Origin of the sequence: Bradyrhizobium sp. ISRA442, assembly GCF_038085055.1 — a bacterium.
Taxonomy (GTDB): domain Bacteria; phylum Pseudomonadota; class Alphaproteobacteria; order Rhizobiales; family Xanthobacteraceae; genus Bradyrhizobium.
Genome location: NZ_JALGCN010000011.1, coordinates 1 through 111,100, shown reverse-complemented (window position 1 = coordinate 111,100; position 111,100 = coordinate 1). Strand labels below are relative to the sequence as shown.

General features: G+C 64.7%; 113 protein-coding genes, 3 tRNA genes and 1 pseudogene (1 of these 117 cut by a window edge). 76 read left to right on the top strand and 41 right to left on the bottom strand.

Going from position 1 to position 111,100, the window contains the following annotated elements:
• Both MTR72_RS23135 and ruvX read right to left on the bottom strand, forming a co-directional pair.
• Positions 1-630: the 5' portion of an AEC family transporter gene (locus MTR72_RS23135; RefSeq protein WP_280970501.1), read on the bottom strand. 300 nt of this gene lie to the left of the window's left edge; 630 of the gene's 930 nt are visible here — the first part of the coding sequence; the start codon lies at positions 628-630; the stop codon falls past the left edge of the window.
• Complete coding sequence (ruvX, locus tag MTR72_RS23130; RefSeq protein ID WP_280970502.1) at positions 627-1,124, bottom strand: Holliday junction resolvase RuvX; 498 nt, start codon at positions 1,122-1,124, stop codon at positions 627-629. Before ruvX ends, MTR72_RS23135 begins: the two co-directional genes overlap by 4 nt.
• Before the next feature lie 43 nt (positions 1,125-1,167).
• Between ruvX and MTR72_RS23125 the strand changes: the two genes are divergently transcribed.
• Positions 1,168-1,380 (top strand): hypothetical protein, encoded by a 213-nt coding sequence (locus MTR72_RS23125; RefSeq protein WP_280970503.1) that lies wholly within the window; start codon positions 1,168-1,170, stop codon positions 1,378-1,380.
• Here MTR72_RS23125 and MTR72_RS23120 read toward each other — a convergent pair.
• A complete protein-coding gene (locus MTR72_RS23120; RefSeq protein WP_341511077.1) occupies positions 1,367-2,257 on the bottom strand; it encodes a LysR family transcriptional regulator in 891 nt (296 codons plus the stop codon). The genes MTR72_RS23125 and MTR72_RS23120 overlap by 14 nt on opposite strands.
• Positions 2,258-2,353: 96 nt before the next feature.
• Here MTR72_RS23120 and MTR72_RS23115 point away from each other — a divergent pair, with 96 nt between their 5' ends.
• From MTR72_RS23115 to MTR72_RS23070, 10 genes are all read left to right on the top strand, one after another.
• Positions 2,354-3,379, top strand: a complete 1,026-nt coding sequence (locus MTR72_RS23115) for an NAD(P)H-dependent flavin oxidoreductase (RefSeq protein ID WP_341511076.1) — start codon at positions 2,354-2,356, stop codon at positions 3,377-3,379.
• 103 nt (positions 3,380-3,482) lie between these two features.
• A complete protein-coding gene (locus tag MTR72_RS23110; RefSeq protein WP_341511075.1) occupies positions 3,483-4,559 on the top strand; it encodes an NAD(P)H-dependent flavin oxidoreductase in 1,077 nt (358 codons plus the stop codon).
• 76 nt (positions 4,560-4,635) lie between these two features.
• Entirely contained in the window at positions 4,636-4,923 is a 288-nt protein-coding gene (gene gatC / locus MTR72_RS23105) for an Asp-tRNA(Asn)/Glu-tRNA(Gln) amidotransferase subunit GatC (RefSeq protein WP_280970507.1), read from the top strand.
• A gap of 79 nt (positions 4,924-5,002) precedes the next feature.
• A complete protein-coding gene (locus MTR72_RS23100; RefSeq protein ID WP_280970508.1) occupies positions 5,003-5,215 on the top strand; it encodes a hypothetical protein in 213 nt (70 codons plus the stop codon).
• Positions 5,212-6,687 carry an Asp-tRNA(Asn)/Glu-tRNA(Gln) amidotransferase subunit GatA gene (gene gatA / locus MTR72_RS23095; RefSeq protein WP_341511074.1) on the top strand — a complete coding sequence of 492 codons (1,476 nt, stop codon included), beginning with the start codon at positions 5,212-5,214 and terminating at the stop codon, positions 6,685-6,687. The genes MTR72_RS23100 and gatA overlap by 4 nt, the downstream gene beginning before the upstream one ends.
• Complete coding sequence (locus tag MTR72_RS23090; protein ID WP_341511073.1) at positions 6,678-6,980, top strand: hypothetical protein; 303 nt, start codon at positions 6,678-6,680, stop codon at positions 6,978-6,980. The genes gatA and MTR72_RS23090 overlap by 10 nt, the downstream gene beginning before the upstream one ends.
• Positions 6,977-8,455, top strand: coding sequence for an Asp-tRNA(Asn)/Glu-tRNA(Gln) amidotransferase subunit GatB (gene gatB, locus MTR72_RS23085; protein ID WP_341511072.1), 1,479 nt, complete (start codon positions 6,977-6,979; stop codon positions 8,453-8,455). Before MTR72_RS23090 ends, gatB begins: the two co-directional genes overlap by 4 nt.
• A 1,440-nt stretch (positions 8,456-9,895) precedes the next feature.
• Positions 9,896-10,162 (top strand): hypothetical protein, encoded by a 267-nt coding sequence (locus MTR72_RS23080; RefSeq protein ID WP_341511071.1) that lies wholly within the window; start codon positions 9,896-9,898, stop codon positions 10,160-10,162.
• Positions 10,163-10,256: 94 nt separating this feature from the next.
• Complete coding sequence (locus tag MTR72_RS23075; RefSeq protein WP_341511070.1) at positions 10,257-10,466, top strand: hypothetical protein; 210 nt, start codon at positions 10,257-10,259, stop codon at positions 10,464-10,466.
• A gap of 153 nt (positions 10,467-10,619) precedes the next feature.
• Positions 10,620-10,713, top strand: a tRNA-Ser gene (locus MTR72_RS23070).
• Between the two features lie 202 nt (positions 10,714-10,915).
• Here the strand turns inward: MTR72_RS23070 and MTR72_RS23065 are convergent.
• Entirely contained in the window at positions 10,916-13,327 is a 2,412-nt protein-coding gene (locus MTR72_RS23065) for a lytic transglycosylase domain-containing protein (RefSeq protein ID WP_341511069.1), read from the bottom strand.
• Positions 13,328-13,608: 281 nt separating this feature from the next.
• Between MTR72_RS23065 and dapA the strand changes: the two genes are divergently transcribed.
• Genes dapA through MTR72_RS23045 form a run of 4 tightly spaced genes read left to right on the top strand, consistent with a single transcriptional unit; the run spans position 13,609 to position 16,085 of the window.
• Complete coding sequence (gene dapA, locus MTR72_RS23060) at positions 13,609-14,499, top strand: 4-hydroxy-tetrahydrodipicolinate synthase (RefSeq protein WP_280970515.1); 891 nt, start codon at positions 13,609-13,611, stop codon at positions 14,497-14,499.
• A gap of 50 nt (positions 14,500-14,549) precedes the next feature.
• Complete coding sequence (gene mscL, locus MTR72_RS23055; RefSeq protein ID WP_279377762.1) at positions 14,550-14,966, top strand: large conductance mechanosensitive channel protein MscL; 417 nt, start codon at positions 14,550-14,552, stop codon at positions 14,964-14,966.
• Between the two features lie 59 nt (positions 14,967-15,025).
• Positions 15,026-15,499 (top strand): SsrA-binding protein SmpB, encoded by a 474-nt coding sequence (gene smpB / locus MTR72_RS23050; RefSeq protein WP_027553126.1) that lies wholly within the window; start codon positions 15,026-15,028, stop codon positions 15,497-15,499.
• Positions 15,500-15,503: 4 nt separating this feature from the next.
• The gene (locus MTR72_RS23045) at positions 15,504-16,085 is read left to right on the top strand and encodes a peroxiredoxin (RefSeq protein ID WP_280970516.1); all 582 of its coding nucleotides are present in this window, start codon (positions 15,504-15,506) and stop codon (positions 16,083-16,085) included.
• On the opposite strand, the gene MTR72_RS23040 is transcribed toward MTR72_RS23045, so the two are convergent.
• Positions 16,082-16,756, bottom strand: coding sequence for a uracil-DNA glycosylase (locus tag MTR72_RS23040; RefSeq protein WP_280970517.1), 675 nt, complete (start codon positions 16,754-16,756; stop codon positions 16,082-16,084). The genes MTR72_RS23045 and MTR72_RS23040 overlap by 4 nt on opposite strands.
• A complete protein-coding gene (locus MTR72_RS23035) occupies positions 16,737-17,381 on the bottom strand; it encodes a LabA-like NYN domain-containing protein (RefSeq protein WP_280970518.1) in 645 nt (214 codons plus the stop codon). Before MTR72_RS23035 ends, MTR72_RS23040 begins: the two co-directional genes overlap by 20 nt.
• Before the next feature lie 324 nt (positions 17,382-17,705).
• Between MTR72_RS23035 and rpoZ the strand changes: the two genes are divergently transcribed.
• The 10 genes from rpoZ (at position 17,706) to parC (ending at position 28,506) form a co-directional block, all read left to right on the top strand.
• The gene (rpoZ, locus tag MTR72_RS23030; RefSeq protein WP_027522935.1) at positions 17,706-18,098 is read left to right on the top strand and encodes a DNA-directed RNA polymerase subunit omega; all 393 of its coding nucleotides are present in this window, start codon (positions 17,706-17,708) and stop codon (positions 18,096-18,098) included.
• A gap of 209 nt (positions 18,099-18,307) precedes the next feature.
• Complete coding sequence (locus tag MTR72_RS23025; protein WP_280970519.1) at positions 18,308-20,599, top strand: RelA/SpoT family protein; 2,292 nt, start codon at positions 18,308-18,310, stop codon at positions 20,597-20,599.
• A 101-nt stretch (positions 20,600-20,700) separates the two neighbouring features.
• A complete protein-coding gene (locus MTR72_RS23020; RefSeq protein ID WP_280970520.1) occupies positions 20,701-21,453 on the top strand; it encodes a pyridoxine 5'-phosphate synthase in 753 nt (250 codons plus the stop codon).
• Positions 21,450-21,869, top strand: coding sequence for a holo-ACP synthase (gene acpS / locus MTR72_RS23015; protein WP_280970521.1), 420 nt, complete (start codon positions 21,450-21,452; stop codon positions 21,867-21,869). Before MTR72_RS23020 ends, acpS begins: the two co-directional genes overlap by 4 nt.
• A 249-nt stretch (positions 21,870-22,118) precedes the next feature.
• Positions 22,119-22,880 (top strand): signal peptidase I, encoded by a 762-nt coding sequence (gene lepB / locus MTR72_RS23010; RefSeq protein ID WP_280970522.1) that lies wholly within the window; start codon positions 22,119-22,121, stop codon positions 22,878-22,880.
• Positions 22,877-23,692 (top strand): ribonuclease III, encoded by an 816-nt coding sequence (gene rnc / locus MTR72_RS23005; RefSeq protein WP_341511068.1) that lies wholly within the window; start codon positions 22,877-22,879, stop codon positions 23,690-23,692. The genes lepB and rnc overlap by 4 nt, the downstream gene beginning before the upstream one ends.
• Complete coding sequence (gene era / locus MTR72_RS23000) at positions 23,682-24,608, top strand: GTPase Era (protein ID WP_341511067.1); 927 nt, start codon at positions 23,682-23,684, stop codon at positions 24,606-24,608. Before rnc ends, era begins: the two co-directional genes overlap by 11 nt.
• A gap of 13 nt (positions 24,609-24,621) precedes the next feature.
• Entirely contained in the window at positions 24,622-25,002 is a 381-nt protein-coding gene (locus tag MTR72_RS22995) for a hypothetical protein (protein ID WP_280970525.1), read from the top strand.
• A 136-nt stretch (positions 25,003-25,138) separates the two neighbouring features.
• The gene (gene recO, locus MTR72_RS22990) at positions 25,139-25,891 is read left to right on the top strand and encodes a DNA repair protein RecO (RefSeq protein WP_341511066.1); all 753 of its coding nucleotides are present in this window, start codon (positions 25,139-25,141) and stop codon (positions 25,889-25,891) included.
• A 356-nt stretch (positions 25,892-26,247) separates the two neighbouring features.
• On the top strand, positions 26,248-28,506 hold the full coding sequence (gene parC, locus MTR72_RS22985; RefSeq protein WP_341511065.1) for a DNA topoisomerase IV subunit A: 2,259 nt from the start codon (positions 26,248-26,250) through the stop codon (positions 28,504-28,506).
• Between the two features lie 221 nt (positions 28,507-28,727).
• Here parC and MTR72_RS22980 read toward each other — a convergent pair whose 3' ends face one another.
• The 3 genes from MTR72_RS22980 to MTR72_RS22970 form a co-directional block, all read right to left on the bottom strand.
• Positions 28,728-29,534 carry a hypothetical protein gene (locus MTR72_RS22980; protein WP_341511064.1) on the bottom strand — a complete coding sequence of 269 codons (807 nt, stop codon included), beginning with the start codon at positions 29,532-29,534 and terminating at the stop codon, positions 28,728-28,730.
• 69 nt (positions 29,535-29,603) lie between these two features.
• Positions 29,604-30,989 carry a chromate efflux transporter gene (chrA, locus tag MTR72_RS22975; RefSeq protein WP_341511063.1) on the bottom strand — a complete coding sequence of 462 codons (1,386 nt, stop codon included), beginning with the start codon at positions 30,987-30,989 and terminating at the stop codon, positions 29,604-29,606.
• Entirely contained in the window at positions 30,989-31,807 is an 819-nt protein-coding gene (locus tag MTR72_RS22970; protein WP_341511062.1) for a chromate resistance protein ChrB domain-containing protein, read from the bottom strand. The genes chrA and MTR72_RS22970 overlap by 1 nt, the downstream gene beginning before the upstream one ends.
• A gap of 200 nt (positions 31,808-32,007) precedes the next feature.
• Between MTR72_RS22970 and dmeF the strand changes: the two genes are divergently transcribed.
• The 3 genes from dmeF to MTR72_RS22955 all read left to right on the top strand — a co-directional run bounded on the left by dmeF (position 32,008) and on the right by MTR72_RS22955 (position 34,901).
• Positions 32,008-32,985, top strand: a complete 978-nt coding sequence (gene dmeF / locus MTR72_RS22965) for a CDF family Co(II)/Ni(II) efflux transporter DmeF (protein ID WP_280970531.1) — start codon at positions 32,008-32,010, stop codon at positions 32,983-32,985.
• Positions 32,986-33,080: 95 nt separating this feature from the next.
• Positions 33,081-33,908, top strand: coding sequence for an N-acyl homoserine lactonase family protein (locus tag MTR72_RS22960; protein ID WP_341511061.1), 828 nt, complete (start codon positions 33,081-33,083; stop codon positions 33,906-33,908).
• 105 nt (positions 33,909-34,013) lie between these two features.
• A complete protein-coding gene (locus MTR72_RS22955; RefSeq protein WP_341511060.1) occupies positions 34,014-34,901 on the top strand; it encodes a DMT family transporter in 888 nt (295 codons plus the stop codon).
• Here MTR72_RS22955 and MTR72_RS22950 read toward each other — a convergent pair whose 3' ends face one another.
• Positions 34,902-36,059 (bottom strand): MFS transporter, encoded by a 1,158-nt coding sequence (locus MTR72_RS22950; RefSeq protein ID WP_341511208.1) that lies wholly within the window; start codon positions 36,057-36,059, stop codon positions 34,902-34,904.
• A gap of 181 nt (positions 36,060-36,240) precedes the next feature.
• Between MTR72_RS22950 and MTR72_RS22945 the strand changes: the two genes are divergently transcribed.
• Positions 36,241-37,500 (top strand): adenylate/guanylate cyclase domain-containing protein, encoded by a 1,260-nt coding sequence (locus tag MTR72_RS22945; RefSeq protein ID WP_341511059.1) that lies wholly within the window; start codon positions 36,241-36,243, stop codon positions 37,498-37,500.
• Positions 37,501-37,611: 111 nt separating this feature from the next.
• On the opposite strand, the gene MTR72_RS22940 is transcribed toward MTR72_RS22945, so the two are convergent.
• On the bottom strand, positions 37,612-38,859 hold the full coding sequence (locus MTR72_RS22940; protein WP_341511058.1) for an MFS transporter: 1,248 nt from the start codon (positions 38,857-38,859) through the stop codon (positions 37,612-37,614).
• A 148-nt stretch (positions 38,860-39,007) separates the two neighbouring features.
• On the opposite strand from MTR72_RS22940, the gene MTR72_RS22935 reads away from it, so the two are divergent.
• A complete protein-coding gene (locus tag MTR72_RS22935) occupies positions 39,008-40,360 on the top strand; it encodes an Nramp family divalent metal transporter (RefSeq protein WP_280970536.1) in 1,353 nt (450 codons plus the stop codon).
• A gap of 34 nt (positions 40,361-40,394) precedes the next feature.
• Here the strand turns inward: MTR72_RS22935 and MTR72_RS22930 are convergent, their stop codons facing one another.
• From MTR72_RS22930 to MTR72_RS22905, 6 genes are all read right to left on the bottom strand, one after another.
• Positions 40,395-40,775, bottom strand: a complete 381-nt coding sequence (locus tag MTR72_RS22930) for a hypothetical protein (RefSeq protein ID WP_280970537.1) — start codon at positions 40,773-40,775, stop codon at positions 40,395-40,397.
• Positions 40,776-40,843: 68 nt separating this feature from the next.
• On the bottom strand, positions 40,844-41,620 hold the full coding sequence (locus MTR72_RS22925; protein ID WP_341511057.1) for an arginyltransferase: 777 nt from the start codon (positions 41,618-41,620) through the stop codon (positions 40,844-40,846).
• Positions 41,621-41,688: 68 nt separating this feature from the next.
• On the bottom strand, positions 41,689-42,228 hold the full coding sequence (locus MTR72_RS22920; RefSeq protein ID WP_341511207.1) for an RDD family protein: 540 nt from the start codon (positions 42,226-42,228) through the stop codon (positions 41,689-41,691).
• Positions 42,229-42,478: 250 nt separating this feature from the next.
• The gene (locus MTR72_RS22915; protein ID WP_341511056.1) at positions 42,479-43,297 is read right to left on the bottom strand and encodes an enoyl-CoA hydratase/isomerase family protein; all 819 of its coding nucleotides are present in this window, start codon (positions 43,295-43,297) and stop codon (positions 42,479-42,481) included.
• Between the two features lie 40 nt (positions 43,298-43,337).
• Positions 43,338-44,498 (bottom strand): acyl-CoA dehydrogenase family protein, encoded by a 1,161-nt coding sequence (locus MTR72_RS22910; protein WP_280970541.1) that lies wholly within the window; start codon positions 44,496-44,498, stop codon positions 43,338-43,340.
• Between the two features lie 18 nt (positions 44,499-44,516).
• Entirely contained in the window at positions 44,517-45,581 is a 1,065-nt protein-coding gene (locus tag MTR72_RS22905) for an acyl-CoA dehydrogenase family protein (RefSeq protein WP_341511055.1), read from the bottom strand.
• A gap of 252 nt (positions 45,582-45,833) precedes the next feature.
• On the opposite strand from MTR72_RS22905, the gene MTR72_RS22900 reads away from it, so the two are divergent.
• Positions 45,834-46,619, top strand: coding sequence for an SDR family NAD(P)-dependent oxidoreductase (locus tag MTR72_RS22900; protein ID WP_341511054.1), 786 nt, complete (start codon positions 45,834-45,836; stop codon positions 46,617-46,619).
• A 225-nt stretch (positions 46,620-46,844) separates the two neighbouring features.
• Here the strand turns inward: MTR72_RS22900 and MTR72_RS22895 are convergent, their stop codons facing one another.
• A complete protein-coding gene (locus MTR72_RS22895) occupies positions 46,845-47,117 on the bottom strand; it encodes a GlsB/YeaQ/YmgE family stress response membrane protein (RefSeq protein ID WP_280970544.1) in 273 nt (90 codons plus the stop codon).
• Between the two features lie 117 nt (positions 47,118-47,234).
• A complete protein-coding gene (locus MTR72_RS22890; RefSeq protein WP_280970545.1) occupies positions 47,235-47,801 on the bottom strand; it encodes a YidB family protein in 567 nt (188 codons plus the stop codon).
• 172 nt (positions 47,802-47,973) lie between these two features.
• On the opposite strand from MTR72_RS22890, the gene MTR72_RS22885 reads away from it, so the two are divergent.
• Both MTR72_RS22885 and MTR72_RS22880 read left to right on the top strand, forming a co-directional pair.
• Positions 47,974-48,981 (top strand): 2-dehydropantoate 2-reductase, encoded by a 1,008-nt coding sequence (locus MTR72_RS22885; RefSeq protein WP_341511053.1) that lies wholly within the window; start codon positions 47,974-47,976, stop codon positions 48,979-48,981.
• A 28-nt stretch (positions 48,982-49,009) separates the two neighbouring features.
• Positions 49,010-49,219, top strand: a complete 210-nt coding sequence (locus tag MTR72_RS22880; RefSeq protein WP_280970547.1) for a hypothetical protein — start codon at positions 49,010-49,012, stop codon at positions 49,217-49,219.
• Between the two features lie 214 nt (positions 49,220-49,433).
• On the opposite strand, the gene MTR72_RS22875 is transcribed toward MTR72_RS22880, so the two are convergent.
• Positions 49,434-50,054 carry a hypothetical protein gene (locus MTR72_RS22875; protein WP_280970548.1) on the bottom strand — a complete coding sequence of 207 codons (621 nt, stop codon included), beginning with the start codon at positions 50,052-50,054 and terminating at the stop codon, positions 49,434-49,436.
• 509 nt (positions 50,055-50,563) lie between these two features.
• Here MTR72_RS22875 and MTR72_RS22870 point away from each other — a divergent pair.
• The 3 genes from MTR72_RS22870 to MTR72_RS22860 are packed head-to-tail and all read left to right on the top strand — an operon-like array spanning position 50,564 to position 53,136.
• Positions 50,564-52,081, top strand: a complete 1,518-nt coding sequence (locus tag MTR72_RS22870; protein ID WP_280970549.1) for an AMP-binding protein — start codon at positions 50,564-50,566, stop codon at positions 52,079-52,081.
• Positions 52,082-52,107: 26 nt separating this feature from the next.
• Positions 52,108-52,746 carry an RraA family protein gene (locus MTR72_RS22865; protein ID WP_280970550.1) on the top strand — a complete coding sequence of 213 codons (639 nt, stop codon included), beginning with the start codon at positions 52,108-52,110 and terminating at the stop codon, positions 52,744-52,746.
• 18 nt (positions 52,747-52,764) lie between these two features.
• Entirely contained in the window at positions 52,765-53,136 is a 372-nt protein-coding gene (locus MTR72_RS22860) for a cupin domain-containing protein (protein WP_341511052.1), read from the top strand.
• Positions 53,137-53,281: 145 nt separating this feature from the next.
• Here MTR72_RS22860 and MTR72_RS22855 read toward each other — a convergent pair whose 3' ends face one another.
• Positions 53,282-53,575 (bottom strand): GYD domain-containing protein, encoded by a 294-nt coding sequence (locus tag MTR72_RS22855; protein ID WP_280970552.1) that lies wholly within the window; start codon positions 53,573-53,575, stop codon positions 53,282-53,284.
• A gap of 116 nt (positions 53,576-53,691) precedes the next feature.
• A complete protein-coding gene (locus tag MTR72_RS22850; RefSeq protein WP_280970553.1) occupies positions 53,692-54,048 on the bottom strand; it encodes a VOC family protein in 357 nt (118 codons plus the stop codon).
• 143 nt (positions 54,049-54,191) lie between these two features.
• On the opposite strand from MTR72_RS22850, the gene MTR72_RS22845 reads away from it, so the two are divergent.
• Together MTR72_RS22845 and MTR72_RS22840 are read left to right on the top strand one after the other, a co-directional pair.
• Positions 54,192-54,268: transfer RNA gene (locus tag MTR72_RS22845), tRNA-Arg, on the top strand.
• 126 nt (positions 54,269-54,394) lie between these two features.
• Entirely contained in the window at positions 54,395-55,534 is a 1,140-nt protein-coding gene (locus tag MTR72_RS22840; protein WP_341511051.1) for an amidohydrolase/deacetylase family metallohydrolase, read from the top strand.
• Between the two features lie 13 nt (positions 55,535-55,547).
• On the opposite strand, the gene MTR72_RS22835 is transcribed toward MTR72_RS22840, so the two are convergent.
• Positions 55,548-56,693 carry an acyl-CoA dehydrogenase family protein gene (locus MTR72_RS22835; RefSeq protein ID WP_341511050.1) on the bottom strand — a complete coding sequence of 382 codons (1,146 nt, stop codon included), beginning with the start codon at positions 56,691-56,693 and terminating at the stop codon, positions 55,548-55,550.
• A gap of 125 nt (positions 56,694-56,818) precedes the next feature.
• On the opposite strand from MTR72_RS22835, the gene MTR72_RS22830 reads away from it, so the two are divergent.
• Positions 56,819-57,496, top strand: a complete 678-nt coding sequence (locus MTR72_RS22830; RefSeq protein ID WP_341511049.1) for an alpha/beta hydrolase family protein — start codon at positions 56,819-56,821, stop codon at positions 57,494-57,496.
• A gap of 3 nt (positions 57,497-57,499) precedes the next feature.
• Here the strand turns inward: MTR72_RS22830 and MTR72_RS22825 are convergent, their stop codons facing one another.
• Positions 57,500-58,474, bottom strand: a complete 975-nt coding sequence (locus MTR72_RS22825) for a ketopantoate reductase family protein (RefSeq protein WP_341511048.1) — start codon at positions 58,472-58,474, stop codon at positions 57,500-57,502.
• Positions 58,475-58,635: 161 nt separating this feature from the next.
• On the opposite strand from MTR72_RS22825, the gene MTR72_RS22820 reads away from it, so the two are divergent.
• A complete protein-coding gene (locus MTR72_RS22820) occupies positions 58,636-59,439 on the top strand; it encodes an enoyl-CoA hydratase-related protein (protein ID WP_341511047.1) in 804 nt (267 codons plus the stop codon).
• A gap of 13 nt (positions 59,440-59,452) precedes the next feature.
• On the opposite strand, the gene MTR72_RS22815 is transcribed toward MTR72_RS22820, so the two are convergent.
• Positions 59,453-59,725, bottom strand: a complete 273-nt coding sequence (locus tag MTR72_RS22815) for a hypothetical protein (protein ID WP_341511046.1) — start codon at positions 59,723-59,725, stop codon at positions 59,453-59,455.
• A gap of 63 nt (positions 59,726-59,788) precedes the next feature.
• Complete coding sequence (locus MTR72_RS22810) at positions 59,789-60,673, bottom strand: LysR family transcriptional regulator (protein WP_341511045.1); 885 nt, start codon at positions 60,671-60,673, stop codon at positions 59,789-59,791.
• 112 nt (positions 60,674-60,785) lie between these two features.
• On the opposite strand from MTR72_RS22810, the gene MTR72_RS22805 reads away from it, so the two are divergent.
• From MTR72_RS22805 to MTR72_RS22790, 4 genes are all read left to right on the top strand, one after another.
• Positions 60,786-62,150, top strand: coding sequence for an FAD-dependent oxidoreductase (locus MTR72_RS22805; RefSeq protein WP_341511044.1), 1,365 nt, complete (start codon positions 60,786-60,788; stop codon positions 62,148-62,150).
• 20 nt (positions 62,151-62,170) lie between these two features.
• On the top strand, positions 62,171-63,175 hold the full coding sequence (locus MTR72_RS22800) for an ABC transporter substrate-binding protein (RefSeq protein WP_341511043.1): 1,005 nt from the start codon (positions 62,171-62,173) through the stop codon (positions 63,173-63,175).
• 177 nt (positions 63,176-63,352) lie between these two features.
• Entirely contained in the window at positions 63,353-64,126 is a 774-nt protein-coding gene (locus MTR72_RS22795) for an ABC transporter ATP-binding protein (RefSeq protein ID WP_280970563.1), read from the top strand.
• Positions 64,119-64,946: an ABC transporter permease gene (locus MTR72_RS22790; protein ID WP_341511042.1), complete on the top strand. Its 828-nt coding sequence runs from the start codon at positions 64,119-64,121 to the stop codon at positions 64,944-64,946. The genes MTR72_RS22795 and MTR72_RS22790 overlap by 8 nt, the downstream gene beginning before the upstream one ends.
• A 54-nt stretch (positions 64,947-65,000) precedes the next feature.
• Here MTR72_RS22790 and hemB read toward each other — a convergent pair whose 3' ends face one another.
• Positions 65,001-66,062 (bottom strand): porphobilinogen synthase, encoded by a 1,062-nt coding sequence (hemB, locus tag MTR72_RS22785; RefSeq protein ID WP_341511041.1) that lies wholly within the window; start codon positions 66,060-66,062, stop codon positions 65,001-65,003.
• A gap of 123 nt (positions 66,063-66,185) precedes the next feature.
• Between hemB and MTR72_RS22780 the strand changes: the two genes are divergently transcribed.
• The 12 genes from MTR72_RS22780 to MTR72_RS22725 all read left to right on the top strand — a co-directional run bounded on the left by MTR72_RS22780 (position 66,186) and on the right by MTR72_RS22725 (position 76,796).
• Complete coding sequence (locus MTR72_RS22780; protein WP_280970566.1) at positions 66,186-66,671, top strand: DUF6163 family protein; 486 nt, start codon at positions 66,186-66,188, stop codon at positions 66,669-66,671.
• Between the two features lie 504 nt (positions 66,672-67,175).
• Positions 67,176-67,694, top strand: a complete 519-nt coding sequence (ldtR, locus tag MTR72_RS22775) for a transcriptional regulator LdtR (RefSeq protein WP_279377351.1) — start codon at positions 67,176-67,178, stop codon at positions 67,692-67,694.
• Positions 67,695-67,895: 201 nt separating this feature from the next.
• The gene (locus tag MTR72_RS22770) at positions 67,896-68,132 is read left to right on the top strand and encodes a hypothetical protein (protein WP_280970567.1); all 237 of its coding nucleotides are present in this window, start codon (positions 67,896-67,898) and stop codon (positions 68,130-68,132) included.
• 37 nt (positions 68,133-68,169) lie between these two features.
• Positions 68,170-68,391, top strand: coding sequence for a hypothetical protein (locus MTR72_RS22765; protein ID WP_280970568.1), 222 nt, complete (start codon positions 68,170-68,172; stop codon positions 68,389-68,391).
• Between the two features lie 268 nt (positions 68,392-68,659).
• Complete coding sequence (gene glyA / locus MTR72_RS22760; protein ID WP_280970569.1) at positions 68,660-69,958, top strand: serine hydroxymethyltransferase; 1,299 nt, start codon at positions 68,660-68,662, stop codon at positions 69,956-69,958.
• 15 nt (positions 69,959-69,973) lie between these two features.
• A complete protein-coding gene (gene nrdR, locus MTR72_RS22755; RefSeq protein WP_011087793.1) occupies positions 69,974-70,456 on the top strand; it encodes a transcriptional regulator NrdR in 483 nt (160 codons plus the stop codon).
• A complete protein-coding gene (gene ribD / locus MTR72_RS22750; RefSeq protein WP_341511040.1) occupies positions 70,453-71,601 on the top strand; it encodes a bifunctional diaminohydroxyphosphoribosylaminopyrimidine deaminase/5-amino-6-(5-phosphoribosylamino)uracil reductase RibD in 1,149 nt (382 codons plus the stop codon). Before nrdR ends, ribD begins: the two co-directional genes overlap by 4 nt.
• Positions 71,601-72,209 (top strand): riboflavin synthase, encoded by a 609-nt coding sequence (locus tag MTR72_RS22745; RefSeq protein ID WP_280970571.1) that lies wholly within the window; start codon positions 71,601-71,603, stop codon positions 72,207-72,209. Before ribD ends, MTR72_RS22745 begins: the two co-directional genes overlap by 1 nt.
• Positions 72,210-72,320: 111 nt before the next feature.
• Positions 72,321-72,812 (top strand): 6,7-dimethyl-8-ribityllumazine synthase, encoded by a 492-nt coding sequence (ribH, locus tag MTR72_RS22740; RefSeq protein ID WP_341511039.1) that lies wholly within the window; start codon positions 72,321-72,323, stop codon positions 72,810-72,812.
• A gap of 3 nt (positions 72,813-72,815) precedes the next feature.
• On the top strand, positions 72,816-73,313 hold the full coding sequence (nusB, locus tag MTR72_RS22735) for a transcription antitermination factor NusB (RefSeq protein ID WP_063708904.1): 498 nt from the start codon (positions 72,816-72,818) through the stop codon (positions 73,311-73,313).
• A gap of 139 nt (positions 73,314-73,452) precedes the next feature.
• Positions 73,453-74,451 carry a thiamine-phosphate kinase gene (thiL, locus tag MTR72_RS22730; protein WP_341511038.1) on the top strand — a complete coding sequence of 333 codons (999 nt, stop codon included), beginning with the start codon at positions 73,453-73,455 and terminating at the stop codon, positions 74,449-74,451.
• Between the two features lie 224 nt (positions 74,452-74,675).
• Positions 74,676-76,796: a sodium-translocating pyrophosphatase gene (locus MTR72_RS22725; RefSeq protein WP_341511037.1), complete on the top strand. Its 2,121-nt coding sequence runs from the start codon at positions 74,676-74,678 to the stop codon at positions 76,794-76,796.
• Between the two features lie 212 nt (positions 76,797-77,008).
• On the opposite strand, the gene MTR72_RS22720 is transcribed toward MTR72_RS22725, so the two are convergent.
• Positions 77,009-78,010, bottom strand: a complete 1,002-nt coding sequence (locus MTR72_RS22720; RefSeq protein ID WP_341511036.1) for a Bug family tripartite tricarboxylate transporter substrate binding protein — start codon at positions 78,008-78,010, stop codon at positions 77,009-77,011.
• A 130-nt stretch (positions 78,011-78,140) separates the two neighbouring features.
• Positions 78,141-78,626, bottom strand: coding sequence for an outer membrane protein assembly factor BamE (locus tag MTR72_RS22715; RefSeq protein WP_341511035.1), 486 nt, complete (start codon positions 78,624-78,626; stop codon positions 78,141-78,143).
• Between the two features lie 98 nt (positions 78,627-78,724).
• On the opposite strand from MTR72_RS22715, the gene MTR72_RS22710 reads away from it, so the two are divergent.
• The 7 genes from MTR72_RS22710 to MTR72_RS22680 all read left to right on the top strand — a co-directional run bounded on the left by MTR72_RS22710 (position 78,725) and on the right by MTR72_RS22680 (position 83,447).
• Entirely contained in the window at positions 78,725-79,276 is a 552-nt protein-coding gene (locus MTR72_RS22710) for a ubiquinol-cytochrome C chaperone family protein (RefSeq protein ID WP_280970577.1), read from the top strand.
• Positions 79,273-79,842 carry a YceD family protein gene (locus tag MTR72_RS22705; RefSeq protein WP_280970578.1) on the top strand — a complete coding sequence of 190 codons (570 nt, stop codon included), beginning with the start codon at positions 79,273-79,275 and terminating at the stop codon, positions 79,840-79,842. The genes MTR72_RS22710 and MTR72_RS22705 overlap by 4 nt, the downstream gene beginning before the upstream one ends.
• A gap of 298 nt (positions 79,843-80,140) precedes the next feature.
• Positions 80,141-81,202, top strand: coding sequence for a phosphate acyltransferase PlsX (gene plsX, locus MTR72_RS22700; protein WP_280970579.1), 1,062 nt, complete (start codon positions 80,141-80,143; stop codon positions 81,200-81,202).
• Entirely contained in the window at positions 81,199-82,179 is a 981-nt protein-coding gene (locus MTR72_RS22695) for a beta-ketoacyl-ACP synthase III (RefSeq protein WP_280970580.1), read from the top strand. The genes plsX and MTR72_RS22695 overlap by 4 nt, the downstream gene beginning before the upstream one ends.
• A gap of 132 nt (positions 82,180-82,311) precedes the next feature.
• Complete coding sequence (locus tag MTR72_RS22690) at positions 82,312-82,653, top strand: integration host factor subunit alpha (RefSeq protein WP_280970581.1); 342 nt, start codon at positions 82,312-82,314, stop codon at positions 82,651-82,653.
• 24 nt (positions 82,654-82,677) lie between these two features.
• Entirely contained in the window at positions 82,678-83,250 is a 573-nt protein-coding gene (locus MTR72_RS22685) for a MerR family transcriptional regulator (RefSeq protein ID WP_280970582.1), read from the top strand.
• 119 nt (positions 83,251-83,369) lie between these two features.
• Positions 83,370-83,447, top strand: a tRNA-Pro gene (locus tag MTR72_RS22680).
• 452 nt (positions 83,448-83,899) lie between these two features.
• Here the strand turns inward: MTR72_RS22680 and MTR72_RS22675 are convergent.
• The gene (locus MTR72_RS22675; protein ID WP_341511034.1) at positions 83,900-84,523 is read right to left on the bottom strand and encodes a TetR/AcrR family transcriptional regulator; all 624 of its coding nucleotides are present in this window, start codon (positions 84,521-84,523) and stop codon (positions 83,900-83,902) included.
• A 117-nt stretch (positions 84,524-84,640) separates the two neighbouring features.
• On the opposite strand from MTR72_RS22675, the gene MTR72_RS22670 reads away from it, so the two are divergent.
• The gene (locus MTR72_RS22670) at positions 84,641-85,615 is read left to right on the top strand and encodes an alpha/beta hydrolase fold domain-containing protein (RefSeq protein ID WP_280970584.1); all 975 of its coding nucleotides are present in this window, start codon (positions 84,641-84,643) and stop codon (positions 85,613-85,615) included.
• Between the two features lie 158 nt (positions 85,616-85,773).
• On the opposite strand, the gene MTR72_RS22665 is transcribed toward MTR72_RS22670, so the two are convergent.
• Positions 85,774-85,941, bottom strand: a complete 168-nt coding sequence (locus MTR72_RS22665) for a hypothetical protein (protein WP_279377372.1) — start codon at positions 85,939-85,941, stop codon at positions 85,774-85,776.
• A 362-nt stretch (positions 85,942-86,303) separates the two neighbouring features.
• Here MTR72_RS22665 and MTR72_RS22660 point away from each other — a divergent pair.
• The 3 genes and pseudogenes from MTR72_RS22660 to MTR72_RS22650 all read left to right on the top strand — a co-directional run.
• Positions 86,304-86,414, top strand: a pseudogene (locus tag MTR72_RS22660) (dihydrodipicolinate synthase family protein); the annotation flags it as partial.
• Between the two features lie 164 nt (positions 86,415-86,578).
• Positions 86,579-87,550, top strand: coding sequence for an SDR family NAD(P)-dependent oxidoreductase (locus tag MTR72_RS22655; RefSeq protein ID WP_280970586.1), 972 nt, complete (start codon positions 86,579-86,581; stop codon positions 87,548-87,550).
• 250 nt (positions 87,551-87,800) lie between these two features.
• Entirely contained in the window at positions 87,801-88,916 is a 1,116-nt protein-coding gene (locus MTR72_RS22650) for an alpha/beta hydrolase family protein (RefSeq protein ID WP_280970587.1), read from the top strand.
• A gap of 16 nt (positions 88,917-88,932) precedes the next feature.
• Here the strand turns inward: MTR72_RS22650 and MTR72_RS22645 are convergent, their stop codons facing one another.
• Positions 88,933-89,439, bottom strand: coding sequence for a MarR family winged helix-turn-helix transcriptional regulator (locus MTR72_RS22645; protein WP_279377375.1), 507 nt, complete (start codon positions 89,437-89,439; stop codon positions 88,933-88,935).
• A gap of 401 nt (positions 89,440-89,840) precedes the next feature.
• On the opposite strand from MTR72_RS22645, the gene MTR72_RS22640 reads away from it, so the two are divergent.
• Positions 89,841-91,397: a porin gene (locus MTR72_RS22640; protein ID WP_280970588.1), complete on the top strand. Its 1,557-nt coding sequence runs from the start codon at positions 89,841-89,843 to the stop codon at positions 91,395-91,397.
• 281 nt (positions 91,398-91,678) lie between these two features.
• Here MTR72_RS22640 and MTR72_RS22635 read toward each other — a convergent pair whose 3' ends face one another.
• The 3 genes from MTR72_RS22635 to MTR72_RS22625 all read right to left on the bottom strand — a co-directional run bounded on the left by MTR72_RS22635 (position 91,679) and on the right by MTR72_RS22625 (position 93,571).
• Positions 91,679-92,158, bottom strand: coding sequence for a GcrA family cell cycle regulator (locus MTR72_RS22635; protein ID WP_280970589.1), 480 nt, complete (start codon positions 92,156-92,158; stop codon positions 91,679-91,681).
• 73 nt (positions 92,159-92,231) lie between these two features.
• The gene (locus MTR72_RS22630; protein WP_007603456.1) at positions 92,232-92,429 is read right to left on the bottom strand and encodes a hypothetical protein; all 198 of its coding nucleotides are present in this window, start codon (positions 92,427-92,429) and stop codon (positions 92,232-92,234) included.
• A gap of 200 nt (positions 92,430-92,629) precedes the next feature.
• Positions 92,630-93,571, bottom strand: coding sequence for an acetamidase/formamidase family protein (locus MTR72_RS22625; protein WP_280970590.1), 942 nt, complete (start codon positions 93,569-93,571; stop codon positions 92,630-92,632).
• A 174-nt stretch (positions 93,572-93,745) separates the two neighbouring features.
• Between MTR72_RS22625 and MTR72_RS22620 the strand changes: the two genes are divergently transcribed.
• From MTR72_RS22620 to MTR72_RS22605, 4 genes are read left to right on the top strand one after another with little or no spacing between them, the layout of a single operon-like run.
• Positions 93,746-94,513 carry a YdcF family protein gene (locus tag MTR72_RS22620; RefSeq protein WP_280970591.1) on the top strand — a complete coding sequence of 256 codons (768 nt, stop codon included), beginning with the start codon at positions 93,746-93,748 and terminating at the stop codon, positions 94,511-94,513.
• Positions 94,514-94,568: 55 nt separating this feature from the next.
• A complete protein-coding gene (locus tag MTR72_RS22615) occupies positions 94,569-95,351 on the top strand; it encodes a DUF169 domain-containing protein (RefSeq protein ID WP_280970960.1) in 783 nt (260 codons plus the stop codon).
• 10 nt (positions 95,352-95,361) lie between these two features.
• On the top strand, positions 95,362-96,540 hold the full coding sequence (locus MTR72_RS22610) for a saccharopine dehydrogenase family protein (RefSeq protein WP_280970592.1): 1,179 nt from the start codon (positions 95,362-95,364) through the stop codon (positions 96,538-96,540).
• A gap of 29 nt (positions 96,541-96,569) precedes the next feature.
• The gene (locus MTR72_RS22605; protein WP_280970593.1) at positions 96,570-97,742 is read left to right on the top strand and encodes a saccharopine dehydrogenase family protein; all 1,173 of its coding nucleotides are present in this window, start codon (positions 96,570-96,572) and stop codon (positions 97,740-97,742) included.
• Positions 97,743-97,865: 123 nt separating this feature from the next.
• On the opposite strand, the gene MTR72_RS22600 is transcribed toward MTR72_RS22605, so the two are convergent.
• Positions 97,866-99,062 (bottom strand): FAD-dependent monooxygenase, encoded by a 1,197-nt coding sequence (locus tag MTR72_RS22600; protein WP_280970594.1) that lies wholly within the window; start codon positions 99,060-99,062, stop codon positions 97,866-97,868.
• A gap of 147 nt (positions 99,063-99,209) precedes the next feature.
• Between MTR72_RS22600 and MTR72_RS22595 the strand changes: the two genes are divergently transcribed.
• Positions 99,210-99,686 (top strand): MarR family winged helix-turn-helix transcriptional regulator, encoded by a 477-nt coding sequence (locus MTR72_RS22595; RefSeq protein WP_280970961.1) that lies wholly within the window; start codon positions 99,210-99,212, stop codon positions 99,684-99,686.
• Here MTR72_RS22595 and MTR72_RS22590 read toward each other — a convergent pair.
• The 3 genes from MTR72_RS22590 to MTR72_RS22580 all read right to left on the bottom strand — a co-directional run bounded on the left by MTR72_RS22590 (position 99,655) and on the right by MTR72_RS22580 (position 103,877).
• On the bottom strand, positions 99,655-100,911 hold the full coding sequence (locus MTR72_RS22590; protein WP_341511033.1) for an O-antigen ligase family protein: 1,257 nt from the start codon (positions 100,909-100,911) through the stop codon (positions 99,655-99,657). The genes MTR72_RS22595 and MTR72_RS22590 overlap by 32 nt on opposite strands.
• Before the next feature lie 167 nt (positions 100,912-101,078).
• The gene (locus tag MTR72_RS22585; RefSeq protein WP_341511032.1) at positions 101,079-102,626 is read right to left on the bottom strand and encodes an undecaprenyl-phosphate glucose phosphotransferase; all 1,548 of its coding nucleotides are present in this window, start codon (positions 102,624-102,626) and stop codon (positions 101,079-101,081) included.
• A 117-nt stretch (positions 102,627-102,743) separates the two neighbouring features.
• Positions 102,744-103,877, bottom strand: a complete 1,134-nt coding sequence (locus tag MTR72_RS22580) for a glycosyltransferase family 4 protein (protein WP_280970597.1) — start codon at positions 103,875-103,877, stop codon at positions 102,744-102,746.
• Positions 103,878-104,072: 195 nt separating this feature from the next.
• Between MTR72_RS22580 and MTR72_RS22575 the strand changes: the two genes are divergently transcribed.
• Entirely contained in the window at positions 104,073-106,322 is a 2,250-nt protein-coding gene (locus tag MTR72_RS22575; RefSeq protein ID WP_280970598.1) for a GumC family protein, read from the top strand.
• A gap of 1,036 nt (positions 106,323-107,358) precedes the next feature.
• On the opposite strand, the gene MTR72_RS22570 is transcribed toward MTR72_RS22575, so the two are convergent.
• A complete protein-coding gene (locus MTR72_RS22570) occupies positions 107,359-108,540 on the bottom strand; it encodes a GNAT family N-acetyltransferase (RefSeq protein WP_341511031.1) in 1,182 nt (393 codons plus the stop codon).
• Between the two features lie 130 nt (positions 108,541-108,670).
• Here MTR72_RS22570 and MTR72_RS22565 point away from each other — a divergent pair, with 130 nt between their 5' ends.
• Entirely contained in the window at positions 108,671-109,717 is a 1,047-nt protein-coding gene (locus MTR72_RS22565; protein ID WP_341511030.1) for a polysaccharide deacetylase family protein, read from the top strand.
• Here MTR72_RS22565 and MTR72_RS22560 read toward each other — a convergent pair.
• Complete coding sequence (locus tag MTR72_RS22560; protein ID WP_280970602.1) at positions 109,714-109,923, bottom strand: DUF2842 domain-containing protein; 210 nt, start codon at positions 109,921-109,923, stop codon at positions 109,714-109,716. The two genes, MTR72_RS22565 and MTR72_RS22560, sit on opposite strands and share 4 nt — an antisense overlap.
• Before the next feature lie 97 nt (positions 109,924-110,020).
• Here MTR72_RS22560 and MTR72_RS22555 point away from each other — a divergent pair.
• A partial coding sequence (locus tag MTR72_RS22555; RefSeq protein ID WP_341511029.1) for a COX15/CtaA family protein occupies positions 110,021-111,100 on the top strand: 1,080 nt, incomplete at its 3' end.

Genomic DNA, 111,100 nt, shown 5'->3' with positions numbered 1-111,100 from the left:
GGTGACGAGCAGGCCGATTGCGAGTGAGGAGCGGCTCAGCGCATCCGCGACATCGTGCCAGATTTTTGGTAGCGGCAAATGGACGAGGTTGATGAAAAGACCGATGGCGCAGGCCCAGATCAGGGGATTGCACGCCACCGTCATGACGATGGCGCGCGCCGATTGCTTTTCCGGCGCGGCGTAGTGCGCGAGCACGGCGACGCTGAACACGTTGACCAGCGGAATGATTGCGACCATCGCCACCGAGGCGAGCGCCAGCCCGACATCGCCGAACATATTGGCCGAGACGGAGAGCGCCACGTAGGTCTGCCAGCGGGTCGCGCCCTGGAAGATCGAAGAGAAGGCCGGGCCATCGATCTGGAGCCGCGCCAGGGCAGGGCGCAGCGCGAGGCACAGCAGCGACATCGTGAGCACTGACAACAGCAGCGCGCCTCCGACGCCGGCGACCGGCACCTTGCCGAGGTCGGCCCTCACCAGCGTCTGGATCAGGAGCATCGGAAACAGCACGAAATAGGTCAGCCGCTCCAGCCCGTGCCATTGCGTGTCGAGCGGCATCAGGGTGCGCTTGAGCACGACGCCGAGCACGATGAGGATGAAGACCGGCAGAAGTGCCGCGATCACGACAATCATTGATCAGCCGGTCCCGAGGCTGCGCGGAGATTGGCGAGCCTGTCGAGCGCGCCCTGCAGGATGAAGATCGCGGCGTGCTCGTCGATGACCTCGGCGCGCTTGGCGCGGCTGACGTCCATGCCGATCAGCTCCCGCTCGACCGCTGCCGTCGAGAGGCGCTCGTCCCACAAGCCGATCGGCAGCTCCGTGAGGCCGGCGAGGTTGCGAGCGAAGGCGCGGGTCGATTGCGCGCGTGGTCCCTCGCTGCCATCCATGTTGATGGGCAGTCCGAGCACGAAGCCGGCTGCCTTGCGCTCGCTCGCGATCGCAAGCAGCCGGCCTGCGTCCTGCTTGAACGCCTTGCGCTGGATGGTCTCGACCCCGGTCGCGAGCCGGCGGTCAGGATCGGAGACGGCGACGCCGATGGTCTTGGTGCCGAGGTCAAGCCCGATCAGCGCGCCGCGCGCGGACCAGTGGGTTGCAGCATCGACCAGGGACAGGATAGGAGCCGGCATGGCATCAGCGCATAGCATGCGTCGCGCCGCGGAGTGAAGAACAATGGATGCGCTGACCCTATTCGGCCTGTTTGCCGTGACCGCGATGCTGGTCTGCTATGCGATGGAAGACCGCAGCCACTGGTTCGTGCTGCTGTTCGCCGCCTCTGCGCTCGGCTCGGCCTACGGCTTTCTGCAGGGCGCCTGGCCGTTCGGCCTCGTCGAGGCGATCTGGGCCGTCGTCGCGCTACGGCGATGGCATCTCAGGCCGCGATGACGTCGTCGTCCGCCTTGAGGCAGGACACGAAACCGCTGAGCGCGCTGTATTGATGTCCGCTGCGGCGCTGGATGAAGAGCGTCTCCACGCGGGCGTGCGCCGGGTTCAGCGCATGGATCGATACGTTGCCGATCATCGCACTGCGTTCGACCACGGCGCGCGGCAGTAGGCTCACGCCCATATCGGCGGCGACGCAGCCGATCATGCCGTCGAGGGTGCCGAGCTCGAACCGCGCTGCCGACGGCCAGCCGAACTCGACGAAGATCTGCTCGAGCCGTTGGCGGTAGGTGCAGCCGGTGCGGAACACCAGCGCCGTCGGCCCTGACTCGGGCGTAGCGGCGCGCAGCTCCTTCAGCGACGTCCAGCGCCGCGCGCTGACCAGCACCAGCTCTTCGCGGAACGCGGTGACGGTCACGAGCTCGGCGTGCTCGATCGGTCCGGCGACAAAGGCACCGTCGAGGACGCCGTCGAGCACGGCGGCGACGAGGTCGGCGGTGGTCGCCGTGCGCAGCGTCAGCCGCACCGCGGGGAAGCGGCGGTGGAAATCGGCGAGCAGCGGCGGCAGCCGCACGGCGGCGGTGGTCTCCATCGAGCCGATCGCCAGCGGCCCCTTTGGCTCGCCATCGTCCCGCGCGGCGAGCACAGCCTCATGCGACAACGCCGCCATCTTCTGCGCGTAGGGCAGGAGACGTTTGCCGGCGGCGGTCAATGTCATGCCGCGGCTGTGCCGCTCGAACAGCGGCGTGCCGATCTCGGCCTCCAGCGCCTTGACCCGCTGGGTGACGTTCGACTGCACGGTGTTGAGCTCTTCGGCGGCGCGGGTGATGCCCCCGGCGCGGGCCACTGCGGCAAAGGTCTTGATATCGCTGAGTTCCATGGTCTCGTTTCGATTCCGAGATGGCACCGTTCACAAGAATTCAATTTTCGAGAATGCTATTCGCGCCTAGTCTTGCTGTCCAGAGTGGGAGGACTCATGCCGATCACCACGCCGCTGACGGAGCTGCTCGGGATCACGCATCCGATCCTGTCGGCGCCCATGGATACGATCGCGGGCAGCCGGCTGACCCGCGCCGTCAGCGATGCCGGCGGCTTCGGCATCCTGGGTGGCGGCTATGGCGACCGGGCCCGGCTCGAGGCCGACACCGCCAGGCTGAAAGGCTTTTCGCCGTTCGGCATTGGCTTCATCACCTGGAGCCTTGCAAGGCAGCCCGATCTTCTCGATATCGCGCTCGACGCTGGGCCGCAGGCCGTCATGCTGTCGTTCGGCGATCCCACGCCGTTTGCATCGCGCATCAGGGCGCGCGGTGCGCGATTGATCTGCCAGGTCCAGAGCGAGGGCATGGCGAAGCAGGCGCTGGACGCCGGCGCGGAGATCCTGATCGCGCAGGGCACTGAAGCCGGCGGCCATGGCGCATCGCGCACCACGGTCGACATCGTGCCGGCAGTCGTCGATCTTGCAGCCGGGCGCGTGCCGGTGGTTGCGGCCGGCGGCATCGCCGATGGTCGCGGCTTGGCGGCGATGATGATGCTCGGCGCGTCCGGCGTGTTGATCGGGACGCGCTTCTACGCGAGCGTGGAGGCCGACGGCGCGGAGGAGGCGAAGCAGCGCATTCGCGCGGCGAACGCCAACGACACCGTGCGCGGCGTCATCGTCGATTGGTCGCGGAGCCTGTTCTGGCCGGCGCCGTTCACCGCACGCACGCTGGTCAATGATCATATCCGGCGATGGACCGGCCGCGAGATCGAGCTCATGCAGCGAGCAGGCGAGGTCGCCGTGGAGTATGCTGCGGCGAAAGCCGCAGGCAATTTTGAGATCGCAGCCGTCTTTGCCGGCGAGGCCGTCGGCTTGATCCATGATATTCCGCCCGCCGCCGAGATCGTCGAGCGGATCGCGACCGAAGCAGAGCAACTTCTTGCCGGCCGGCGCAATTCGGCGGGAGGTGCCTTTCCTTCTCCCCTTGTGGGAGAAGGTGGCGCGGATGCAATCCGCGCCGGATGAGGGGTCTGTCTCCGCGGATACAAACCCCTCACCCGGCGCCTTCGGCGCCACCCTCTCCCACAAGGGGAGAGGGTTTGCAGCGAGCCAACTAGCGAGAGAAACCATGTGGCCTGACCGTCGACTGATCGACCTCTTCAAGACCGAATTCCCGATCGTGCTGGCTCCGATGGCCGGCGTGATGGATGCGGAGCTTGTGATCGCGGCCGCGCAAGGCGGTGCGCTGGGTTCGCTGCCCTGCGCGATGCTGTCGGCGGAGAAGGCGCGGGAGCAGGTCGGCATCATCCGGCAGCGCGTCGCTGCGCCGGTGAACATGAACTTCTTCTGCCACATGCCGGTCGATCTCACGACTGAAGCCGAAGCACGCTGGAAGCAGCGGCTAGCGGGCTACTACACCGAACACGGCCTCGATCCGGCCGCGCCGATCAATGCCGCCAACCGCGCGCCGTTCGATGCGGCGTTCTGCGAGGTGGTGGAGGAGCTGAAGCCGGAGGTCGTCAGCTTTCATTTCGGTTTGCCGGAGGAGACGCTGCTCAAGCGCGTCAAGGCGGCCGGATGCATCGTCATCTCGTCGGCCACAACGGTCAAGGAAGCAGTCTGGCTCGAGCAGCACGGCGTCGACGCCGTGATCGCGCAGGGCGCGGAGGCGGGCGGTCATCGCGGCATGTTCCTGACGGAGAATATCAGCGAGCAGCCCGGCACCTTCGCGCTGGTGCCGCAGGTCGTCGACGCCGTGAAGGTACCGGTGATCGCCTGCGGCGGCATCGCCGATGGACGCGGGATTGCCGCGGCCTTTGCCCTTGGCGCATCCGGCGTGCAGATCGGCAGTGCCTATCTGCGCTGTCCGGAATCCAAGGTCACCCCCGGCGGCCGCAAGGCGCTCGCCGAGGCGCGGGATGATTCCACCGTCATCACCAATGTGATGACCGGCCGGCCGGCGCGCGGGGTCCAGAACCGACTGATGCGCGAGGTCGGCCCGATCTCGCCGGACGCGCCCGCCTTTCCCCATGCCGCGACCGCACTGGGACCGCTCAAGGCGGCTGCCGAAAAGCAGGGCCGGGTGGATTTCACCAATCTCTGGGCCGGCCAGGCGATCGGCCTGGGCCGCGAGCTGCCGGCGGCCGAATTGACCCGGGAGCTCGCCAAAACGGCGCAGGCCCGCCTGAAAGCGCTGACCGGCTAGGCACCTGCGCCGGTTGCGGTGCAAAACAGGCCTCTGCTATACGGCGGATAGGTTTTGCCGTGAGAGGCCTTATATAATGTCCGTCGACGCTGCTATCGTCCGTCGCATCGCGCATCTGGCGCGTATCGCGGTTTCCGACGACGAGGTTCCGCACTTGCAGGGCGAGCTCAACGCCATGCTCGCCTTTGTCGAACAGCTCTCGGAGGTCAATGTCGAGGGCGTCGAGCCGATGACTTCGGTGACCCCGATGCAGATGAAGAAGCGTCAGGACGTGGTCAACGACGGCGAGATCGCCGACGATATCGTTGCCAATGCGCCGGCGACCGAAGGTCACTTCTTTCTGGTGCCGAAGGTCGTCGAGTAACATAGCGTTTTCAAGCGAAGCGGATTCCGGTTCGCGTGAAGAAAACGCGTCAAGCAAGAGACCGTTAGGAACAGGTCCGATGTGCCTGCTATGCGACGATGAGAAGGCCTACCAGGCCTACATGAACTATCTCGACAAGATGGAGCGGCAGGGCAAGGCTGCCGATCCCAACGTCGCCGTCAATGCCGTCCTCGACGAGCTCGAGGCTGCGGCGAAAGCCTCCGCCAAGAAAGACGACCCGGCCAACGACAAGACCCTGTCTCCGTTCTTCTGCAGCCCGATCAATAAATGACCGATTTGACATCGCTGACGCTCGCCGAGGCCCGCAAGGGGCTCGCCGACAAATCTTTCACGTCACTGGAATTGACCGACGCGCATCTCGGCGCGATGGAAGCCGCGCGCGTGCTCAACGCCTTCGTCATGGAGACGCCGGACCAGGCGCGCGCCATGGCCCGCGAGGCCGATACCAAGATCGCCAAGGGCGATGCCGGCCCGCTCGCCGGCATTCCCCTCGGCATCAAGGACCTCTTTGCGACCAAGGGCGTGCGCACCACGGCGTGCTCGAAGATCCTCGGCAACTTCGTGCCGACCTATGAATCGACGATCACCTCGCAGCTCTGGCGCGACGGCGCGGTGATGCTCGGCAAGCTCAACAACGACGAGTTCGCAATGGGCTCGTCGAACGAGACCTCCTGCTTCGGTCCCGTCGGCAATCCGTGGCGGCGCGATGGCTCCAACACCACGCTGGTGCCAGGCGGCTCGTCCGGCGGCTCGGCGTCGGCGGTGGCCGCGCTGCTCTGCATGGGCGCGACCGCGACCGACACCGGCGGCTCGATTCGCCAGCCGGCAGCCTTCACCGCGACCGTCGGTATCAAGCCGACCTATGGCCGCTGCTCGCGCTGGGGCATCGTCGCCTTTGCCTCCTCGCTCGATCAGGCCGGTCCAATCGCGCGCAGCGTGCGTGACGCCGCGATGCTGCTGCGCTCGATGGCCGGTCACGACCCGAAGGATACGACCTCCGTCGACATCGCGGTGCCGGACTACGAGGCTGCGATCGGCAAGTCCGTGAAGGGCATGAAGATCGGTATCCCCAAGGAATATCGGCTCGACGGCATGCCGGCCGAGATCGAGAAGCTCTGGAGCGAGGGCGCGGCCTGGCTGAAGGCCGCCGGCGCCGAACTCGTCGAGGTGTCGTTGCCGCACACCAAGTATGCGCTGCCGGCCTACTACATCGTGGCGCCGGCGGAAGCCTCCTCCAACCTCGCGCGCTATGACGGTGTGCGCTACGGCCTGCGCGAGCAGGGCAGGAACATCATCGGGATGTACGAGAACACCCGCGCCGAAGGCTTTGGCGCCGAGGTGAAGCGGCGCGTCATGATCGGCACCTATGTGCTGTCGGCCGGCTACTACGATGCCTATTACCTGCGCGCGCAAAAGGTGCGCACGCTGATCAAGAAGGACTTTGAGGATTGCTTCGCCAAGGGTGTCGACGCCATCCTCACGCCGGCAACGCCGTCAGCCGCCTTCGGCATCGGCGAGAAGGGCGGCGCCGATCCGGTCGAGATGTACCTGAACGACATCTTCACGGTGACCGTGAACATGGCGGGCCTGCCCGGCATCGCCGTGCCCGCGGGCAGGGATGCGCAAGGTTTGCCGCTCGGCTTGCAGCTTATAGGCCGTCCCTTCGACGAGGAGACGCTGTTCTCGCTCGGCGAGGTGATCGAGCAGGCGGCCGGCCGCTTCACGCCCGTGAGGTGGTGGTGAGTTTGGCGGCGTACATCGCCAGCCTCGACGGCGCCGCGCCCGCGCCGGATCTCAGCGCGCCGCTGGCAGGCCTCTGGTGGGCCGCCAAGGGCGACTGGGACCAGGCGCACAAGATCGTTCAGGACGAGGACAGCCGCGAGGCGGCCTGGGTGCATGCGTACTTGCACCGCGTCGAGGGCGATCTCGGCAATGCCGGCTACTGGTACCGCCAGGCGGGCCAGCCTGCGGCAAAGGATTCATTGCAGGCGGAGTGGGAGCGGATTGCTGCCACGCTGCTCGGGAGCACGACATGAGCACGGCCACGCACAAGCTTCTCAAAGGCGCCACCGGCGACTGGGAGATGGTCATCGGCATGGAGATCCACGCCCAGGTGACGTCGAGCTCAAAACTGTTCTCGGGCGCATCCACTGCGTTCGGCGGCGATCCGAACACGCACGTCTCTCTCGTCGACGCGGCGATGCCCGGCATGCTACCCGTGATCAACGAGGAATGCGTCAGGCAGGCTGTCCGGACCGGGCTTGGCCTGAACGCGAAGATCAACCTGCGCTCGGTGTTCGATCGCAAGAACTATTTCTATCCAGATTCACCGCAGGGCTACCAGATCAGCCAGTACAAGTCGCCGGTCGTGGGCGAAGGCGAGGTGCTGGTCGAGCTCGACGGCGGCCGCAGCGTCACCGTCGGCATCGAGCGGCTGCATCTGGAGCAGGACGCCGGCAAATTGCTGCACGACCAATCGCCGTCCATGTCCTATGTCGATCTCAACCGCTGCGGCGTGGCGCTGATGGAGATCGTCTCCAAGCCCGATATCCGCGATGCCGAGCAGGCCAAGGCCTATGTGACCAAGCTGCGCTCGATCCTGCGCTATCTCGGCACCTGCGACGGCGACATGGAGAAGGGCAACCTGCGCGCCGACGTCAACGTCTCGGTGCGCAAGCCCGGCGGTCCGCTCGGCACCCGCTGCGAGATCAAGAACATGAACTCGATCAACTTCATCGGCCAGGCGATCGAGTACGAGGCGCGGCGCCAGATCGAGATCCTCGAGGACGGCGGCGAGATCGAGCAGGAGACGCGGCTCTACGACCCCACCAAGGGCGAGACGCGCTCGATGCGGTCCAAGGAAGAGGCGCACGACTATCGCTACTTCCCCGACCCCGATCTCTTGCCGCTCGAGTTCAGCCAGGCCTTCGTCGACGAGCTGAAGGCGAAGCTTCCCGAGCTGCCGGACCAGAAGAAAGCGCGTTTCGTCGCCGACTTCGGTCTCTCCGCCTACGACGCCAGCGTGCTGGTCGCCGAGCGCGAGAGCGCTGTGTTCTATGAGACGGCGCTGGACCGGCTCGCCAACCGCGCGCGCGACGGCAAGCTGGTGGCGAACTGGGTGATCAACGAGCTGTTCGGCCGTCTCAACAAGGAAGGCCGGGACATTGCGAGCTCACCCGTCACGTCCGAGCAGCTTGCCGCGATCGTCGATCTGATCGGCGAGGGCACGATCAGCGGAAAGATCGCCAAGGATCTGTTCGAGATCGTCTGGCAAGAAGGCGGCGATCCCCGCGCGCTGGTCGAAAGCCGCGGCATGAAGCAGGTCACCGACCTCTCGGCGATCGAGAAGGTGGTCGACGACATCATCGCGTCCAATCCCGACAAGGTCGCGCAGGTGAAAGACAAGCCGCAGGCGCTCGGCTGGTTCGTCGGTCAGGTGATGAAGTCGTCCGGCGGCAAGGCCAATCCCCAAGCCGTCAACGATCTGCTAAAGTCCAAGCTCGGCCTCTGACATGTCGCGGTGACGGCGCGCCGTCACCGCGAGCGAGCCTTCGCGCATCCGTCTCGCGCACACGACGACAGCGACCATCGCCCCGATCACGCTCTTCAAGCCCAACCGAATCGCCGTCTTCGATTCGCGTGAAAGGCGGCTTCGAACGCGCGCCGGGGAGCGCCGGCGGCGTTAAGCATGAAAATATTTTCGTTGCCAAAAGTCACGACTCAGAGTCCGCGCAAAGCCTTTCCCGCGCCTTCGAGCGAGTCGCAGCGCACATCTCCGCAATGATCGCGTGCGAAGCACGAGTGCAGAAAAATACTTGCTGCATAGGGTTTTCGTGCAATCGCAATGCACAGCGACGATGAGGCTGCAGGCGCCTTCTGCAATCGCAAGCGTGCGTCCTGCGGCGCGTTCACACCGAGCGCGCAAGGCGCGCGCGGCTTGCTGCGTCAACACTTCCTTAAGCGAGACGCTGTTTTTTTCGTTGTGTTGGTGTATTCGGGATGAAGTGCATTCGATCCCCGAATGCACGCAGCGATTAAAGCCATCTCACACATCGGAGGGCAACATGGCCAAGAAAGCGAAGAAGGCGAAGAAGGCGAAGAGCGCAGTGAAGAAGACTGCGAAGAAGACCCGCAAGGTCGCGAAGAAGAAGAAGTAACTTCGCTACTGAAGTTGCCGGCTCCTCGATAGCCGGCACGTCATCAGCGCCCACGGGCTCTGATCGACGATAGAGGGTGTCGGCGAGACATCAGGTCAACGGTCGGATCATTCGTCTTTCGCAAGCGCGCGAAAGTCAGGTCCGGCAGAAGAAACCGAGTTTTCTTCGTTCGGTGCGGTCTCCCTCAAGGGGCTCCGCAATTTCACAAGCGGCCTGCGGGCCACAGTGGAATCTGGTCCTGACGTGTTCGCCGACGCCCTCGTTCCCTTGAGCCGGCATCCTGGCCGGCATTTCATTTCCCGATATTTCGATACGACGCGCGGTAGCGCTTGCCAGCGAGCAGGCGATCGTCGCCCATGACCATCGCGCCCATATGCGGGCGCCGTCGTCCAGGCTGGGCGTTTCCCTTATTCCAGAAGCGGCCGTCGGCTCACTGAAGCGCAACGCCTCGGCGTCGCAGATTCCCCGCTTTCGCCGGCCGCGGGGACGCGGCGCGGTTGCCGCTCGTGCTTCCGACTGCGCACGATGGTTATCGATGTCCGAAAATCACAGGGTAAACCAACTCTGACGAATCGCAGAAGTGTCTGTGAATCGGGGACTTCTTGCATTCGCCTCACCGGTCTCGCACCTTCGCGTTTACGTCTCCTTCATCGCGATACTTAAACTGCCATTCAAAATTGCCCGCCATCATCTCCTCCAATAAGCCGGCAAACGGCATGGGGACGAGTTGAACAGTTGGACGGGAGCCGCGCTCGGGGGAACGAGGCGGCACAAATGACAAAAGGGGATGCGACATGTTTCAGGGGACCTTCGATCTGGAGACGGCGACGCCGATCGGCGCGAGTGCGTTGTCGGACGTGCTGTTCGAGCGCGGGCTGTATTGGGCGAGCGGCCGTGCCGGCCTGGTCGACCTCGTCGCCGCGCACAAATGGTTCAACCTTGCCGCGCTGAAGGGCCGCAAGGACGCGATTGCGCTGCGCCAGGAAGTCGCCGGGCAGATGTCGGAAGCCGAAATCTCCGCCGCGCAGCGCGAGGCGAGGGCCTGGGTCTCCACGCACTGAGCTGAAGAATCGCGCGGAGGTCGGTGTTTTCACGGACTGACCTCGTTGCGCTGAATCAAGCTCATGCTTCGTGCCGCAGGTTAGACCGCACGGCATGAGCGATACCGACAACGCGGGCCAGTGGCTGCCGATTCAGATCGCGCCCGATGAATGTGATCTGGAACTCGGACGGCTGCACAAGACCGGCATCGTGCCCTGGACCTTTCCATGCCGGCGCAAATCCGGCGTGTGGTTCAATGTCTGGGCCGGCGAGGCGGTGCTGATTTCGCCGTCGCATTGGCGGGTCTGGCGATCCCGCCGCTAGTTGCGGACATATCAACACGGGGAGGGAGGCGTGGGCCCGGCTTGGCGCGCAGCTCCCGGGTTGAAATGCGGAGCTGGCTTTCAGGTGAAAGAATGCGCCGAGGCAAATCTGCCGCTTGCGGCTCGCCGCTGTGTCGGGCATACCCCCCGTATTGGAGACGTGGCCGAGTGGCTGAAGGCGGCGGTTTGCTAAACCGTTATAGGCTTGTAAAGGCCTATCGAGGGTTCGAATCCCTCCGTCTCCGCCAGTTGAGATGCCCGGCCTGAGCCTCGAATCGCCCTCACGGCGTGTCCCAGGACGGCAATCCGATCACAGTTTCGTGTTTCTGGCCGACACCCGTCGGAGAGTCCGCGCCATAGGACCGATTCGGACCGTTCTGTTGCCGCTGTGATCGAGCGGACTGATCGCGGGCCGCCCGTCTGACCAGCGAAGCTGCCAGCCCTCGAGGGCTATTCCACGCTGCCGGCGCCGCGACGCAGATCAGCTTCGATCTGCAAGCGCGTGCCTCCGCCGAAGCGGGCGCGGTAGACCTGAAGATTCTCCATGATCCGCTGCACGTAGTTGCGCGTCTCGGAGAATGGGATCAACTCGACCCAGTCGACTGCATCGACCTTCGGGTCACGCGGGTCGCCGTAGCGGTCGATCCACTTCTTCACGCTGCCGCGGCCGGCGTTGTAGGCGGCAAACGTCATGATGTAGGAGCCGCGATAGTCCTCGAGCAGTCCACCGAGTTCGGCGGCGCCGAGCGTGGCATTGTAGGCCGAATCGTTCTTGAGTCGGGACAGGTCGTAGGTCGCCCCGTGCCGTTTGCAGACATAGCGCGCGGCATCCGGCGTCACCTGCATCAGACCATAGGCCTGCGCCGGCGAGACCACGGAGGGATTGAACGCGCTTTCCTGCCGCGCAATGGCGTAGACGATGCTGCGCTCGACCTCGGGGCCGATCTGAGTGAACTGCGGAATGCCGTTGACCGGGTAGGCGTAGAAGTCGAACGGCAGTCCCCGATTGAGCGCGGCCTTGCCAAGCAGCAGCATGCCGCGTGCGTCGCTGTAGCGCTGGGTGAGCTCGCCGAGGCCGGCAAGGGCCTCCGGATCGCCGTTCTCACCCATGTCGGCGAGCATCGGCACCGCGAGCTCGCGCTCGTCGAGCTCGTAGAGCAAGTGCGCCGCGCGCACGATCTCGAGCCGTTCGGCGCCGCGGCCCCGCGGCGCGCTGTTGAGCGCGATCTGCGGCAGGCCGAGCTTGGCGCGGGCGAGCTGCCCGTAATAGCTGGTCGACTGTTCTGCGGCCCGCGCGTAGGCGTTGCGCGCCTCCTGCTGGCGGCCCGCCGCTTCCGCCGCGCGGCCCTGCCAATAGCCGGCGCGCGCCAGCGTGGTCGGATTGACGCTGCCGACCCCGATCCGTGCAAAATGCTGGGCGGCGGTCGAGGGATCGTTGAGGAAGCGCAGCGCGATCCATCCCGCGGTGAATTCCTGCTCGGTCTTGTAGATGTCGCGCGAGGGCAGTGCGGCGTCGCGCGCGATGAGATAGGCGCTACGGAATTCCTCCGTGTCGATCATCTTGCGCGCCAGCAGGCGCCGCTCGATCCACCATTCGTCGAGATTGTAGAGCCGGTTCGGATCCTTCGGCGCCGACAACATGAGCTGGGCGGCTTCCGCAAACTTCTCCTCGCGACGCAGGAGCTGGATCTTGCTGAAGATGTAGCCGGGGTCGCCGTGCAATTCGCGCGGCACGGCCTCGAGCAGGGCGCGCGTGTTGGGTGCCTTCCTGTAGGCGGCGATGCGGGCCTTGGCGAGCGCGACATAGCCGGCGCCGAGGCGCTTGGCGGCGCGCAGCGCAGCCTCATGCTCGCTGCCGTAAAGCAGCGTGTCCATCCGCGCCTTCTGGTCGCCCGGGGTGAGCAGGGCGCCGAACTGATCGAGTGCGTTGTTCTCGGTCTCCTCCGACATCGAATCGCTGCGCCAGGCCTCGCGTACCAGCCGCTCCGCATTGGCGCGGTCGCCGCGCGCCAGCATCGCCTTGGCGAGCGAAAAGCGGCCCTTCGCCGAGATCGGAGACTCGTTCTCGAACCACGACCACGCGACCGAATCATCGCGCCTGTCGTCCCACATCGCGGCCTCGAGGCGCCGGCGCAGGAAGGTCTGCGACGGCCAGCTCGGATTGGCGGCGAGGAAGGCGCGGTAGCGCTCCACGCTCGCGCCGTTGTCCTCGCTGCGCAGGATGATCCATTCCGCGAGCTTGCGCGCGACGGGGTCGGCGATGCCGGCTGCGGCGTTGGTTGCATCGGCGGCTTTGCGCTTGCGCACGAGCTCGATGACGTTTTCCAGCGTGTCCTTGTCGCCTTGCGAGGTCGATGATGTCGCGGCGACCGCGGCCGGCAGCACCGGCTTGCGTGGCGCCGCATGCTGGCGCGTTGCCGGAGCCAGCACAGGGGCTGCGACCGGTCTGACGGCGGCCGGGGCGGCAGGTCTGACGGTGGCCGTCGGGGCCGGCGCGGGTGAGGTCTGGGAGGCCGAACCGTTGGCGGTCGGTCGTGATTTTGGCGCCGGCGCCGCAGTCTTAGGCTTGTGCTTGTCCTTCGCGGGTTCCTTGCCGGCATCCTTGGCGGGTTCCTTGGCAGGTTTCTTCGCGGCATCCTTGGCCGGGATGCTAGCGGCTCCCTTGCTCGCTCCCTTCGCTGCGTCCTTGCCTGTTTCCTTGGCCGATCCTTTGGAAGCTCCCTTCGCGGTATCCTTGGGGGCCTGCTTCGCGGTTTCCTTGGAAGTTTCCTTGGAAGTTTCCTTGGCAGTTTCCTTGGCCCCGTCCTGGGTCGTCTCATTGGACTTGGCCCAGGCGGCACAACCGACCGACAGCCCTGCCATCAGGCACGCGACCAGACCGGTAGATCGCCATGTGGCGCGACGAAAGGAAATCACGGCGTCACATCGCCCCCGAATCAGTCAAGTCGCTGAAGACCTAGCAATATTTGATTGAATATGCGGACAAATTACCAACAGCCGCTTACCTCCGCCGGCTTTGCACCATCACCGCGGCAAAATCGCGGCCTAAACGGTGCGTCACCGGGCTGCGGCCCTTTTACCGGCCGGATAGACCCGATATGTATGGGGCTTGCTCTCAAGCTCGCCGCGTACGGAGGAAGTCCATGGCAGCCAAGACGAAATTCCGGGGGTCGTTCACCGCCTTGGTCACGCCGTTCAAGAACGGCTCGCTTGACGAGGCGGCGTTCCGCTCGCTGGTGAACTGGCAGATCGCCGAGGGCACCCACGGCCTCGTCCCCGTCGGCACCACCGGCGAGAGCCCGACGCTCAGCCATGACGAGCACAAGAAGGTCGTCGAATGGTGCATCGATGAGGCCAAGGGGCGCGTGCCTGTGATCGCCGGCGCCGGCTCCAACTCGACCAAGGAAGCCATCGAGCTCGCGCAGCATGCCGAGAAGGCGGGCGCGAACGCCGTGCTCGTCGTGACGCCCTACTACAACAAGCCGACCCAGGAAGGGCTTTACCAGCACTTCAAGGCGATCAACGATGCAATTGGAATTCCTATCATTATCTACAACATCCCGCCGCGCTCGGTGATCGACATGTCGGTCGACACCATGAAGCGGCTGTGGGACCTGAAGAACATCGCCGGCGTCAAGGACGCCACCGCCAGCATGGTGCGGGTGTCGCAGCAGCGCGCGGCGATGGGCGAGGACTTCAACCAGCTCTCGGGGGAGGATGCGACCATCCTCGGCTACATGGCGCACGGCGGCCATGGCTGCATCTCCGTGACCTCCAACGTCGCGCCGCGGCTGTGCTCGGAATTCCACGCGGCCTGGCAGAAGGGCGATCACGCCACCGCCCTGAAGCTGCACGACAAGCTGATGCCGCTGCACAATAACCTCTTCATCGAGAGCAATCCGGCTCCGATCAAGTATGCACTGTCGCTGCTCGGCAAGTTGGACGAGACGCTGCGGCTGCCGATGGTGCCGGTCTCCGAGCCGACGCGCGTCGCGGTGCGCAGCGCCATGGTGCACGCCGGCCTGATCAACTGACGCGTTAGCGTTTGGGAGGTTTCATGAGCGTCCAGGACAAGGGCATGCGCATGCTCAAGGAGTTCCGCGAATTCGCCATGAAGGGCAACGTCGTCGATCTCGCGGTCGCCGTCATCATCGGCGCGGCTTTCGGCGCCATCGTCAATTCGCTGGTCGGCGACGTGATCATGCCGATCATCGGTGCCGCCACCGGCGGGCTCGACTTCTCAAACTACTTCACCCCCTTGTCGAAGGCGGTCACCGCCACCAACTTGGCCGATGCGAAAAAGCAAGGCGCCGTGCTGGCCTGGGGCAGCTTCCTCACGCTGACGATCAACTTCATCATCGTCGCCTTCGTGCTGTTCCTGGTGATCCGGCTGATGAGCCAGTTGAAGCGCAAGGAGGAGGCGGCGCCCGCAGCACCACCGAAGCCGTCTGCCGAGGTCGAGCTGCTCACCGAGATACGCGATCTCCTCAAGAAGTCTTGACGCGCGCGCTTCATCCAAACTGTTAGCGTTGATGCGCATCTCGATCGGATTTGTCTGCCATGGCCGATAAGAACGAACGTCCTATCAAGGTCGTGGCGGAAAATCGCAAAGCCCGCTTCAACTACGCGATCGAGGATACGGTCGAGGCGGGCATCGCGCTGACCGGAACCGAGGTCAAGTCGATCCGCAACGGCAAGAGCACGATCGCGGAATCCTACGCGGATTCGAAGAACGGGGAGATCTGGCTGATCAACGCCAACATTCCCGAATATCTCCAGGGCAATCGCTTCAACCACGAACCGAAGCGGCCTCGAAAGCTGCTCCTGCACCGCAGGCAGATCAACAAGCTGATCGGCGCCGTGGATCGCGAAGGCATGACGCTGATCCCGCTCAAGCTTTACTTCAATGAACGCGGGCGCGCCAAACTGCAGCTCGCGGTTGCGAAGGGCAAGAAGCTGCACGACAAGCGTGAGACCGTGAAGAAGCGCGACTGGGGCCGGGAGAAGGGCCGGCTGATGCGGGCAAGGGGATAGCGAGATGAACCAGAGAAACCTGACCGAGGTCGACTGGAGCAAGATTCCCGCACCCACCGATGACGGCGGCGCCGCGCACCTGAAGGGCAGGGCGCTGCCTCCGATCAGCCTGCGTGCGACCAATGATACCTCGGTGACGCTGTCGACGCTGCGCGGGCGGAGCGTGGTGTTCGCCTATCCGCGCACCGGCGAGCCCGGCAAGATCGCGCTGGTCGACGACTGGGACATGATTCCAGGCGCGCGCGGTTGCACGCCGCAGACCTGTGCGTTCCGCGATCTGTTCTCGGAGCTGAAGGCCGCCGGCGCCGCGCACGTGTTCGGCCTGTCGACCCAGAGCAACGATTACCAGACCGAGATGGCTTCGCGGCTGCATCTGCCGTTTCCGGTGCTTTCGGACGAGCGGCTGGAGCTCACGAGCGCGCTGAACCTTCCGACTATGGATGTTGCGGGGCTGACGCTGATCAAGCGCCTCGCGCTCATCATCGACGACGCGCGCATCACGCACGTGTTCTATCCGGTGTTCCCGCCGGACCGGAACGCTGGCGATGTTCTGGACTGGCTGAAGGCCAATCCATCCGGAGTCTAGCCGAGGTCGGCCTTTACTCGCGCGAACACCTGGCGGAACATCTGCGGCGTGAGCACGCCCGTGTTGGTGTTGTAGCGGGAACAGTGATAGCTGTCGTACAGCCTGATCGCGTCGGCCTGATGCACGGCGCCGTGGCCGAAGGGAGCCTGCGAGCCCTTCAGGTTCAGCGGCTTGAGCACGGTGTCGTGCGCAATCCGCCCGAGCGCGACGATCGCGCGCAGGTTCGGCATCGCCTCGAGGTTTGCTGCGAGAAAGTGGCGGCAGGTGTTGATCTCCGCCGGCAGCGGCTTGTTCTGCGGTGGTACGCAATGCACCGCATTGGCGATCCGGCAGTCCACCAGCTTCAAGCCGTCGTCGGGCCGCGCCTGATAGGTTCCCTTGGCAAATCCGTATTCGATCAGCGTCGCATAGAGCAGGTCGCCGGCATAGTCGCCGGTGAAGGGACGGCCGGTGCGGTTGGCGCCCTGCATCCCCGGCGCGAGGCCGACAATCAGCAGGCGTGCCTTGATGTCGCCGAACGGCGCAACCGGCGCGTTGTGCCAGGACGGCTCGCGCGCGCGGTTCGCCTCGCGAAAGGCAACCAATCGCGGACAGAGCAGACAATCATGGTCGGGTATGACGGTGGAGGCCTGGCGGCTGGACCGGTCCGCCTCAATCGTCGAAGTCGTCATCGCCCCTCGGCGCCATCGTGGTCGCGCGCTGGAGGAATTGCGGGGCGTGGTGCCGCGCCTCGCGCTCGCCACGATCGCGCGGGGCAGGTCGTTCGGACGGGTCGCGGCCGAGCTTGGATTGCAGCTCGACGAGGTCGGTGAAGACGTCAGCCTGGCGGCGCAGCTCGTCGGCGATCATCGGAGGCTGGCTGGCGATGGTGGAGACCACGGTCACCCGCACGCCGCGGCGCTGGACGGCCTCGACCAGGGAACGGAAATCGCCATCACCCGAGAACAGCACCATCTGATCGATGTGCTCGGCGAGCTCCATGGCATCGACCGCGAGCTCGATGTCCATGTTGCCCTTGACCTTGCGGCGGCCGGAGGCGTCGATGAACTCCTTGGTCGCCTTGGTAACGACCGTGTAGCCGTTGTAGTCCAGCCAGTCGATCAGGGGGCGAATCGAAGAGTATTCCTGATCCTCGATGATCGCGGTGTAGTAGAACGCCCGCAAAAGCGTCCCGCGGCTCTGAAATTCCTTCAGCAGGCGCTTGTAATCGATGTCGAAGCCCAGCGTTTTGGCCGTCGCATAGAGATTGGCCCCATCGATGAAGAGCGCGATCTTGTTGGTGGGAGAAGGTGACATTCAGTTGCTCGCGTCGTGTTCGGATGAATCGTTTATTGTTGGCGCGGCAGCAAGCCGCGCAGTTTCAAAGTGCTGCCAAGACCCGTCGAAACCGCAAATCCGGAGAAGTCGGGGCAATCAAGGTATAGTTATGGCGGTGGCGCATCAGTCCGATGCTGCCCTCGATGGCAGCCCGGAAAACCACCCATCCCAGCCCTAATTTGGGGGTAGCAGAGCCGTTTGGCGAGGCCAAATCACAAAATGATCTTGCGAAACCGCCCAGGCCCCTATAACTAGCCCGCATCATCCACATATTTGGTCCCACCCAGAGCGGAGCGACAGTCCATGGCTCGCGTCACCGTAGAAGATTGTATCGACAAGGTCGACAACCGGTTTGACCTGGTCCTGCTGGCCGCCCACCGGGCCCGCATGATTTCGTCCGGTTCACAACTAACGGTTGACCGCGATAACGACAAGAACCCTGTTGTCTCTTTGCGCGAAATCGCCGACCAGACCATCTCGCCGGAGGACCTTCGCGAGGAGCTGGTGCACTCCCTCCAGAAGTTCGTCGAGGTCGACGAGCCCGAGCCCGATACGGTGCCCCTGATCGGTTCCGCGGGTGCGAGCGTCGATGCGGACGATACCGAAGTTGCTGTCGAGCGCATGACCGAAGAGGAGCTCCTGAAGGGCCTCGAGGGCCTCGCACCGCCGGAGGAGCAGCCCGAGGAGGACGAGTAATCGTCCCATCGCTGTCGTCGAATTCTTGTGATCGTATCAGAGGCCCGAACCCGCGTTCGGGCCTTTGCTTTTGTTGACCTTTTCGTGGTTACCATAGTGTTGTCGGATCGCGCGGCCCGCGCTGGGACCGAATTGATCGGAACCGCGTGGGATCGGGGCTAAGGTGTATACAACGGGCGTTGTGGTGACCCGTTTGAAGGCAGGAAGGCATGGTGTATCGGCGCCGGGGACAATGGCAGATGCAGGCCGCAACCGAATCGGTTGCCGTGGCCCCGACTGCGCCGGCAGGGGTGCGGCCGGCGAGGCCGCGGGCGCGCATGATGCGTCAATATGACCTCGTCGAGCGCGTTCGGTCCTATAATCCCAACACCAACGAGGACCTGCTGAACCGCGCCTATGTCTACGCCATGAAGGCGCATGGCTCGCAGACCCGCGCCTCGGGCGACCCGTACTTCTCGCACCCGCTCGAAGTGGCGGCGATCCTCACCGACCTGAAGCTCGACGATGCGACCATCGTGGCGGCGCTGCTCCACGACACGATCGAGGACACCGAGGCGACCCGGGCCGAGATCGACCAGATCTTCGGGCCCGAGATCGGTGCGCTGGTGGAGGGCCTGACCAAGCTGAAGCGGCTCGAGCTGGTGTCGCGCGAGGCCAAGCAGGCCGAGAATCTGCGCAAGCTCTTGCTTGCGATTGCCGACGACGTCCGCGTGCTCCTGGTGAAGCTCGCCGACCGCCTGCACAACATGCGCACGCTGGAATTCGTGCCGCCGGAATCACGCCGCCGCATCGCCGAGGAGACGCTGGACATCTATGCGCCGCTCGCCGGACGCATGGGCATGCAGCAGATGCGCGAGGAGCTGGAGGATCTGTCCTTCCGCATGCTCGATCCGGAAGCCTATTCGGTGGTGATGCAGCGTCTCGATGCGCTCGCCGAACGCAACCGCAATCTGATCGGCGAGATCGAGACCCAGCTCTCGAATAACCTGCGCCACAACGGCCTCGGCGCGCGGGTCTATGGCCGGCGCAAGAAGCCGTTCTCGATCTGGACCAAGATGGAGCGCAAGTCGGTCGGCTTCGAGCAACTGTCGGATATCTTCGGTTTCCGCATCGTGGTGACGGATGTTGCCGCCTGTTATCGCGCGCTGGGCATCGTCCACACCACCTGGCCGGTCGTGCCCGGGCGCTTCAAGGACTACATCTCGACGCCCAAGCAGAACGATTACCGCTCGATCCACACCACGGTGATCGGCCCCGGCAATCAGCGCGTGGAGCTGCAGATCCGTACCGAGGAGATGGACCAGATCGCCGAGCGCGGCATCGCCGCGCACGTCTTCTACAAGGAGGGCGTGGGCTCTCCGACCGAATTCCTCAAGCGCGAGTCCAACGCATTCGCCTGGCTGCGCCACACCGTCGGCATCCTGTCGGAAAGCGCAAATCCCGAAGAGTTCCTCGAGCACACCAAGCTCGAGCTGTTCCATGACCAGGTGTTCTGCTTCACCCCAAAGGGCAAGCTGATCGCCCTGCCGCGCCACGCCAACGTGATCGATTTCGCCTATGCCGTGCATACCGACGTCGGCAACAGCGCGGTGGGCTGCAAGATCAACGGCAAGTTCGCGCCGCTGTCGTCGGAACTCCAGAATGGCGACGAAGTCGAGGTTCTGACCTCGGAAGCGCAGTCGGCGCCGCCCTCGGCCTGGGAATCGCTCGCGGTCACCGGCAAGGCGCGCGCCGCGATCCGGCGCGCCACGCGCACGGCCGTGCGCGATCAATATGCCGGTCTCGGCCGGCGCATCGTGGAGCGCCTGTTCGAACGCGCCAAGATCGAATATGCCGACGACAAGCTCAAGGGCGCGCTGCCGCGGCTCGCGCGCGCCTCGATCGACGACGTCATGGCGGCGGTCGGCCGCGGCGAGATCAAGGCCTCCGACGTCGCGCGTGCCATGTACCCCGACTACAAGGAAGAGCGCATCGCGCGTTATGCCGGCAAGAAGGGGCTCGCCACCAAGCTCAAGGACAAGGTGGTCCCCGAGGTGCCGCGCAGCCCGGCTGCAATTCCGATCCGCGGCATCAATTCCGACCTGCCGGTCAAGTTCGCTCCGAATGGCGGCGCCGTGCCCGGCGATCGTATCGTCGGCATCGTCACGCCGGGCGAGGGCATCACCATCTATCCGATCCAGTCGCCGGCGCTGAAGGATTTCGAGGAAGAGCCTGAGCGCTGGCTCGATGTGCGCTGGGACATCGAGGACAGCGCCCCACAGCGCTTCCCGGCCCGCATCAAGGTCGAGAACGTCAACGAGCCCGGCGCACTGGCGCAGATCGCCACCGTGATCGCCGAGCATGACGGCAACATCGACAATATCAGCATGCAGCGCCGCTCGCCCGATTTCACGGAGACGACGATCGACCTCGAAGTCTACGATCTGAAGCACCTGAGCGCGATCATAGCCCAGTTGCGCGCGAAGGCAGTCGTCGCCCGCGTCGAACGTGTTAATGGATGAAGCTCGTCGTTGCCGGGTTTGACCCCCGCAACCCATCTCTTCGACCAGGATGGATGCCCGTGCGTGACGAGTTGAGAAATGTCAGCTAAGTGAGCCCAGCAATGTCCGCTCCTCCGCTTCGCCTCGGCATCAATGTCGACCACGTCGCGACCCTGCGCAACGCGCGCGGCGGCCGCAATCCCGACCCGGTCCGCGCGGCGCTGCTCGCGATCGAGGCCGGCGCCGACGGCATCACCGCGCACTTGCGCGAGGACCGCCGACACATCCGCGACGAAGACATGGCGCGGCTGAAGGCCGAGATCTCAAAGCCGCTCAATTTCGAGATGGCGGCCACCGATGACATGCTGCGCATCTCGCTCGCCACCAAGCCGCACGCGGTGTGCCTGGTACCCGAGCGCCGGCAGGAGGTGACGACCGAAGGCGGCCTCGACGTGGTCGGCCAGCACAACGCGCTCGCGCCATACATTACGCGATTGAATGATGCCGGCATACGCGTCTCGCTGTTCATCGCCGCCGATCCCCCTCAGATCGAGATGGCAGCGCGGCTGCGCGCTCCCGTGATCGAGATCCACACCGGTGCCTGGTGCGATGCCGTGGTCGACGGCCACACCGAGAAGGCCGAGGCCGAATGGCAGCGGATCGTGACGGGGGCCAAGCTCGCGCGAGCGGCGGGGCTGGAGGTTCACGCGGGGCACGGGCTGGACTATGCGACGGCGGAAAAGATCGCCGCGCTGCCCGAGATCGTTGAGCTCAACATCGGCTACTACATGATCGGCGAAGCCGTTTTCGTCGGTCTGGCCGAGACGGTCCGCAGCATGCGCGCGGCCATGGACCGCGGCCGGGGCCGGGCATGATCATCGGCATCGGCTCCGACCTGATCGACATCACGCGCGTCGCCAAGGTCATCGAGCGCCATGGCGAGCGTTTCCTCGATCGCATCTTCACGGAGACCGAGCGCGCCAAGGCCGAGCGGCGCGCCAAGAACGATAAGATGGTGGTGGCGACCTACGCCAAGCGGTTCGCCGCCAAGGAGGCCTGCTCGAAGGCGCTCGGCACCGGCATCCGGCGCGGCGTCTGGTGGCGCGACATGGGGGTGGTCAACATGCCGGGAGGGCGGCCGACCATGCTGCTGACCGGCGGGGCGCTGGCCCGGCTCCAGGCGCTGACACCCCAAGGTTTCGAGGCGCGCATCGACGTTTCGATCACCGACGACTGGCCGTTGGCGCAGGCCTTCGTTATCATTTCCGCCGTTCCGCTGGCGAAGTCCTGACGGGTCGGCGGTCGTTTTATAATTCATATTAAAAATCAATGTCTTATGCGGTTTTGATGCGATCCTTGATTGCGTGGACCCCAACAACCGTCTAAAAGTCCGCGGGCGCAAATCAGCCTGGGTGAATTCGGCTTTACGCCGGAATTGGCCCTCACTATCAGAATCAGGACAATCTCCTTGCGCCGCGAACCGATGGGCTGTTCGCGGGGGGAGGGCGCTCTGTGACCGCCGGCCGAAATTGAGAGAGCAATGAGCGTGACTTCGGGAACAAAATCTGAGAGCGGCCTCGGCGAAACCATCCGGGTCGTGATCCACGCTCTCCTAATCGCGCTGGTGATCCGCACCTTCCTGTTTCAGCCCTTCAACATCCCGTCCGGCTCGATGAAGGCGACCCTGTTGGTCGGCGACTATCTGTTCGTCTCCAAGTATTCCTACGGCTACAGTCACTACTCGATCCCGTTTTCGCCCCCGTTGTTTTCCGGGCGCATCTGGGGCTCGGACCCGAACCGGGGCGACATCGTCGTGTTTCGCCTGCCGAAGGATGACTCGACCGACTACATCAAGCGCGTGATCGGGCTTCCCGGCGACCGCATCCAGATGAAGGACGGGCTGCTCTACATCAACGACACGCCGGTCGAGCGGCAGCGCATGAGCGAGTATGTCGGCGAGGATCCCTGCGGCTCCGAGGGCGGGACCGCGCGGGTCAAGCGCTGGAAGGAAACGCTGCCGAACGGCGTCTCGTATGAGACGCTGGACTGCGCCGACAACGGCTACATGGACAACACCAACGTCTACACCGTGCCGCCCGACCACTTTTTCATGATGGGCGACAACCGCGACAACTCCACCGACAGCCGCTTCCTCGGGCAGGTCGGCTACGTGCCGAAGGAGAACCTGATCGGCCGCGCTCAAATGATCTTCTTCTCCATCGCCGAAGGCGAGCATGCCTGGATGTTCTGGCGCTGGCCGTGGGCGGTGCGCTGGAATCGTTTCTTCAAAATCGTCCGATGAAAGACGAAGCCAAGGACATCGCAACCCAACCGATCGAGGCGCCAGTGGGCCCTGAAGGCGAAGCTGCTCCCAAGACACCCGCGAAGAAGAAGCGGGCGCGGAGCGGCAAGGCCAAGGGGACGAACGCGGCGCTCGAGGCGCGCATCGGGCACAGCTTTGCCGATCCGAACCTGCTGATCCAGGCGATCACGCATGTCTCGGCGCTGAAGTCCGGGCGCAAGCGCGGCGACAGCTATCAGCGGCTCGAATTTCTCGGCGACCACGTGCTCGGGCTCGTCGTCTCCGACATGCTCTACCACGCCTATCCGAACGCCGACGAGGGCGAGCTGTCCAAGCGCCTGGCCGAGCTTGTGCGCAAGGAGAGCTGCGCCGACGTCGCCAAGTCGCTCGGCCTGCTCGACGACATCAAGCTCGGCTCGGTCGGCCCCAGCGCCGACGCCCGCCTGCGCAAGAGCGTGCTCGGCGACATCTGCGAAGCCGTGATCGGCGCGATTTTTCTCGACGGCGGCCATGCGGCCGCGGCCGAGTTCGTCAGGCGCAACTGGACCGAGCGCATGCACAAGCCGCGACGGCCGCTGCGCGATCCCAAGACCGTGCTGCAGGAATGGGCACAGGGAAAGGGACTGCCGACGCCGGTCTACCGCGAGGTCGAGCGCACCGGCCCGCATCACGATCCGCAATTCCGCGTCGCCGTCGACCTGCCGGGGCTCGCGCCGGCCGAAGGCATCGGCGGCAGCAAGCGTGCGGCCGAGAAGGTGGCGGCCTCGGTCATGATCGAACGCGAAGGCGTCGGCGGCAGCAATGACAGTTGACGCAAGCGGCGATACGCCCGCCGCGACGCGCTGCGGCTTCGTTGCGCTGATCGGCGCCCCCAATGTCGGCAAGTCCACGCTGGTCAATGCGCTGGTCGGCGCAAAGGTCACGATCGTCTCGCGAAAGGTGCAGACGACGCGCGCGCTGATCCGCGGCATCGTCATCGAGAACAACGCGCAAATCATCCTGGTCGACACGCCCGGCATCTTCTCACCCAAGCGCCGGCTCGACCGCGCCATGGTCTCGACCGCCTGGAGCGGGGCGCATGACGCCGACCTCGTTTGCCTGCTGCTCGACGCCAAGACCGGGATCGACGAGGAGGCCGAAGCGATCCTCGCCAAGGCTTCAAGCGTCGGTCACGAGAAGATTTTGGTGATTAACAAGGTCGACCTGGTCCAGCGCGAGAAGCTCCTAGCGCTGGCTCAGGCCGCCAACGAGCGCATTCGATTCGCCAAAACATTCATGATCTCGGCGCTGTCGGGCGACGGCGTCGACGACGTCCGCCACGCGCTCGCCGAGATGGTGCCGCCGGGTCCGTTCCTCTATCCCGAGGACCAGATGTCGGATGCGCCGATGCGGCAGCTCGCGGCGGAGATCACCCGCGAGAAGATCTATCAGAAGCTGCACCAGGAATTGCCGTACCAGTCCACGGTCGAGACCGACAAGTGGGAGGAGCGCAAGGACAGGTCGGTGCGCATCGAGCAGACGATCTTCGTGGAGCGCGAAAGCCAGCGCAAGATCGTGCTCGGCAAGGGCGGCGCCACCATCAAGTCGATCGGCGCGGAGTCTCGCAAGGAGCTGATGCAGATCCTGGACGTGCCGGTGCATCTGTTCCTGTTCGTCAAGGTGCGCGAGAACTGGGGCGACGATCCCGATCGCTATCGCGAGATGGGCCTGGAATTCCCCAAGGAATAAGCAGCGGGATCCGATGAACGTGCCTCACAACGTCCAGCGCTTCGAAGCGCTGCTGTATGCATCGCTGATGCTGGATGCCCTGTCGGTTGCGGTGCAGGACCGCACGCCCAATGCCGAGATGACGGAACCGATGATCACGACGGCGACGCTGCTCGCCGGCGGGATGATCCTGCTCTTGGTCTATTTCGTCTGGCTTGCGGCGAGGTGGCGGAAGAACTGGCCGCGCTGGGTGCTGGTGGCGGCACTGGTATTGTCAGTGATCCAGCTCGCGCAGATCATCGGTGTGAAGGGGATGGAGCTGGACAGCGCCATCGAGATCGTCTCCTGCGCGCTGACGACGGCCGGGCTGTACTTCTCCTTCACCGGGGACGCGCAGGGCTGGTTCAACGCGTGAGATTTCGCGCGATGTCGTAGGGTGAGCAAAGGGGGCGCGCCGTGCCCAGAATTGACGTCGCACTGTGGATCAAAATTGGTGGGCATGCTTCGCTTTGCCGATCCTACGATCCCCCGAAATGCGCTAGACTTCATCCATGGAATGGACCGACGAAGGCATCGTGCTGGGAGTGCGACGGCATGGCGAATCGAGCGCCATCGTCGAGCTCCTGACGCGCGAGCATGGTCGGCACCTCGGGCTGGTGCGCGGCGGCGCCAGCTCGCGGATGCGGCCCCTCTTGCAGCCCGGCAACAGCGTCAGCGCGGTGTGGCGGGCGCGGCTCGACGAGCATCTCGGCACCTATGCGATCGAGGGCCTGAAGCTGCGCGCGGCGGCGCTGCTCGCGTCCTCGCATGGCGTCTACGGCGTCACGCATCTCGCTTCGCTTGCGCGTTTGCTGCCGGAGCGCGATCCGCACGAGGAGATTTTTGCGCTGCTCGAACATTCGCTCGACGATTTCGACGATATCGGCGGCGCGGCCGTACACCTCATCCATTTCGAGCTGGCGATGCTCTCTGAGCTTGGCTTCGGGCTGGCGCTGGAGAATTGCGCGGTGACCGGGGAGACCACGGACCTGATCTACGTCTCGCCCAAATCCGGCGGCGCGGTGTCGCGTACCGCGGGCGAGCCGTGGCGCGACCGGCTGCTGCGCCTGCCGCCGTTCCTGCGTCAGGGCGAGATGCACGGCGATCTCACCGAGCAGGACCTCCAGGACGGGTTCCGCCTCACCGGACTATTCCTGCTGCGCCACGTGCTGGAGCCGCGCGGGCAGGCCCATTCCGACGCCCGGGCGGGCTTCATCAACGCCTTGATGCGACAGCAGACGCGGACGGCGATATCAGCGTCGTGAGCTTTTCGCGGTACTGATTTGCCTTCGGACAGCGAGTTCCCCCGGAACCAAAACGGCTCGCTTGAAGTTGGGGCAGGTTCCACAATGGGGGCAGCCCAAATGTTGATCAGGGGATTTGCGCTCTCCGCAGCGCTGCTTACGGTCGCGCCTGACGCGATCGCTGGCGAGCCGCAGAGACATGGGCGCGGTCCCGTGGGGCGACCGAGGCCGAGATGGACGCCGCGCGCCGCTGCCTGACCCACGCGCCGGCGCAGGCCAAGACCGAGCCGGTGACCGCGGGCTGGGCCGGGCATTAGCGGCCCACAGGGAACCAATCCATCCTTGCCCGATTCGCTTCCACGGTTTAACCGGGCGGCATGGGAAAACGATTGATTCCGCCGGAGGAGCCGGCCGAAATTCACGAGGTGCCGCTGCGGGATGCGCTGGAAGAGCGCTATCTCGCCTATGCGCTCTCCACCATCATGCACCGCGCACTCCCCGACGCGCGCGACGGCCTGAAGCCGGTGCACCGGCGCATCCTCTACGGCATGCGCCTGCTCAGGCTCGACCCGGGCTCCGGCTTCAAGAAATCCGCCAAGATCGTCGGCGACGTGATGGGCTCGTTCCATCCGCATGGCGACCAGGCGATCTACGATGCCATGGTGCGCCTCGCGCAGGATTTCTCATCGCGCTATCCGCTGGTCGACGGCCAGGGCAATTTCGGCAATATCGACGGCGATAACCCCGCCGCCTACCGTTACACCGAAGCGCGCATGACCGACGTCGCGCGGCTTCTGCTCGAGGGCATCGACGAGGACGGCGTCGAATTCCGCGCCAATTATGACGGCCAGTCGAAAGAGCCCGTCGTGCTGCCCGGCGGCTTCCCGAACCTGCTCGCCAACGGCGCGCAAGGTATCGCCGTCGGCATGGCGACCTCGATCCCGCCGCACAATGCCGCAGAGCTCTGCGACGCTGCGCTGCATCTGATCGAGAAGCCCGACGCGAAATCCAAGTCGCTGCTCAGATGGGTCAAGGGCCCCGATTTCCCGACCGGCGGCATCATCGTCGATTCCAAGCAGGCGATCGCGGAAGCCTACACGACCGGCCGTGGATCTTTCCGCGTCCGTTCCAGGTGGTCGGTAGAGGAGGGCGCCCGCGGCACCTGGGTCGTCGTTGTCACCGAGATTCCCTGGCTGGTACAGAAGTCGAGGATCGTCGAGAAGATTGCCGAACTGCTCGACCAGAAGAAGCTGCCGCTCGTCGGCGAGGCCCGTGATGAATCGGCCGAGGACGTTCGACTCGTCATCGAGCCAAAGTCGAAGAATGTCGATCCGGCGCTGATGATGGAATCGCTGTTCCGGCTGACCGAGCTGGAAAGCAAGATCCCGCTGAACCTCAATGTGCTGATCAAGGGCCGCATCCCCAAGGTGGTCGGCCTTGCCGAAGCCTTGCGCGAATGGCTCGACCATTTGCGCGACGTCTTGATCCGCCGCAGCAACTATCGCAAGGCGCAGATCGAGCACCGGCTGGAAGTTCTCGGCGGTTTCCTGATCGCCTATCTGAACATCGATAAGGTGATCAAGATCATCCGCACCGAGGATGAGCCCAAGCCCGAGCTGATGAAGGCGTTCAAGCTCACCGAGGTGCAGGCGGAAGCCATCCTCAACATGCGCCTGCGCTCCTTGCGCAAGCTCGAGGAAATGGAGATCCGAACCGAGGACAAGAACCTCCGCAACGAGCTCAAGGGCATCAACGCAGTGCTCGCCTCCGAAGCCGAGCAGTGGAAGAAGGTCGGCGAGCAGGTCGGCAAGGTCCGCGACATGTTCGGGCCCAAAACTCCCCTCGGCAAGCGCCGCACCAGCTTTGCGGACGCACCCGAGCACGATCTCGCCGCGATCGAGGAAGCCTTCGTCGAGCGCGAGCCGGTGACCATCGTCGTCTCCGACAAGGGCTGGATCCGCACAATGAAGGGCCATGTCGAGGATCTCTCGGGGCTTACCTTCAAGCAGGACGACAAGCTCGGGTTCGCCTTCTTCGCCGAGACGACCTCGAAGCTTTTACTGTTTGCCACCAATGGCAAGTTCTACTCGCTCGATGTCGCGAAACTCCCGGGCGGCCGCGGTCACGGCGAGCCGATCCGCCTGTTCATCGACCTCGAGCAGGAGGCCGCGCCCGTTGCGCTGTTCGTCAACAAGGGCGGCCGCAAATTCCTGGTCGCGAGCCACGAGGGCCAGGGTTTCGTCGTCAACGAGGACGACTGTGTCGGCACCACCAAAAAGGGCAAGCAGATCCTCAACGTCGAGATGCCGAACGAGGCGCGCGCGATCACCGAGGTGACGGGCGATACCGTCGCGGTCATCGGCGAGAACCGCAAGATGCTGATCTTTCCGCTCGACCAGGTGCCGGAGATGGCGCGCGGCCGCGGCGTGCGCCTGCAGAAGTACAAGGACGGTGGCCTGTCCGACGTCGCGGTGTTCGATGCCAAGGCGGGCCTCACCTGGAAGGACTCCGCCGGCCGCGAATTCAGCGCGACCATGAAGGAGCTCGCCGAGTGGCAAGGCACCCGCGCCGACGCCGGCCGCCTGCCGCCGAAGGGATTCCCGAAGTCGAACAAGTTCGGACGGGTGATCGGGTAGGGCGGCTCGCGGGAATAGGATGAAGCCGAACTGTTGCCGTCCACACCGTTGTCATTCCCCGCGAAAGCGGGGAATCCAGTACGCCGCGGCCTTTCCGTATATGTCACCGTCTCTGGAATACTGGACCGCCCGCCTTCGCGGGCGATGACAGTGAAAGTGTGGAAAGGCTATCGTTCGACGTCAGGCGGTGAATGTTGCTTAGCGCGAGATGCGGCACGTCACTACTGCTCGACCAAGGCCTTCCATCGGCTCAGCTCCGACTGTCGCAGGCTCGCCCTTTCGCTGTCGAGCTCGGACTCGCGTTTGGCGGCGTCCGTCATCGCGGCCGCAGCACGATTATAGCCGTTGGCCGTGGACTGGAAGGGAAACACGAACTGGCCGTTCTCAATCCTATAGGTACCGAACTCGCGCATCAGCAGGGCCGCGCATTTCTCGTAGGCATTGTAATAATCTGCGCTTGCGGCGAGTTTTTTCGAGGCGAGCGCGATCCAGACCGTATGCTGCTCGTCGATCATCGCCATGAAGGACGACAATCGCTCGTCGCCGACGTTCACTGACCGGGCATCCTTCTCTACGTTCTCGCGCGCAGACCTGAGCTGCTCATTGTAGCGCGCCGCGGACGCCGCGACGTTGGCTTCTGCGGTCTTCAGGTCGCGCCGAAGTGCGTCAAGGTCATTGCGGCTGGCTGCGCCGAGATCGCCGAGACTCGGAAGGGGCCTTGGCGCGGCTTCATCAAGCAGCTTCTGGGCGGCAGCATCGATTTCGTTCATGTCCCTGTTTGCGAGTGCGACGAGCCTGAGGAGCTTGTTGGACGGATACTGCTCGATGGCTTGATCGAGCTCTCCAGGATCCGTCACGCCGCGCAACGCGGTGCGGCCTTCCCGCGCGGCCACGACGGTCTGAAGCTTGGACAGGTCGCCGGCGTAGTAGATAGCCCCCAGGCAGACAGCCGCAAGCAAGCCGAAGAGCAACAGGACGACTAGCAATCGTCCGCGTGGTTTGGCGACCTGATCCGAAGCCGATCCCACGAGGCGTGGACTCCTCTCGAACAACACCTCATATTACCGTCTTTCGCAGGGCCAGAGGAGTCCGTCTCCCTAGATCACCCCGACCAGGCGCAGCGCCACGCCTGCCGCGCATGAGCCCGCCAGCACCGTGAGCATGCCGAGCTTGAAGCGGAAGAGCGCGGTCGCGGCGCCGATCGACAGCACTAGCGCCGGGACGTCGACGCTCGACAGCAACGGTCGGTCGAAGGACAGCGGAAAGACGTTCACCGGTGCGGTCTCGCGGAACAGCGTGTGCAGCGCGAACCATATCGACAGGTTGAGGATCACACCGACGACGGCCGCCGTGATCGCACTGAGCGCGCCGGCGAGGCCCGTGTTGCCGCGCAGCCGCTCGATGTAGGGCGCGCCGACGAAGATCCAGAGGAAGCAGGGCGTGAAGGTGACCCAGGTCGCGAGCAATCCGCCGAGGGTCGCCGCGAGCATCGGCGGCAGGCCGCTCGATTCGCGGAAAGCGGCCATGAAGCCCACGAACTGGAGCACCATGATCAGCGGGCCCGGCGTGGTCTCGGCCATGCCGAGCCCGTCGAGCATCTCCTGCGGCTTCAGCCAGTGATAATGCTCGACTGCCTGCTGGGCGACGTAGGCCAGTACGGCATAGGCGCCGCCGAAGGTGACCAGCGCCATCTTCGAGAAGAACAGAGCGATCTGGCTGAACACGTTGGCCTCACCGAACGCGGCGAGCAGCGCTATCACCGGCAGCAGCCAGAGCGCAAGCCATACCGCGCCGACCCGGATGGTGCGCGCGGTATCGGGACGAACGTGATCAGGCACCGCTTCGCCGAGCATGCTGTCGATCGCGGCCGTGTTGCTGCCATGGCCGTGGCCGGCCGGCGCGAATTCCGGGCGGCCGCTCCTGGCGCCGACATAGCCGATCAGGCCGGCAGCGATGATGATGATCGGGAAGGGAACCGCGAAGAAGAAGATCGCGACGAAGGCGATCGCGGCGAGCGCGATCATGATTCGGTTCTTCAGTGCGCGCTTGCCGACGCGCACCACCGCCTCGACAACGATGGCGAGCACGGCGGCCTTCAGCCCGAAGAACAGCGCCTCGACGAAGCTGACATTGCCGTAAGCTGCATAGATATAGCTCAAGCCCATGATGGCGATGATGCCCGGCACGATGAACAGCCCGCCCGCCACCAGCCCGCCGGCGGTGCGATGCAGGAGCCAGCCGACATAGATGGCAAGCTGCTGCGCCTCCGGTCCCGGCAGCAGCATGCAGTAGTTCAGCGCATGCAGGAAACGGCCCTCCGAGATCCAGTTCTTCTCCTCGACCAGGATGCGGTGCATCACCGCGATCTGGCCCGCCGGCCCGCCAAAACTCAGGCAGGCGACGCGGACCCAGACGCGAAAGGCTTCGCTGAAGCTGATGCCGTGACCGGCATCAGCTCCTGCTTGAACAGCGCGGGTATCCATTACGCCTTCACCTTGTTGGTCGGCCAGTTGTGGGTCTCGGTGGTGGCGTCGCGGCACCAGCGGTAGAAGGCGTCGTAGAGCGTCATGCCGGCTTCAAGCTGCGCGAGGTCGTCGTCATACATCCGCGACAGCCCGAGGGACGCCGCGAGCAGGCCGGCCGCCTCCGGAGCGAGGTCGGGGCGCGCCGTGTCGGCGCCGCGCACGAGCGTTGCCAGCCGCTGCAAGGGTGGCGTGGCGAGCCCGAACTCCTCCACCATTACGTCGAAGGTGCAGAGCTCGCCGCGATGGCTCCAGAACACGTTTTCGATGTCGAAGGGCGCTGCGCCAAAGCGCTCGCCGACGCCGACCACTTCGGGTGGCGTCACGTACAGGAACACCGCATTGGGATCGACGAAACGGCGGATCAGCCAGGGGCAGGCGATGCGGTCGACCTTCGGCCGCGCGCGCGTCACCCAGATGGTCCGCCCCCTGTCATCACGTGGCGGCAGCTTGCGTGTGTCGACCAGCGGCAGTTTTGCTGCCTTCCAGCCCTCGAAGCCGCCCTCGAGCGTCTCGGCCTGCACACCGAGCTGGCGGAGCCACGCTGCGGTGCCCTGCGCAAGCTTTTCGCCGCGCAGGCAGGAGACGATGGCAGAGCGGCCGGCGAATTCGCCGCCCCAGTCCGGAACGTTGTCGGGACTGAGCTTGATGGAGCCGGGGATCAGCCGCCGGTCGGCGGCAAAATCCTCCTCCGTCCGCACGTCGATCAGGGTGGGGGTATTGGCCGTGCCGATCAGGCGCGCCAGCTTGTCGGATGATATCGTCGTGAAAGTAGACATGATGCGTCCTCGCAAGAACCGAACGGGACGCGATACTTGGGCATGTCGCCTCGTGGGGAGATCGCTCAAATCCCCATGGCTCTAATTACAGCGAAACCGCGCTGGTCTGTCAATCGCCGGTTTCGCCGGCAATCAGCGTTAGTAAGGTATGCTGTCAGGGCCTATATTAGGCGCAGAAATCCGCGCCTGGAGATATCACGATGCATTCACATTCCATCGAACAATGGACGCATGATCACGCGTTCCTGGGCGAGCGGCACGACGAGAATGAGCGGCGCACCTGGTTCGTGGTCGTCCTGACGCTGGTGATGATGGTCGGTGAGATCCTGGCCGGTTCCCTGTTCGGCTCGATGGCGTTGCTCGCCGACGGCTGGCACATGGGCACCCATGCGGCAGCCCTCGGCATCGCCGCGTTCGCCTACCGCTTCGCGCGCCGGCACCTCGGGAACGCGCACTTCACGTTCGGCACCGGCAAGTTCGGCGATCTTGCCGCCTTTTCCAGCGCGATCATTCTGGGATTGATCGCGGTGGAGATTGCCTATGAGAGCGTGCTGCGGCTGATCACGCCGGTGCCAATCGTATACGGTGAGGCGATCGCGGTTGCGGCCCTTGGCCTGTGCGTCAACCTGGCGAGCGCGTGGCTGCTGCGCGACAGCCATGACCACCACCATCATGGCCATGATCACGGCCACAGCCATGTGCATGATGATCACGACGATCATGACCATGATCATCACGGCCATCACCACCATCACCACGATAACAATCTTCGCGCCGCCTACGTCCATGTCATGGCGGATGCCGCGACCTCGGTGCTGGCGATCGCGGCACTCGCCGTCGCGATGTATTCGGGATGGGTCTGGGCCGATCCGGCCGTCGGCCTGATCGGCAGTGCGGTGATCGCGAGCTGGGCGTTCGGCCTGGTCAAGGCCTCGGGCGCGGTGCTGCTCGACGTGCGCGCGGACGAGAAGCTGGAGCGCACCATCCGTGCGCGGATGGAAGTCGGCGACGACCGCGTCACCGATCTGCACCTCTGGCAGGTCGGGCCCGGCCATTGCGCCGTGCTGGTCTCGGTGGTGTCGGATGCACCCAAGCAGCCGGCCGTCTACAAGAGGCGGCTCGCCGGCCTGAAGGGGCTGAGCCACGTCACGGTCGAGGTCGAGACCTGTCCGCACTGATGTGATCCGCTGCTTCGGGAATTTTTGCCCCGCGCCGGGTTTGGTCCTGAGGTCGACACGCGACCATGCGCGTCACGGTGAAAGGAACAGGAACAATGCGTCGGATCGGCCTTGCATTCTCCGCCATCGCCCTTGTGCTCGGCGCCGCTGCGGCTCCTGCGCAGTCCCAGAAATCCGGCGTAGAAAAGCTCTACATCCTCAATTGCGGCGAAGGCACCGCCGGCGACATCTCGCGTTGGACGCCGGGCCTGAACGAAGGCAAGTCGATGGACTTCGTCGACACCTGCTATCTCATCAGGCACGGGCAGGACTGGTTCCTGTGGGACACCGGCATTGCCGATGCCGTCGCCGCGATGCCCAATGGGCTTGCGCCCGCCGATCCCAAGGCCGTCACCTGGCGGCGTCCGAAGACGCTACAAGCCCAGCTCGGGCAGATCGGGGTGAAGCCGGCCGACATCAAGATGATGGGCGTCTCGCACACCCATCCCGATCACATCGGTAATGTCGAAATGTTTCCGCAGGCCATGCTCTACGTGCAGAAGGCCGAATATGACTGGCCCGGCGCCAACAACGAGCCGCGCTTCAAACCCTCGCATCCCGTCGAGTTGCTCGTGGGCGACAAGTACGTGTTCGGCGACGGCAGCGTGACCATCCTGTCGACGCCCGGGCACACGCCCGGACATCAATCGCTGCTGGTGAAATTGCCGAAGATCGGTGCGGTGCTGTTGTCCGGCGACGCCGTCCACTTCAAGGACAATTGGGACAACCGCCGCGTGCCTAGCATGAACGTCAACAAGGACCAGAGCTCGGCCTCGATGCAGAAGATCGCCGATACGCTGGGCAAGGAAAAGGCGCAGCTCTGGATCAACCACGACAAGGCCCAGCGCGACGGCCAGAAGCTGGCGCCGGAGTTTTACGACTGAGGTCCCGCAAGGACTGCGATCCCGCGGGGGAGCTGACTCTGCTGCCATGACGGTGGCAGCAGAGCCGTGCTAGGTGCCCGCATCTAGCTCCGTGAGGGAACGCCCGTGGGAGAGTGGATCGGGGTTGCGATCGCGCTGGCGTCCAGCAGTCTCGGCGGCACCGCGGCGGCGATCACCCGCTATCTCGTCGGCGGAGGCGACCCGATCCTTCTTGCGATCCTGCGCTGGGGCATCGGCTTTGCCTGCCTGTTGCCGAGTGCGCTCCTGATCGGCGTCCGCTGGCCGTCACGGCGCGACCTGCCGGCCGTGGCGCTGCTCGGCGTCTGCTTCTTCGGCTTGTTCTTCATCTTCTACAATATCGCGGTGTCCTACACGACCGCCGCGCGCGCCAGTCTCGCGTTGGCCACGCTGCCGCTCCACACCATGGTGGTCGGCGCGCTTCTCGGCGTCGAGCGGCTGACGGCGCGCAAGGTCACCGGCGTCGGCATCGCAGTGGTCGGCGTGACGGGGGCGCTCGCGGCGGGGCTGGCGCTAAGCCCGCCGGGTGCCTGGCGTGGCGAGCTGATCATGACCGGGGCCGTGTTCTGCATGGCGTTCTACAATGTGCTGTCGCGCCCCTTGATGCAGCGCTCCAGCGCGCTCGGCTTTCTCACGGTCGGCATGGGCGCGGGCGCCGTCGCGCTGATCCTGGTGGGCTTTCTGCGCGGCAGCTTTGCGGCGCTCGATCATTTCACGGCGGCGCAGTGGACCGCCGGTGTCTATCTCGGCGTTGGCGGTGGCGCGCTTGCCTTCATCCTCTGGGTCAAGGCGCTGGAACGTGCGACGCCGACCCGCGTCGCCAATACGATGACGGTCAATCCGATCGCGGCAGCCTTGCTCGCAGCGCTGCTGGTCGGCGAGCCGATCACGCCCAATCTGCTCGCCGGGCTCGTCGCAGTGTTCGCCGGCATCTGGATCGCCACCAGCGAGGCAAAGAGCTGGCCGCGGGTATGATCAATCCGGCCGGTCCTCGGCAGGGATCAGAAACAGCGCAGCCAGCGCCGAGAGGCTGAGCGCGGACGAGACGATCAGCACCTTGGCTCCCATGACGTCGATGAGCAGACCGAAGGCGAGTGGCGCTACCGCCTGCGCCATGCGCGCCGGCGCGCCGATGATGCCGAGGCGATAGCCGAAATCCTTCGGGCCGAAGATCGCGAGCGGCAGCGTGCCGCGCGCAATCGTCAAAATGCCGTTGCCGGAGCCGTGGAACAGCGCGAAGGCGCTCGCCGCGGCGCCGCCGAAGATCGCCACGATCACCGCGCCGATCGGGTGGGTGAGGCAGGCGAGCCGCGTCGACCACAGCGGATGGAAGCGGCTGAGGAAACCCGCTTCGAGAATGCGCGCGCCGACCTGTGCCGGGCCGATCAGCGCGCCGGCCGCGATCGCCTCGACGGGCGTCGCGCCGGTGGTCTCGAGAATGCGCGGAAAATGCGCGGCCATCGCACCGGTCACGGTCCAGACCGCGGCGAAGATGAAGGCGAGCAGGATCATGGTGCGGTCGAGCGGCAAATGCGGCTTCGTCGCGGTCGCCGCGGCCTGCTTTGCGCCCTTGATCGCCGGCAGCACGAAGCAATTCAGGGGCAGGCCGATCAGGATGTTGGCGGCCGCCCAGGCAAAACAGGTATCGCGCCAGCCGATATGCGATAGGCCCCAGGCGGTGAGGGGCCAGCCGACGGTCGAGGCAAACCCCGCCATCAGCGTGATGCCCGTGATCGAGCCGCGTGCCTCGGTGCCGTAGATGCGGCCAAGCGCGGCGAAGGCGGCATCATAGAGTCCCATCGCCATGCCGATGCCGAGCACGAGCCAGGCGATCGCCATCACCGTGATGGATTGCGAGAACCCAAGCAGCACGAGGCCGGCGGCAATCGTCACGTTGGAGGCCGACAGAACCTGCCGTCCGCCGACGAGGTCTATCTGTCGCCCGATGCGCGGGCCGAGCATCGCGGAGATGACGAGCGACGCCGAGAACGCGCCAAAGATCCAGTTGGAGGAGACGCCGAGGTCATGCGCCATGGGATCGGCGAGCAGCGCCGGCAGGTAGTAGCTGGAGGCCCAGGCCAACGTCTGCGTGGTGCCAAGCGCCAGGATGATCGGAAGCTGTCGCTGGCTCATATCCTGGCGTTTCTGGTTCGAGTCGGCGGCGATGTCATCGATCGCATTTGCGGCCCGCGGGCAGAGCGCGTCAACCGCGCCTGCGGCATATTCGGCCTGCAGTAGGCGAGAGCCTTGAGGCTGCACGGCCTGCGAGCGGCTTCCGCCTTTCGCTCGTCACGAATGCACGCCATAATGGCGCATGCAATTGACCTCCCGCCTCGAGCTGATGAACTGGCTGACCGGCCAGGGTCTCACCGGCCTGCCCGAAAATGAACTGCTCCGCGGTTTCTGCGAGCGCTGCCGCGCCGAAGGGCTGGAACTCTCGCGTGGGCTCGTCGTCATCGACACGCTGCATCCGATCTATGAGGGCCGTGGCTTTCGCTGGAGCGACCGGCCGAGCAATGAGAGCGACGTGTTCGAATACGGCTCGACCGCCGAAGGCGATGCCGCCAGGAGCTGGCGCCGCTCGGTGTTCTTTCACATGCTGGAGCACGGCCACGATGAGATGGTGATCGATCTCGCCGACGCGGCGTCGCTCGATTTTTCGCAGATCGGCGAACTCGCCGAAAAGGGACACCGGCACTATCTCGGCTTCGTGCACCGCTTCGGCGAGACTGGTGCGCTCGGCCTGATGGATTGCCTCTATTCCTGTTGGACCACGCGTCGCGCCGACGGCTTCAGCGAAGCCGAGCTCGCCGCGCTACGCGATCTCGTGCCGGTGCTGGGGCTCGCAATCAAGTCGGCACAGCAGGTCGACATCGTGCGTACGCTGGGCCGCGTCTATCTCGGACGCGATGCCTCCGAGCAGGTCTTGCGCGGACGCATCTCGCGCGGCGTTACCGAACGCATAAACGCCGTGCTGTGGTACTCTGATTTGCGCGGCTCGACCGGAATCAGCGAGAGCATAGGGCCGGACGAGATTATCCCGTTCCTCAACGACTACGCGCAGGCCGTGATCGATGCGATCCACGATGCCGGCGGCGATGTGTTGAAGCTGATCGGCGACGGCGTGCTCGCGATGTTCACCGACGGCGACATGGCGGCGGCGCGCCGTGCGGCGCTGCGGGCCGAACATCTGTTCCGCAAGAACGCCGTGGCATTGAATACGCGGCGGGCGGCCGACGGCCGTCCGACCACGTCGGCCTATATCGGCCTCCATGTCGGCGAAGTCTTCTACGGCAATATCGGCAGCGAGGACCGGCTCGACTTTACGGTGGTGGGGCCGACCGTCAACGAGGTCAGCCGCATCGCCTCGATGAGCCGCTCGGTCGACCGCGAGCTGTTGGCATCGGCGGAATTCTACCAGGGCTTAGATGCCACCGGCCGCCGCTATCTCGTCTCCACCGGCCGCTACGCGCTCCGCGGCATCGGTCGCGCCCAGGACCTCTATACGCTCGATCCGGATATCGATGCGAGCGAACCGGTGACGGGGAGCTACGAGCGGTATCTGGCGGGTTAGGCCCGGCTATCTCAACACACTCCGTCATTGCGAGCGCAGCGAAGCAATCTAGAGTCTTTCCACGGGTGCATTCCTGGATTGCTTCGCTGCGATCGCAATGACGAGGTGGCACTAGCACGCGCGCACCGGTGCGCCGTCCTCCACCATGTCCGGCTGCCGGTCCAGCGCCACGGCGGGCGAGAGCAGGATCACCAGCGCCTGCACGGCGAACACCGCTGCCGCGAGATAGAGGCATGCCTCCGCGCTCCAGAAGCCGCCGACGACTGCGCCGAGCGCCGAGCCGAGCGGGCGGGCGCCGTAGCTCATGATGTTGATTGCGGAGACGCGGCCGAGCAGGCGCGGCGGCGTCACGGACTGACGCAAGGTTGTGGTCGAGATCACCCAGAGAATCGGCCCGACGCCGAGCAGGAAGAAGCTCAAGCCTGCAAGCCAGGGCGAGGGGACCAGCACCGTCAGTGCCATCACCACCGCGGCAATGAGGCCGGTGACCGGGCCGAGGCCGATGACGGTGCCGAAGGCGATGCGGCGCATTACGCGCGTCGCAACCAGCGCGCCGATCACCATGCCGACGCCGTACATCGCCAGCACGATGCCGACGCCTGTGGCCGACAGGCCGAGATGCCGCACGGCATAGGGTACGAACACCGCGAGCTGCAGGAACCAGCCGGTATTGAAGATGAATTGGGTGACGAACACCGGCCGCAGCAGCGCGTGGTGGAACACGAAGGCGGCGCCTTCGCGGATATCCTGGAACGGATGGCGCCGCGGGGTGGGCGCACGGGCGGGTTCGTAGAGGCCGGAGAGCAGCGCCACGGCGATGGCCGAAAGCGCAGCGGCAAAGGCGAAGGCGGGGCTCGCCCCAAGCCAGCCGACCAGGGTGCCGCCGAGCGCAGGACCGCTGGCAAAGGCGATGGTGCGCGCGAGTTCGATCCGCGCATTCGCTGCCGGCAACAGCTCCGAACTGACCAGCGAGGGCACCAGCGCCGGGGCGGCCACGCTATAGACGACGGTGCCGCACACCGCGGCAAAGCCGAGCAGCGCGAGCAACGGTAGGTTGAGCGCGCCGAGCCAGAGCAGCAGCACGATAGCCGCGAGCGCAGCCGCCCGCAGCGCCTCGGCGCCCGCCATCAGCGAGCGCCGGGAGATGCGATCGGCGAGCAGGCCGGCCGGAATCGCAAACAGCACGAAGGGCAGGGTGAGCGCGGTTTGCAGCAGGCCGGTCTGGCCTTCCGCGACGCCGAGCGTCAGCACGGCCACGATGGGCGCGGCCGCGAGTGCGATCTGCTCGGCGGACTGCGCCGCCAGGTTGGACCAGGCGAGGCGGTTGAACGTGTCGGGAAGACGAGAGGTCGTTGTCATGGCACATGTCCTGCAAAGTCGATCACGTGCCAGTATTTCCTTCAGGCGACCGCCAAACCCACCCGCTTCCCGACAGGATGGGAACCGGTGCGCCTAGATGCAGTTGCAAATGAGTTGCAATAAGGTCCGACTTCGGTATTCTGCCAGCATGGATGCCCGTTCGCCCGATTTGACCCCTGACGCTGCCGGTTGGCGCACTGATGCGCCCACCGCCAAAAGCCTTGCCGAGGTGAATGCCACGGTCGCCGTTCCGGCCGCAGGCCGCTGGTGGCGACGACTGCTCGCTTTTGTCGGTCCGGGCTACCTCATCTCGGTCGGCTACATGGACCCGGGCAACTGGGCGACCGACCTCGCCGGCGGGTCGAAGTTCGGCTACACGCTGCTGTCTGTCATCCTGCTCTCGAACTTGATGGCGATCCTGCTGCAATCACTCGCGGCAAGGCTCGGCATCGTCACCGACCGCGATCTCGCGCAGGCCTGCCGCGCGACCTATTCGCCTGGTGTGAACTTCCTGCTCTGGCTCGCCTGCGAGGCGGCGATCATCGCCTGCGATCTCGCCGAGGTCATCGGCACCGCGATCGCGCTGAAGCTCCTGTTCGGCATTCCCCTGATCGGCGGCGCGCTGCTCGCCGCGCTCGACGCCTTCCTGCTGCTGCTTCTGATGAACCGCGGCTTCCGTTTCCTGGAAGCCTTCGTCATCGCGCTGCTTGCCGTGATCGCGATCTGCTTCGCGGTCCAGATCGCGGCCGCGGCGCCGCCGGTCGCGGAGGTCTTGCGCGGCTTTGCGCCGAAGGCAGAGATCTTCACCAATCCGGAGATGCTCTACCTCGCGATCGGGATCATCGGCGCCACCGTGATGCCGCACAATCTCTATCTGCACTCCTCGATCGTGCAGACGCGCGCCTATGAGCGCAACGATGCCGGCCGGCGTGAGGCGATCAAATGGGCGACGACGGACTCGACCGTCGCGCTGATGCTCGCGCTGTTCATCAATGCCGCGATCCTCGTGGTCGCAGCGGCGACCTTCCACAGAAGCGGCCATTCCGACGTCGCCGAGATCGGCCAGGCCTTCGAGCTGCTGTCGCCGCTGCTTGGCCTCGGCATCGCTTCGACGCTGTTCGCGGTGGCACTGCTCGCCTCGGGCCTCAACTCGACGGTGACGGCGACGCTGGCGGGGCAGATCGTGATGGAAGGCTTTCTCGACCTGCGCCTGCCGAGCTGGGCGCGCCGTCTGCTCACGCGCGGCATCGCGATCGTTCCGGTAATCATCGTGACGGCGATCTATGGCGAGCGCGGTACGGCCGATCTCTTGGTGTTCAGCCAGGTCGTGCTGTCGATGCAGCTTCCCTTCGCGGTCATCCCCTTGGTGCGCTTCGTCTCCGACCGCCGCAAGATGGGCAAGTTCGCGATTTCCGCGTCCGTCGCGGCAATCGCGTGGATCGTCGCGGGCGTGATCGTGATTTTGAACCTGAAGCTGCTGTTCGATACGATGTTCGGGTAATTGCGCAGCGGCCGCACCGAAGCCCGGTTGTCCGTTATGCCTTACGACGGGCCTTTCGGGGCTTGGACGGTTGGGACACCACGCGGCGTCGCGGCTCATATGGGCTGAACGGATTCACATCGAGATCGACAATCTTCACGCATTGCTGGCGCTCGCGATGACTTGAGCCCGCGTGCCATTCACCACTGCGGAGTTCGACGTTGCGCATCTCGGCGACCTTGAGGCACTTCCATTCGCCTTCGGGCGGCAGACCTTTGCTGGAGCCCCCAGCAAACTGAAAGGCAAGCGTGTATTCCTGGCCATCGGTATGGCCCAATATTGCGGGGCAGATTGCGCGCGGGTGGCCTTGATAGAAGCAGAGCACTTGCTGTCGCTCGATCATCGCCCGTGCGATCAAGTCATAGGTGCTCGACAAGGACGCCTCCTTGGCCGTTGCGACCTTTCACGTTTTCCATTGAACGGCCCCGACGAGACCGGCGCCGGTCAGTCCTGCGGCTCGGACGCATCATCTCCCTGTGCGTCGACGCGCAGCCAGCCCGACGGCGCGAGGCGCTGCTGCGGCAGGAAGCGGGCCTTGTAGTCCATCTTCTTCGAGCCTTCGATCCAGTAGCCGAGATAGACGTAGGGCAGTCCCTGGCGGCGGGCGCGGGCGATGTGGTCGAGGATCATGAAAGTGCCGAGCGAGCGGCTGACCTGGCTCGGCTCGAAGAAGGAATAGACCATCGACAGCCCGTCGCTGAGCACGTCGGTGAGTGCGACTGCGAGCAGCTCCTCGCCACGGCCGGTGACGCCGCTGTCGGGGCCGCGCCTGCGGTACTCGATGATGCGGGTCTCGACATGGCTGTCCTCGACCATCATGGCGTAGTCGAGCACGGTCATGTCGGCCATGCCGCCGTGGCGGTGGCGGGCGTCGAGATAGGCGCGGAACACCGAATATTGTTCGGAGGTCGGTACCGCGCTGCGCTGCTCGCCGATCACGTCGGCATTGCGCGCCAACACTTTGCGGAAATTACGGGAGGGACGGAACTCGTTGGCGATAACCCGGACCGAGACGCAGGCGCGGCACTGATCGCAGGCGGGCCGGTAGGCGATGGACTGACTCCGGCGGAACCCACCATGGGTCAGGAGGTCGTTCAGGTCGCCGGCGCGATCCCCGACGAGGTGCGTGAACACCTTGCGCTCGTGCCGGCCTGGCAGATAGGGGCAGGGGGAGGGCGCCGTGAGGTAAAACTGGGGGGTATCGCGCGAGTGCTGGGTCAAGGTGCGTCGTAGGCCTCCGAAGTAGATATAAGCATCGCGCTACGGAGGCCGGCGGTCAATCGATTAGCTCAATAGGTTCGCGCCGCGTGAGGGGCAGGTGCGCGGACCGAATTGTTAATCACGACGGTTCCGAGCACGACATCGTGCAGCAGGCGCCGGCGGCCGTTGAACAGGCCGACCAGGACCACGAAGGGTGAAAGGAACGAGACCGACACCCAGAACAGCACGGCATGCGTGGCACCGAGCACGAAATAGCCGGGCGCGCCGTACCAGGTGCGCAACTCCAGATCCATGACCCGCATGCCGATCGTCGCCGACGACGGACCACCGATGCAGGCGCCGTAGTAGACGATGGCCCAGATCACCGATGCCGGCCAAGCCAGCCAGAACAGCGCCCAGCCGAGGCCGAGCGTGACCACGCCGAACACGGCGATGAAGAGGTAGCCGAGGATGACCGGTACCGAGATCACGATCAGGTCGATCAGGAAGGCGAACACCCGCCGCGTCGCAACGCCGCGGAACAGTTCCGGGTGCAAATAGGGATCATAGACATGCGGCTGCACGCCGCCATCATTGCGCCAGGCATTGTCCGGGTCCGAATACGACATAGTCGGTCCTTTCAAGGGAAAACTCCCGTGCCAGGACATGGGAACAGGCCGTCCTCGTGCCAAGGGTGCCCGGGTATTAACAAGCGGAAATATTCCGGCGATTCCGCGCTTGACGCCGCGAGTCGGCTCGGTCGCTCTCCCGCCCATGCTCTCTATCAACTTGAACAGTTGAACGAGGCCGCGCCGCCGGTACGACCCAAGAGAGTGCAGCAACGGCGCAACGATGCGGCTAGCGAACTGACGACAAAACTCACCGCCCCTTGAAGTTCGCCGTGCGCCGCTCTTCCGTCGCCTTGACGCCTTCCTTGAAATCTTCCGTGGCGCGCAGCCGCGTCTGCTCGGCGAGCTCATGGTTGGTCGCGGCCAATACGCGGTCGGCCAATCCTGCGCGCATCGTGGCGCGGGTGGAGATGAGGCCGAGCGGCGAGCACTCGGCGATCTCGCCGGCGAGCTTCATCGCGGCGGATTTCACCTGGTCCTGCGGCACCAGCTCGTTGGCGAGGCCCCATTTGTAGGCCTCTTCGCCGGTGACGCGGCGGCTGGTGTAGAACATCAGCTCGGCGTTGTTCTTGCCGATCAGCTCGGGCAGCGTCACCGTCAGGCCGAAGCCGGGGTGGAAGCCGAGCTTGGTGAAGTTTGCGGCGAAGCGCGCCTCGGGGCAGGTGATGCGGAAATCCGCGGAGACCGCGAGGCCCAATCCGCCGCCGATGGCCGCGCCCTGCACGGCCGCGACGATCGGCTTCTTGGCGCGGAAGATGCGCACGGCCTGGATGTAGAGATGGTTGATGGAGCCGAGGCTGTCGGCCGGATCGCCCTTTGCCGTTCTCTCGGCCGCGCGTGCCTCCTGCTCCTGCCGGGCCGGGTCGTTGAAATTGGCGCCGGCGCAGAACGCCTTGCCCTGCGCCGACAGGACGGACGCGCGGATCTCGATGTCGCGATCGAACTCGTCGAGCGCGTCCGCGATCTGGTTGATCAGCGAAATGTCGAAGAAGTTGAGCGGCGGGCGGCGGATCTCGATGGTGCCGACGTGCCCGATCTTCTCGACGCCGATATCCTTGTAGGTGCTCATGATGATCCTCGAATGATTAGCGCAGGCCAAGTCCGCGCGATTAGCGCAGACCGAGCCCGCGGGCGATGATGCCGCGCAGCACCTCGGTGGTGCCGCCCTGGATGGTGAGTTTCGGCGCGGTCTTGATGGCGAAATCGAGCTGCCGCTCCAGCGTTTCGCGGTTGGTCGCGGTCTCCTCGACGAAGGCGGCGAGGTCGCGCACGCGGTGCGGAAGCTGCTGCTCCCACACCGTGCCGATGTCCTTGACGATGGAAGCTTCCACCACCGGCTCCTTGCCGGCCTGGAGCATGCCGGCAACGGAGACCGACATGCGCCGCATGGTGTGGAGCTGCGCCACCAGCCGGCCGATGCCTTCGGCGCTGCGCGTGTCCGGATCGCTGCCGACCGCGCGCACCAGCTCGGTCAGCACGTAGTAGGTCTCCAGGAAGCGCTCGGGGCCGCTGCGCTCATAGGCGAGCTCCGATGTCGCCTGCTTCCAGGCGCCGTCGACTTCGCCGAGCACGTGATCGTCTGGGATGAAGTAGTCGGTGAAGACGACTTCGTTGAACTCGTACTGACCGGTGATCTGGCCGATCGGGTTCACCTTGATGCCCGGCTGCTTCATCTTGACCAGGAACTGGGTCAGGCCGTGGCGGCGGTTTTCCTTGGTCGGCGGCGAGGTGCGGAAGATCGCGATCATGTAGTCGGCGATATGCGCCGATGAGGTCCAGATCTTGGTGCCGTTGATGAGATAGCCGCCATCGGTCTTGGTCGCGCGCGTCTTCGCCGCGAACAGGTCTGAGCCCGAATTCGGCTCGCTCATGCCGATGGCAAAGCACAGCTCGCCGCGACAGATGCGCGGCAGGATCTCCATCTTGATGTGCTCGGGAGCATACTTCAAAAGCACCGGCCCGCTCTGGCGGTCGGCGACGAAGAAGCGCCGCGTCGGCGCATTGGCGACGCGCATCTCTTCCGTCACGACATAGCGCTCGAGGAAGGAACGTTCCTGGCCGCCATATTTCTTCGGCCATGTCATGCCGAGCCAGCCCTTGGCGCCGACCCGGCGGGAAAATTCCGGCGCGTCGGTGTCCTCGCGGTTGGGCTTGTGCGGATCAAAGGTGCCGGCGGCGATTTCCTCAGCGAGGAAGGCGCGCACTTCCTTGCGGAGCTGCTCGCATTCGGGAGGGAGGCGGATCGGATCGAAACGGAGGGCAGCAGTCATTGATGTCTCGTCCTCTGATCAGCGCGAAGCCACGAGCGGCCACAATTCATCGGCGCCGCGACTGGCAACCAGCCTGCCGAGTTCGACGGCCCAGTGACTCTCCGAGCCGAAATCGTCGCGCCAGGCCAAAGCCCGCAGCGAGTAGCGGTGCAGGATGTGCTCCATGGTGAAGCCGATCGCTCCGTGCACTTGATGCGCGATGCTGCCGCCCTTTTCCGCGGCTTCGGCGCAACGGATCTTTGCCGAGGCGGCCTCGAGGTAGATCTCGTCATCGAAGGCTTTTGCATTCGCGACGGCGTCGGCGGCTGAGGTCGCAGCCGCGAGCGCCGCGGCGGACTCGCCGGCGAGGCGGGCGAGATTGTGCTGCACGGCCTGGAATTTCGAGATCTTCTTCTCGAAGGCGACCCGCTCGTTGGAATAGCGCACGGAAATGTCGAGCATCGACTCCAGCGCACCGGCGATCTGTAGGCTGCGCGCGACGCCGCCCATCAGCATCAGGGTGATCTGGTCAAAAGCGTTTGGCGCCGGCTTGATGGTGACGGGATCGACGTTGTCGAGAGTCACCGCGTCGCTGTGGTCGTAGCCGACATTGAGTCCGGCTTCGATCCGCACTTTGGCCGCGTCGACCAGCGCAATCGAGACGCCATCCTTGCCGTGCACCAGCACCGCAAAATGCCTGGCCGCCTTCGCAAAGGGTACGCCGCGGGCGCGGCCGGAGAGCGAACCGTCGGCGTTGAGCGTGATGCGATCCTTCGGGCTTGCCGGCACGACCGTCATCTCGCCGTCGGGGGAGGCGATCTTCGCCTGCGCGAGCAACCAGCCCGCGAGCATGGTCTCGGCCAGCGGAACCGCGATCGCAAAGCGTCCGGCGGCGTTGAGCAGGGCAAAGCCGTCGGCAAGGCTCGCGCCGGAGCCACCGAGATCCTCCGGCACCCAGGACCGCGGCAGGCCGGCTTCGCTCAGCGCCTGCCACAGCGGCGCCTTCCACGCGTCCTTCTTGTCGTTATTGATGGTTTGCGGATCGGCGAGATCGGCGAAGATCTTCTCCGCGGTCTCGACGACGATATTGTCACTCTCCGCCACAGCGTTCCCCGTGTTTTGCCATTGGCACGCCCGGCCCGGTGGCAGGCGCGCGGGTCTCTTCTTGCGCCCGATGATCGGAAAAAGCCATGGCCGTGACAAGCGTTGATCGCAGGTCCATCTGCGGCGCGGGCATGGGCAGAAAGACTAATTCCGCTTTGCGGAGTTTGGTCGATTTGCAGGGCGCGGCAAACTCGCTAAACAGAGCCCCTTACATCCAAGAGCTTGCATTCAACTCAGGGGAAGGAAATCCGGATGGCAAAGGACGGCTTGTGCGCAATCGTGACGGGGTCCGCATCCGGCCTCGGGGCGGCGACCGCGCAAATTCTCTCGCGGAGCGGCGCGCGGCTCGTCATCAACTATTCCTCCAGTCAGAAGGAAGCCGAGTCGACCGCCGAGGCCTGCCGCAAGGCGGGCGCGGCGGAAGTTGTGATCGTACAGGGCGATGTCTCGCGCGATGAGGATTGCCGCAAGATCGTTGCGGCGGCCGCGCCCTGGGGTCGGCTCGACGTGCTCATCAACAATGCCGGCACCACCAAGCACGTCGCCCATGGCAATCTCGACGGGCTCTCCTCGGAGGATTTTCAGCGGCTGTTCGGCGTCAACACCATCGGACCGTTCCAGATGGTGCGCGCGGCGCGCAGCCTGCTCGAAGCCGGCGCGAATGCATCGGGGCGGCCGTCGGCGGTGGTGAACGTGTCCTCGGTCGCCGGCATCAGCGGCGTCGGCTCGTCGATCGCCTATGCCGCGAGCAAGGGTGCGCTCAACACCATCACGCTGTCGCTGGCGCGCGCGCTTGCGCCGCTGATCCGCGTCAACACGGTCTGCCCCGGCTATATCGATACGCCCTGGTTCACCAAGGGCCGCGGTGAGGAAGGTGCCAAGCAGGTTCGCGATAATGTGGTGGCGAAGGTGCCGCTGAAGGTCGCGTCAACGGCAGAGGACATCGCGCAGCTTGTCTGCTTCCTCGCAACGCCGGCGTCGAGCAACATGACCGGCGAGATCGTGCGCATGGATGCCGGGCTGCATTTGATTACGTAACTCGTCATTGCGAGCCAACGGGTCCGCGCGGAGCGCGGCCCGATGACAGGCTCCGCGAAGCAATCCAGAAGGTATCCGCGGTGGCAGTCTGGATTGCTTCGTCGCAAGAGCTCCTCGCAATGACGGTGTATGAGGGTTGCTGCGGAGAACACAACGTGGATGCCCGGGACAAGCCGGGGCATGGTGATGACGCGGCAACGCGCCGTTCTTCAGCAAGTAGCGTCGCTACCCCTTGATCACGCCGCTCGCGACCAGGCGGTGCCAGATGAACAGCACCACCACCGCGCCGATGGTGGCGGTGATGAAGCCGGCGCCCTGGTCGGGGCCGTAGTGGCCGATGGCCTGGCCGATGAAGGTGGCGAGGAACGCGCCGGCGATGCCGAGGACGGTGGTGAGAATGAAGCCGCTCGGGTTGTTCGGTCCCGGCGCGAGCCAGCGCGCGATGAGGCCGGCGATGAAGCCGACGATGATGATCCACAACAGGCCACCCACGCTCATGTCAGTGCTCCCCTTCCTGAACGCCTAAAGCATGATCCGGACCCGAACGGCCGCGTTGGCGCAACGCGTGCAGCGATCTTCCGAAAAGATCATGCTCAAACCAACCTAAGACTTCGATTAGATTCTGCCCGAGATCTCGTTCTCGGTCGGCAGCCGGCCGTCCGGCGTCAGATGGTCGATCACCTGCGGCAGGTACTGGCTGAGGCCGGAGAGCAGCTCGTCGCGCGACAGGCCGCTCTGGGCGGAGAGGCTCTCGATCTGGTCGGCGCCGAGCGCGTTGGCGAGATCGCCGGGAGCGATGGGCTTGTTTTGACCCTTGCCGACCCAGGAGTTCGCGGTCTCGCCGTGGCCGCCCTGCTGGAGCTGGTTGAGGAGATCGCCGAGGCCACCGCTGAGCACGGTGCCGGCCGCGCCACCCGCGAGCAGGCCGCCAAGGCCGCCCTTGAGCACGTCACCGAGTCCGCCGCCCGCACCCGCATTCACCGGCGGGGGCGCAGGGGTCGGCGACGGCTGCGGCGCGGTGCCGGACTGGTTGGTCGTCAGATGCTTGAACGCCTTCCAGGCGAGCAGGCCGAGGATCGCCATGGTCATCGGCGACATGCCGCCGGAGGATTCTTGTGAGCTCGGCGTGCTCGGACCGCGCGGGCCGTTCTGCATGCCGTTGAGGACGTCGAGTAGACCCATGGTGCTCTCCTTTGGCGTTCTCGATCGGCGAGTTCTCGCCGGTGACAAGCCCCCGGGGCGAAAACATATGGGGCTCTCATGACGGTTACAAGGCAGATGCGACGCAACCGGACGGTGGGCAGCCGGCCTCGCCTCTGCTATCGAGACGGCGGTTCATCCAAGGAGAAGGGGCGTGGTTACGGATCGACCGATCGCGGTGGCCGGCGCGGGCGCCATCGGCTGTTTTGTCGGCGGCATGCTGGCCGCCGGTGGCCGCCGGGTCGCACTCCTGGTGCGGCCGCGGGTGAGGACCGAGATCGAGCGGTTCGGCCTGCGGCTGACCGATTTCGACGGGTCCGAGAACAAGCTCGGCGCGGCCAAGCTCGCACTGTCGGAAGACCCTTCGATCTTCGACAGCGCCGGCATCGTGCTGGTCACGGTGAAAAGCGCCGACACCGCCGATGTGGCTGACCAGATCGCGCTGCATGCGCCGCAGGACGCCGTCGTCGTCTCACTGCAGAACGGTGTCGGCAACGTCGCGGTTTTGCGCGAGCGTCTGGCCGGCCGGCGCGTGCTCGCCGGCATGGTGCCGTTCAATGTCATCGCGATGGGCGATGGGCGCTTCCACCGCTCGACCTCCGGCGATATCCATGTCGAAGCGGACGAGGCGAACACGGCTCTCGCGCTATCGGTGCCGGGCCTCGCGATGCGTGCGAGCCGCGATATCACCGGTGTGCAATGGGGCAAGCTGATCATCAACTTGAACAACGCACTCAGCGCGCTGTCCGACATGCCGCTCGCCGCACAGCTCGCGAGCCGCGAATGGCGGCGGCTGTTCGCAGATCAGATGGAGGAGGGGGTGGCCGTGATGAAGGCCGCCGGCATCATGCCGGTGTCGGCAACGCCGATCCCGCCGAAATGGATGCCGACACTGCTGCGGCTGCCGGATCCGATCTTCAACCTGATCCTGGGACGAACCATGAAGATCGATCCGGAGGCGCGCTCCTCGATGTGGCAGGATTTGAAGCAGGGACGCACGACCGAGATCGACTATCTCCAGGGTGCAATCATCTCGCTTGCCGAGCGCAACGGCGTCGATGTGCCACTGTCGCGTCGCATTGTCGCGCTGATCAGGGAGGCCGAGGCGGCGGGGAAGGGACCGCCGAGGTTGACGCCGCAACAGATCCGCGGCGGGGCGTGATCTCGCGCAGGCTGATAGGAGGAGCGCGATGAAACTTTGTTTGGCAATCGGGCTCACGCTGGCCGCACTCTGCGGCGCATCCACGTTCGCCCAGGCCCGGCCGCCGACGGTCACGGTATCGCCCGGCTACGATGCACGATTGCAGCAGAGCCGGTCGGCGCTGAGCGGGACCACGACGACGGCGAACCCGACAGTGGCGAAGTCCTCGCACAACAAAAAGAAGAAGCATACGAACTGAGGCGCCGCATCCTCAATCGTCGTCCTGGCGAAAGCCAGGACCTATGCCGCGGAATCTATCGATAGCGGACGGTAGGAGTACCGAACGATGTGTCTTCGCCAAACTCCACCCTGGGGACCAGGACGACGATGAAATGTGCTGCGGCGGCGGAATGCCAATTAAATCATTCCGCTTTCACTCGCATCGCGCGGCCCGGGACGACACCAGCAACAGCTCAACCCTTCTTCGCCGGCTTGCTCGGTGTCGGATTGAACAGCTTCTTCAGCTCGTTCAGCCCCTCCGACAGTCGCGGCCATTCGCAGGAAAACGCGCCTTTGGTGCAGGCTGCGCCCTTCGGTCGCGGCCGCGCGTCGGCGCCCGCCTGCTGGACTTTCGGCCGTACGACCGGAACGGGCACGCGCTCGACCTCGCTGCGCAGCGCGATCTGCTGGAGTTGCTGTTCCTGCTGCTCACGCTGCTGGCGCGCTGTCGCTTCTGCTGCCGCATTGCTGCGGCGCTGATTGGCGAGATAGGCGGTGTAGGATTGGTCGATCTTCTTCTGCTCCTCCGGCGTCGGATTGGGGCCGGCAATGTCGAAGGTGCGGTCCTGCAGGAAGTCGTAATAGGTATAGCCGCCGCCTGGCTTACGGCGACCGGCGAATTTCGCGTTGCATTCGGCAAGCGCCGTTGTCTTCTCCGCCTTGGTGGCGGACTTCTCGGCGGCGTCAGCGCATTCCTCGAAGTCGACCGGCGCGCGCTTCCACCATTGGGCGTGGCCATGCGACATAGGCAGGACCAATCCTGCCACAGCAACGACGGGCAGCGCCGCACGACGCAATGCAATCACGGACGACATTCTTCCAAGGGTAATTTCTAGAGGACTCAACCCGAACTGAATCGGACCGGATTTTTGCCCCTTTATAGCCGGCTTGTCACCCGTGGAACCCGGGAATTTCATGGCTGGGATGCTGACATTTTTTGCTTGACGTGGCACGTCGATCACAGCTCGTGATGCAATGCGCGGATAGTTTGGCGGCTTCGCAAATCGAAGAGCAAGAGAGAGAGGATAACAGGGTAGCGTGTTCGCTGCGAACGGGGCGGCGTCCAACGGCAATCTGGTGAAGACCGTTACGCACGCACGTCTCGCGATCGATCCATGCGCGATCATCGCGCGGGTACGGGTCCCGGCGCAATGTTTTCACCGGCGTTGCAACGGCGACACGATGCTCACTCGTTCGATCTGTTGAGCTTGCGCGGCGGAGCGATGATGCGGATGGCTTGAAGGAGCTGCCGTGGCTGTTACACTTTGGCTCGTGAGCGCCTCACCCTCGCGGCGACACCAAGAAGACGAAGTGGAAACGCCTGATGCTGCTGCCCCTGTCCGACGTGCCGCGCTGGTACGCTGAACGCAAACCGCAAGGCACGATCGCCGTCCGCCATGGGCAGGATACGCTGACATGGGACGAACTCGAGCGCGGCGCCAACCGGCGCGCGCGGGCGTTCGCCGCCAGGGGTGTCAAACCCGGCGATTTCGTCGCGATCGGGCTTCCCAACGGCAATGCGTTTTTCGAGACCAGTTTTGCGGTGTGGAAGTGCGGCGCGACGCCGACTTCGCTGTCATGGCGGCTGCCGCGCGGCGAGGCGGCGGCGGTGCTGGACATCCTGAAGCCCGCGCTGGTGGTCGGCGGCGAGGCCGACTGGAATGCGCCGAACCGTCTCCCTGCCGATTTCGTGCCGCAAGGATTCTCCGATGAGCCGTTGACACCGCCGGTGGCGCGCTACTGGAAGGCGATGACCAGTGGCGGCTCGACCGGCCGGCCGAAGGTGATCCTCGATCATCATCCTGCCGTGACCGACACTGCCGCGCCGCCGCCGCTCGGCATTCCCGTCGGCGCCTCGCTGCTCAATCCCGGGCCACTCTACCACAATGCGCCGTTCATCCTGTCGCATTACGCGCTGTTCGCCGGCGGCAAGCTTACCGGCCTCGTCAAGTTCGATGCCGAGGAGACGCTGCGGCTGATCGAGCGCGAGCGCGTGCAATGGGTCAATTTTGTGCCGACGATGATGCACCGGATTTGGGCGCTGCCGGAGAACGTCCGCAACGCCTACGACCTATCGAGCTTGCAGATCGTATTCCACATGGCAGCTCCGATGCCACCCTGGCTGAAGGAAAACTGGATCGCCTGGCTCGGCCCGGAGCGGATCTGGGAGCTCTATGGCGGCACCGAGCGGCAGGGCTCCTGCGTCATCTCGGGTACGGAGTGGCTCACGCACAAGGGCTCGGTCGGCAAGATCGGCGACATGGCAAAGCTGCGCATCATCGGCGAGGATGGGTACGACGTCGCGCCGGGCGAGACCGGCGAAATCTATTTCCTCAACAATGACGGCACGGACGTCACCTATCACTATCTCGGCGCCGAGCCGAAGCGCCGCGCCGATGGCTGGGAGTCGCTCGGCGATATCGGCAGGCTTGATGCGGAGGGTTATCTCTATCTCGGCGACCGGCTCGCCGACATGGTCCTGCGCGGCGGCGCCAACATCTATCCGGCCGAGGTCGAGGCCGCGGTCTCCGCCTGTCCCGGCGTGCGCTCCTGCGTGGTCGTGGGATTGCCCGATCCGGAGTTCGGCCAACGCGTGCATGCGATCATCGAGCCGGAGGCCGATGCAGACGGGCAGGCGATCGCCGACGGCATGGCGGCATTCCTGAGGGACAGGCTGAGCCGCTACAAGCATCCGGAGAGTTTCGAGATCGTCGGTACCCCGCCGCGCGATGATTCCGGAAAAGTCCGCCGCACGCTGTTGCGCGACGAGCGCGCGGCGTGGATGAAGGAAGGACGCGCCTTCCGGATTCTGCCGTCGAAGGCGCCGGCGCACGCCGACTGAGAGAATCACGGAAGGACTGGACTTTCATGACCATCACCATCGCTGCGAAAAGCGTGCCGAAACCCCCTGCCGACCTGATCGAGGGATTTCGGAACGCGCCGACTTCAGTCATATCAGACAATCTCGGCCGGCTGCCGGGGGCCGTTGGGCCGAAGCCGTTTCATCGCAGCGGCAAGCTGGTGGGGACGGCCTTCACGGTGCGCACCCGGCCCGGCGACAATCTCGCCATCCACCGCGCGCTCGAGCTGGTCGGGCCTGGCGATGTCATCGTGGTCGACGGCGGTGGTGACGAGACGCGGGCGCTGGTCGGCGAGATCATGAAGAACATCGCCGAGTGGCGCAAAGCGGAGGGCTATGTCATCGACGGCGCGATCCGGGATGTCGCGGCCTTCGCCGCCTCCGACTTTCCTTGCTTCGCCCGCGCGGTGATCCACCGCGGCCCCTACAAGAATGGTCCCGGCGAGATCAACGTGCCGGTCTCGATCGGCGGCTCGGTGGTCTCGCCCGGCGACATCGTCGTTGGCGACGGGGACGGCGTGGTGTCGTTTCCCGCCGCGATTGCCGCGGGCCTGCTGGATGCGGTGCGCGCCCAGGTCGCGCGCGAGGAGGAGACGCTGAAGGCGATCCGCGAGGGCCGCTATCAGGGTTCCTACGGCAAATCCTGATCGAGAGGGGAGGACGGCGTGAGCCAGAAGGACGAATTCCACAATCTCGACAATCCAAGCGACGGCCTGTTTCGTGAGCTCGCGCCGGGCCTGACCACGCGCATCTTCTCCGGCGAGCAGGCGATGCTGTCGGTGGTGACGCTGGCGCCGCATGCGGAAGGCACGCTGCATCATCACCCGGAAGAGCAATGGGGCGTTCTGCTCGAAGGCTCGGCGATCCGCGTCCAGGGCGGCGAGGAGATTGCCGTGAAGAAGGGTGACTTCTGGCGTACGCCCGGTAACGTGCCGCACACGATGCGTGCCGGCCACGACGGCGCCCGCGTGCTGGACATATTTAGTCCGCCGCGGCCGGAATACAGGAAACCGGGATCCGGCTTCGGGACGACCTAAAGCGCCAAAATGCAAAAGCCAGGCGCAAGGCAAAGGGGGAGGGGAAACATTACGATCACACGACGCGACAACAACATCAGGGCATGAGAGGCCTCTTCCCGGGATTGCAATCCCGGGTCCAGGTACGCTCGCGCGGGCTTGAGCGTCAGAGCATCTTGCCGACGATCTTTGTCATGTCTGCTGCCGAAAACGCGCGCAGCGTTTCGGTACGGACATTGCCGAGTGCGCTGAGACTAAGGCTGAGCGACATCGCGGCGGCCTCGTCTGGAGCCTCGAGAACGGTCACAAGGTCATATCGTCCTTGCGTCCAGACGATCTCCTTCACGGTCACCCCGAACGTTTTGGCCATCTCCTTGAAGGCGTCGGCCCGCTTCGGCGAGTCCTTGACGTTGCGGACCCCCTGATTAGTGAAGTTCCCCAGCACGACATAAGTTACCATGGTCATCCTCCCTGGTTAGAACCCAGATAGAATTCTCACTTGAGGAAACCGCGCCGAGCTTGCCACGGCGGCCGAGACAGCGCTACTTGCGCGTTGGGAGCGTCAGCGGATGTGACTTACCGAGACAACGGCCGTGCGAAACTGAGCTCATGGCTGTCGGGATCGGTGAGATGGAAGTAGCGCTCACCCCATTCTGCATCGCGGGGCATGGTCGATGGCTGCCACCCGGCGGCGCGTGCGCGCTCGTAGGTCGCGTCGACATCGGCGACGTAGAAGATGACGCGGCCCCACCAGGACCAGCGCTTGTCGTCCGATTGCGCCGTCAGGTTGAGATAGCCGGTGCCGGCGCGAAAGCTGGTGAATACCGCGGCTTCGCCGCCATACAGCAGTTCGAACCCCAGTGAACGATAGAAGTGCACGGCGCGCCCCATGTCATGCGTGCCGAGCGTGATGGCGCTGATGCTTTCGATCATGTGAGCGGCTCCGCGTAAGAGAGATCCGGACGCGATTGTACAGCCGCCTTGTTCAGGTTGACGATAACCTGGCCCGCCTTGCGGCTAGCGAACCGCATCCTGCTCTGCTATGAGGGGCCGAACCCGCAACTTGCGGGTTCCGCGGTCCCGTAGCTCAGCCGGATAGAGCGGCGGTTTCCTAAACCGTAGGTCGGAAGTTCGAGTCTTCCCGGGATCGCCATTTTCGTCATGGGTCATCGTCCTCGTTTGCCAAGCTCCCCGGCGCGAAAATTGCTAGAAGCAGGAGGCTTCCTTCCTTGCTCGGCTGACTGACGGTCGGCCGCCTCACTGCCATTCGGAGATGATGATGCCTTTCGACTTGATCCTGCGCGGGGGGCGGGTGATCGACCCGTCGCAGAAGCTCGATGCCGTGACGGATGTGGCCTTTGCGGGCGGCAAGGTGGCGGCGGTGGGCAGCGGGCTGAAGCCGGATCCGGGCACGGAGGTGCGCGACGTCTCGGGCTATATCGTGACGCCGGGGCTGATCGATCTTCACACTCATGTCTATTGGGGCGGCACTTCGCTCGGCATCGACGCCGAAGAATTCTGCCGCACCTCGGGCGTCACCACCGCCGTCGATACCGGCAGCGCCGGTCCTGGCAACTTCGCGGGCTTCCGCAAGCATGTGATCGAGCCGAGCCAGGTTCGCATCCTTGCCTATTTGCACGTCTCACATGCCGGCATCTTCGGCTTCTCGCACCGGGTGATGGTCGGCGAGAGCGAGGAATTGCGGCTGATGAATCCGATCGATGCGGCCAAGGTTGCGGATGCCAACCGCGACATCATCGTCGGCATCAAGGTGCGTGTCGGACTGCATGCCTCGGGCACCTCGGGGACGGTACCGCTCGACATCGCGCTTCAAGTCGCCGACGAGGTCGGCATGCCCCTGATGGCGCATATCGACCATCCGCCGCCGAGCTACGAGGAGGTACTGGCGCGCCTGCGCCCCGGCGATGTGCTTACCCATGCATTCCGGCCTTTCCCCAACACGCCCGCGACCGCGCAAGGAACGGTGAAGAGGGCGGTGATGGACGCGCGCGAGCGCGGCGTGCTGTTCGACATCGGCCACGGCAAGGGCTCGTTCGCATTCAAGACCGCGCGCGCCATGCTCGCAAACGGGTTCTATCCGGACACCATCTCCTCCGACATTCATCTGCTCTGCATCGACGGGCCGGCCTTCGATCAGGTGACCACCATGTCGAAGTTTTTGTGCATGGGCATGCCGCTGTCCGACGTCATCGCCGCCACGACGGTGAACGCCGCGATGGCGCTGCGGCGCCCCGAACTCGGCAGCCTCAAGCCCGGCAGCGTCGGCGACGCCACGCTGATCTCGATCAAGGAAGGTCGGTTCGACTACGAGGACGTCGTCGGCGAGCACCTGATCGGCGATCGCAAGATCGCCTCCGAGGGCGTCGTCATCGGCGGTCGCTGGTGGCATCCGAATTGAGCGGCGTGGAGAGCTAGAGCGACCGCGCGATCAGGAGCTTCATGATCTCGTTGGTGCCGCCATAGATCTTCTGGATGCGGGAATCGATGAAGATGCGCGAGATCGGATATTCCTGCATGTAGCCGTAGCCGCCGAACAACTGGAGGCATTCATCGGCGGTCTGGACCTGCTTTTCCGAGCACCAGTATTTCGCCATCGAGGCGGTGACGGTGTCGAGGTCCTTGGCGACCAGGCGCTCGATGCACCAGTCGACGAAGACGCGCGCGATCATTGCCTCGGTCTTGCGCTCGGCGAGCTTGAAGGCGGTGTTCTGGAAATCCATCAGCGGCTTGCCGAAGGCGGTGCGCTCCTTGGTGTAGTCGGTGGTGAGCTTGACCGCGCGCTCCATCGAGGCGACGGCGCCGACCGCCAGCGCCAGGCGCTCCTGCGGCAATTGCTGCATCAATTGCACAAAACCCTGACCTTCCTCCCTGCCGAGCAGGTTTTCCGGCGGCACCACGACATTGTCGAAGAACAATTCGGACGTGTCGGAGGCATGCAGTCCGATCTTGTCGAGGTTGCGCCCGCGCCGATAGCCTTCGGCGGCCGCGGTCTCGACTACGATCAGCGAAATGCCCTTCGCGCCTGCCTCGCCGGTGCGGGCGACGACGATGACGAGATCGGCGGCCTGGCCGTTGGTGATGAACGTCTTCTGGCCGTTGATGACGTAGGAATTGCCCTGCTTCTTCGCGGTGGTCTTGACGCTCTGCAGGTCGGAGCCGGTGCCGGGCTCGGTCATGGCGATGGCGCCGACCATCTCACCGCTGGCCATCTTCGGCAGCCAGCGCGTCTTCTGCTCCTCCGAGCCGTAGTTGAGGATGTAATGGGCGACGATGGCGCTGTGCACGGAGACGCCGGTCGTCAGCTCCGGGACCGTGCTTTCGAGGTCTTCCAGCACGGCGGCATCATAGGCGAAGGTCGCACCCAGGCCGCCATAGGCCTCGGGCACGCTCGCCAGCAGCGCTCCCATCTCGCCGAGACCACGCCAGGCGAACCGGTCCACCATCTTCTGCTCGCGCCATTTCTCGGCATGCGGCGCCAGGTCCTTGGCGAGATATTTCCGGAACTGGTCGCGGAATACGTCGAGCTCTTCGGTCATCCAGGAGGAGCGGTAGGACATTGAAACCTCGGTTGATGCGGCTGCCGGCTTGGTAAGCCAGCGGATCGCGGCAATTATTGTGTTTTCAGGCTGCGCCGGTGACGCTACCAAGGCGGCCGGATTCGCGTCTGTTGGGGTATCTGATTTTGGCCACCAAAATCCAAGAGCTCAAGCTCGACATCGAACGCATCGGCTCCGTCTCCGCTATTTTGATGCTGCCGGCCAATGTGCGCGCCTGTTACGTGCTGGCCCACGGTGCGGGTGCCGATATGCGGCATCCGTTCATGGACAAGGTTGCCGCGGGCCTCGCGGACCGCGGCATCGCGACGCTTCGCTTCAATTTTCCCTATATGGAGAACAACCAGCGCCGCCCCGACCAGCCGGCGGTCGCGCACGCCACCATCCGCGCGGCAGTCGAGGAGGCGGCGCGGCTCTGTCCCGGTCTCAAGCTCGTGGCTGGTGGAAAGTCCTTCGGCGGGCGGATGACCTCGCAGGCGCAGGCGAAGGCGGCACTGCCGGGCGTGAAGGGCCTCGCCTTCCTCGGCTTTCCCCTCCATGCCGACAAGAAGCCCTCGGCCGATCGCGCCGAGCACCTTGGCAGCATCGCCATTCCCATGCTGTTTCTCCAAGGCACGCGAGACGGGCTCGCCGATCTCAGCTACCTCAAGCCTGTGATCGAGGCGCTGGGCCCGAAGGCCAGGCTGCATGAGGTCGCCGGCGGCGATCACTCCTTCGCGGTACTGCGAAGGTCCGGCCGCACCAATGAAGAGGCGCTGAAAGAGGTGCTCGATGCGCTTACCGCCTGGATCGACGAGATTGCCTGAGGTTCAGGCGGCATAGAGCCCCTTGTCGCGCGCCTTCTGGATTGCCAACGCGGCGATCAGGTCGAGCGTCGGCGTCGACAGACCGGCGGCGCGGGCGAAAGCGGCGGGCGCCTTCACCAGCACGTCGATCTCCATGGCGCGGCCGAGCTCGTAATCCTGGAGCAGCGACGGCTTGTGGTTGGGGGCGGGGCCGCCGCGCGTCACGCGCTTGACCTCGGGAATGTAGTGCTGCGCGATGTCGTTGGCCTCGTTCAGCATGCGCGGAATGACCTCAGCAAAGGCGGGGTCGTCGCGGACGCCGCGCGCGGTCTGTCCGGTCAGCAGGCACAGCACCGACAGCGACATGTTGGTCAGTAGCTTTGACCAGATCGCCTCGCGGATTTCGGCGACCGGCGGCGACTCCAGCCGCGCATCGTTGAAGATGCCGCGGAGCTTTGTGATGCGCTCGCAATTGCGGTCATCGCATTCGCCGATCAGCAGGCGGTTGCGGTCCGGCGTGAGGTTCTGCACGACTCCCGGCGCGACCACCTCGTTGGAGGAGAAGATCACCCCGCCGATGATCCGCTCTTTCGGGATGCAGGCGCGCAGCCGCCCACCCGGATCGAGGAAGCTGATGTCCGGCGGCGTCGGATGCCGCGGCGGCAGGCCGATCCCATACCACCAGGGAATGCCGTTCTGCGCGAAGACGATCGCGGTGTCCTCGCCGAGCAGCGGCTTGAGGCCGGCGATCAGCCCCTGCAGCGCCGTGGCCTTCAGCGTGCTGATCACGACATCCTGCGGACCGAGCTGGGCCGGATCGCCGGAGGCGTTCACCTTGGCGCCGACCTCGGAATCGCCGACGCGCAGCCTGAGGCCGTCTGCGCGCACCGCTTCGAGATGCGCGGCGCGCATCACGCACGAGACCTCATGGCCGGCGCGTGCGAGGCGTACCGCGAGGTGGCTGCCGACGGCGCCCGCGCCGAAGATGCAAATGCGCATGGTGTGATGTCCCGTCCCTGGATCCCGTGCCTGCCGCCCGCGGCCAGCATGGCACAACCCGCCATGCGATGGGCGCGACCGCCCCACCACGGAAAGATATGGATCAGGGCGCGCGGCCTCGGCCATAGTGCGTGGCAAACGAAATGACCGGAGGATCGCCGATGACCGCTAACCCTGTCCTGTGGACCCTCGATGAGCGCGGCGTCGCGACCGTTACGTTGAACCGCCCCGAGGTCAACAACGCCTATGACGGCGCGCTGATCGCGGGCGTGCTCGCGGCCGTGGACGAGCTGGGCCGGAAGCCCAACTTGCGCGTCGTCGTGCTCCGGGGCAACGGCAAGCATTTCCAGGCCGGCGCCGACCTCAAATGGATCAACAGCGTGCGGCCGCAATCGCCTGAGGCGAACGAGGCGGCGTCGAGAGCGACGTTCGAGGCAGTGCAGCGGCTCAACACGCTGCCGGTCCCGACGGTCGCGCTGGTCCAGGGCGGTTGCTTCGGTGGCGGTACCGGCGTCATCGCGGCCTGCGATGTCGTGATCGCCGCCGACAACGCGCTGTTCTCGATCACCGAGGTACGCTGGGGCTTGACCGCCGCGATCATCATCCCGCAGCTCTGCGACGCCGTCGGCGTGCGCCAGGTACGCCGCTATGCGCTCACCGGCGAGCGCTTCGGCGCCGAGGACGCCCGTCGCATCGGTCTCGTCCACGAGGTGGTGCCGCTCGCCGATCTCGATGCTGCCGGCGCGAAGGTGGTCGAGCAGTTGCTTGCCAACGGACCTGAGGCGATGGCCGAGACCAAGCGGCTGGCGCTGGAGAGCTCGTTCGGCGGGATGGCTGTGGACGACGCGGCTTACACGCGGCTCGTCCATTTGCATTCGGTGAAGCGCCAGAGCGCGGAGGCGGCGGAAGGGCTGGCGTCGTTCGCCGAGAAGCGGGCGGCGAATTGGGGACCGCGCGAGGCGTGAGCGTGCTGCCGCGTTAGCAGCCGCGGCAGATGTTGTGGATACTACGGTAGACGGCTTCGTCGTCCTGGCGCATCTGCCGCAGCGACTCGAGCGTCTTGCTCTCGCCCGTTGGCGGCGCCGGCTTGCGCCGCGCGGCCAGTTCTTCTTCCTGGCGCGTGTAGCAGGCCTCGCGATCAACCTTGGCCTGGATGAAGCGGCAGTTCTGCTCCAGCGCTGCGGCGGAGCCGACAGAGAGCAGCAGGGCGATCAGGGCAGGCAGGGCGAATTTCACGAGTGTCGAATCCATCCGCCCTTCTCTCAGGTCCGTTTGCCCGGAGCAACCGCCATCTTCTGATGACGGACAGTGGTCTCACAGCGCCGGCGCGAGCGACGTTCTGAGCAGGGTGAGCAGCGCCTGCACCGCGGCCGCATTGCGCCGCCGCTCGGGAATCGCGGCCTTCACCCACAGCTCGGGAATCGGAAACTCGCGCAACACCGGCTTGAGCATGCCGTCGCGTAAAGAGTCCGCGACGAGATAATGCGAGATCAGCGCGATGCCGTTGCCGGCGATCGCGCTGCGCGCCAGCACATGTCCCTCGTTGGAGGCGAGCAGCGGGCTGACCTGGACGCTGATGCGGCCGCGTGGTCCGTCAAAAATCCACTCCGGTCCCGTCGGCAGAAAGCTGAGACAGCGATGATCGACGAGATCGCGCGGATGCTTGGGCGTGCCGTGCGTCTTCAGGTAAGCCGGTGAGGCGCAGAGCAGCCGCTTCAGCGGACATAGCGGCTCGTCGACGACGCCGCCAAAGGAGTGTGGAAAGGCGCCGATGGCGATGTCAAAGCCTTCGGTCACGGGATCGACCGGGCGATCGATCAGCACGATCTCGAGCTTCAGTCGCGGGTTCTGCGTCTGGAAGGCGCTGAAGGCATCCGCAAGCCGCGCCACGGTCAGCGAGGTCGGTGCTTTGATGCGCAGATGATCGACGAGGTCGTGGCCCTTCTCGCCCATGCGCGAGAGCAGGTCGGTGGCGTCGGCGACGACGCCGCGCGCGCGATGCACATAACGTTGGCCGGCTTCGGTGAGCCGCAATTGCCGCGTCGAGCGGTGGAACAGTGGCATGCCGATCCGTGCCTCCAATTGCGTGACGCGCTTGGCGACCACCGAGGTCGAAATGCCCAGCTTTCGCGCGGCGGCGGAGAAGCCGGCCGTATCCGCGGTGGCGAGAAACGCCTGCAGATTCACCAGGATGTCCATTCCGACCTTTCTCGATTCGCGAAAGCTGATCGCATATTTTGGTGGATTGTAGCCTCACCCGCGTTAATTCATAGTCGGTCCCAAGCAAAGGATTTTGGGAGCAGGACGCGCCATGCGGGCCATGACGATCGAAGAACCAGCACGCAAGGTGCCGCTCTACGGCGAATATGAGGTGGTCGTGCTCGGCGGCGGCCCTGCCGGCATCGTGGCGGCGGCCTCCGCGGCGCGCGCCGGGCGGCGGACGCTGCTGATCGAGCGCTACGGCTTTCTCGGCGGCATGGGTACCGCGGCCGGCGTCACCAATTTCTGCGGCCTGCACGGCAATGTCTACGGCAAGGCCCATCGGCTGGTGCAGGGCATGGCGTCCGAGCTGCTGGCGCGGATCGATCGGTTGAACGGGCTGAACGCGCCGCATCTGATCCTCGGCAAGGTCTTTGCCCAGGCCTATGACACCGCCGCCTACAAGATCGCGGCCGACGAACTCCTTGCAAGCCACAAGGTGCACATCCTCTTCCATGCGCTCGGCGCCGGCGTGGTGATGAGCGACGACCGCCGCATCGATGCGCTGATGGTCGAGACCAAGGCCGGACGGCAGGCGGTGCGATCAGAGATCTTCATCGACTGCTCCGGCGACGGCGATCTCGCGGTTTGGGCCGGCGCGCCGTTCGAGGTCGGCGACGAGCACGGCCATCCGCTCTACCCATCGATGATGCTCCGTCTCAACGGCATCGATCCCGAGCGGGCGGGCGATGCCTGGCGGACCATCCCGCAATTGATGGAGAGGGCCATCGCTGCCGGCACGCACAAATTCCCGCGCAAGAGCGCGATCGTGCGACCGCAGAAATCAGGCATCGAATGGCGGGTCAATTTCACTCAAGTTGCGCGCGAGGACGGCTACGCCATCAACGGCATCGAGCCCGACGATCTCACCCGTGGCGAGATCGAGGGCCGCAAGCAGGCGCTCGCCGCGTTCGAATTTTTGCGCACAGTGCCGGGCTTTGAAAAGTCCTACATCGTCGACCTGCCGCCGCAGCTCGGCATCCGCGAGACTCGCCGCATCAAGGGTGGCTATCAGCTCAGCGGCGAGGACGTGCTGACTTGCGCCTCGTTCAAGGATTCGATCGGCGTCAATGGCTGGCCGATCGAGGCCCACGTTCCCGGCGACGTCGTCTTCACCTTCCCGCCGATCCCGGAATCGCGAGGCTATAACGAGCTGCCCTACCGCATGCTGGTGCCCGAAGGCATCGACAATCTCCTGGTCGCCGGCCGCTGTGCCTCCATGACCCATGAGGGCCAGTCGGCGGCACGGGTCTCAGGCGCCTGCTTCGTGATGGGCGAGGCGGCCGGTTCCGCCGCGGCGCTGGCGCTCGCCGCAAACCGGATCCCGCGTGACATCCCGGTTGAAAAATTGCAGGAAACGTTGAAACAACAGGGCGCCTTCATTGGGCGGGACCAGACCGTGCCCGAGGGGCTGTAAGAAACGACGGAGGAAGCCTGATGGGTTGGGTTGCGCGGTTCGCTGTAGCGAGCCTGTTGACGCTGACGACGATTGGAGCAGCGCAGGCCGAGGAGGCGCTGAAGGCCAAGATCGGCGTGCTCAGGCTGTCGTCCTCTGCGCCCGTCTTCATCGCGCAGGACAAGGGCTACTTTCGCGAGGCCGGCCTCGACGTCGAGCTGAAATTCTTCGATGCGGCACAGCCGATCGCGGTCGCCACCACCTCGGGCGATGTCGATTTCGGCATCACCGCCTTTACCGCCGGTCTCTACAATCTCGCCGGCAAGGGCACGCTGAAGGTGATCGGCGGCATGAGCCGGGAGAAGCCCGGCTATCCCCTGATCGGCTATTTCGCCAGCAACAACGCCTATGCGGCCGGGCTGAAGACGCCGAAGGACCTCGCAGGTAAGCGCGTGGCGGTGACACAAGTCGGCTCCTCCTTCCACTATTCGCTCGGCCTGCTCGCCGACAAATACGGCTTCAAGCTTGCGGACGTGAAGATCGTGCCGCTGCAGTCGCTGTCGAATGCGGCCGCGGCGCTGAAGGGCGAGACGGTGGATGCTGCCTTGCTCCCGGTCTCCACCGCGCGAAAGCTGATGGACGAAGGTGGCGCAAAATTCCTAGGCTGGGTCGGCGACGAGACGCCCTGGCAATTGGGCGCGGTATTCGCCTCGCCGAAGACGTTGACCAACAAAGCGTTGGTGACAAAGCTGCTCGGCGCCCTGGCAAAAGCCGATCGCGAATATCACGACGTCATCCTCGCCGCGATGAAGGACGGCGTCGCGCCCATCAACGACAAGACCAAGCCGCTGCTGGAGATTATCGCGAAATACACCAACCTCCCGGTCGAGCAGGTGGTCGGCAACTGTGCCTACATCGATCCCGACGGCAAGCTGGATGTGAAGAACGTCGACAACCAGATCAAATGGCTGCAGGAGCAGGGCTTTGCCGACAAGGGCTTTGATGCGAACGCGATCATCGCCAAGGATTTTGTGAGGGTGGATTGATGATGCGCGCAGCCCTCTTTCCCCGTCATCCCCGCGCAACGGCGAAGCCGTTGTTGCTGGAGGAGCCGCGAAGCGGCGTCTCGAAGGATGAACGGCCCCTCCATAACTCGGCCGTGCATCCTTCGAGGCTCGCTTCGCGAGCACCTCAGGATGAAGGGTCGAAGGGAAGCGTGTGAGATGGACCTGATCTCCAATCACATCACCCATCGTTTCGGCGACCTCGCCGTGCTCGACGACGTCTCCTTCACGGTCGGCGCCGGCGAGGTGGTGGCGATTGTCGGGCCGTCGGGCTGCGGCAAGAGCACGCTGCTGTCGATCCTGGGCGGACTGCTGCAGCCGACCTCGGGGGCGTCTGAGCTGCGCGGGGCGCCGCCGGCGGATAGTCTCAATCCTCTAACCTTCGTGTTTCAGGATTTCGCGCTGCTGCCCTGGGCCACGGTGGAGGAGAATGTCGAATTCCCGCTGCTGCATACCCAGCTCTCGCCCGCGCAGCGCCGCGCGCTGGTCGACGATGCGCTGCGCCGCACGGGTCTGACCGATTTCCGCAAGACCTATCCAAAGCAGCTCTCGGGCGGCATGCGCCAGCGCGTCGGCATTTCGCGCGCGCTTGCGGTGAAGCCCGCCATTCTCCTGATGGATGAGCCACTCTCGGCACTGGATTCGCAGACCCGCGAATTGTTGATGGAGGATTTCGTTCGCCTGCTCGCCGACGGCGGCATGGGCGCGGTCTATGTCACCCACAATCTCGAAGAGGCCGCGCGCCTTGCCGACCGCATCGTGGTGCTGTCGCGGCGGCCGGGACGCATTCGCGAGGTCGTGACGGTGCCGATGACCCGCGCGGCGCGCGGCGAAACCGAGGCGCGCGAAAAGCTCCTCGCGCTTCAGAACCAGATCTGGTCGCTGATCCGCAACGAGGCGATCGATGCCGAGCGTGAGGTCCAGCATGCTTGATCGTGCGGCAACGACGGAAACGTCTGCGAAGGAAGAAGCGACGCGGCGCGTCCGTTTCCGCGGTGCAGGCTTCGTGCCGGCCAGCAGCCGTTTTGGCGGCTGGATCGCGCTCGCGCTCGTTATCGCGGTGTGGCAGGCGGCCGGCAGCGCCGGTCTCGTCAATCCGCTGTTTCTTCCCGCGCCGTCGGCGATCGCGCGCGCGATTTATGAGCTCGCCGTTTCTGGCGCGCTCTGGCAGCATCTTTCCGCCTCGCTGCTGCGCATCGGCGTCGGTTGGGTGCTCGGGACCGCGGCCGGCGTGGCCGTCGGCTTTGCCATTGGCCTGTCGCGGCTCGCGCGCAGTGTCGGCATCACCTTCATCTCGGCGCTGTTTCCGATTCCGAAGATCGCGCTGCTGCCGCTGTTGATCCTCTGGCTCGGCATCGGCGAAGAGCCGAAGATCGCGACCATTGCACTCGGCGTGTTCTTCTCGACCGCGATATCGGTCTATAGCGGCGTCGACGCCGTGCCGCGCAATCTCATCCGCATGGCGCAGAGCTTCAACGTGCCGTTCGCGACCATCGTCCGGAAGGTGATCTGGCCCGGCGCGCTACCCTCGATCCTCGCCGGCTTCCGCATCACCGCCTCCGTCGCGCTGCTGCTCGTCGTCAGCGCCGAGATGATCGGCGCGCAATACGGCATCGGCGCCTTCGTGCTCCAGGCCGGCAATCTCATGCAGACGGACCAGTTGCTGGCAGGCGTCGTGATCCTGTCGCTGTTCGGGCTTGCGGTGGGGAAGGTGATCAATTGGCTGGAGACGCGGCTGTTGCATTGGCGGTGATGAAGGTCCCAAGTGTCGGCCCGATCATCGCCAGGGCGCGGAAGCAGCGTGCCCTTACACCTGCGCTCTGATCTTCTCCGCCGCTTTCGGTGCAAAATAGCTCAGCACGCCGTCGGCGCCGGCGCGTTTGAAGGCGAGGAGGCTTTCCATCATGGCGCGATCGCCGTCGAGCCAGCCGTTGTTTGCGGCAGCCATGATCATCGCGTATTCGCCGGAGACCTGGTAGGCGAAGGTCGGCATCGCAAAGGTGTCCTTCACGCGCCGTACGACGTCGAGATAAGGCATGCCGGGCTTCACCATCACCATGTCGGCGCCTTCGGCGATATCCAGCTCCACTTCGCGTAGCGCTTCATCGGTGTTGGCGCTGTCCATCTGGTAGGTGCGCTTGTCACCGGTCAGCGTCTTGGCCGAGCCGATCGCGTCGCGGAACGGGCCGTAGAAGGCGGAGGCGTATTTCGCCGCATAGGCCATGATCTGCACGTCGATGAGGCCCGCACGGTCGAGCCCCTCGCGGATCGCGGCGACGCGGCCGTCCATCATGTCGGAGGGCGCGATGATGTCGCAGCCGGCTTCGGCCTGCACCAAGGCCTGGCGCACCAGCACTGCGACCGTCTCGTCGTTGAGGATCTTGCCGTCGGCGATCAGGCCGTCATGGCCGTGGCTGGTGAAGGGATCGAGCGCGACGTCGCAGAGAATGCCGAGATCGGGAAACTCCTTCTTGATCGCGCGCACCGCCTGGCAGACCAGATTGTTCGGATTGGTGGCTTCCGATCCGTCCTCGTCGCGCAAGGATGGATCGGTGTAGGGAAACAGCGCGATGCAGGGGATGGTGAGCTTCATCGCGCGCTCGGCCTCGCGCACGGCCTGGTCGACGCTGAGGCGGTCGACGCCCGGCATTGAGGCGACCTGCTCGCGCTTGTTGCTGCCGTCGATCAGGAACAGCGGCCAGATCAGATCGTCGGTCGTGAGTACATTCTCGCGCACCATGCGCCGCGCCCATTCGGCTTTGCGGTTGCGGCGCGGGCGGACGGTCAGATCGAGGGCGGGGGAGGCGACTGCGCCATCCCGGCGAGCGACCTCGCGCAATTCGATCGGACGTCCGTATTTCATCGCCATTACTCTTCCTCCGGCTGGAATTATTCTTATACCAGCTCGCACGGTTCCCGTCACCGCGGCTTGACCTGCCGCAAGGGGATGGCAGCCGATTGATTTTGCGGAGCAAAGCAGCCAGAAGGGGCCATGTCCGAAATCTCAACCCGCGATGCGGCCCGCGACAGCACCAGGGACAATGCCAGAGACAAAGCCATGTCGGTGGCTGCGATCTCGTCGGAGCGTACCGAGTCCGACGAGAATGTCTGGACGCGCCGGCTCGTGCTGTTCCTGCGGGTGATGGCGCTGCTCTCGATCCTCAAGGGTCTCTACCACTGGGCGCAGGTTACAGGCTTCGTGGGCGGCGAGGACGAGGCATTCGAGAACCAGCCGATGGCCTGGCAGGCGGCGACGGTCTATTTCGCAGTGATCGAGCTCGTCGCCGCCGTCGGCCTCTGGTTAGCCACGCCCTGGGGCGCGGTGGTGTGGCTCACCACCGTAGTGTCGATGGCGGTGATCGAACTGATGTTCCCGGGCATCTACGGCGGCAGCCTCATCGTGGTTGCGGTCGAAGCCTTGATGCTCGCCGCCTATCTCGCGCTCGCCTGGATGGCTGCGCGCGAACGGCCGCCATAAGCAACTGCAACTGGCTCGTGCCCCGGACGCAGCGCAGCACGCAGTGATGCGCTGCTGAGCCGGGGCCCACTCTTTCAGCAATCTATTGGCTGTCTGGGTCGCGGCTCTGCGATGCACCGCTGCGCGCTGCATCTTGTCCAGGACACGAGGATGATCGCGAGTTCGTGGTTGACCGACCGTTGCGTAAAATTCGCCGTAACTTTTTGCTAACCGGGCACGTTTCGCCACAGCCGTTACGCGCTCGTTTCGAAACAGGGCAGGGCTGTTCTGGAATGCGACAGAAGGGGCGGACGGAGGGTGAACAGGACCTTGCAACGGTCAACAGACGGTTGCGAAAAGTCCTTGCAGCACAAGCTTAATCCGCAATTCACTGTCTTAAATTCATGATCTCTTTATTGTCTTATTTAAGCTGATCTTCAAACGGCCCCCTTAAGTTGCACCTATCAGGCGGGACACAAGTTTCGTCGAATAAGTGTCGATAAAAACGACAACAGGGGAAGTGTCATGATGAAAGCCGTCGCAACTGCGGCAGATACCGCAGAGCGCGTCGCCGGCCAGCAGGGGTCGGTGCAGTCGCTCTATCTGGAAGCATTGACTCTGGTGGAGCGGCTGCATCGCCGTCTCCTCGACGTCATCAAGGACGAGTTCGATCGCCGCGGTCGCGCCGACATCAACTCGGTGCAGGCGCTCTTGCTCTACAACATCGGCGACAAGGAGCTGACCGCGGGCGAGCTGCGCACGCGCGGCTACTATCTCGGCTCCAACGTCTCCTACAATCTGAAGAAGCTCGTCGAGCTCGGCTTTCTCGATCATCAGCGCTCGCGCGTCGATCGCCGCTCGGTGCGCATCCGCCTGACCCCGCAGGGCCAGGAAGTCCGTCGCATCGTCGATGCGCTCTACCAGAAGCACGTCAAGACGGTGGAGCAGGTCGGTGGCATCTCGGGCGATGAGTTCGCGACCCTCAACAAGTCGCTGCACCGTCTCGAGCGGTTCTGGACCGACCAGATCCTGTACCGGCTCTGAGTTCTTTCGGAGGGATCAAGGCCAAGCCGGCCACAACAAGACCGGCAAGCCTCCCGAACGTGCCTAACTTCCCCAATCGCACCGGCCCGGCTCTGCCCGGACCGGTGCATTTTGTCTTTTTGCACCCGCGAAAAAAAGCTGGCCACCCCAGGGAACGAGTTCCCAGCTCGGCACTTATCCCTTCCCGATCGGAGGACGACGATGCTGGTCGAGCGCGGACTGGGCGTGATGAACGTGGAACTCGTGAGCGAAGCCTATGCCATCGCCGCGAACTACCTTCGTCGCTCCGGTGCGATTCCCGACACGCTCGCCACCAACGAACGCCTGCTCGAGATCATCATCAAGCTGCTCCAGCACGGCGAATTCAACAAGATCAGGCTTGCCAACAAGGCCATTGCCAGATTCGAGGCGCAGCCCGAGGCGCAAGCGTTTGCCTGATCAAGACCCCCAAAATCCGGACCAACCAGAGGGTGCCATGGAAGCTGCCATCGATCGCATCATGAAGACCTATGATCTGCTCGCCAACCGCACCGCGGCGGCCAGCGAGGAGGCGAGGGCGAAGGTGACGACCTACCTCAACACGTTGATGGAAGCCGGCGAGAAGGACCCCCACAGGTTGACCGTGTGCGGCCTGACGTACTTGCGCGAGCTCGACGGCAGCATCGACCCCGTGAAGGCTGGGTATACCGGGCTGTAGAAGCAAGGGGTCCTCGGTCGACGCGCCGGCGCGCGGCTGAATGGTCCGAAGCGGTCCTTCCTGGATGCTTGGCGCGCCGGCGAATCCTGAGGGGCGCCGGGGCGCCAAATTCCCCCAATCCCCACCATATCTTGCATAAATATCGTCCCGGACCCGCAAATGCTTGGCCGGGGACGGGCGATGTGGTAGATCGCGCTCGCCGCTTCCGATCGCCACACCAGACCGCCCGTAGCCGCCAAAAGGCTGCGGCGGTGGAGATATTCGCAAGATGACGTCTGCCAAGACCGCCTCCGCGCCCGATTCGTTTTTCACCGCCTCGCTCGAGCAGGCCGACCCGGAAATCGCCGCCGCCATCAAGGGCGAGCTCGGCCGGCAACGCCATGAGATCGAGTTGATCGCCTCCGAAAACATCGTCAGCCGCGCCGTGCTGGAAGCGCAGGGCTCGGTGATGACGAACAAATATGCGGAAGGCTATCCGGGCGCGCGCTACTACGGCGGTTGCGAGTGGGTCGACGTCGCCGAGAACCTGGCGATCGATCGTGCCAAGAAGCTGTTCGGCGCGAACTTCGCCAACGTGCAGCCGAACTCGGGCAGCCAGATGAACCAGGCGGTGTTCCTGGCGCTGCTCCAGCCCGGCGACACCTTCATGGGCCTTGATCTGGCGGCCGGCGGCCATCTCACCCACGGTTCGCCCGTCAACATGAGCGGCAAATGGTTCAAGGCCGCGCACTACACCGTGCGCCGCGAGGACCAGGTCATCGACATGGACGCGGTGGCCAAACAGGCGGAGCAGGTCAAGCCGAAGCTGATCATCGCCGGTGGCTCGGCCTATTCGCGCGCCTGGGACTTTAAGCGCTTCCGCGAGATCGCGGATAGCGTCGGCGCGTATCTGCTGGTCGACATGGCGCACTTTGCCGGTCTCGTCGCCGGCGGCGTGCATGCTTCGCCCGTGCCGTACGCCCACGTCACCACCACCACGACGCATAAGTCGCTGCGCGGCCCGCGCGGCGGCCTCATGCTGTGGAATGACGAGACGCTGACCAAGAAGCTCAACTCGGCGATCTTCCCGGGCCTGCAGGGCGGCCCGTTGATGCATGTGATCGCAGCGAAGGCGGTCGCCTTCGGCGAGGCGCTACGTCCGGACTTCAAGGTCTATGCGAAGAACATCGTCGAGAACGCCAAGGCGCTGGCCGAGACGCTGAAGGGGCACGGGCTCGACATTGTCTCGGGCGGCACCGACAACCATCTGATGCTGGTGGACCTGCGGCCGAAAGGCCTGAAGGGCAATGTCTCGGAGAAGGCGCTGGTCCGCGCGGCCATTACCTGCAACAAGAACGGTATTCCATTCGACCCCGAGACGCCCTTCGTCACCTCGGGCCTGCGCCTGGGCACGCCGGCAGCGACCACCCGCGGCTTCGGCGTTGCCGAGTTTCAGCAGGTCGGCGGTATGATCGCCGAAGTGCTCAACGCGATCGCGCAGTCCTCCGATGGCAAGGCGCCACTGGTGGAAGCCGCGATCAAGGAGCGCGTCAAGGCACTCACCGATCGGTTCCCGATCTATCAGTAAGGCTGGGCCAAGCGGATGCGCTGTCCGAACTGCAACAGTCTCGATACGCAGGTAAAGGACTCGCGTCCGACCGAGGACTCTTCCGTGATTCGCAGGCGGCGCGTGTGCGTCGCCTGCAATTTCCGCTTCACGACCTTCGAGCGCGTGCAGCTTCGCGAGCTCACCGTGATCAAGCGCAACGGCCGCCGCGTGCCGTTCGACCGCGACAAGCTGATGCGCTCGGTGCAGATCTCGCTCCGAAAGCGGCAGGTCGAGCCGGAGCGGGTGGAGAAGATGGTCTCCACCATCGTGCGCGAGCTCGAGACGGGCGGTGAGGCCGAGATCTCCTCCGAGGTGATCGGCGAGACCGTGATGGAACATCTGCGCACGCTCGACGACGTCGCCTATGTGCGCTTCGCCTCGGTTTACCGCAATTTCCGCGAGGCGAAGGATTTCGCCGACGTGCTCGGCGAGCTCTCCGGTGAGGAGGAAGCGCGGCTCGCCGCGATCCGCAAATGATCTTCCGCATCCTGGAGGATCAGTTCGCGCAAAAAGCCCGCGAGTCCAAGGACGCCGATCGCCGTTTCATGCACCTTGCATTGGCACTCGGTCGGCGCGGGCAAGGGCGCACCTGGCCGAACCCGGCCGTCGGCGCCGTCATCGTCAAGGACGGGGTGATCGTCGGGCGGGGCTGGACGCAACCCGGCGGACGTCCGCATGCCGAGCCCGAAGCGTTGCGGCGGGCAGGCGAGGCGGCACGGGGTGCCACGCTCTATGTCACGCTCGAGCCGTGCTCGCATTTCGGCAAGTCGCCGCCTTGTGTGGACGCGGTGATCGCCGCCGGCATCAAGCGGGTGGTGGCGGCGATCGAGGACCCCAATCCAGAGGTTGCAGGGCAGGGCCATGCGCGCTTGCGCGCCGCCGGCATCGCTGTTGATGTGGGTCTGTGCGCGGCAGAGGCCGCTTTCGACCACGCCGGCCATTTCCGTCGTATCCGGGACAATCGCCCGCATGTGATCCTGAAGCTCGCGGTCTCGCCTGACGGCAAGATCGGTGCAGCCGGTGGCAAGCCGGTGGCGATCACGGGGGAAACCGCGCGCAATCGCGTGCATCTGCTGCGCGCGCAGAGCGACGCGATCCTGGTGGGTATCGGCACGGTGCTGGCGGACGATCCGCTCCTCACCTGCCGCCTGCCGGGCATGGCGGTACGTTCGCCGGTGCGCGTGGTGCTCGACCAGAGTCTGCGGATTCCGGGATCGAGCCAACTTGTCGGTACCGCGCGCGAGACACCGCTGTGGGTGGTTGGCTCGGAGCTTGCGGAAGCGGCGGCCGCCACCCGGCTGGGCGCGGCCGGGGCGCAGATCGTCCGCGTGCCGCCCGGCAACGCAACGGGGCTCGATCTGCCGGCCGTGGTGCGTGCGCTCGCCGAGAAGGGCGTCACGCGGCTGATGGTCGAGGGCGGCAGCCGTGTCGCGGCCTCGTTCGTCACGGCTGATCTCGTCGACGAGGTCTGGCTGTTCCGCGGAGCGGAAGACGTTGGCGAGGGCGGCGTCGATGCGCTCGATGCATTGCCCCTGTCGAAAATCACGCAGTCGCAGGTCTTCAAGGTTCATGCTAGCGAGACGTTCGACAAGGATATTCTCACGATCTACGAGCGCGCCTAATGTTCACCGGCATTGTCACCGATATCGGCGAGATCGTCAGCCTGACGCCGACCGCGCAGGGGCAGTTGCATCGCCTGCGCGTCGCCTGCCGCTACGATCGCGCGACCATCGCCGATGGCGCCTCGATCGCGTGCAACGGCGTCTGCCTGACGGTGGTTGCTTCCGGCATTGATGGCGACAGGACCTGGTTCGATGTCGATGCCGCCGCCGAGACGCTGGCGCTGACCACGGCGAAGCATTGGAAGGTGGGCACCAAGCTCAATCTCGAGCGCGCGCTCAAGATCGGCGACGAGCTCGGCGGCCATATCGTCGCCGGCCATGCCGACGGGATCGCGACGATCGTCAGCCGCGAGGACCTGCCCGACATGGCGCGGTTCGAGCTGCGCACGACGCGCGAGCTTGCACGCTTCATCGCCACCAAGGGCTCAATCACGCTCGACGGCGTGTCGCTGACGATCAATACGGTGGCCGACGTGACCTTTTCGGTCCTGATCATCCCGCACACGCTGACGGTCACGACCATCGGCGGCTGGAAGGCGGGGAGCGAGGTCAATATCGAGGTCGACCTGATGGCCCGCTACGCGGCGCGCCTGACGGAAATGAAGTGATGGTGACCAAAGATCGTCATGCGCGGGCTTGACCCGCGCATCCATCCTCTTAAGAGGTCTTGACCCGATGGATTGCCGGGTCAGGCCCGGCAATGACAAAGCAGGTTTAAGATGGCAGACGCGCGGCGCGCACCCCTGAAGGACCAGACCGACATCTCCGGCGCGCGCGCGCTGATCGTCGAGGCACGGTTCTATGACGATCTGCAGGATGCGCTATTGGAGGGCGCCGTGGCCGAGTTGAAGGCGGCGGGCGTGACCCATGACGTGATCACGGTTCCCGGCGCGCTGGAGATTCCGGCGGCGGTCGCGATCGCGGTCGACGCGGCTGCGGCGAACGGCAAGCCTTATGACGCGGTGGTCGCGCTCGGCTGCGTGATCCGCGGCGACACCATCCATTTCGAGATCGTTTCGCAGGAATCCTCGCGCGCGCTGATGGATCTTGCCGTTTCGCGGAAACTGCCGCTAGGCAACGGCATTCTTACCGTCAACACCGAATCGCAGGCCTGGGCGCGGGCGCGGGCCAGCGAACTGAACAAGGGCGGCGATGCCGCGCGGGCCGCACTGGCCATGCTGCGTATCAAACGCCGCCTGGCGCGGGCCTGACACATGGCTGACAATGGCAAAAAGCAGGCCGGCGGTCTGGAGAAGAAAGCGAACCGGCGCGGTGCGGCGCGGCTCGCCGCGGTCCAGGCGTTGTACCAGATGGACATCGCGGGCGCCGGCATCAACGACATCTTCGCCGAGTTCGAGAGCCACTGGCTCGGTAACGAGGTCGAGGGCGACAAGTACCTGCCGGCGGAAGCGGCGTTCTTCCGGGACGTCGTCTCGGGCGTGGTGCGCGACCAGAAGAAGCTCGATCCCCTGATCGACGAGGCGTTGTCGAAGGGCTGGCCGCTCAAGCGCATCGAGGCGATCCTGCGCGCGGTGCTGCGGGCCGGGGCGTATGAGCTTCAACACCGCAAGGACGTTCCGGGTCGCGTCGTCGTCTCCGAATATGTCGACGTCGCCAATGCCTTCGTCGATCGCGAGGAGACCGGCATGGTCAACGCGGTGCTCGACCAGATCGGCCGCCAGTTTCGCGGTGACGAGTTCGGGCGGGGGTAGTTGTACGTTCCGCTGTCATCACCCGCGAAAGCGGGTGATCCAGTACGCCGCGGCAGCGGTAATTGATATCAGGCGTCTCGGCGTACTGGATCGCCCGGTCAAGCCGGGCGATGACAGTGGAGTGTGGGGCTAGCGTCAAATGACGAACACGCGAGACACCTCGGCCGAAGACTCCCTGATCGCGCGCTATTTCAAGCCGCTGGCGACTGATCCCGGTGCGTTCGGTCTCGTCGATGATGCCGCCATCCTGAGATCATCCAGCGAGGACATCGTCGTCACTACCGACGCCGTGGTCGAAGGTGTGCATTATCTTGCCGACGATCCGCCCGGCACCGTCGCACGCAAGGCGCTGCGGGTGAATCTGTCCGATCTCGCCGCCAAGGGGGCGGTGCCAGCCGGCTTCGTGCTGACGCTGGCGCTACGCAGCAAGGAGGACGCGTGGCTCGGGGCGTTCGCGGATGCGCTCGGCGAGGACGCGAAGGTGTTCGCATGCCCGCTGCTCGGCGGCGACACGGTGTCGACGCCGGGACCGCAGATGATCTCGATCACCGCCTTCGGCCGGGTGCCGCAGGGACGGATGGTCAGCCGCACCGGTGCTAGGCTCGGCGATCGCATCCTGGTGACGGGGACGATCGGCGATGCCGCGCTCGGCCTCGACATTCTCAAGGGCGGGGCGGCTGCCCAGGCGCTGGCCTCCGATCCGCGTGCGGAGGAGATGCTGGTGTCGCGCTATCGCGTGCCGCAGCCGCGCAACCCGCTGGCAGAGGCAGTGCGCGACCACGCGACCGCAGCGATGGATGTCTCGGACGGGCTGGCCGGCGATTTGACGAAGCTCTGCGCAGCATCGGGCGTCTCGGCGACCATTGAGGTCGCGAGCGTGCCGCTGTCCGCTGCAGCAGCCGGCTTGGTTGCGCGCAACGCCGTCGGCATCGAGACGCTGCTTTCCGGGGGCGACGACTACGAGGTGTTGTGCACTGTCCCGGCCGCCCAAAGCGATGCGCTGATTGCCGCGGGGCGGGCGGTGGGCGTTGCGGTGACGGCCATCGGCACGATCGTCGAAGGCTCCGAGCGGCCGCGTTTCCTGGACGGCCGGGGCAAGGAACTGGTGCTGCAGCGGCTGTCCTACAGCCACTTCTAGGAACGTCTCCAGATCTGGCGCCTTCGCCCTAAATACGTGCTTAGATCGGCGTTTTCGGCCGCTTCCGGCGTTGCACCATCAATTTGATTTTGGCAAGCTCATGACCGACTGGGGCCGCCCCTTCGGGCAAGGGGCGGCCCTGTTCAACATCAAGGCGCCGCACCGCATGACGGAAAAACACAAAGGCGCCGGGGGTACATCAAGGATCTGAGGCAAAAAATCACATGACAGCATTATGGTTGATAGTGCTCTGCGGAGTGCTTTCCGTCGTCTACGCGATCTGGGCGACGTCTTCGGTGTTGGGCGCGGATGCGGGGTCACCGCGCATGCAGGAGATCGCGGGAGCGGTGCGCGAAGGCGCACAGGCCTACCTGCGGCGCCAGTACACCACGATCGGTCTCGTCGGCATCGTCATCTTCGTGCTGCTTGCCTATTTCCTCGGAGTCTATGTCGCGATTGGTTTCGCCATCGGCGCCGTCCTGTCGGGGGCGGCCGGCTTCATCGGCATGAACGTCTCGGTCCGCGCCAATGTGCGCACCGCCCAGGCCGCGACGATGTCTCTGGCCGGCGGCCTCGAGCTCGCCTTCAAGGCGGGTGCGATCACTGGTCTCCTGGTGGCAGGTCTCGCGCTGCTCGGCGTGACCCTCTATTTCGGCTTCCTGGTCCATTCGCTGAAGCTCGCGCCCGATAGCCGCACCGTGGTTGACGCCATGGTGGCGCTGGGCTTCGGCGCCTCTCTGATCTCGATCTTCGCGCGTCTCGGTGGCGGCATCTTCACCAAGGGTGCGGACGTCGGCGGCGACCTCGTCGGCAAGGTCGAGGCGGGCATCCCGGAGGACGATCCGCGCAACCCGGCGACAATCGCCGATAACGTCGGCGATAACGTCGGTGACTGCGCCGGCATGGCAGCCGACCTGTTTGAGACCTATGCGGTGACCGCGGTCGCCACCATGGTGCTGGCGGCGATCTTCTTCGCCAAGACACCGATCCTCGCCAACATGATGACGCTGCCGCTCGCGATCGGCGGCATTTGCATCATCACCTCGATCATCGGCACCTTCTTCGTGAAGCTCGGGCCGAGCCAGTCGATCATGGGCGCGCTCTACAAGGGCCTGATCGCTACTGGCATCCTGTCGTTGATCGGCATCGCGCTGGTGATCTACTACCTGATCGGCTTCGGCAAGCTCGAGGGTGTCGAGTACACCGGCATGGCGCTGTTCGAGTGCGGCGTCGTCGGCCTCGTCGTCACCGCGCTGATCATCTGGATCACCGAATACTACACCGGCACCGACTATCGCCCGGTGAAGTCGATCGCCAAGGCCTCGGTGACCGGTCACGGCACCAACGTGATCCAGGGCCTTGCGGTCTCGATGGAGGCGACCGCACTGCCCGCGATTGTCATCATCGCCGGCATCCTGGTCACCTACAGCCTTGCCGGCCTGTTCGGCATCGCGATCGCGACCGCCACCATGTTGGCGCTGGCCGGGATGATCGTCGCGCTCGACGCCTTCGGTCCCGTCACCGACAATGCCGGCGGCATCGCCGAGATGGCGGGCCTGCCGAAGGAGGTGCGCAAGTCAACCGACGCGCTCGATGCGGTCGGCAACACCACCAAGGCGGTGACCAAGGGCTACGCGATCGGCTCCGCCGGTCTCGGCGCCCTGGTGCTGTTCGCAGCCTACAACCAGGACCTCAAGTTCTTCGTCGCGGGGTCCGCACAGCACGCCTACTTCGCCGGCGTCAATCCGGACTTCTCGCTCAACAATCCCTACGTCGTGGTGGGCCTGCTGTTCGGCGGCCTGCTGCCGTATCTCTTCGGCGCACTGGGCATGACCGCGGTCGGCCGTGCGGCCAGCGCGATCGTGGAGGAAGTGCGACGTCAGTTCCGCGAGAAGCCCGGCATCATGCAGGGCACTGACAAGCCGGACTACGGCAAGGCGGTCGACCTGCTCACCAAGGCGGCGATCAAGGAGATGGTCATCCCCTCGCTGCTGCCGGTGCTGTCGCCGATCGTCGTCTACTTCGTGATCTACGCAATTGCGGGCGGGGGGGCGGCCGGCAAGTCGGCCGCGTTCTCGGCGGTGGGCGCGATGCTGCTGGGCGTGATCGTGACGGGTCTGTTCGTCGCCATCTCGATGACCTCGGGCGGCGGCGCTTGGGACAACGCCAAGAAGTACATCGAGGACGGCCATTTCGGCGGCAAGGGCTCTGACGCCCACAAGTCCGCGGTGACCGGCGACACCGTCGGCGATCCCTACAAGGATACGGCCGGCCCGGCGGTGAACCCGATGATCAAGATCACCAACATCGTGGCGCTGTTGCTGCTCGCGATCCTGGCGCACTGATCGGCGTCTTCGGTTCAAGACAAAACCCCGCGGCGCGAGCCGCGGGTTTTTTGTTTCTGTCTTGAGCCAACGATTCCGATGATTGCTTCCTCATCCTGAGGAGCGCGGAACGCGCGTCTCGAAGGATGAAGGCCCCGCTGGTGGCCCTCGTGCTTCGAGACGGCCGCTGCGCGGCCTCCCCAGCATGAGGGAGATAGACCGGCGCGGTTCGCCTACTGCACGTCCATCTGCAGGCCTTCCTTCTGGATGATGCCCGCGAACTTCTTCGTCTCGGCGTCCACAAAGCCGGCAAACTGCTGCGGGCTGCCGTAGTCAGCACGGGCGCCCATGGCGGCGATCTGCTTCTTGATCTCGTCGCGATCCAGCATCGCCTTGACCTGGAGGTTGAGCGCCTCGAGCACAGGGGCGGGGACGCCCTTCGGCAGGAACACCGCGAACCAGGACGACACGTCGAAATTGGCCAGCTCCGGCGCGCTCTCGCGCATGGTCGGCAGGTTCGGCGCGAGGTCGCTGCGCTCGGTCGTGGTGACGCAGAGCCCGTTGAGCGCGCCGTTCTGCACCTGCGGCAGGCTAGGATAGAGGTTATCGAACAGGATCTGGATGTCGCCGGCAAGGGCGGCCTGCAGCGCGGGGCCGGCGCCGCGGAACGGGATGTGCATCATCTTCAGTCCCGTGAGCTGCAGGAACCAGGCGCCGGTGAGATGCGGGCTCTGGCCGACGCCGGAGGAGGCGTAGCTGAGCTTGTCCGGATTGGCCTTGAGATAGGCGATCAGCTCGGCGACCGACTTGATGCCGGTCTTCGGATGCGCCGACACGATGTTCGGGATCCGGATCATGTTGGAGACCGGCTGGAGCTGGTCCGGCTTATACGAGAGATTCTTGAAGATGCTGTAGGCGATCGCGTTCGGCCCCGGATTGCCGATCAGGATGGTGTGGCCGTCCGGCTTGGCGCGGACCACTTCCGCCGTACCGATCGTGCCACCGCCGCCGGAGCGATTTTCCACGAAGGCCGACTGGCCCCAGGCGGTTTGCAAATGAGCGGCGAGCAGCCGGCCCATGACGTCGGTCGATCCGCCGGCCGCGGCCGGCACGATGAGGCGGACATTCTCGGTCGGCTTCCAGTCCGCAAGGCTCGATCGCGGCAGGATGGCTGCGGCCGAAAGACCGGCAGCACCGGCGAGCACGCGACGGCGGGACAACAACAATTTGGGCACGAATCCACTCCCTGCTTCTTGTTTTGCAGGGAGCCTAGGGAACGCGGCGCACATCGGCAAGCCGCGCGCGACGGCATGTGCCGCGCCGAGGGCGGCAGGACGCCGCAGGCCAAAACCTGAGCTCGAGGCCTCAGTTGAAGCTGAGCAGCTTGAACAGCGGCGTGAGGTAGCTCATCTCCTGGCCCGAGGTCGGCGTGGTGCGGCTGACGAAGTCGAAGATCTTGCCGTCCTGGAGGCCATAGTTCGCAAGGCGGCGCACGCGCCGGTTCTTGTCGAAATAGATCGCGATCACGCGCTGGTCGACAACCTTCTGGTTCATGAAGGCGACCGGGCGTTCGGAGCGCTGGGAGATGTAGTAGAAGACCTCACCGTCGAGGGTGGCGACCGTCGAGGGTGTGCCCATCACGATCAGCACCTGGTCCTGGCTCGCGCCGATCGGAATCTGCTCGAGCGCGCCTGGCGGCAGGATGTAGCCCTTCTGGAATTGCTCGCCGGTGCAGCCCGCAAGCGCCGCGCCGACGAGGGCGGCGGCCGCAAACAGGCGCAACGCGCGCCAGCGCGCATGAAGACCGCGCGGCTCACTTGCGCGCAGGCGGGTCTGATTCATTGTCGTCATCGTGGAACTGATTCCGTCCCCTTGCGTCGCGCGAGGCGCTGAAGTACCGGGCGGAGGCTGCGATTGCAACACGCGCACGCCCCCTTGCGGAGCCCACAATGGTTTGGCCGTTCAATCACTTCAGGAAACCCCGGCTAGCCCCGCGCGGCACCATTGAAGCCATCTATGGCATGATCGTGACGCAGGCGCGAGAACCCATATTTTACCGGGAGTTGGGCGTCCCGGATACGGTTAATGGCCGATTCGACCTGTTGCTGCTGCATTTGTGCTTGTTGTTGCGGCGCCTGCGGGCGGCCCGGGACGGTGCGGCGCTGTCTCAGGCGCTGTTCGACCGCTTCTGCGAGGACATGGACGACAATCTGCGCGAGATGGGCGTCGGCGACCAGACCGTCCCGAAGCGGATGCGCGCCTTCGGCGAGGCCTTTTATGGCCGCGCACAGGCCTATGACCGGGCGATGGATGAGGGCGGCGAAGCGCTGGCATCGGCGATTTCAAAGAATATCTTGAATGGCACCGGGATGGAGCAGGCGCGCCAGCTTGCCGCTTATGCCCAGGCGACCGAGGCTGATCTCGGCCGGGCCGACGAGTCGGCGCTGCTGCTCGCGTCATTCGAATTTCCACCACCGCTTCGGGAGGGTGCGACACCATGAGCCGACCGAACGCCGGACCCGAGCCCGACCCTTGGCGCGTGCCCGTCATCGTCGCGCAAATCCCCGATGTGGGTCTGCACCGCGAGCTGGAGGCATCAGTCGCGCAGCGGCAGGCCTTGGCCGATACTGCCGGCCTGCGCGAGATCCTGTCCGCCCATGCCGCCTTCGACCTGACGCCGAAGAGCGGCGGCCGGGTCCACGTTACCGGCCAGGTCCGCGCCCGGATCGGCCAGACCTGTGTGGTGACGCTCGACCCGATCGAGAATGATATCGACGAGGAGATCGACCTGATGTTCGCGCCCGAGGCCGAGGCGCGGCGGCTGGCCGACCTGATCGAGGAGGGGCAGGACACCGAGGAGCCCCCTGAGGTCGCCGACCCGCCGGAAGCGATTGTGGGCGGGATCATCGACCTCGGCCGGCTTGCCACCGACGCGCTATTCCTCGCGATCGATCCCTATCCCCGCAAGCCGGGCGCCGTGTTCGAGACCGATGTCACCGGCCCCGATCCGGAGGATCATCCGTTTGCCGCGCTTAAGGCGCTGCAGGAGGGGAAAAAAGGCCAATAGGCGCGCCCGCCGGGCCGCGTGGCCTTGCGATCCGGCGTGAGGCGATTGGGGCGATGCGTTGAGAGGTCGGCGTAGCTATATGATTTCCATGCATTTTCTGGGAATTTTCGCCTCCGTGACCAGATCGCCCGAGATTCAAAAGACTGGGGGCAAGAGGTTGTTTCAGGATGACAAAACGCTATTGTCGCGGCCGGGTCCGGGTGCGGCGTGGCGCTTGACCAATCGTCATATTCGTGGCGAACCCATTATGCGGCCCCGCTAGTTTACGACCGCACGAGACCAGGTTTCCGGGACGTTTATGCCAAGCAAGGTTCGCATTGCGCTTGACGCCATGGGGGGCGATGTCGGCGCCCCCGTGGTCATTCCCGGTGCCGCCATCTCGCTCGCCAGGCACCGCAACACCGAATTCCTGCTGGTCGGGGACCGCGCCAAAATCGAGCCCGAACTCGACAGGCATCCGGAGCTCAAGGCCGCCTCGCGGATCATCCATACCGACGTTGCCGTCAGCATGGAGGACAAGCCGAGCCAGGCGCTGCGGCGCGGCCGCAGGAACTCCTCGATGTGGCTCGCCATCGACGCGGTGAAGAAAGGCGAGGCGGATGCCGCGATTTCGGCCGGCAATACCGGCGCGCTGATGGCGATGTCGCGCTTCAACCTACGCACGTTGCCCGGCATCGACCGTCCGGCGCTCGCCTCGCCCTGGCCGACCATGCGTGGCCATTCCGTGGTGCTCGATCTCGGCGCCACCATCGGCGGCGATGCCGACCACCTGGTGGCGCTCGCGGTGATGGGCGCGACGATGGCGAGCGTGCTGTTCGACAAGAAGCGACCCACGGTCGGCCTGCTCAATATCGGGGTCGAAGAGATCAAGGGCCACGAAGAGATCCGCGAGGCGGGGGAAAGGCTGCGCACGCTCAACCTTCCCCAGCTCGACTATATCGGCTTCGTCGAGGGCGACGGCATCGGTAAGGGCTTAGCTGATGTGATCGTCGCCGAGGGTTTCAGCGGCAATATCGCGCTCAAGGCCGCCGAGGGCACCGCGCGGCAGATAGCGGAAATTCTCCGCAACGAGATCCAGCGGACCTGGATGTCCAAGCTCGGTTATCTCTTCGCGCGGAGCGCCTTCCGAACCCTTCGCGACAAGATGGACCCGAACAAGTCCAACGGCGGCGTGTTCCTCGGATTGAACGGCGTCGTGGTTAAGAGCCACGGTGGAATCAACGCCGAAGGCTTTGCCTATGCGATCGAGGTTGGCTATGAGATGGTCCAATACGATCTCCTGAACAAGATCAATCAGATGCTCAACCGCGACGGGGGCGCGCTTAAGTCCGTGCCGACCGCGCAGGAGGCTGTTTCGTGACTCAAATTCGTTCGGTCGTGCTGGGCTGCGGCGCCTATCTGCCGGAGCAGGTCGTGACCAATGCGCAACTCGCCCAGCGCATCGACACGTCCGACGAGTGGATCGTGCAGCGCACCGGCATTCGCGAGCGGCACATCGCCGCCGACGGCGAATTCACCTCGCATCTCGCGATCAAGGCGGCACAGGCCGCGCTCGCTGACGCGGGCGTGGACGCGCAGTCGATCGAGCTGATCGTGCTGGCGACCTCGACGCCCGACAACACGTTCCCGGCCACCGCGGTCGCCGTGCAGCAGGGGCTCGGCATCAACCATGGCGCGGCCTTCGACCTCCAGGCGGTCTGCTCCGGCTTCGTATTTGCGCTCGCCACTGCCGACAATTTCCTGCGCACCGGCGCCTACAAGCGCGCGCTTGTCATCGGCGCGGAGACCTTCTCGCGCATCCTCGACTGGAATGACCGCGGCACCTGCGTGCTGTTCGGCGACGGCGCCGGCGCGGTCGTGCTGGAGGCGCAGGAGCAGCCGGGCAAGGCCGCGACCGACCGCGGCGTGCTGACCACGCATCTGCGCTCCGACGGCCGCCACAAGGCCAAGCTGTTCGTCGATGGCGGCCCGTCCTCGACCCAGACCGTCGGTCATCTGCGCATGGAGGGCCGCGAGGTCTTCAAGCACGCGGTCGGTATGATCACCGACGTGATCGTCGATGCGTTCGAGGCCACCGGCCTCAATGCCGAAGACATCACCTGGTTCGTGCCGCACCAAGCCAACAAGCGCATCATCGACGCCTCGGCGCACAAGCTTCATATCGCACCGCAGAAGGTGGTTCTGACGGTGGACCGCCACGGCAACACCTCGGCGGCCTCGATTCCGCTGGCCCTGTCGGTGGCGCGCAAGGACGGCCGCATTAAGCGCGGCGATCTGGTTCTGCTCGAAGCGATGGGCGGCGGCTTCACCTGGGGCTCTGCGCTGGTGCGCTGGTAGCCACAGTCGATAAAATTTTGCCCGAATCATCTCCGATTGTCGATGCGTCTGCATGGATGAGCGGTGTTGACCGCCGTCCCGTAACCTCCTAATTTTAGACAACAATTGTTCGCCGTGATGTGGGGCAGGGCGATGACCGAGACTAGTAAAACCGTAACGCGTGTTGACCTCTGCGAAGCCGTCTACCAAAAGGTCGGCTTATCGCGCACTGAGTCGTCTGCGTTTGTGGAACTCGTGCTGAAGGAGATCACCGACTGCCTGGAGCGGGGCGAGACGGTGAAACTGTCCTCGTTCGGCTCATTCATGGTGCGCAAGAAGGGCCAGCGTATCGGCCGCAATCCGAAGACCGGCACCGAGGTGCCGATCTCGCCGCGCCGGGTGATGGTGTTCAAGCCGTCTGCGATCCTCAAGCAGCGGATCAACGCCCAGCACCGTGGCAACGGCGATGGCACAAAGGCTCAACCGGAGGCGTAATCGCCCGCGCAAAGGATTTTGCATTTGGACAAAGCGCCGGATGCGTTCCGCACCATCAGCGAAGTAGCCCAGGAACTCGACATTCCGCAGCACGTGCTGCGCTTCTGGGAGACGCGCTTCTCGCAGATCAAGCCGATGAAGCGCAGCGGCGGCCGCCGCTACTACCGCCCCGACGACGTCGACCTGCTCAAAGGCATCCGCCGGCTCCTCTACGGGGAGGGCTACACCATCCGCGGGGTGCAGCGGATATTGAAAGAACATGGCGTCAAGTCGGTGCAGGGCCTCGCCGACAGCGCGGCCGCGGTGTCGTTCGGGGCGATTGAGGACGCCATCGGCCAGAGCCTGATGGAGACCGATGACGAGGCGCCCATCCGCGGCGTCACTGACGCCGACGACGACGACTACCAGGGCGAGGAGGAGGAAGGCATCGATTTCCGCTTCGCGGAGATCGATGACGAAGAAATCCTCACCACCTTCCGCAAGGGCGGCACCGAGCGCGCCGGTCCCAGCGCCGCGGACCGGGAGCGGTTGGAACGGGTGCTCACCGACCTCGTCGCCTGCCGGGAATTGCTCGACCAGGCGCTAAAGGACGGCTGAGCGGCGGTCCGTCGTCTTTGTCGCTATCCCGGAGATCAGTTCCGGGGACGCGAAGCGGGCAGCAAAATGGTGCGGCTCGCCTTGCGCAAAGCGGCGATCCTAGCTAATGGAACGACATTCGGAGCGTGGCGCAGCCCGGTTAGCGCACTAGTCTGGGAGACTAGGGGTCGGAGGTTCAAATCCTCTCGCTCCGACCAACTTTTCCAATTTCTTTCAATGTCGTTTTGAGAAGGTCGGTCCGCGTAGGGCCGGCCGGCCGCACGCGCCTGAGAGCCCTCTGCGGGCTCAGCATTCGTCGTCTGGCTGCGCGTTTGGTCTGCCTGCCTGCTCGCATATCTCGCAATCATCTCACGAACTTCGCAGGACTGATTTTGGAGCGCTGCGTGTCGCGCGGACGGCCCGTTCGATATCCACTTCTGTGACGAAGTAAGCGAACCAGTGCCGCTGGACTTTTTGTTCTTCTTATGTTCTCTTTATCGTTGGAGGTGACCCATGGACATTGAGAAGCAGCGTGAAGCGATCCGGCTTTGGAATCAGCTCAGGAAGGTCGAGGGACCGGTGGCGGAAGAACTTCGCATCCAGATCCTCGAGTGCTTTGCCGAGCGGGGCAATGCCAAGCGACCCAGAAGCTCTGCCGGGGCATCGACTGCTATTGCAAATACCCGACCACGAGCCGCGTCGTCTCATCGATTAGCGTCCTGACCATCTTGTCCGACAGTGTGTCGGCCTGATTCAGGACCGCGTTGTGCGCGACCGCTTCGATCGCGCTGACGCAGACGAAGGCTGCGAGGCCCGGATCGAGCTTGCGCAGCTCGCTGCGGCGGCTCTCGAGATAGGCGCGGACGAGGGAGAGGATCTCGCGGTTGAAGGCCTCGACATCCTTGAGCTGACCCGTACGCGGGATCTGCTCGGCGAGCACGCGATGCAGCTTTGGGTCGATCTGATGCGCCTCGATTGCGACCGCGACGAGCTTGCGCACGGCCTTCTCGATTGGCAGTACGGCGGCTTCTGCGAGCACGGCGCGGACGATTTGCATGATCTCCTGATTGTGGCGATCGATCACGGCGGCGACGAGCGCCTCCTTGCCCGGAAAATACTGGTAGAGTGAGCCGACGCTCACGCCCGCCAGCTCGGCGATCCGGTTGGTGCTGGCCTTCTCGAATCCTTCGCGGACCAGAATGCGAGCGGTTGCCTCGACCAGCGCGTCGACCGTGGCGCGCGACCGGCTTTGCGAGGCATTTTTCCGGGGTTTTGTGAGCGGCTTGCGCGCCATGTCATGCGGTCCGAATGCGAGTATGAAAAGCGAGTGAACGCTCGCATTATATGCGCGAGCGGCGACGGATGGATAGAACCGTCGTGCCGGCCGGCGCAGCAGGGCGAGGACATGAGCATGAGCGTTGCGAAGATGTTGTCGATAGGGCGGGTGCATGCGGGCAGCAACCTCGCGCGGGATTCGCTTTCGAACGATGCCAGGCCAAGCTTGCAGAGCAGGTGCTTCAACGTGCTGCTGCGGTGCCTGCCGTTCAAGAAGCAGCTCGCGTCGGCCGAGGCCGTGCAGGCGCATGTGCGAAAGCTGACCTTGCAGCCGGCATCGCATCAGCCGACCGGACTCGGCCGCGGCGTCGATGTGACCCTGACGAAGATGGGAGGATGGCCAGTCTACTACACGGCACCGTCCGCAGGCCACGAAGGCGGCAACCATGTCATGTTCCTGCATGGCGGCGGTTTCATCAACGAGATCGTTCCCGCGCATTGGCGCTTCGTCGGCGAGATGACGCGAAAGGCGCGCATCAGTTGCGTCGTGCCGATCTATCCGCTCGCGCCCGGCGTCACCGCGAAGGAGGTCGTGCCGGCGACGGCCGAGCTGCTGCGGATGCTGCTGGAAGATGCCGGATCCGCCAAGGTTACAGTGGTCGGCAATTCGGCTGGCGCGGGATTGGCGCTCGCGGCGTGCCAGTGGCTGCGCGATCGCGGTCACCGGCAGCCAAGTGGCTTGGTGCTGATCTCGCCGGCCGCGGATGCATCGATCAGCCGCCCGGAGCAGGTGGCGCTCGCGGCGCGCGATCCCATCCAGGACATTCCGGGCATCATCGAGGCGGCGCGCCTCTATGCCGGCGAGCTCGATGTCGGCCATCCCTTCGTCAGCCCGTTGAACGGCGCGTTCCGTTCGCTCGCGCCTTTGATCATCTTCTCCGGGACGCGTGATCTGTTCTATCCCGACAGCGTGGATCTCGCTGCAAGGGCAAGGGCGGCGGGCGTGGCGGTCGAGCTGCATCTCTTGCGTGACCAGCCGCACAATTTCGTGCTGATGCCGACGCCGGAAGGCCGACAGGCGCGCAACATCATCCTGCGCGCAGTGGCTTAAGCGCTGGCGCAATCGCTATCAGACCAAGAGCGGTTTGTCGGGGTGACATGGCGGCTTCTGCCGCGCGTCGGCGGCGGGGTGGGACTGCCTCTCTCGCTGTCCCCTTGATGGCCCCTTTGGGGCGTTTCCTCCGAACCCGGATTCTTGCGGGCCTGGCCTTACGCGTGGCCCTTGATCTCGTAGTGGCCGGGCACGCATTTGTAGCGCTCGATGCGCCAGTTGACGTGATAGATCGGATGCTCGCCCATCCATTTCGCAAGGCCTGCCTGTGCGCCGATCGCGCACTGCATCATCGAAATCTCGGGCGTCATGTTGCTATCAGTCACGATTTCCTCGACGCAGCTACCTGAGGCAGCCCCGCCAAGTCGGCAGAGTACGGCTACGACGGTCACAAACATGCATGTCACCTCTTTGGTTGTTTCTGGCCACGAGGAGGATGCAAGCGGAGTGCCACAGCCTGTGTCTGCAGCGACACGCCGGACAGGCGGACATGAGCCAGCTTCCGAATCTCATTTGACGATTCGGATTGTAAAAAAATGCCCCTCGAGCCGAAGCCGGACAAATACGGGGAACCAACAGGAATGAGTGATCGTAAGGGCTGGGTCGCGGCAACAGCGCTTCTTGCAAGCCCGGCAAACGTTAGGCTCGGATACCCGCCAAAAGAGTGGGGCCGCCACGAATGATCAGGAAACGCGTGCCGTGGTCGTACGTTTCGCCGGCGCTGCTCACGCGGATCATGACCAAGGTGCCGCTGGTCGTCGGCGTCAAGCAGAGCGCGAGTGATCTCAGCCACATTGCGGCGGCCGAATAGTCCGCCCGTCGAAATAACCGACGTTCCGATGCAGCGCCCATCCGCTTTTACCTGCGGATGCGGCGCTGCTACATTTTGCGCCTGGTCCGGCACGGCCGGTGCCGACGAACGAGGGTGAAGAAACAAGCCGATAAGGGAGGGGCAGACGTCCCATGAAGGATTTTGCAGGAAAGATCGCCGTCATCACCGGAGGCGGGACAGGGATGGGACGAGAGCTCGCGCGCCAGCTCGTCGCCGAAGGCTGCAACGTCGCGATGTGCGACGTCTCGGAAGCCGCGATGGCCGAGACCAAGCGGCTGTGCGAGGTCGAGAAGCTGCCGCAGGGTCTGCGCATCACCACGCATGTCGCCGACGTCTCGATCGAGGATCATCTGAAGCGCTTTCGCGACGAGCTCGCCGAGCAGCAGATGACCGACAAGATCCATCTCCTGTTCAATAATGCCGGCATCGGCGGTGGCGGCAGCATGTTCACCAACACGCGCGAGCAGTGGGAGCGCACCTTCAACATCTGCTGGGGCGGCGTCTATCTGGGGGTGCGAACCTTCCTGCCGATGCTGGTCAAGGCCGACGAAGCCCACATCGTCAACACTGCCAGCGTCAACGGCTTCTGGGCCTCGATCGGCATGAACCAGGCACACACCGCCTACAGCTCGGCGAAGTTCGCTGTGAAGGGGTTTACCGAAGCGCTGATCAACGATCTCCGCCTGCACGCCCCGCATGTCAAATGCTCTGTGGTGATGCCGGGCCACGTCGGCACCTCGATCGTGTCGAACTCGCGCAAGGTGCAGAGCGGCGACGGCTCCGACCGCCTCAATCCCGACGAGGTCGCGCTGACGCGCACGCGCATGGTCGCCGCCGGCGTGCCAGATGCTGACAAAATGTCGGATGAGGATATCCAGGCGACGTTCGCTGAGCGAGCCCGCAGCTTCCTCGAGGACGCGCCGACGACCGCAGCGCAGGCGGCGCGAATCATTCTCGACGGCGTGAAGGCAGAGAGGTGGCGCATCCTGGTCGGCGAGGACGCAAAGCGTCTCGACGAACGCGTGCGCGCCACGCCCGAACAAGCCTATGACCGCACCTTCTACGAAAGCTTCACGCAGGAGGTCGGCTGGCGGCTTGGCTGAGACCGCCGCGCGAGCGCAAGCGATATAGGTATGATGTCCATCATGGCAAGAGGCGCGCCTGTGAATATCCTTGCTGAACATCGCGCGCGATCGCCTTCGTATGAAGAAACGGCATGTCACGCATGCGACATGATCGGTGCGTTCAAGCGATGGTGATCTCAAACGGGCTTCTGTTGAACCGCGCCAGCTTGGTCGGCGAACTAAAATAGTTTAGTCAATCAATCGCAATACCAGCGACGAAGCGCTCCCGATGATACCCGCATGCCTCTCCGATGACTGGACCCTGTGGCCGGAGAGGGAGGACCTTTCCGCCGAATTCACACGCCTGCTCACGGCAGCCCAGGAAGGCGGCGCCACCATCGCGGAATGCCTGCTGATCGCACGCCGCTTGCGGCGGGGCGATGAAGTGTCCTGGCATCGGGAATGGAAGAAGCTCGCGCGGGTCAATCGCCAGCGCGCCGAGGCGGCGTTCGCCGAAGGCCACAGAGCGAGCGCGCAGCGCAACTGGCTGCGGGCGATCAACTACTACAGCGCCTCGGCCATGCCGCTCGATCCGGCCGACGATCGTCGCTGGGTCGCCGTGCTCGCGATGCAGGAATGCGCGCGCAGCTACCTCGCCGCGCGCGATCCAGCCGGCGAGGTCGTCACGCTGCCTTGGGCGGACGGTCATTCATTGCAGGGTTACTTCGTGCCGGCGCCTTCGGCGACGGGGCCGACGCCGACCGTGATCTGCATCGGTGAGCCCGGCCATCGGAAGGAAGAGTTCCTGTTCAAGCTTGCGCCGCATGCGCGCGAGCGCGGATTGTCGCTGCTTGCGATCGATCTGTTCGGCGAGCAGCGCGACGATTATCTCGACGAGTTGCTGCGGCGCCGCGACCTCGAGAGCTCGATCGCCAGCGTCATGGACTATCTGGGAACGCGCAACGACGTCGATTTCGGCCGTGTCGCGATTGTCGCTGACGGTTGGGGTTCGTCCTTCGTGGCGCGCGCGGTCCTGCAGGAGCCACGGCTTGCCGCCGCCGTCTGCGATGGCGGTCTGTGGGACCTCCACGAGCGCGCGTTCCTGGCGAGCCGCTTCGCGATGAACGACGTGAGCATCGTCCCGGTGCCGCATTCGCCGCTGATGGCCAGCAGCCTCGATTGTCCGGTGCTGATCACCATCGGCGACGAGGGCTGGCTGAAGCCGGAGCGGGCGCGACAAATTGTCCGGCAATCCCGGCCGGGCTCGCAGGACATCATGCTGAAGGTATTTTCGTCGGAGGAGACCGGCGCGGCGCAGGCACACGCCGACAATCCGACGCTCGCCAACGAGTTCATCTTCGACTGGCTCGAATCGCGGCTCGGGCTGGCCGGCCGGCGCATCTAAAGCGCTAGCGGCAGCGTCAGAGGTCGTGGGAGATCCGGACGCAGGCCTTTTCGAGGCGCATCTTCAATGTCGCGAGCCTTGCGGTGAATTCGGTCAGCTCGTGCTCGTCGAACTCCTGGAAGACGAATTCGCGGATCGTCTTGTATTGTTCGTTGAGGCTGGCGATGTGCTTCTGAGTCTTCTCGACCAGAGACAGTCGCACCACCCGGGCATCGGTCGGTGACGGCCGGCGGCGCAAGAGGCCCTTCTTTTCGAGCAGCTTGGACTGGGTGGTGACGAACGATGGATCGACGTGCAGTAGTTTCGAGACCACGTTGACGGGCACGCCGTCGTCCTTGTCGAGATCGGAGATGGCCATCAGAATCAGCCATTGTGGTCCGCTGATGCCGAGCGTCCTGGCCCAGAACTGCCGCAGCTCCTCGAGGTACATGTTGATCGAGGATATCTCCCAGGTGAAGCGCCTGATGATATCCAGATTTCCGATGGAGCGCAGGCGCGCTCCCTCCTTCCTCGTCGCGGACACAGCGTCACTCCCGTGATCTGATTCTTCTGGCCGGTGTCATCTGCCGCCATACTTCACGCAAGTCTGCCCTGACGCAAGTGCAGAGCAAAGTAATTGTGTCACGAAAATTACACAAGTGACCAGCTCAGCAGATTGACTCAAGCTGGGTGTTGCGCCGGGAACACAGGGGTAGTGAATCTGCAAAGATGATCTAATAAACTATTTTGATTAACGGAACGACGCAGGCATATTGATGGCCGACGGTGGGGGTTCTCAATCGTCCCGTTGCAGGTGGTTCGCTCAAGTCCCTCGCGTTCAAGCGGGTGTGTCCGAAGGCGCGAAGCGGCCGAGCGGTTTTTTGAGGCGGGGATCTGGGGGGCCTGACGGTCCGTCTCCGCAAAATGAGCAACTTGGAGGTTTAAATGAGAGTGGTGAAGAGCCTTTTGCTCGGCACTGCGGCGGGTCTGATCGCCGTCGGCGGAGCTCAGGCGGCCGATCTTCCGGTCAAGGCCAAGGCGGTCGAATACGTGAAGGTCTGCTCGCTGTACGGCGCGGGCTTCTACTACATCCCGGGCAGCGACACCTGCGTGAAGCTGGGCGGCTATCTGCGTGCGGAAGTCGCGCTCAATGCGGGCGGCAACTACAGCGCACAGTACAACAACGTCTTCGCGGCGAACAACCGCCTGACGAACTACTACTCGATGCGTGCTCGTGAAGATCTGAACATCGATACGCGCACCGCGACCGAATATGGCGTGGTCCGCACCTATTTCGATGCGGTCTTCACCTGGACGACCGGCAACTATGTCGGCACCGGCAGCGCAACGGGCGCAACCCAGTATAGCGGAACGCTCGGTCTCAATGCCGCCGGCACCGGCTTGGTCGGCTCGAGCAGTGGCGCCGTCAACGGCACCGACGGCAACCTCTCGGGCGGCGCGCTCGGCGTCTACTACGCCTTCATCCAGTTCGCCGGCTTCACGATGGGTAAGTCGGTGTCGCAGTTCGACGCGCCCTGGATCAACTATCCCGGCAACAACTTCGACCAGCTCGTCGGCGGCAGCGGCACGACCAACGGTGTGAACCAGTTCACCTACACGGCCGATTTCGGCCAGGGCATCACGGGCGCGATCTCGGTGCAGGACCAGACCCAGGTCTTCCAGACCGCGATCTGGAACACCGCCGGCATGACGACCTCGGGCGTCCTCGGCGGCGCTTACGGCTCCAACAATCTCGGCGGCAGCAGGTCGCCCGACATCGTCGGCATGATCCGTGTCGACCAGGCCTGGGGCCTGTTCCAGGCGTCGGTCGCGGCGCACGACAACCACGCCGCTTACTATGGCGCGACCGAGGCGACGGGCCATCCGGAGGACAAGTGGGGCTGGGCCGTTCAGCTCGCTTTGTCGATCAAGAACATCCCAACCGGCGCAGGCGACGTGATCAACGTGTCGGGCGTCTACACCGAGGGTGCGAGCCGCTACAACTTCCAGGAGCTGGCGGCGACCAGCTACTCGATGTTCGGCAGCTCCAGCAACGCGTATCAGAGCATCGGCTTCGCCGGCGTGTCGGATGCGGTGTTCGGTCCGGGCGGCAACCTCGAGCTGACGAAGACCTACGGCTTCCGTGGTGCCTACACCCACAACTGGAATCCGTACTGGAACACGGCGCTGTACGGTGCATGGGCCGCTGTCAACTACAACGGCACGGCGAAAGGCCTGATCTGCGGCAGCGCCGCGTTCGCCACGCTGACCGGCACCTGCAACCCGGACTTCAACATCGGCCAGGTGGGTGTCATCACCCGCTGGACGCCGGTGAAGGGTCTGACCTTCTCGGCTGACTTCACTTACAGCCATCTCGACCAGAAGTACTCGGGCGTGATCACGGCGCCGGCGCAGACGGCTGTCGCCAAGCCGGCGGCCGCGTACGAGCTGAAGGATCAGGACACCTACAGCCTCCTGCTGCGCGCCCAGCGCAACTGGTAAGTTCGGGTCCGCGGATCTGACGAAGCCTCGGCGGGAAACCGCCGGGGCTTTCCTTCAAGAAGGCGAGAGGCTTCCGGAAAATCGGAAAGCCTCTCACGCAAGCGACGAAGACGAGCTATGCGATTCGACCGTCGTCAAACTTATTTACTTACCTGAGTTACTAAGCTATAAAGCCGTTAGCCGATTACGAAAGTCACGGCTCTTAGCTTCATGCTAAGCCTCCAGAAACCTCCGGCAATGCCCTGCCGGAGGTTTTTAATTTTGGGGAGTTGGCGTTCGCCTTAGCCGCGGATGAAGCGCGCGCGTGAATTCGGCCGATAGGCGAGGCGGCTGTGGCCGGTGCAATAGGACTGGCCGTCGGGCGCGACATTGCCGCAGAAGCAGAAATCGGCCGCGCCAGGCGTTGAGATCGGCCAGCGGCAGCGATTCTTGCCGAGCTCCATCAGCGAGCAGCGGTTGGCCTCGTCGATCGGCTCAAAGATTACAGGACGTTCGGTCTCGCCGTAGATCGTGGCGAGCATTTCGTATTGCAGCCGCGGCACTGCCTTCGATGCGCGCGCCGGCGCAAAGCTCTTGTCCGGGAGCCTGCGCTCGTCGCTCGTCCGGCCGCGCGTGAGATTGAGCCGGGACAGCTTGCCGATCACGGCATTGCGGCTGACGCCGATGTCGGCGGCGATCTCGCGGCAGGAGAGGCCGGCCTCGAAGTGCTGTCTCAGAAGTGCGATTCGTTCGTCGGTCCAGGTTGGTGAAGGTGCAGGCATCGGTGACGGTCCCAGGTTGCAGATGATCGCCGGCCACCTCCCAAGTTCTGTCCGCGTCCCTCGTTCCTGCGCCTCACGTCCTCCCATTGTCGCGAATCGACAGCAAGCCGTCCTTAATGGCGAGACGGATGCCTTCCTCGATCAATGTCCGCGCGACGCCGGGAACGCTCGTGCCGTGGGTGCCCTGTCTCACCAGTTTTTCGAGATACGTGATGGTCGAGAGCGCCAACGTTACGGGTATGCGGTCAGTCTCGGCTTTTTCGGTGGCCATGGCCCGAACGCTAGCCTCTTACTCAGGTACATAAAAGTAACGATTAAGACTCTATTTAGGTTCGTCTGGATGTCAAATCCGAATCGTAACCAAGCCTGAGGTCGTTGGAATCGCTGGAGAAAAAGCCTCGCACGCAAGCGCGCCGCGCGGAGGTGCCGGGCGGCGGACAAGCGGGAGAGGAGGGAAGGAGGCGGGGTGGCCTAGCCGTGCACGACCGATTTGGCGATCATACAGTGGATGCCCTTTGAGCCGTTGACCGTCTGCGTCACGCGCAAATCGGCGGCCAGGCTGCACAGCGTATAGGCGTCCTCGCGCGACAGGTTTCGCTTCTCGCCAAGCAGCGCGATCATGTCGCGCAGCGCGCGGACCACGCACTGGTCGAGGTCGGGGTCCATCGCCATGGTCATGTAGTGCGACGGCGTTTCGGCGCGCGGGTAGGCGAGCTTCATGTCCTTGCGCAGCGTGAGACGGAAGCGGCCCTGCAGTGCGGTCTCGATCGCGGTGACGCAGACCTCTCCGTCGCCCTGCACGCCATGGCCGTCGCCGCAGGAGAACAGCGCGCCCGGCACGAACACCGGCAAATACAGCGTTGCGCCCGGGACCAGCTCCTTGTTGTCGAGATTACCGCCCATCGCGCGCGGAATGAGCGAGGAGATGCGGCCCCACGCCGGCGGCGGTGCCACGCCCATCACGCCGAAGAACGGTTTGAGCGGCAAGTCGAGGCCCCAGGGCAGGCGGCCGACCATGCGCGACCGATCCAGAGGGATGTTGAGGATGCGCGGCTCATGGAAATCTTCGGGCAGGGTACCGGACAGAGGCCGGATCAGATTGTAGCCCCAGTCCTGCCGAAGCTGCACGTCGAGGATCTCTACCTCGAGCACGTCGCCTGGTTCGGCGCCGCCGATCGCGATCGGACCGGTGAGGATGTGGCCGGGCAGCATGCGCTCGGACTTTGCGTGCACCTCGAGCAGCTCGGGCGGAATATGAAATCGGTTGCGGTCGGGCACCACGTCCGGGCCGCCGCTGATGGTGTCGATCGTGACCTCATCGCCGCTTTCGATCGTCAGCACCGGCCTGAGTTTGGCCTCAAAGAAGCCCCAGTGGCAGGTCTCGGCACTTGCATGCAGGTGGTGATGGTTCATCGATCACATCCGGTTTTCATCAGAACTCGCCATTGCCGGGCTTGACCCGGCAATCGAACCTCTTTCAAGAAGATTTCTGAAGATGGATGGGCAGGTCAAGCCCGCGCGTGACCGCTCGATCATTCCTGCGAGGCTCCCCTGTTTTTCGTCCTGTCCAAGACGCTCGGCGTCGCATTGTTGCCGATCAATTTCATTGTCGAGCTCGGAATCCTGTCGCTCGTTCTGATGGCGACGCGCTATGCGGCGCTCGGCCGCAAGCTCGCCGGCACCGCGCTCATTCTGCTGGCGCTCGCTGCTTTCTCGCCGCTCGGCAATCTCCTGCTTTATCCGCTGGAGTCGCGCTTTCCGCCGTGGGATCCGTCGCGAGGCGCGCCCGACGGCATCATCGTCCTCGGAGGTTCGGTCGACCCGGACTTGTCGGCCGTGCATGATGCGCCGATCGTGCGCCACGCAGCCGATCGCATGCTGGCGCTGGCCGAGCTGGCGCGGCGTTACCCGAAAGCGCGGATCGTCTTCACCGGAGGCAACTCCGACCTGATCTCGGGCGATGCCAAGGAGGCCGATTGGTCTGGCATCATCCTGGAAAATATCGGCATTCCCAAAGAGCGCCTGATCATGGAGCGGAACTCGCGCAATACCTACGAGAATGCGCTGTTCACGAAGGAGCTGGTCGCGCCGAAACCCGGCGAGCGCTGGCTTCTCGTCACCTCGGCCTTTCACATGCCGCGCTCGATCGGGCTGTTCCGCGCGGCCGGATTTGATGTCGAGGCCTATCCGGTAGACTGGCGGATGGGAGGACGCGAGGATCTCTTCACCTTCACCAATTCAAGCAGTGACGGGCTGACCCGCACCGACGTTGCCGTGCGCGAATGGATCGGACTCGTCGCCTATCGCCTGGTGGGCCGGACCGCGGATTTGCTTCCGGGACCGGCCAAGGATTAGAAACGACGACAAAACGAAGATGACCGGCGCAGCGATCGCCGGGCCGGAGGACGCCATGCAGCGAGAGAGTGCAAAGACGATCGATCTTGCCGGCCTCGTGGCCGATCTCAACAGCCTGTTGCGGCTGAAGACGACCGTGATCGGCATGAAGCTGTTCGCGCGCGCCGCCGACATGGAGGCAGTCCCGAAAATCCGGCGGCCGAACGCGATCCACACCACCGACCAGATCGTCAGCATGGCAGCGCGGCTTGGATGGACCGTCGGCATCACTGCCGACGATCTCGTCGGCGCCCAGTGCCGCGCGGTGATTGGCCTCGCACCGCAGGACGAGCAATGGCTCGCCGGCGAGAACTATGTCGGCGTCTGGCACGGCACGGCGGAGGATGCGCGCAAGCGCCAGGAGGCGCTCGACGTCGTGCCGTTCGGCCAGTACCAGGCGCTTGCGGTGAGCCCGCTCGCGAGCGGCCGGCTGAATCCGCCCGACATCTGCCTCGTCTATGCGACGCCGGGGCAGATGATCATCCTCATCAACGGGCTGCAATATACCGGCTACAGGAAGTTCGAATGGGGCGTCGTCGGGGAGACTGCGTGCGCGGATTCCTGGGGGCGGGCGCTGAAGACCGGCGAGCCCAGCCTATCCTTGCCATGCTATGCCGAACGGCGCTATGGCGGCGTGCCGGACGAGGAGATGCTGATGGCACTGAAGCCGGATCATCTCGCCAAGGCGGTTGAGGGCATGAAGGCGCTGGCCAAGAACGGCCTGCGCTATCCGATCCCGCCCTATGGCATTCAAAGCGACGTCCGTGCCGGCATGGGCGTGAGTTACGGAAAGAAGTAAGGGCCGCACCATGAGTTCTGCGAAATTCGACATCGTCGTCTACGGCGCGACCGGTTTCACCGGCCAGCTCGTCGCCGAATATCTGGCCGCGCACTACAAGGACGACAAGGCGCTCAAATGGGCGATGGCCGGGCGCAGCCTCGACAAGCTCAAATCAGTACGTGACGCAATCGCTGCGCCCACGGACACGCCGCTGATTGTCGCGGATGCGGCCGATTCGGCATCGCTGAACGCGATGGTGGCCCAGACGAAGTCGGTGATCACGACCGTCGGACCTTATCAGCTCTATGGTGAGGAGCTGCTCGCCGCCTGCGTTGCCACCGGCACGGATTATTTCGACCTCTGCGGCGAGCCGGTCTGGATGCGGCAGATGATCGACAAGCACGAAGCGGCGGCCAGGACGAGCGGTGCGCGCATCGTATTCTCCTGCGGCTTCGATTCCGTGCCGTTCGAGCTCGGTGCGTTCTTCGTGCAGGAAGAGGCCAAGCGCGTGTTCGGCGCAGCCGCCTCGCGCGTGAAGGGCCGCGTGCGCGACATGCGCGGTACGCTCTCGGGCGGCACCGCGGCGAGCGCAAAGGCAACATTCGATGCCGTCGCCAAAGATATCAGCCTCGTCGCGATCCTGAACGATCCGTTCGCGCTGACGCCCGGATTCACCGGCCCGAAGCAGCCGAAGGGCAACAGGTCGATTCTTGAGGAGGACCTGCAATCCTGGGCCGCGCCTTTCATGATGGCGCTGATCAACACGCGCAACGTCCATCGCTCCAACATGCTGATGGGTTTTCCCTACGGCAAGGAATTCGTCTACGACGAGATGGTCCTGACCGGTCCCGGTGAGAAGGGCGAGGCGAATGCGAAGCGTGTGATGGCCGCCAATGCTGAGAAGACGGGCCCGAATGCGCCGAAGCCGGGCGAGGGGCCTTCGAAGGAAGAGCGGGAAAACGGCCGCTTCGATCTGCTCTATGTCGCGATCGCGCCCGACGGCCACCAGGTTCGCGCCGGTGTCACCGGCGACCGCGATCCCGGCTACGGCTCGACCTCGAAGATGATCTCGGAATGCGCGATCTGTCTGTTGCGTGATGCACACGACGTGCCCGCGGGAATCTGGACCCCGGGCGCAGCGATGCAGCACAAGCTGATCAAGCGGCTTCAAGATCACGCCGGGCTGACGTTCAAGGTGGAAAGCTAAGCTCGAGGCCGTTGCAGGAAACCCGACCCGTGTCGTCGAAGTTTGACATCGTCGTTTACGGCGCGACCGGATACACCGGCCAGCTCGTCGCCGAGTATATCGCCGCGCAGTACGCGGGCGACAGCGCGCTGACATGGGCGATGGCCGGGCGAAGCAGGGACAAGCTTGCGTCGGTTCGCGACGCGATCGGCGCACCCAGTGACACGCCGCTCATCGTTGCCGATGCGTCCGACCCCGTCTCGTTGCGCGCGTTGGTCAACCAAGCCAAGCTGGTGATCACCACCGTCGGTCCGTACCAGCTCTATGGCTCCGATCTGCTCGCCGCCTGCGTTGCGTCGGGCACCGACTACATGGATCTCTGCGGCGAGCCGATCTGGCTAAAGCAGATGATTGACAGGCACGAGGCGGAGGCCAAAGCGAGCGGCGCGCGCATCATGGTCCCCTGTGGCTTCGACTCGGTGCCGTTCGAACTCGGTGTATTCTTCGTGCAGGAGGAAGCTCGGCGCGTGTTCGGGGCGCCGGCGCCACGCGTCAAGGGGCGCGTCCGCGACATCAGTTGGAAGTTCTCCGGCGGCACCTCGGCGAGCGCAAGGGTGACCTTCGAGGCGGTTGCGCAGGACCTCAGCCTGGTGTCGATCCTCAAAGATCCCTTTGCATTCACGCCCGGCTTTGAGGGTCCGAAGCAGCCGCGCGGTAACAAGCCCGTCTTCGAGGAGGACCTGCAATCCTGGGCCGCGCCATTCGCGATGGCTACGCTCAACACGCGCAACGTCCATCGCTCCAACATGCTGATGGGCTTCCCGTATGGCAGGGACTTCGTCTACGACGAGATGGTGCTGACTGGGGCAGGCGAGGAAGGGCAAGCCAACGCGAAGCGCGTGATGGCTGCGAACAGCGAAAAAACCGGCCCCGAAGCGCTCAAGCCCGGCGAGGGCCCTTCGAAGGAAGAGCGCGACAACGGTCATTACGACCTGCTCTATGTTGCGATCGCGCCCGATGGCCGTCAGGTCCCCGCTATCAAGGGCGATCTCGATCCTGGCTACGCATCGACGGCGAAGATCATCTCCGAATGCGCGATCTGCCTGTTGCGCGACACGCCGGACGTGGCGGCCGGTCTCTGGACACCGGGCGCAGCGATGCAGCACAAGCTGATCAAGCGGCTTCAAGATCACGCCGGGCTGACGTTCGCGGTGGAAGCATAGGCGGCACGCTGTCATGCCCCGCGACGGCGGGCCATCCAGCACGCTGCGGCCTCTCGGTTCATCACGACCGTCCCTGGAATACTGGATCGCCCGCTTTCGCGGGCGATGACATCGTGATTGCCGCTACACCGCCCGCGCGTCATACGCGTACATGAACTCCATGCTCTTCGCGCCGAGTGGCAGTAGCCATTTCATCATCTGATTGCGGACCCACGCGCCGGTGGCGCTGAATTCGCGCTTGCTGTTGCCGTTGCGACGGGCAATCGCGACGATCTTCTCGGCGCGCGGGCGGCGCTCGGTCTCGAAATTCTGGAAGGTGAGGCCGAGCTCCTGGCCGTCCTGCATCAGCCGCGCCAGACGCATCGCGTCCTCGAGCGCGAGCGAGGCGCCCTGGCCGGCATGCGGGCTCGTCGCATGCGCGGCATCCCCAATCAGCAGCGAGCGCTTGCGCGACCAGGTCGGCAGGGTCGCAACGTCGAGCGTATCCGTCACCACGATGTTTTCGGCGGCCTCGATGATGGCCGGGATCGGATCGTGCCAGCCCCGGTGGAAGTCGCGCAGATGTTGCTTAATCGTTGCCTGATCTTGCGCGCGGAACATCGCCGCGTCCATGCCGTGCGCGGGCTGCGTGCTCCACCACATCGCGCCGTCATTCGGATCCGGACTGCAAAAGGCGTAGCCGAAGAAGCCGCTCTGCCCGAACGTGGTGACGACGCGCTGGCCGATCGCCGTGCCGTCGAGGACCGCGCGCGGCACGAAGCCGCCGAAACCGATCAGGCCGGTGTCGAAGGGGGCCGGCCCGTCCGGGATCACCTGGCGGCGTACCATGGAGTGCACACCGTCCGCGCCGATCAGGAAATCGCCTTCGGCGGTGGTGCCGTCGGCGAAATAGGCGATGATCGGCTGGTCGCCGCGATCCTCGATCTTGATCAGCCGCTTCTCGAAATACAGCGACACGCAGGAGCACCAGGCCTTGTCGATCAGCATCTCGTTCAGCGTGGCGCGGCAGACGTTGACCGCAGGCTGGCCGAAGCGGCGCTCCATGTCGCGGTTGAGCGAGCCGAGCCTTTGGCCGCTCTGCGAGCAGAGGTCGAAGGATTCCGCGACCGAGCCACGGCTGATCAGCTCACCGGCAAGGCCGATCTCGTCCATCACTTGCATGCCGTTTGGCGCGATCTGCAATCCGCCGCCGATCCCCGTGGAGTACGGCCAGGCCTCGTAGATCTCGGATTCGATGCCGGCACGGCGGAGGAGGATGGCCGCGACGGGCCCGGCAATGCCGGCGCCGATGATCAGGGCCTTGCGGGGACGGTTGGACATGGCTTGCTCCGGACGTTTCCGTGGTGCTAGGAGAAATTACGGTCGCTAAATCTCTTAGTGACTAAGATATATATCGAATAAGAGAAGAGGTCGGCCTTGTCAAGGACGAAGGCGCGCGCGGCGTTGTTGCAGGAGTTGGAAGAGGCGATGCGGCGGTCGTCCGCGCAGGGCGTGCTCTATGGCCAAGCCGTTGCGAACATGGCGGGAATTGCCAATTCCGACCTCGAATGCATGGACATCCTGTACCTGGAAGGGCGCGTCACCGCCGGCCGGCTCGCCGAGGTCACCGGGCTCACAACAGGCGCGATCACCGGTGTGGTGGACCGGCTCGAGAAGGCCGGCCTCGTGCGCCGCGAGCGCGACGATGCAGACCGCCGCAAGGTCTTCATCGCGGTCGTGCCCGAGGCTGCCATGAAGATCGGCCAGTTCTACGTGCCGATGCAGCAGGCGATGGAAAAGGTGTTCAATGCCTATTCCGACGAGGAACTGCGCCTGCTGCTGCGCTTCGCGACTGAAGGCTATAAGGGCGTGCTCGCGGCAACCGAAGCGCTCAAGGGCCTTCTCGATACGCCGCCGGAAAAGCGGCCCGATCTCAAGCTGAAGAAGCTTCGTCGCCAGTCCTGATCTTGTAGGCCTGGGCGGCCGCGATCATGCCCCACATCGCGCCCAGCATCATCCAGAAGTGACGCCAGTGGTCGGTGTCGATCACGAAGCTCTCGCCGACGGTGCCGACGAACGCGGAGAAGATCGCCAGATAAGCCCGCTGCCAGGGCACGCGGACGAAGATATGGCGGAAGCCCATGATCACGGTGGTGAAGACCAGCGCGGGATAGCAGATGCCGGACAGCCAGCCGCCCGACATGAAGGCGTTCAGGTAGGAGTTGTGGGTGTCTTCGGGGAAGTAGCGGTGGAATTGCAGCGGTCCGATGCCGAACGGCAGGTCCAGCGCCATCTCGGCGCCGAGGATGTGCCGGCCGAACCGGCCGAAGCGGCCTTCGTCATAGCTCTGGTCGAAGCTCGCGCGCTGCTTGAACATCTCCGCGACGGAGTCGAATGACAGGAGGATCGCGATCAACGCGAGCCCCAGTACGGCGGCGACCAGAGCCATGATGATGATGCGCGAACGCTGCGCGTTGCTCCGGCTGGTCAGCACCATCAGCGCCAGCATGAACGCGGAGGTCAGGACCAGGCCACCCCAGGCGGCACGGGAGAAAGCGAGCAGGATCGCCAGCGCCATGATGCCGAAGGCGATGACGTTGCGGAACGACTTAGACAGACCGTCGGAGACCACGCTCTGGAGCGAGAACAGCGCCGGCAGGATCAGGAAGGCGCCGAGCACGTTGGGATCCTTGAAGGTGCCGCGCGCGCGCTCGTAGAGCGTCAGGAGGTCGTGTCCGCCGGGGACGAGGTTGAAATAGCCGGCGATGGCGGAGAGCGAGGCCACCATCGCGCCGACCACGAGTCCGCGGCAGAGCATGTCGAGCCGCGCGGTCGTGTCCTCGGTGGTGACCATGGCGAAGAACACTACGGTGACCGCCATGTACCAGGACGTCGCGATCCAGCTTGCGACCTCGGACTTTTCGAACAGCGGGATTGCGCTGATGGTGTAGCCGACGTTGAGCAGGACCAGCAGCAGCACCAGCGGCATGAGCACGAGCCTCAAGCGCAGGCCGGTGGCGAAGAAGGTGACGGTGGCGAGCAGCGTCACGATCTCGTAGGGGCTCGGCTCAATGAATACGACCGCACCGGAGGCGCCGACCAGCCAGACCAGCGCGCGCTGGAGCGCAAGCACGCCGGGCGCAGCCGGTGCGGCTACGTTCAGTCTCCCGGCTGTCGCCGCATACGCCATCACACGCTCATACGCCTACGCAACTGGTACACACAAACTTCCGCCGTCATGCTCCGCGAAGGCGGGCATCCAGTAACCCGCGCTGCCAGTGGCAGCCTCCGCTGCCGGTGATTACTGGATCGCCCGGTCAAGCCGGGCGATGACAGCGCGGTTCTGGCACGACAATCTCAATACGCGTTCTCGCTCTTGGTCAGCAGCGAGACCGGGGTCTTCAGGAGAATGTAGAGGTCGAACAGCACTGACCAGTTCTCGATGTAATAGAGATCGAACTCGACGCGCTTCTGGATCTTCTCTTCATTGTCGATCTCGCCGCGCCAGCCGTTGACCTGGGCCCAGCCGGTGATACCGGGCTTGACGCGGTGGCGCGCGAAATAGCCGTCGACGGCCTCGTCGAACGGCCGGCTCTGAAGCTTGCCCTGCACCGCGTGCGGACGCGGGCCGACCAGGGAGAGATTGCCGGAGAAGACCACGTTGAAGAGCTGCGGCAGCTCGTCGAGGCTGGTCTTGCGAATGAAACGGCCGACGCGGGTGACGCGCGGATCGTTCTTGGTGACGACCTTGGCGGCGAGCGGATCGGCCTGGTCGTGATACATCGAACGGAACTTGTAGACGTCGATGCGCTCGTTGTTGAAGCCGAAGCGCTTCTGGCGGAACAGCACCGGGCCGCGGCTGTCGAGCTTGATCGCGATCGCCACCAGCGCCATCACGGGGAGCGCGGCGAGCAGCGCGAGGCTGCCGACGATACGGTCGAACAGCCATTTCATCACCAGATCCCAGTCGGTGATCGGCGCCTCGAACACGTCGAGCGTCGGCACCTCGCCGAGATAGGAATAGGAGCGGGGGCGGAAGCGCAGCTTGTTGGTGTGCGCGGAGAGGCGGATGTCGACCGGCAGGACCCAGAGCTTCTTCAGCATCTCCAGGATGCGCGTCTCGGCCGAGATCGGCAGCGCGAACAGCACGAGATCGACCCGGGTGCGGCGGGCGAACTCGACGATATCGTCGACCTTGCCGAGCTTGCGCGCGCCGGCGCAGGTGTCGAGCGCGCGGCTGTCGTTGCGGTCGTCGAACACGCCGAGCACGTGGATGTCGGAATCCTCCTGCGCGTTCAGCGCCTCGACCAGCTCCTCGCCATTGCGGTCGGAGCCGACGATGATGGTGCGCCGGTCGAGCCGGCCCTCGCGCGCCCAGCGGCGCACCAGCGTACGCAGCACCAGGCGCTCGACGATCAGCACGGCAAGGCCGAGAAAGAAAAACGCGGCGAGCCACAGTCGCGATACCTCACCGCCGAGCTTGGCGAAGAACGAGGCACCGATGAACAGCAGGAAGACGAACGACCAGGACGAGATCATCCGCGTCATCTGCCGAAGCTGTCCGCGGAAGAGCTGGACCTGGTAGATGTCGGCGGACTGGAAGCAAACCACGGCGGCGACGGCAACACCGACGATCGCCGCGAGATACTCCCAGCGGAAGCTGGTGAGCGGTACGACATAGCCGACATAAAGCGTGACGCCGACGAGGCTCAGCAGCACGAAATCGGCCAAGCGCACGAAGCCGGCGATTACGATCGGCGAATAGGCGCGGGCGACCTTCTGGTTGACGACCTCCAGGGCCGCCGGCGAGAGGCGGCGACGGCGTTCGACGAAGGGCTTTTCAGCAGGTTTTGCCGCGGCACTGGTCGCGGCATCGAGCATCGAGCGTGCGTTGAGCGGTTCCACTAGCGTCCACGTCCATTCCAACAAACCCGCGGCGCGACCGTGCACCCGGGCGAGCATCCCCCGGCACTTCGCTTATCGGACAAATCGGAAGATTTTCTAAAGCGGCCTTAAGAATGGTTAATGATTGGCAAATGCATCGCGGTAGCCCGCGAGCACACCATCGACCATCGCCTGCTGGGAGAAATGCGCCGAGATGCGCTCACGCAAGGACGCGGCGCGCCGCGCGGTCGCCTGCGTGTCCTCGAGCGCTGCCGAGATCGCCTCCGCCATCGCGTCCGCGTTACTGGGCGCGAACAGGGCCGGGCTCTCCGGGCCGAAGATCTCCGGAATGCCGCCGACCCGTGCCGCGATCATCGGAATGCCGGCCGCGCCCGCCTCGATCACGACATAGGGCATGGAATCGCCACGCGAGGGAACGACGAGCAGCCGCCCCTTGGAGAAGCCGTAGCGCGCCTTGACGTGGCCGATGAAGCGGATCGCACCGGTCAGGCCGAGTTTCTCCACCTGTGCCTTCAGCGCCGCCGTCTCCTCGCCGTCGCCGCCGAGCGTCAGCGTGACCTTGCGGCCCTGGGCATGCAGGCGCGCCACCGCATCGACCAGGAGGTCGGCGCCCTTGATGCGTCTGAACTCACCGACATAGGCGAGGTCCGTCGCATCGTCGGCGGTGACGACGGGTTCGAACTCCTCGGGCGTGACGCCGTTGAAGACGCAGTGGACCACGCCCTTGGGCGCGCCGACGATACGCTGATAGGTGTCGCGGGCAAATGCGCTCTCGAACAGGAACAGGTCGGTACTGTCCATCAGCGCGCGCTCGAGCCGCGCGTAGAACTCGCCCTTGAACGTGTGCAGCGGATAATGCAGCGAGCCGCCATGCGGCGTGTAGATGCGGATGGTGTCGTCGGTGCGCCGCCGCATGCGGATGAAAGCGCCGGCCTTGGCGCCGTGGCCATGCATGACATCCGGCTTGAGCTTGGCGATCAAGCGCCGCATGCGCAGCCACACGAGAAAGTCGTCCGGTGACGGCTCGCGGCGGATCGTAAGCCTGTGCACACCGAGCTTCAGCCGCGGCGCGAGTTCCGTGAGCGCCTTCTCGGCGCGCTCGCCGCCGGTGAGACTGTCGGCGAGGATCCCGACATGATGTCCGCGATCGACCTGGCCATTGGCGAGGTCGAGGATGTGCCGAAAGATGCCGCCGACGGGCGCGCGCACGGCGTGCAGGATGCGAAGCGGCTGGTCGGAAGAGGGAGGCATGATCAGAACCAGCGCTCGAAGGCGAACAATCCACTCAAATACGATGAGGATTAAGGGGCCTCGTGGTTAACAAACGGTGTTGGCGAGGAGAGCGCCGCTCTCGCTGCGGTGCGTGATTAACCCAGCGGCAACCTTAATGGAGTGTAATTGTCGCGGTCGAGGTAAGGTCGCGGCGTTGCCCTGCGGGAGTGTGAGATGCGTTTGGCGTTCTGGCGTGCCGGCAAGGACAAGGCCGTGGTCGAGCGGGCTGTCTCGAAGACCAAAGCCAAGCCCGAGGCCAAAGCCAAGGTTGAAGTCCAACCCGCGTCCGCCGCGGTGAAGCAGGCGCCAGTTGAATCCGGCGACATCGATCTGCACGCGCTGGGCGCAGCACTGGCGCGCAAGCGTGGCTGGATCGTCGTGCCGACAGTGTTGGCGCTCGTATTGTCGGTCGCCGGCGTCAATCTGGTGACGCCGCGCTACAAATCCGAGTCGCGTATTCTCATCGACGGTCGCGAGAACGTGTTCCTGCGACCGAACAGCGAGCGCACCGAGGAGCGGCAGGCGCTCGACCCCGAGGCCGTGACCAGCCAGGTACAGCTCGTGCTGTCGCGCGATCTCGCTCGCGAGATCATCAAGAAGAACAAGCTGGCGGAACGGCCCGAATTCGATCCGGTGCTGCAAGGCATCTCACCGCTGAAATCGCTCGCGGCGTTGGTCGGCATCGGCCGTGATCCGTTCTCGATGACGCCGGAAGAGCGCGTACTGGACGCCTATTACGACCGCCTCCAGGCCTACGCCGTCGATAAGTCGCGCGTAATCGTGGTCGAGTTCCAGTCGACCGATCCGGAGCTCGCCGCGCGCGTCGCCAATTCGATCGCCGAAGGCTACCTCGTGCTGCAACAGAATGCCCGCCAGGACCAGGCGCGCAATGCGAGCCAGTGGCTGGCGGGCGAGATCGAGAATTTGCGCAAGAAGGTCTCCGACGCCGAAGCCAAGGTCGAGGATTTCCGTTCCAAGTCGAGCCTGTTCGTCGGCACCAACAATACGACGCTGTCGAACCAGCAGATGGGCGAGGTCAACACCCAGCTCAACAATGCGCGCGCGCTGAGGGCCGACGCCGAGGCCAAGGCGAGGCTGATCCGCGAGATGCTCCAGAGCGGCAAGCCGATCGAGGCATCAGAGGTCCTGAACTCAGAACTGATGCGGCGGCTGTCCGAGCAGCGCGTGACGCTGCGCGCCCAGCTCGCCGAGCAATCCTCGACGTTGCTCGGCAACCATCCGCGCATCAAGGAATTGAAGGCCCAGCTCGGCGATCTCGACACCCAGATCCGCGATGAGGCCGGCAAGATCTCGCGCTCGCTGGAAAACGACGCGCGCATCGCCGGCGGCCGGGTCGACAGCCTGACCACGAGCCTCGAGCAGCTCAAGAAGCAGGCGACATCGACCAACGGCCAGGACGTCCAGCTCCGCGCGCTGGAGCGCGAGGCCAAGGCACAGCGTGACCTGCTCGAGACTTATCTCGCCAAGTACCGCGAGGCCAACACCCGCGAGACCATCGATACCGCCCCGACCGAGGGCCGCATCATCTCGCGGGCTATCGTCTCGAACACGCCGGCCTATCCGAAGAAGCTGCCGATCGTGCTGATCGCGACGCTGGCGACGCTGCTGCTCTCGTCCGGCATCGTCGTCACCGGCGAGCTGCTGCGCCAGACTGCGCCGCGCGCGATGGCCGCACTCATCCCGTCGCCGCCGGAACCGGTGCGCCATGAGCCGGTCATTGATGCCAAGGTGACGGACGATTCCGTGGTTGCGGAGTCCGCGCCGCTGCAGCCGGACATGACGCCCGATGCGGACATCGCTGAATTTGCCGAGATCGAGCAACTGGCGGAGCGCCTGCGCGCCGCGGGCGTGACGGCGAAGAAGATTGCGGTGCTCGGCACCGCGGCTGGCGAAGCCATTACGCTGTCGACGCTGACGCTGGCCCGGCACCTGGCGCGGGACGCCCGGGTTGTCGTGGTCGATCTCGCCGCGTCCTCGCCGACGATTGCCGCCGTGTCCGTCGATGCTTCGGCGCCCGGGCTTGCCGAGCTGATGCAAGGCGATGCGTCGTTTGCGCAGATCATTACCAAGGACAAGCTCTCCCGACTGCATCTGGTCATGGCCGGCCGCCCGGGTTTCGATCGCAGCCTGCTCCAGTCGCCGCGGGTGACGCTCGCGATCGATGCGCTGCTCAGGGTCTACGACCACGTGCTGCTCGATGCGGGCAGCGCCTCCGACCTGCCGGCCGAACTGCTGACCACCAATGCGCGCGCCGTCGTGGTGCCCGATGCCTCGATGGGCGCAGACGCGCGCACGCTGATGTGCGAGCAGCTCAAGGCTGTCGGCTTCAGCGAGGTGACGATGCTGAGCAAGCCCGTGCAGCCGTCGGATGCGCCGGAAGCGCTGCGCGTGGTGGCGGCGTAGGCGTTCTTATACCCTCTCGCCGAAATGCCGTCTGCGCTGCCGCAAAGCGTCGCCAAAGCTGTGCGGGCGCGGATGATCGCGCGTCAATTGAAGTAGGAGCTGTCGCGGGTCGTTCTCGGCGCCGCAATCGGCTTGGGCTCGAGGCGCGGCAAATCGAACGCAATGTGATCACATCGATGTCGCGCCAATGACACGCTTTGCGCAAGAACGGGTGTCGTAATGACAAACATCTGGATCGGATGGCACGGCGGACGTAACCGGCTTGACGATCTTGAAGGGCCCCGACGTGCGACATCGTCGGGGCCCTTAGTCTTCTCCTTGACGTTCGGGCGGGTCACGACATGCGGCATTTCGTCGATTTTATTGTTCATCCGTTAGTTGCGGAACTTAGCACCAGCGGCACTGTCCCCAGCGCGTGCAGCCGCCGCCGCACCCACCGCAGTCACGCCTGGCCCGGCAACCGCCACGACCTCGGCAGTTGTAATCGCGAACGAATGACCTTCATTCGGGGTAGCTAAAAATCGACACGCGCGGCGCCCGGCGTTTCCTGACGACGAAGCGGCTTCGGGCAGCATGTTAGCTAAGTTGGTCGTTGAAGCCCGGGAGAGTTGACCCACTCGTCGATGCGAGCTGCCGTGTCAGCTTGGCTGGCCTTTCTCGACAATTCCTCCCTCTCCCTACCAGGCATTCTCTTCGCCTGCTCGCGACCCTCCTTCGCGAGCTGGTCTTGAAGAGATACTGTCGGTCCAAAAGGGTTTCGCATGACGCTACTCCAGCGTGTGGATGGCGATTGCAACTTTCGGGTGCTCGGCGGAGGTGATGCTCGCAAATTGGAGTTTCTACCTTCTTGCCCACGAAGGCCAGTCTCATTTTTGTGAAAGACCTGGAAGGAGCTTACCTTCGATATTCCGTCAGAAGTGGTGTCACGATATTTCGCAACAGGCGCAGTTCAATCCACGTCGCGCTAGGCTACCTGTCGGCTTGCTGAGAGCCGTGCAAGCTTGTCAATAGCGCTAGATTGCTGACGCGCTCTCCGCTACCCGAACGCTCGCCGCAGCTTTCGTGCGAGATCGAACAGCATCTGGTTCTGCTTGACCAGGCGCTTGCCGTGGCTCAGCGACGACATCGCCATCGCCGCGAGCCTGCCGCGCGAAGTCAGCGGGATAAAGCTGTCGAAAATCTCTTCGTCGTCCTTGCAGAACATCCGCTTGTAGTCGTCCGAGCCGATGCCGAGGTCGAGCGCGCGGTAGCCGCGTTCGGCGCCGCGGTCGATGATGTAACGCATCAGGATCAGGCCGGGGCTGTAGCGCGCATGGTCCGACAGCGTGTAGGTGTTGAACATCATCGAGAAGCGCTGGTTATCGGCCACGCCCGCAAAGACAGCGATCACCTCGTCGTCGCATTCGAGCGCATGGATGTCGATGACGCGGCCTTCACCGCGCGGCATCAGGCATGCGCTGCGGATGAACTCTTCGACGCCGGGTTCGGCGAAGACGTTCGGCAGCTTCTGTTCCGCCATGCGCGCCGGCTTGATGCGGAAGAACCAGTCGAGCAGGCGGGTGACGTCCTCGTCCGTGGCGGCGAGGTGATAGCGATACCCCGCGAGCGTCTGGAGTTTCTTCTCCTTGCTCTTCAAGCGGCGGCGGAAAGAATTGCTGATCCGCGACTCCGGCGGACCGCCCGGCTCCATCACAAGCACCGGGCAGCCGTTGATCGCGCTCTGCCGCGGCAGCAGCGCGAACGGGTTCTGCTGATCGTGCCAGCGTAGCGGCTGCTGCGTCAGCGCCAGCACATCGACATTCTCGTGCAATGGTGCAAACAGCGCGTCGAGATCGGCGGTGACGGCCTGCGCAGCGAACTCGGCGTTCCACAGCCCCATGTTGAAGGTCGAATGCTTGCCGCCCATGAAACAGACCGTGCGTACGCCATGGCTCTGGCGCAGCGAGAGCGGAAGCAGCACCAACGGCCGACCCTCGGCGTCGTAAGCGATCACGATGAAGGGGCGGGCGGCGTCGTGTTCGCCGACCAGCCGCTGCCACGGACTCAACAGATCGAAGCGCTGATAGGGTGTCGAGAGGTGGCCCGGCTCCTCGAAAGCGCGCCAAACCGGCTCGGCCTTTCCGAGATCACTGACGACGTCGACATGGGCGATGCGGCTCGCTTTCGACCGCGCTGGCGCTTCTGCCGTCCGGCTTTGCATCGCCGCAGCCATGGTCATTCGCGAAACCTGTCGAGAAAACGAAAATTTGCGTATTTCGGCCTGTGGCCGACCTTTGCAAACAAATGTCAACAAAGGGTAAGGACAATGGCGGGGGGCGCCGCTGGCGGACGTGCGGGAAGGTGGGACTTTGGCATCCGACGACAGATGGCTGGAGCGGCTGCGCCTTGAGCTGGCCTGGTTCACTGGCAGGCCCCTGCTGCGCGGGCGCGGTGCCGGGGCCATCCTGCGCTTTGAGCGCGTGCGGCCGCGGCGGCGCGGCGCGTTCCAACCGCTGCGCGCCCGTGAGATCACGCCGCAATTCCTCGACCGTGCCATCGGCGCGCTCAAGCGCTGGAAGTTTGATTTCCTCGGCATGGAGGACGTCTGCCGGCGCGCGGTCACGCTGCCGGAGAAGCGACGTTTCGTGGCGCTGACCTTCGACGGCACCGATAAGGGCCTGATCAACTTTGCCTATCCGGTGCTGGCGCGTCATGGCGTGCCATTCACGGTTTACATTCCGACCGCCTTTCCCGATGGCGTGGGTGAAGCCTGGTGGCTCGCACTCGAGCAGATGATCGCGCGCGAGAGCCGTATCAGCCTGATGATGGGTGAGAAGGAGCAGCGCTTCGTCGTCACCAGCGTTGCGGACAAGCAAGCACTGTTCACGTTCATCGAGAGCTGGCTGCGGACGCTACCGCCGGCCGACCTGTCGGCCGCGGTCCACGACCTCTGCACGCGCTACGGCATCGATCTCGCCGCCATCTCGCGCGAAGCATCGATGGACTGGCAGGATCTGGCGAAACTCGCGGCCGATCCGAACGTCACTTTCGGCAGCGCGACCGTCAACTATCCCGTTCTAGCCAACATGAAGGATCCGGCCGCACTGCGCGAGCTGACGATGGGCAAGGCGGTGGCGGAAGCGGCCTTTGGCCGCGAGATCCGGCACCTTGCGTTCCCGTTCGGCGATCGCGCCTCGTTCCGGCGCAGCCATGTCGTGATGGCGGAGCAGGCGGGCTTTGCCAGCGCGGTATCGACCATATCGGGCATCGTGGATGCGGAAGGGCGCACCAACCTGCGCGCGATGCCGCGGATTTCGTGGGACGGCCGGGTGCGCTCGCTGCGCGTGCTGCGGGTGCTGGTGTCGGGCGTCGCCTTTGCGCCGATGAGACCGACCGGCAGCGGGCAAGCGGACTAGGCGCGGTCGGGCCGCTGCATCCAGCTCACGATCGGCATCGCCGGCAAGACCCAGCCCATGCCCGCCACGACGTAATAGATCGCCTGCCGCCAGCCGGATTCGGCGATCCACGGCATCTGTGCCAGCGCCATGCCGAGCAGGGCCCAGACGGCGGCCAGCACCAGGAGCGCGATGGTGCCGAGGAACTTGCGGGTGCGGATCGTCATGACGTGAGCTTTGCGGCCTTTTGCGTAACTTGCGCGGCGGGAGCGGGGGACTATAAGGGGCACGCAGTCCCGTTCAAGCCTTGGTTTTGCTCCTGAAATGACGACGGTTTCCGCCCCGACCAAGTTGCATCACGCCCTGCGCTGGTGGCTTATCTGTGTGGCCGCGCTGATCGCGCTGATGGTGCTGGTCGGCGGTGCGACACGGTTGACCGAGTCCGGGCTGTCCATCGTGGAATGGAAGCCGGTCACTGGTACCATGCCGCCGCTCTCGGAGGCGCAGTGGACCGATGCGTTCGAGGCTTACAAGAGGATCCCGCAATATCGCGAACTCAATGCCGGGATGACTCTCTTCGAGTTCAAGGAGATCTTCTGGTGGGAATGGAGCCATCGGCTGCTCGGCCGTTTCATCGGCGTCGCCTATCTCCTGCCGTTCCTGTTCTTCCTGTGGCGCGGGGGCCTGCCCGGTGACCTGAAGCGGCGGCTATGGCTGCTGTTCGCGCTCGGCGGGCTCCAGGGAGCGGTCGGCTGGTGGATGGTGGCCTCGGGCCTCTCGGAGCGGGTCGAGGTCTCGCAGTATCGGCTGGCGACGCATCTGGTGCTCGCGCTCCTGATCTTCGCCGGTATCGTCTGGACCGTGCGGCGGCTTGCCGAGCGGCCGCAGATCGTTGCGCCGGTGCGGCTGAGGCTGACGAGCGCCTTGCTCGTGGTCCTGACCTTCGTGCAGATCTATTTCGGCGCGCTGGTTGCGGGCCTGCGTGCCGGGCGTGCCTACAACACTTGGCCCGAGATCGACGGCACGTTCATCCCGTCAGCGGACCGGCTGTGGTTCGAGACGCCGTGGTGGCGCAACATGTTCGACAATGTGCTGACGGTGCAGTTCGAGCACCGCATGACGGCGTACGCGCTGTTCGCGCTGGCGGCACTGCATGCCGTCGACGCGTTGCGGTCCCGCGCCGGGACGGCGGCGCGCGGCGCGCTGTGGCTGTTTGCGGCCGTGAGCCTGCAAGCGGTGCTCGGCATCCTCACGCTGCTCAATCAGGTCCCGATTGGCCTTGCGCTTGCGCACCAAGCGGTTGCGATCGCCGTGCTGACGCTTGCGGTGATGCAGGCGGAGCGGCTCGCCGCGCGGCAATCGGCGGAGGCGCAGCCGCGCGCGGTGCCGGTCGGTCAGGCCGGT

Excerpts from the sequence above, each read along its gene's own strand:
- MTR72_RS22995 (WP_280970525.1), top strand. The coding sequence starts at position 24,622 with ATGAACGTGCCTCACAACGTCCAGCGCTTCGAAGCGCTGCTGTATGCA.
- era (WP_341511067.1), top strand. The coding sequence starts at position 23,682 with ATGACAGTTGACGCAAGCGGCGATACGCCCGCCGCGACGCGCTGCGGC.
- MTR72_RS22575 (WP_280970598.1), top strand. The coding sequence starts at position 104,073 with ATGCGTTTGGCGTTCTGGCGTGCCGGCAAGGACAAGGCCGTGGTCGAG.
- MTR72_RS22900 (WP_341511054.1), top strand. The coding sequence starts at position 45,834 with ATGGCAAAGGACGGCTTGTGCGCAATCGTGACGGGGTCCGCATCCGGC.
- gatC (WP_280970507.1), top strand. The coding sequence starts at position 4,636 with ATGTCCGTCGACGCTGCTATCGTCCGTCGCATCGCGCATCTGGCGCGT.
- MTR72_RS22800 (WP_341511043.1), top strand. The coding sequence starts at position 62,171 with ATGGGTTGGGTTGCGCGGTTCGCTGTAGCGAGCCTGTTGACGCTGACG.
- MTR72_RS23075 (WP_341511070.1), top strand. The coding sequence starts at position 10,257 with ATGAGCGATACCGACAACGCGGGCCAGTGGCTGCCGATTCAGATCGCG.
- MTR72_RS22940 (WP_341511058.1), bottom strand. The coding sequence starts at position 38,859 with ATGACAACGACCTCTCGTCTTCCCGACACGTTCAACCGCCTCGCCTGG.
- MTR72_RS22615 (WP_280970960.1), top strand. The coding sequence starts at position 94,569 with ATGCAGCGAGAGAGTGCAAAGACGATCGATCTTGCCGGCCTCGTGGCC.
- ribD (WP_341511040.1), top strand. The coding sequence starts at position 70,453 with ATGATCTTCCGCATCCTGGAGGATCAGTTCGCGCAAAAAGCCCGCGAG.
- MTR72_RS22630 (WP_007603456.1), bottom strand. The coding sequence starts at position 92,429 with ATGGCCACCGAAAAAGCCGAGACTGACCGCATACCCGTAACGTTGGCG.
- MTR72_RS22780 (WP_280970566.1), top strand. The coding sequence starts at position 66,186 with ATGTCCGAAATCTCAACCCGCGATGCGGCCCGCGACAGCACCAGGGAC.
- MTR72_RS22610 (WP_280970592.1), top strand. The coding sequence starts at position 95,362 with ATGAGTTCTGCGAAATTCGACATCGTCGTCTACGGCGCGACCGGTTTC.
- nrdR (WP_011087793.1), top strand. The coding sequence starts at position 69,974 with ATGCGCTGTCCGAACTGCAACAGTCTCGATACGCAGGTAAAGGACTCG.
- MTR72_RS22950 (WP_341511208.1), bottom strand. The coding sequence starts at position 36,059 with ATGAGCCAGCGACAGCTTCCGATCATCCTGGCGCTTGGCACCACGCAG.
- mscL (WP_279377762.1), top strand. The coding sequence starts at position 14,550 with ATGCTCAAGGAGTTCCGCGAATTCGCCATGAAGGGCAACGTCGTCGAT.
- ldtR (WP_279377351.1), top strand. The coding sequence starts at position 67,176 with ATGATGAAAGCCGTCGCAACTGCGGCAGATACCGCAGAGCGCGTCGCC.
- recO (WP_341511066.1), top strand. The coding sequence starts at position 25,139 with ATGGAATGGACCGACGAAGGCATCGTGCTGGGAGTGCGACGGCATGGC.
- gatB (WP_341511072.1), top strand. The coding sequence starts at position 6,977 with ATGAGCACGGCCACGCACAAGCTTCTCAAAGGCGCCACCGGCGACTGG.
- MTR72_RS23025 (WP_280970519.1), top strand. The coding sequence starts at position 18,308 with ATGGTGTATCGGCGCCGGGGACAATGGCAGATGCAGGCCGCAACCGAA.
- MTR72_RS22725 (WP_341511037.1), top strand. The coding sequence starts at position 74,676 with ATGACAGCATTATGGTTGATAGTGCTCTGCGGAGTGCTTTCCGTCGTC.
- glyA (WP_280970569.1), top strand. The coding sequence starts at position 68,660 with ATGACGTCTGCCAAGACCGCCTCCGCGCCCGATTCGTTTTTCACCGCC.
- MTR72_RS23045 (WP_280970516.1), top strand. The coding sequence starts at position 15,504 with ATGAACCAGAGAAACCTGACCGAGGTCGACTGGAGCAAGATTCCCGCA.
- MTR72_RS22600 (WP_280970594.1), bottom strand. The coding sequence starts at position 99,062 with ATGTCCAACCGTCCCCGCAAGGCCCTGATCATCGGCGCCGGCATTGCC.
- MTR72_RS22875 (WP_280970548.1), bottom strand. The coding sequence starts at position 50,054 with ATGTCGTCCGTGATTGCATTGCGTCGTGCGGCGCTGCCCGTCGTTGCT.
- MTR72_RS22895 (WP_280970544.1), bottom strand. The coding sequence starts at position 47,117 with ATGAGCGTGGGTGGCCTGTTGTGGATCATCATCGTCGGCTTCATCGCC.
- MTR72_RS22705 (WP_280970578.1), top strand. The coding sequence starts at position 79,273 with ATGAGCCGACCGAACGCCGGACCCGAGCCCGACCCTTGGCGCGTGCCC.
- MTR72_RS22835 (WP_341511050.1), bottom strand. The coding sequence starts at position 56,693 with ATGTCCTACCGCTCCTCCTGGATGACCGAAGAGCTCGACGTATTCCGC.
- MTR72_RS23110 (WP_341511075.1), top strand. The coding sequence starts at position 3,483 with ATGTGGCCTGACCGTCGACTGATCGACCTCTTCAAGACCGAATTCCCG.
- MTR72_RS22640 (WP_280970588.1), top strand. The coding sequence starts at position 89,841 with ATGAGAGTGGTGAAGAGCCTTTTGCTCGGCACTGCGGCGGGTCTGATC.
- MTR72_RS22570 (WP_341511031.1), bottom strand. The coding sequence starts at position 108,540 with ATGACCATGGCTGCGGCGATGCAAAGCCGGACGGCAGAAGCGCCAGCG.
- chrA (WP_341511063.1), bottom strand. The coding sequence starts at position 30,989 with ATGGATACCCGCGCTGTTCAAGCAGGAGCTGATGCCGGTCACGGCATC.
- ribH (WP_341511039.1), top strand. The coding sequence starts at position 72,321 with ATGGCAGACGCGCGGCGCGCACCCCTGAAGGACCAGACCGACATCTCC.
- MTR72_RS23120 (WP_341511077.1), bottom strand. The coding sequence starts at position 2,257 with ATGGAACTCAGCGATATCAAGACCTTTGCCGCAGTGGCCCGCGCCGGG.
- MTR72_RS23020 (WP_280970520.1), top strand. The coding sequence starts at position 20,701 with ATGTCCGCTCCTCCGCTTCGCCTCGGCATCAATGTCGACCACGTCGCG.
- MTR72_RS22970 (WP_341511062.1), bottom strand. The coding sequence starts at position 31,807 with ATGTCTACTTTCACGACGATATCATCCGACAAGCTGGCGCGCCTGATC.
- MTR72_RS22880 (WP_280970547.1), top strand. The coding sequence starts at position 49,010 with ATGAAACTTTGTTTGGCAATCGGGCTCACGCTGGCCGCACTCTGCGGC.
- MTR72_RS22850 (WP_280970553.1), bottom strand. The coding sequence starts at position 54,048 with ATGATCGAAAGCATCAGCGCCATCACGCTCGGCACGCATGACATGGGG.
- parC (WP_341511065.1), top strand. The coding sequence starts at position 26,248 with ATGGGAAAACGATTGATTCCGCCGGAGGAGCCGGCCGAAATTCACGAG.
- MTR72_RS22840 (WP_341511051.1), top strand. The coding sequence starts at position 54,395 with ATGCCTTTCGACTTGATCCTGCGCGGGGGGCGGGTGATCGACCCGTCG.
- MTR72_RS22595 (WP_280970961.1), top strand. The coding sequence starts at position 99,210 with ATGCGGCGGTCGTCCGCGCAGGGCGTGCTCTATGGCCAAGCCGTTGCG.
- gatA (WP_341511074.1), top strand. The coding sequence starts at position 5,212 with ATGACCGATTTGACATCGCTGACGCTCGCCGAGGCCCGCAAGGGGCTC.
- rnc (WP_341511068.1), top strand. The coding sequence starts at position 22,877 with ATGAAAGACGAAGCCAAGGACATCGCAACCCAACCGATCGAGGCGCCA.
- MTR72_RS22560 (WP_280970602.1), bottom strand. The coding sequence starts at position 109,923 with ATGACGATCCGCACCCGCAAGTTCCTCGGCACCATCGCGCTCCTGGTG.
- MTR72_RS23080 (WP_341511071.1), top strand. The coding sequence starts at position 9,896 with ATGTTTCAGGGGACCTTCGATCTGGAGACGGCGACGCCGATCGGCGCG.
- MTR72_RS22795 (WP_280970563.1), top strand. The coding sequence starts at position 63,353 with ATGGACCTGATCTCCAATCACATCACCCATCGTTTCGGCGACCTCGCC.
- MTR72_RS22815 (WP_341511046.1), bottom strand. The coding sequence starts at position 59,725 with ATGGATTCGACACTCGTGAAATTCGCCCTGCCTGCCCTGATCGCCCTG.
- MTR72_RS22635 (WP_280970589.1), bottom strand. The coding sequence starts at position 92,158 with ATGCCTGCACCTTCACCAACCTGGACCGACGAACGAATCGCACTTCTG.
- MTR72_RS22690 (WP_280970581.1), top strand. The coding sequence starts at position 82,312 with ATGACCGAGACTAGTAAAACCGTAACGCGTGTTGACCTCTGCGAAGCC.
- MTR72_RS22805 (WP_341511044.1), top strand. The coding sequence starts at position 60,786 with ATGCGGGCCATGACGATCGAAGAACCAGCACGCAAGGTGCCGCTCTAC.
- MTR72_RS22675 (WP_341511034.1), bottom strand. The coding sequence starts at position 84,523 with ATGGCGCGCAAGCCGCTCACAAAACCCCGGAAAAATGCCTCGCAAAGC.
- MTR72_RS23040 (WP_280970517.1), bottom strand. The coding sequence starts at position 16,756 with ATGACGACTTCGACGATTGAGGCGGACCGGTCCAGCCGCCAGGCCTCC.
- MTR72_RS23035 (WP_280970518.1), bottom strand. The coding sequence starts at position 17,381 with ATGTCACCTTCTCCCACCAACAAGATCGCGCTCTTCATCGATGGGGCC.
- hemB (WP_341511041.1), bottom strand. The coding sequence starts at position 66,062 with ATGGCGATGAAATACGGACGTCCGATCGAATTGCGCGAGGTCGCTCGC.
- MTR72_RS22580 (WP_280970597.1), bottom strand. The coding sequence starts at position 103,877 with ATGCCTCCCTCTTCCGACCAGCCGCTTCGCATCCTGCACGCCGTGCGC.
- MTR72_RS22590 (WP_341511033.1), bottom strand. The coding sequence starts at position 100,911 with ATGGCGTATGCGGCGACAGCCGGGAGACTGAACGTAGCCGCACCGGCT.
- acpS (WP_280970521.1), top strand. The coding sequence starts at position 21,450 with ATGATCATCGGCATCGGCTCCGACCTGATCGACATCACGCGCGTCGCC.
- MTR72_RS22710 (WP_280970577.1), top strand. The coding sequence starts at position 78,725 with ATGGTTTGGCCGTTCAATCACTTCAGGAAACCCCGGCTAGCCCCGCGC.
- lepB (WP_280970522.1), top strand. The coding sequence starts at position 22,119 with ATGAGCGTGACTTCGGGAACAAAATCTGAGAGCGGCCTCGGCGAAACC.
- MTR72_RS22915 (WP_341511056.1), bottom strand. The coding sequence starts at position 43,297 with ATGAGCACCTACAAGGATATCGGCGTCGAGAAGATCGGGCACGTCGGC.
- MTR72_RS22820 (WP_341511047.1), top strand. The coding sequence starts at position 58,636 with ATGACCGCTAACCCTGTCCTGTGGACCCTCGATGAGCGCGGCGTCGCG.
- MTR72_RS22870 (WP_280970549.1), top strand. The coding sequence starts at position 50,564 with ATGCTGCTGCCCCTGTCCGACGTGCCGCGCTGGTACGCTGAACGCAAA.
- MTR72_RS23065 (WP_341511069.1), bottom strand. The coding sequence starts at position 13,327 with ATGGCAGGGCTGTCGGTCGGTTGTGCCGCCTGGGCCAAGTCCAATGAG.
- plsX (WP_280970579.1), top strand. The coding sequence starts at position 80,141 with ATGCCAAGCAAGGTTCGCATTGCGCTTGACGCCATGGGGGGCGATGTC.
- MTR72_RS23100 (WP_280970508.1), top strand. The coding sequence starts at position 5,003 with ATGTGCCTGCTATGCGACGATGAGAAGGCCTACCAGGCCTACATGAAC.
- MTR72_RS22670 (WP_280970584.1), top strand. The coding sequence starts at position 84,641 with ATGAGCGTTGCGAAGATGTTGTCGATAGGGCGGGTGCATGCGGGCAGC.
- MTR72_RS23115 (WP_341511076.1), top strand. The coding sequence starts at position 2,354 with ATGCCGATCACCACGCCGCTGACGGAGCTGCTCGGGATCACGCATCCG.
- rpoZ (WP_027522935.1), top strand. The coding sequence starts at position 17,706 with ATGGCTCGCGTCACCGTAGAAGATTGTATCGACAAGGTCGACAACCGG.
- dmeF (WP_280970531.1), top strand. The coding sequence starts at position 32,008 with ATGCATTCACATTCCATCGAACAATGGACGCATGATCACGCGTTCCTG.
- MTR72_RS22770 (WP_280970567.1), top strand. The coding sequence starts at position 67,896 with ATGCTGGTCGAGCGCGGACTGGGCGTGATGAACGTGGAACTCGTGAGC.
- thiL (WP_341511038.1), top strand. The coding sequence starts at position 73,453 with ATGACGAACACGCGAGACACCTCGGCCGAAGACTCCCTGATCGCGCGC.
- MTR72_RS22715 (WP_341511035.1), bottom strand. The coding sequence starts at position 78,626 with ATGACGACAATGAATCAGACCCGCCTGCGCGCAAGTGAGCCGCGCGGT.
- MTR72_RS22855 (WP_280970552.1), bottom strand. The coding sequence starts at position 53,575 with ATGGTAACTTATGTCGTGCTGGGGAACTTCACTAATCAGGGGGTCCGC.
- MTR72_RS22890 (WP_280970545.1), bottom strand. The coding sequence starts at position 47,801 with ATGGGTCTACTCGACGTCCTCAACGGCATGCAGAACGGCCCGCGCGGT.
- MTR72_RS23125 (WP_280970503.1), top strand. The coding sequence starts at position 1,168 with ATGGATGCGCTGACCCTATTCGGCCTGTTTGCCGTGACCGCGATGCTG.
- MTR72_RS22910 (WP_280970541.1), bottom strand. The coding sequence starts at position 44,498 with ATGACTGCTGCCCTCCGTTTCGATCCGATCCGCCTCCCTCCCGAATGC.
- MTR72_RS22825 (WP_341511048.1), bottom strand. The coding sequence starts at position 58,474 with ATGCGCATTTGCATCTTCGGCGCGGGCGCCGTCGGCAGCCACCTCGCG.
- MTR72_RS22935 (WP_280970536.1), top strand. The coding sequence starts at position 39,008 with ATGGATGCCCGTTCGCCCGATTTGACCCCTGACGCTGCCGGTTGGCGC.
- MTR72_RS22945 (WP_341511059.1), top strand. The coding sequence starts at position 36,241 with ATGCAATTGACCTCCCGCCTCGAGCTGATGAACTGGCTGACCGGCCAG.
- nusB (WP_063708904.1), top strand. The coding sequence starts at position 72,816 with ATGGCTGACAATGGCAAAAAGCAGGCCGGCGGTCTGGAGAAGAAAGCG.
- MTR72_RS22745 (WP_280970571.1), top strand. The coding sequence starts at position 71,601 with ATGTTCACCGGCATTGTCACCGATATCGGCGAGATCGTCAGCCTGACG.
- MTR72_RS22810 (WP_341511045.1), bottom strand. The coding sequence starts at position 60,673 with ATGGACATCCTGGTGAATCTGCAGGCGTTTCTCGCCACCGCGGATACG.
- ruvX (WP_280970502.1), bottom strand. The coding sequence starts at position 1,124 with ATGCCGGCTCCTATCCTGTCCCTGGTCGATGCTGCAACCCACTGGTCC.
- MTR72_RS22655 (WP_280970586.1), top strand. The coding sequence starts at position 86,579 with ATGAAGGATTTTGCAGGAAAGATCGCCGTCATCACCGGAGGCGGGACA.
- MTR72_RS22865 (WP_280970550.1), top strand. The coding sequence starts at position 52,108 with ATGACCATCACCATCGCTGCGAAAAGCGTGCCGAAACCCCCTGCCGAC.
- MTR72_RS22790 (WP_341511042.1), top strand. The coding sequence starts at position 64,119 with ATGCTTGATCGTGCGGCAACGACGGAAACGTCTGCGAAGGAAGAAGCG.
- MTR72_RS22765 (WP_280970568.1), top strand. The coding sequence starts at position 68,170 with ATGGAAGCTGCCATCGATCGCATCATGAAGACCTATGATCTGCTCGCC.
- MTR72_RS22650 (WP_280970587.1), top strand. The coding sequence starts at position 87,801 with ATGATACCCGCATGCCTCTCCGATGACTGGACCCTGTGGCCGGAGAGG.
- dapA (WP_280970515.1), top strand. The coding sequence starts at position 13,609 with ATGGCAGCCAAGACGAAATTCCGGGGGTCGTTCACCGCCTTGGTCACG.
- smpB (WP_027553126.1), top strand. The coding sequence starts at position 15,026 with ATGGCCGATAAGAACGAACGTCCTATCAAGGTCGTGGCGGAAAATCGC.
- MTR72_RS22920 (WP_341511207.1), bottom strand. The coding sequence starts at position 42,228 with ATGTCGTATTCGGACCCGGACAATGCCTGGCGCAATGATGGCGGCGTG.
- MTR72_RS22960 (WP_341511061.1), top strand. The coding sequence starts at position 33,081 with ATGCGTCGGATCGGCCTTGCATTCTCCGCCATCGCCCTTGTGCTCGGC.
- MTR72_RS22625 (WP_280970590.1), bottom strand. The coding sequence starts at position 93,571 with ATGAACCATCACCACCTGCATGCAAGTGCCGAGACCTGCCACTGGGGC.